The sequence below is a fragment of the Streptomyces sp. RK62 genome, assembly GCF_018070255.1.
In the GTDB taxonomy this organism is placed as follows: Bacteria; Actinomycetota; Actinomycetes; order Streptomycetales; family Streptomycetaceae; genus Streptomyces; species Streptomyces nigra.
Window position 1 is genome coordinate 1 of the sequence record NZ_JAGPYD010000023.1, and the last position, 90,706, is coordinate 90,706.

Consider the following 90,706-nt stretch of genomic DNA (forward strand, 5'->3'; position numbering starts at 1 on the left):
CGGACATGCAGAGCGTCCCGGTCCGGTTCCGCGTAGACGGCCACGCTGGCGATACCGGCATCCCGGCAGGCCCGGGCCACGCGGACAGCGATTTCGCCACGGTTGGCGATGAGCACCTTGCGCACGACGGCCCTCTCCTCGCTCGGCAGAATTCTGGGATGACCGAGCGCGCCCCGGGTATTTCGACTTCCTGGGCGGCGCCCGAATACCTGTCCATCGTCGGCGCGGGAGAGGGCGCTGTTCAACCGTCGCCCATTAAGCCTTCGGACCAGATCGACAGGCCCGCTACCGCTTTGTTGGCACAGGGCAAGGCGAATGTCAGAAAAGCGTCAGGCGGACCGTCGGGGCGTGGGGCGCGGCTTTCCGAATCCCCATCCGTACATACGGATTCACGGAGTCCGGAAAAGGCGTCCGGGCAGCGGAAAGGGCGGGCTCCGTCGTGCGGAGCCCGCCCTGTGTCCGGCCGGCGGGTGGCGTGTGTGTCGCCTCCCGCCGGATGTGCCGTCAGCCGCTGCCGAAGCGGAAACCGACCCCGCGCACGGTGACGATCCAGTCGCTGCCGCCCAACTTGCCGCGCAGGCTGCTGACATGGGTGTCGACGGTGCGCCGTGACCAGGAACCGCCCCAGACCTGCTGCATGATCCGCTTGCGCGAGATCACGGTCTCCGGGTGGGAGGCCAGCAGATGCAGCAGGTCGAACTCCTTGCGGGTCAGTTCGACGACCCGGCCGTGCAGGCTGACCTCGCGGGAGGCGGCGTCGATGCGTAACGGCCCGCGCAGCACGACCTGTTCGGCCTGGATCTGCGGTCGGGAGCGGCGCATGACCGCGTCCATCCGGGCCATCAGCTCCCGGAAGCCGTACGGCTTGACGAGGTAGTCGTCGGCGCCGGCCTGGAGGCCGAGGACGCGGTCCAGTTCCGTGCCCCACCCGGTCACGGCGATGAGCGGTACGTCGCTGAGCGCGCGGATGGAGCGGCACACCTCCAGGCCGTCCACGTCGGGCAGTTCCAGGTCGAGCAGGACGATGTCCGAGAGTTGGTACGACTGCAGGGCCGCGTTCCCCGTGGCGACCCCTTCGACATGGTGACCGTGCCGCCGGAGTCCGGCGGCCAGCGCCTCCCTGTCGCCGGTGTTGTTCTCGACGACCAGGACCCGCCAGTTGGTCGTGGACTTGCGGATCTGGGCCGGGACGGGCTGTCGGATCTCCAGAGTGCTGCTCGTGGCGCGTTGACTCACTGCTCTCCCCCTGAACACGTAGTTCCCGCTCGAGCACTTCGCTGGACGAGCCTAAAAACCTACCTCTCGGTTTGTCAAAAAAAGACTAGGTAAACTTACTATCAGTCACAACAACTGCGGCTTTCGCCGGAGTTGATGCAAAGTGAAGGATCAATTCCGCTGCACAGCGTCATCGCTCTCACGATCTCCACTTCGCCTCGCGAGTAATTTTCGACCGTGAACCAGATGCGAACAGCCACTGACGGCGAACGCGGTATGTTCTTGACCTCCCCCTGAAGAACCAAAGGTGCGCAGGTAGGGACCTGAAACGGTCGCGCCGGACGTGTTCCGCTCCCGGGAACGCGGTGGTATACCGTCCAGAACGTTCTCGGTCGGCTGATTCCCTGCTTCCACTTCACCCTCAGCCTGGTCCTGAGGTGGGAAAGTGTGATCTTCTGGGCAGTACTGACGGAGTGTCGATAACGTTGAGGGCCGCCGACCACACCGACGCTCCCCTCGGGTGGGCACTCGCGCCCGCTAAACAGACCTTCAAGTCCGTTTCGGGACGGGCGGGATGAGAGGATGCACGCAGGTGGGACTACAACAGGAGAGGGCGATCCGCACCCGGCGGCTGATGCTCAAGTCGGCGGCCGAGGTCTTCGACCGTGAGGACTACGCCTCGGCCAGACTCTCCGACATCAGCGCGCGGGCCAACATGAGCACCGGCGCGCTGCACTTCCACTTCGCGAACAAGGAGGAGCTGGCACAGGCCGTCGTGAGCGAGGCCCGCGGCACCCTCTGGCTCGCGGCCCGCAGCGCGTACGAGCGCACCCCTGAGCCGCTCCAGGCGCTCACCGACGTCTCCCACACCCTCAGCCAACTGCTGTGCTGGGACGTCGTGTCGCGGTCCGGGCTGCGGCTGGACAACGACCGGTCCCGGCGCGGGCGGGAGCGGTTCCTGCACGGCTGGCACGCGAGCGTGCGGCGGCTGCTGGAACGGGCGCGGCAGGAGGGCAGCCTGGCGAAGCAGGTCCACCTCCAGGCGGTGACCTGCGCGATCGTCGCCGCGACGACGGGGATAGGGGTGCTGATCAAGGGGGGTGAGGCGGAGCGGACACGGCTCGCCTTCACCGGGTTCTGGCAGGGCTTCCTGCCGGGGCTCGCCGTACCGGAGCTGCTCGGCCGGCTGAACCCCGGCGGGACCGACGAGGTGGTGGAGTACGCGGTGGCCGTCTCCCGCTACCTGCCCTTCGCCCCGGACGAGACCGTCGGCCCGGAACGGACGGCGTCCGGCGTGGGCTGAGCCCGGCCGGGCCCCCGCTCCGGGGCGGGCTCCGCGTTCCGGTACCGGTCCGCGTACCGGGCGAGGCCCTCGGCGAACTCCGGTCCGGGGGAACGGCCGAGGGCGTCCCAGACCGGCGTGCCGTCGAACCAGTGGTCCACGGCGAGCAGGTCGAGATGGTGCCGGGCCACCGGATGCCCGCGCAGCCGGGCGCGTGCCTCGTCGAGGGGCAGCGTGGGGAGGGCCCCCGGAATTAGACCGTACGTTTCGGCGACCGCGGCGATCAGCTCCTCGCCGCGTACCGGCCGGGGATGGGCCACGAACCGGACACCGCCCGCACGTTCCGACGGGGTGAGCGCGGCCGAAAGCAGTGCCCTCCCCAGGGCCGCGGCGTCGACCGCCGACTGCCGTCCGAGCGGTCCTTCGGGCAGGGCGCCGAGCGTCCGCAGCAGCGTCAGCACACCGGGCACCACCCAGCGGTCGCCCGCCCCGTACACGAGGTGGGGCCGCAGGACCGTGCCGCCGGCCGCGCGCACATGGGCCTCGGCCGCCGCCCGCGTCCGGCTGGTGTCCGACCCGGGCGCGACCGGGAGTCCGTCCGGCCGGGCCCGGCGGAACGGCCCTCGGCCGTGCACCGCCGCGGTGCTCAGATACACGAACCGCCCGACGCCGGCCCGCCGTGCCTCCTCGACCAGGGCCCGGGTGCCGAGGGCGTTGGTGCGCCGCAGCGCCTCGGGGTCGCCGCCGACGCGGGACGCGCAGTGCACCACGGCGTCGACGCCGTCGCAGACACCGGTGAGCGAGGCGGGTTCGGTGAGGTCGCCGCGTACATAGGTGACCGGGACGCCCGCCGCCGGGCCGGGACGGGGCGGTGGGACCGTGCGGACCAGCAGCCGCAGCCGTACGCCCCCCGCGGCGCCGGCCGCGGCGACCACATGGCCGCCGACGAACCCACCGGACCCGGTCACCAGGAGGTGCCGGGTCACCCGTCGTCCCGTACGGCGGCGGAGAGCGTCGCGGTGAACACGGGCTCCTCCCCCTGCAATCCCCGCACCCGCACCACCACGCCCAGCTCGGGGTCGGTCTCGTAGCCGGCCAGGATCCAGCAGGGGTCGGCCAGTTCGCAGTACTTGTGGAAGGCGACCCGCATCGAGGCCGGGTGGAAGTCGTGCCCGGGGGTGAGCGCGGCGGCCGCCTGCCGGCCCGCCTCCAGGAGCACCATGCCGGGGACGTGGTCGTTGGGGCGGGCGAAGAGCGTCGGGTGGGCGACGTTCACCCGCAGCCGCCAGCCGGGACGGTGCTTGGAACGGGCGAGGACGACGTCGGCGGGATCGGTGCGGCCGGTCTCGTGGGCGGGGACGGCGGGCAGCAGCGGCACCGAGCGGCCGGCGGCGCCCATGCTCGAGCCGCGCAGCCTGCGGTAGACGCGGGCGGAGGTGCAGTACAGGACGCCCATGCTGGTGGCGAGCACCCGGCCGAGCCGCTGGAAGCGCAGGTCGACCCGCATCCCGACGAGGCGCCCGGCGCGCAACTGGACGTCGGAGCACTCGACGACCACGTCGATCGGGCCGGAGGCGGCGAGCACGGTGAACTCGTCGGTCAGCAGGCGGTAGCCGAGCTCCTGCATCAGGAACTGGTCGCCGACGGGGACGCCGTACTCGGCGTGCGCCAGCATCATCGTGGCCTGCCGGGTGGTCTCGGCGACCAGCATCGGGTCCTGCCGTCCGCCGGGCAGCGGCGCGAAGAAGCGGTGCGCGGCGGGCCAGTCCACGCTGACGAGGTAGCGGTGTTCGGACAGCCGCAGCCAGTCGACCGGGAAGCGGTCGGCGGGGTCGGGGCGGTGGCAGAGCTCCCCGGTGGCCCGTCCATCGGGAATCAGAACCGGGGAGTCGGTCTGGTATGCGAGGCGAACGAGGGTCTGTTCGGGGCGGTTCGCCGGGGTGTGCTCGGCGTGCGGACGGCCCGGACGGGCCGTCGGGGCCACCGAGGCGGTGTCGGATCGTTCCTGCGCCGTGGTCAGATGCGGACGGGACCCTATGAACCTGTCGACTACGGATATAGCGGGATCAGCCATGGAGTGCCCCCTGAGTCGAGTGATGCGGGAATAGTTCCCCTCTCGACAAAAGACTGGCAGTCCGGTTCTCTTTGCGGGGGAACCTGACCAAGCTCTGACATAGAAACAGGCACGGGGGCATGGCACGTCAAGCGCGAGCGATCCAGACCCGCACGTCGATCCTGCTGGCGGCGGCGGAGGTGTTCGACGAGCGTGGCTACAGCACGGCCACCATCACGGAGATCATCGCGCGGGCCGGCGTGACGAAGGGGGCGCTGTACTTCCACTTCTCGTCCAAGGAGGATCTGGCCCTCGGGGTGATAGCGGCGCAGCTGGAGCTGGGGCCGCTGCCCGCGCAGCGCACGAAGCTGCAGGAACTCACCGACCAGGGGCTGCTGTTCGCCCATCAGCTGCAGCACGATCCGCTCACCCGGGCCAGTGTCGGGCTCGCCATGGACCAGTGGAGCGAGAGCGGGGAGAACGGGGAGGGCGGCAACCCGTTCCACGGCCGCCCGTTCCAGGAGTGGGCGGACCGGCTGACCGAGCTGCTCGACGAGGCGCGGAAGCGCGGGGAGCTGCTGCCGCACGTGGATCCGGCGGAGACGGCGGAGCTGCTGTCCGGGGCCTTCACCGGCATCCAGTGGACGTCGCAGGTGCTGTGCCAGCGCCGGGATCTGACGCGCCGGGTCATCGCGATGTTCCGGCATCTGCTGCCGAGCGTGGCGATGCCGCAGATCCTGCCGACGCTGGAGCTCACCCCGGAGCGGGCCGTCGCCCTCCTCGCCTCGCGCGACGCCGCGCTGGAGGCGGAGGAGGCCGAGGACGGCGAGGGCGACGCCGCCTAGGGGATGTCCGACAGGGCCTGGCGGCCGGTGCGGGCGGCGTCCTCCAGCCGGTAGCCGACGCCGCGCACCGTGGTGATCCAGCCCTCGCCGAGCTTGGCGCGCAACGCGCTGACATGGGTGTCCACGGTGCGGGTGGAGATGGCCCACTCGTCCGCCCAGACCCCCGCGATCAGATTCCGGCGGGAGATCACGGTCTCCGGCGCGGAGGCGAGCAGCAGCAGGATGTCGAACTCCTTGCGGGTCAGCTCCAGCGTCCGCTCCCCCAGCCAGGCCTCGCGGGTGCCGGGATCCAGCCGCAGCGCCCCGAAGGACACCCCGGCCGGTCCGCCGCCGGTGACGACGCGGCGGGTGACGGCGTCCATCCGGGCGGCCAGCTCCCGGAAGCCGTAGGGCTTGACGAGGCAGTCGTCGGCGCCGGAGCGCAGGCTGAGCACCCGGTCCAGCTCGGAGTCCCGGCCGGTGAAGGTGATCAGCGGTGTGCTGCCGCGCGCCCTGATCTCGGCGCACACCTGCAGACCGTCGAGGTCCGGCAGGTCGAGGTCGAGCAGGACGACCTCGGCCTGCTCCCACGCCCGCAGTCCCGCCCGGCCGGTGCGGGCCCGCCGGACCTGGTGCCCGTTGCGCACCAGGCGGCAGACCAGGGGTTCGGCGGACCCGTCGTCCGGGTCGATCACGAGTACGCGCATCTGGACTCCACCGGGGGTCCGTCACGCCCGGGCGGGTCGCCCCGCCCGGCCGGGACCCCCTGCCCTCACTCGCCGGCCGACCGGGTGTGCACCACGCGGTAGGTGTTGGAGTCGCGCCAGGTGGCCAGCGCGTCCACCGCGGCGTCGACCTTCTGCCGCTCCGCCGAGCGCTGTGCGGCCGGCTGCTCGCGGAAGGCGTCGTACGCCTCCTTGCTGTCCCACTGGGAGTAGACGACGACCCACTTGCCCTCGATGTTGCGGCCGCGCAGTCCGCGCAGCACGGTGTGGCTGCGGTACCCGGGGACCTTCTGCAGCCAGTCCTGGGACGCGCCGAGGGCCTCGACCAGGTCGTCCTGGTGCTTCTCGGTGACGCCGTACAGGTCGATGACCGTGTAGTCGTCGCGGTCCGGGGAGATCTCGGTCTCGCCGGCGCCGGGCTTCTGCTGCGTGAAGACCACCTCGTTCTGCAGCAGCCGGATGGCGGTGGTGATCTCGCCGAACAGCGGGAGCGTGCGGTGCTTGAACTCCTCGCCGGCGTACCGGGCCTCCAGGTCCTCGGTGGAGCGCCACTGGATGAAGTTGGCGGTGCCGAACTTGGTCTGGCCGCTGTGCACGGTGCTGGAGCGCCAGCCCTCGTAGGTGGCGGAGTCGACGATTTCCCGCATCGCGGCGAGCAGGCTGTCCTGCTTCTCCGCGGAGTCGGTGGAGAACAGGTTGAGGACGGTCAGGTTCTTACCATCGGCGGCGATCTTCGGCATTCTCTCTTCTCTTCCGGTCGGCAGTGGGTGAAAGGAAGCGGAACTCGAATGGTGATCGGTGCTTCCCGATCAGCATGACAAGGCGTCATCTCCCGGTGAAGGGCGTGCTGTTCAGGACTCCGCGCGGTTTGTCAGGTCTTTCCCAGCAGGGTCAGATCTTCTGCGGCTACGTCAGGTCTTCGACAAGTGCTTTGGGTGCCCGCCGGCCCTCGCGCGATGCTCGGGTGATGAATTCCGTCACTGCGAAAGCCGAAATCGGCGGGCTGCTCGACCGATATCTCCTAGGCCTCGACGACGAAAAGCTCGACGACGACTGGGCGCGCGCGCTGTTCACCGACGACGCCCGTGTGGAGTTCCCGATGGCCCGGCACGAGGGCGTCGGCGGACTGGCCGACTGGCACCGGCGGGCGCTGGACGCCTTCGCCCGCACCCAGCACCTCAACTCGCCGGCGGTCGTGGACCTCACCGGTGACGAGCGGGCGGTGCTGCGGGCCAACCTGGTCTCGACACACGTGCACCACCCGGACACCCCCGGCGATCCGCTGTTCGTCTCCGGCACGCTGGTGCGGGGCGCGGCCCGGCGCACCGGCGCGGGCTGGCGGCTGACGGAGCTGTCGTTCCAGCTGGTGTGGTCGACAGGCAGTCCGCCCCGTCCTGCGGGCGCCCGATGAGGGCCCTGGCGGCCGGTGTGCAGGAGGACCAGATCGCCGCGATGCTGCTGGGCATCGGGGTGATCCTGCTGGTCGGGGCCGGTCTGGGCGCGCTCGCCCGCAAGGTGGGCCAGCCGAAGGTGATCGGGGAGATCACGGCCGGCATCGTGCTCGGCCCGAGCCTGCTGGGCCTCTTCCCCGGCAACCTCACGGAGCGGCTTTTCCCGTCCGACGTACGGCCGTTGCTGTCGGCGGTGTCGCAGGTCGGCCTGGTGCTGTTCATGTTCGTGGTGGGCTGGGAGTTCGAACGGCGGCTGATCCGGCCGCACGCCCGGCTCGCGGCCGGCGTCTCGCTGTCGTCGATCGTGCTGGCCTTCGGGCTCGGTGTGGCCGCGGCCGTCGTGCTGTACCCGCACCACGACACGGTTGCCGGGAAGCACATCTCGTTCCTGGCGTTCGCCACCTTCATGGGCACCGCGATGTCCGTCACCGCGTTCCCCGTGCTGGCCCGGATCCTGGCCGAGAACAAGCTGATGGACACCCGGGTGGGCGCCCTGTCACTGGCGAGCGCCGCGATCGACGACGTCCTCGCCTGGTGTCTGCTGGCGTATGTCTCGGCGCTGGTCAGCTCGGACGGCGACTACGCGGACCTGGCCCGGATCGGCGCGCTGAGCGTGGTGTACGTCGCCGTGATGCTCGTCGTCGTACGGCCGCTGATCTCGCGGCTGGTGTGGCGGTGGGCGGCGATGGAGCGCTGGCCGGCGCTGCTCGCGGTGCTGTGCGCGGGCGTGTTCGCCTCGTCGTGGGTGACGTCGTGGATCGGCATCCACCAGATCTTCGGCGCGTTCCTGTTCGGCTTCGTGATGCCGCGCGAGCCCCGGCGGGTCCTCGCGGCGCATCTGCGCCGGCCGCTGGACGACGTCAGCGTGATCCTGCTGCCGGTCTTCTTCATCGTCACCGGACTCGGTGTCGACCTCGGCGCGCTGACGGCGGCCGACTGCCTGGCGCTTGCCCTGGTGGTCGCCGTGGCCTGCGCGGGAAAGCTGCTGGGCGCGATCGCCCCGGCCCGGCTGTCCGGGCTGTCCTGGCGCGAGGCGAAGGACCTGGGCGTGCTGATGAACACCCGGGGCCTGACCGAACTCATCATCCTCAACGCCGCCGTGAGCCTCGGTGTGCTCGACGGGCGGATGTTCACCATGCTGGTGATCATGGCCCTCGTGACGACGGCGATGGCGGCCCCGCTGCTGTCCCGGCGCGAGCACCTCACGGTCGGCGACCTCCCCACCACCCGCACACCCGTCGCGGACGCGACCGCGCCGCGCACCTGACGAGGGGGTTTCCCGTGATACCCGTCCAGTCGTTGTCCCCGCACGACCGGCAGCCGCGGCCACCGGTCGACGGCCGCGCGCTGCGCTCGGTGTGCGGCAGCTTCGCCACCGGCGTCACCGTGATCACCACCGGCGGACCGGAGGACGGCGCCGCGACCACGGTGAACTCGTTCACGTCCGTGTCGCTGGAGCCACCGCTGGTGCTGTTCTGCCTGCACCGGCAGTCCCGGCTGCGGCCGGTGCTCCAGCGCTCCCGGGGCTTCGTGGTCAACTTCCTGACCCGTAGTCAGGAAGGGCTCGCGTGGAAGTTCGCGGGCCGTGAGTCGGCGCGGCTGGCGGAGGTCCCGCACCACCGCTCGGCCGGCGGGCTGCCGGTCCTCACCGAGGCGCTGGCGTTCCTGGAGTGCCGTCTCGCCGAGGAGTACGACGGCGGCGACCACGCCATCCTGGTCGGCGAGGTCACCGCGCTCGGCACGTCCGAGGAGGAGGCCGATCCGCTGGTCTTCTACAAGGGCGCGATGCGCGTGCTCAGCACCACGGCCCAGGCGCGGGGTTGACCCGTCAGCGGGCCACCCCGGCCGGCAGGTCGGCCTCGTCGTACTCCCGCCTGGCCCGCTCGACCTTGCGCAGGTTCTCCGCGGACCAGTCGGCGAGGTGGGCGAAGATCGGCGCCAGGCTGCGGCCGAGCTCGCTGATCTCGTACTCGACCCGGGGCGGCACCTCCGGGTGGTACGTGCGCATCACCAGACCGTCGCGCTCCATCTGGCGCAGCCGCTGGGTGAGCACCTTCGGCGTGATGGTGCGGATGTTGCGCTGCAGCTCGACGAAGCGCTGCCGGCCGAACTCGTTCAGCGTCCACAGGATCGGTGTCGTCCAGCGGCTGAAGACGATGTCGACCACCGGGGAGACCGGGCACGCCAGCTCCGAGTCGACCCCTGCGCCGTGCTTCGCGGCGCCGCCCATGGTGCCCGTGCCGTCCATGCGGATCCTCCCAGGAAGCCACTTTCCTCTAGGTACCTACTTTACCCAGGATGCTAGCTTCCCGGAAGGCGGTGAGCGTTCCCGCTCCCGGCCCCGCGCCATGTCCTTGCCCTCCTTGTCCCGTCCCTACGGAACCCTTCCGTTCACCTCCCACTAGGAGCGACATGTCGACCCAAGAGTCGCTGCGCCTTCCCCACTCCACCGACGCGTCGGCCCCGCCGAAGCGCCCGGGCCTCATCCTGGCGTTCCTCTGCCTGGCCGGGTTCATGACCTTCCTCGACGTGTCGATCGTCAACGTGGCCCTGCCGACGATCGAGGACGAGCTGCACATCTCCCAGACGTCGTTGCAGTACATCGTCACCACCTACGGGATGCTGCTCGGCGGCTTCCTGCTGCTGACCGGCCGGCTCGCCGACGCCTTCGGCCGCCGCCGGATGCTCCAGACCGGCCTGCTCCTGTTCGCCGCGTCCTCGCTGCTCGCCGGGTTCGGCCAGAGCGCGGCCATGCTGATCGTGGCGCGCGGCGCCCAGGGCCTCGGCGCCGCGTTCATCGCGACCGCCGCGCTGTCCCTGCTCGCCAACAACTTCGAGGAGGGCGCGGAGCGCAACAAGGCGCTCGGCGCCTGGGGCGCGCTCAGCGGTATCGCCGCCGTCGCCGGTGTCACCCTCGGCGGTCTGCTGACGGACGGCCCGGGCTGGCGCTGGATCTTCTTCATCAACGTGCCGATCGGCCTCGTCCTCGCCCTGCTCGCCCCGCGGGTCGTCGCCGAGAGCCGGGCCGCCGAGCGCAGCAGTTCCTTCGACGTCGCCGGCGCCGTCACCCTGACCGCCGGTCTGGTGCTGCTCATCTTCAGCCTGGGCCAGACCGTCGACGACTCCGACGTCCCGATGGCCCGCGTCTACGGCGGCTTCGCCCTCTCCGCGGTCCTGCTCATCACGTTCCTGCTGATCGAGCGCCGCGCCCAGGCGCCGCTGATCCCGCTCGGCATCTTCAAGCGCAAGTCGCTGCGCGCCTCCAACGTCGTCGCGGTCCTGCTGCTCGGCACCTGCGTCACCCTGTTCTTCTTCGCCAGCCTGTTCATGCAGCAGGTCCTGAACTGGTCGGCGCTGAAGACCGGTCTGGCCTACGTCCCGCTCGCCGTGATCGTCGCGGTCGGCGCGGGCATCGCCTCCCAGCTGGTCACGAAGGTCGCCCCCAAGCCGGTGCTGATGGCCGGTCTGACGCTGACCAGCGTGGGCATGTTCCTGCTGTGGCGGGCCCCGTCCGACGCCTCCTACGTGGTCGACCTGCTGCCCGCCTTCCTGATCTCCGGCCTGGGTCTCGGCCTGTCGTTCGTGCCGGTGCAGGTGGCCGCGTTCACGGGCACCGAGGAGGACGAGTCCGGTCTGTCCGCCGGTCTCATCAACACCGCGCAGGAGGTCGGCGGCGCCCTCGGCCTCGCCGTGGCCGCCACCTACGCCTTCCGCCAGGTCGAGCAGCTGACCGAGTGGGCGGACGGGGTGCCCGAGCGGGTGATCCAGGCGCGCACCGAGGTCTTCCACGACGCGTTCCTCGCCGGTGCCTGCTTCGCCGCGGCCGGCCTGGTCCTCACGCTGCTCCTGCTGCCCTTCACCCGGGCCGCGGACCAGCCGGCCGCCGCCCCCCACGCCTGAGAACGGAAGCCCCGCCATGCCGACGTCACCGCGTCTGTCCTCCGCGGCCGAGGACTTCCTCGCCGAGAACCAGCTGTGCACCTTCACCACGCTCCGCCCCGACGGCTCGCCCCATGTGACGCCCGTGCGTTTCACCTGGGACGGTGAGGCGGGACTGGCCCGGGTGATGACCGCGGTGACCCGGCGCAAGGCCCGCAACGTGCTGGCCGCGCCCGGCGGCCGGGTCTCCCTGTGCCAGACGGCCGGGCCCCGCTGGATCACCCTGGAGGGCACGGCCACCGTGCACGACGACCCGGCCCGGGTCCAGGAGGGCGTCCGGCGGTACGCCAAGCGCTACTGGTCGTCGCCGCCGGAGCCGCCGGGCCTGGTCGTGATCGAGATCGACGTGGACCGGGTGCTGGGCCTGCTGTGAGCGGGCATCACACCAGCCGAGGGCGCCGGGCGCGAAACCGCCGGCGCCCTCGGTGTATTTCCACCGCCTGACCCTGCTGAGAATTCTCTGACGAAACTTGTCAGAGACCTGTACTTACGGCCGTTCAGCTTCCCCGGCTCCCCCGGAATACTGGTGAAAAATCCACTGGGAGAGGAAACATGAACCGTTTTCATGCCGACGTCATCGTCGCCGGGGCCGGCCCGTCCGGACTCATGCTCGCCGGTGAACTCCGCCTGGCCGGGCATGAGGTGCTGGTGCTCGACCGGCTGGCCGCGCCCATGCAGCAGTCCCGCGCCCTCGGATTTTCCGCACGCACCATCGAGGAGTTCGGGCAGCGCGGACTTCTCGAAGAATTCGGCGAACTCGAGACGATACCTTTCGGCCATTTCGGCGGACTGCCCATCGACTATCGCATCGTCGAGGGGGGCAATTTCGGCGTCCGGGGAGTTCCGCAGTCGAAGACCGAGGCGATCCTGCACACCTGGGCGACCGGCCTGGGCGCCGAGGTCCGCCGCGGGCACGAGGTCGTCGGCATGACGCAGGACGACGACGGCGTCACCGTCGAGGTCACGGGCCCCGACGGCACCGAGACGCTGCGCGCCGCCTATCTGGTCGGCTGTGACGGCGCCCGCTCCACCGTGCGGCGCCTGGCCGGCATCGACTTCCCCGGCACCAGCGCCACCATCGAGATGCTGATGGCCGACGTCGCCACCAACGAGCTGCGCATCCGCCCGACCGGCGAGGTCGGCGAGTCCGGCATGGTCGTGGTGCTGCCCCTCGGCCCGAAGGCCACCCGTGTGGTCGTCTTCGAGCGCGGCGCCGGGGTCCGCCCGACGACGGAACCGCCCACCTTCCCCGAGGTCGCCGCCGCCTTCCAGCGCGTCACCGGCGAGGACATCACCGGCCACCGGCCGCTGTGGACCAGCTACTTCACCGACGCAAGCCGGCAGGCCGCCGAGTACCGCGAGGGCCGGGTCTTCCTGGCCGGCGACGCCGCCCACATCCACCTCCCGATCGGCGCGCAGGGCATCAGCGCCGGCGTCGGCGACGTGGTGAACCTCGGCTGGAAGCTCGCCGCCGCGCTCAAGGGCCACGCCCCCGAGGGCCTGCTGGACACCTACCACTCCGAGCGCCACCCGGTCGGCGGCCGGATCGTCGCCAACACCCTGGTGCAGCGCTCCCTGTACCTCGGCGGCCCCGAGATGCAGCCGCTGCGCGAGCTGTTCGGCGAGCTGGTCGGCATCGAGGCGGTCCGCAGGCATCTGGTCGGCCTGGTCACCGGCCTGGACATCGCCTACGACATGGGCGAGGGCGGCCACCCGCTGCTCGGCCGCCGGCTGCCCGACCAGGACCTGCTGGTCGGCGACGAGAAGACCACCACGTACGCGCTGCTCACGCGTGGCCGCCCGCTGCTGCTGAACCTGCGCGGCGGCGAGGCCCTGACGAAGGCCGCCGCCGGCTGGGCCGACCGCGTGGACGTCGTCACCGCCTCCCGGCCCGACCCCAAGGCGCCCTCCGCCGACCTGCTGGTGCGCCCCGACGGCTACATCGCCTGGGTGGGGACGGACGGCACCGCCGACGGTCTGGCCACCGCCCTGCAGCGCTGGTTCGGCGCCCCCGCCGCCGGCTGAGCCCCCACCCGTCAGAAGAGGAGTCCCGAGTTGACCGGCAAGGCCGAGACGCAGAAGACGCCACCGCAGCCCGGCGAGTGGACCGAGTGCGACGTCATCATCCTGGGCGCCGGGATCGGCGGATCGATCACCGGCGCGATCCTGGCCCGGCAGGGCGCCGACGTGGTGCTCGTCGACGCCGGCCAGCACCCGCGGTTCGCCGTCGGCGAGTCGCAGAACCCGCAGCTCGTGGAGTGGCTGCACATCCTCGCCGTGCGCTACGACGTGCCCGAGCTCAAGCACCTGCTCGACATCAAGGCCGTCACCAAGCACATCGGCGCCCACCACGGCAGGAAGCAGAGCTTCGGTTTCGTGCGGCACGTCCCCAATCGGGAGCCGGACCCGGGCGAGGCGACGATGTTCGTCATCCCGAAGATGCTCACCGAGGCGTCGCACATGTTCCGCCAGGACACCGACACCTACTACTTCAACGTCGCCGCCAAGTACGGCTGCACCCTGCGCCAGAACTGGCGCGCCACCGACCTGGACTTCGACGACGAGGGCGTCACGGTCACCGGCCAGAACGGCGAGGTCTTCCGCGCGAAGTACCTCATCGACGCCAGCGGCTTCCGCTCCCCGCTCGCCCAGAAGTTCGACCTGCGCGACAAGCCGACACGGATCCGGCACCACGCCCGCTCCATGTTCACGCACTACGTCGGCATCAAGCCCTACGACGACGTGTGCGGCTACCCCGACGCGCTGCGCCCGCCCGCCGAGTCCCCCTTCCACGGCGGCACCCTGCACCATCTGATCGAGCGCGGCTGGTTCTGGATCATCCCGTTCGACAACTACAAGGACTCCCGCAACCCGGTGTGCAGCGTCGGGCTGACCTTCGACGAGCGGCTGTACCCGCAGCCCAAGGACAAGACGCCGGACGAGGAGTTCCAGCACTACCTCGACATGTACCCGGCGGTGAAGCGGCAGTTCGAGGGCGCGCGCCGGGTGCGCGAGTGGATCTCCACACCGGACCGCATCCAGTACTCCTCGAAGCAGACCGTGGGCGACCGCTGGTGCCTGATGTCGCACGCGGCCGGCTTCGTGGACCCGCTGTACTCGCGGGGCCTGTCCAACACCTTCGAAGTGGTGGACGCGCTGTGCTACCGCGTCCTGGACGCGCTGCGCGACGGCGACTTCTCCGCCGAGCGCTTCGCGTACGTGGAGCGCCTGGAGCAGGGGCTGCTGACGTACAACGACATGATCGTCGACAGCTCCTACATCGCCTTCTCCCACTTCCGGCTCTGGAACGCGGTCTTCCGGGTCTGGGCCTGCTTCACCACACCCGCCACCATGCGGCAGATCCAGGCCCGTCAGGAGTACGAACTCACCGGCGACGACCAGCACTTCCGGAACATGGAGAAGGCGCCCTACCCGGGCCTGTGGTGGCCGGACAGCCACGCCTTCAAGCACCTCCTGGACGTCACCCACGAGACCTGCATGAAGTACGAGGCCGGCGAGATCGACGGCGACAAGGCCGCCGACATCGTCTTCCAGGCCATCAACGACTGCGAGTCGGTCAACACGCCGTTCGGCTGGAAGGACGGCGAGGACCACCGCTTCTACCGGGCCACCACCCCCACGATGATCAAGTTCATGTGGTGGGCCAGCACCAACGGCCCCAAGGAGATGCGCGACCTGGGCCGCTCGATGCTCAAGGGCGTCGCGAAGTCCGCCGTGCGCGGCAAGAAGGTCTCCTGACCGCCGCCCCCCGATCCGGTCCGCACAGGGCGTGGCGTCACCCCCGAGCGCGAGGCCCTGTGCGGGCCGCTCCCCGACCGTCCGTCACCCGTATCGACTCTGGGACACCGTGTGATCAGTCGTAGAACCCTGCTCGGCGCCGGCTCGGCAGCCGCCGGTCTCGCTCTCGTACCCGCCGTTCCGGTGGCCGCCGAAGGCGGCGGTGTGCCGTACGCCCGGCTCGCGAGCCGCCTGTCGGGCCGGCTCGTGCTGCCCTCCGACCCCTACTACACCGTCGCCCGGCAGCTGGAGCTCGGGCAGTTCGACGCGGTGAACCCGCAGGCCGTCGCCTACTGCCGCAGCGCGGCGGACGTCTCGGTCTGTGTGCGCTTCGCCCAGGACCACGGCGTGCGCACGGCCGTCCGCAGCGGCGGTCACAACTACGGCGGCTGGTCCACGACACCGGGCCTGATCATCGACGTGTCGCAGCTGAACGCCGTGACGGTGAACAGCGCCTCGTCGGTGGACATCGGGCCGGGCGCGCAGAACGTCACCATCCTCAACGCGCTGGCCCCGCATCACCTGGTGGTCAGCGAGGGCGGCTGCCCGACCGTGTGCGCGGGCGGCTTCCTTCAGGGCGGCGGCTTCGGCTTCCTGACCCGGCCGACCGGCATGGCCTGCGACGCGGTGACAGCCGCGCAGGTGGTGCTGGCCGACGGGCGGGTGGTGACCACCTCGGCGAAGCAGAACCCGGACCTGTTCTGGGCGATCCGCGGGGGCGGCGGCGGCAACTTCGGTGTCGTCACCCGCTTCACGGTGACCCCGCACACCGGCGACCAGATGGCGATCAGCAACCTGATCTTCCCGTACGACCGGATGGCCGACGTCCTCGACGGGGTGGCCCGCTGGCTGGTGGACGCCCCGCACTCGATCGGCGGCGGCGCCTATGTGGTGCAGCCCGACGCGGCCCCGGGTTCGGTGCCGCAGGCCAACGTCTTCCTCGCCTCACGCGGCACCCCGGCCGAACTCACCGCCGAGACGGCCCGGTTGCTCGCGCTGACCGGTGCGCCGGTGCAGCGCCAGGACGGCGTGATGACGTACCAGCAGCTCATGATGATGATCTTCGGTTGCGCCACGCTCACCGAGGACCAGTGCCAGCGCTCCGAGAAGACGCCCTCCGGCACGCTGTCCCGGCCCGCCTACGGCCTGGAGCGCACGCGGCTGGGCAGCACGCCGTACGCGGCGAGCGGCTGGGCGGACGTGATGACGGCGTTCGACGCGGACCGCCGGGCCGGCCAGGCCCGCTACCTGGACTTCCACTTCTTCGGCGGCGCGGCCAACGAGCTGTCGCGCACGGCGACCGCGTATGTGCACCGCGACTCGCTCTTCTCGGTGAACTACCGGGTCCTGATCAACGATCCGGCCCAGGTGACCGACGAGGCGAAGGCGGTCGCGAACACCTGGGTGGACCGGGGGTTCGCCACGGTCGACCCGCTGTCCAACGGGGAGAGCTACCAGAACTGGATGGACCCGTCACTGACCGACTGGAGACAGTCGTACTACGCGGAGAACTACACGCGGCTGGCCCGGATCAAGAGCACGTACGACCCGCACCGGTTCTTCCGCTTCCCGCAGTCCATAGGCGCCTGAGCGCGCTATCGCCGTCCGCCCCGCGGGTGCCCTCCCCTCCGGGCACCCGCGGGGACCGGACGGGGTCAGGGCCGGCGGCCGTACCAGCCGACGAGGCGGTCGATGGCGGGGGCGTCCTCCGGGACGTCCACGACGGGCCCGAACGGCACCTGGCCGCCGCGCGGTTCACGGGGCACCGCCCGGTGCATCACGGCCAGCGGCGCGGCCAGGACGGCGTCGTCCCAGGCGGGCGTCTGGCCGGTCGCCTGGGCCAGGTCCCAGGTGTGCAGCACGAACTCATTGGTGTAGATGACCGCGGCGGCGGCGCCGGGGACGGGCCCCCAGGGCAGCCCGATCTCCCGGCCCAGGACCGCCGGATCCGACCAGACCGACCGCAGCTCCTTCGTCCCGGCGGCCCAGGCCTCGGCCCAGGCACCGTCGGCGACGTCCTCGGCGAAGTGCGGAACGGCGAAGAACTGACCACCGGCGCCGATCACGGCGACACGGCGGAGCACGGAGACGAGGTGAAGGGACAGTTGGCGCACCGAGTAGTCCGGACAGGGCGTGGTGCCGTCGTAGTCCTCGGGCCGCACGGACGCGAGCACGTCACCGGCCAGGTCGACGGCCTTGAACAGGCCGTCGCGGGGGTCGGCGAGCGGCGGGGTGGCGGAGGTGTTCGCGGGATTCGTCATGCCGTCGAGTCTTCCGGCGAAATGGGCCACCCTCCGGCCTCTTTTCCCGAAAGGGTGAGCGGCGATGCGCGCTGACCGGCTGGTGGCGGCCCTGCTGTTCCTCCAGGCGCGCGGCCTGGTCACGGCGGCGGAGCTCGCCGCCGAGCTGGAGGTGTCCGAGCGGACCGCGCGCCGCGACCTGGAGGCGCTGACCGCGTCCGGTGTCCCCGTGTACGCCCAGCGCGGCCGGGGCGGCGGCTGGCGGCTGGTCGGCGGGGCGCGCACGGACCTGACCGGGCTGACCTCGCCCGAGGTGCGGGCGCTGTTCCTGGCGGCCGGATCGTCGGGCGCCTCCCCGGAACTGCGGGCCGCGTTACGGAAGCTGCTGCGCGCGGTGCCGGAGCCGCTGCGGCCGGACGCGGAGGCGGCGTCCCGCGCGCGGATCGTCGACGAGCTGGACTGGTCGGGCACCGCCGTGACGGCGGCCGACCCGCATCTGGCGGAGCTGGAGCGGGCGGTGCTGGACGGCGTACGGGTCCGGCTCGGGTACGCCCGCCCCGGCGAGGAGCCGGCCGAACGGACCGTGGACCCGCTCGGCCTCGTCCACAAGGCGGGCCACTGGTATCTGGTGGCCGGCACCGGGGACGGCCTGCGCTCCTACCGGCTGGGCCGGATCGCCTCGGTGGAGCCGACCGGGGAGCCGGTGCGGCGGCCCGCCGGTTTCGATCTGGCGGCGGCCTGGCGCTCGCTGGCCGGGCGGCTGGAGGACCGGCTGCTCGCGGCGGCCGTGACGGCCCACGCCGACCCGGACGCCCTGCCCGTGCTGCAGCGGCTGTTCGGCGGGCGGCTGCGGATCGGGCGGCTGCTCGGCGACGGCCGCCGGGAGATCGAGGCGGCCGGCCCGTCCCTGGAGGTGCTCGCGGCACAGCTGGCGGGGCTCGCCGACCGGGTGGAGGTGGTGGGGCCGCCCGCGGCCCGCGCCCATCTGGCCCGGCTGGGGCGCGCCCTGCGGTCCCGCTACGAGGAACGGGAGGACGCGACGACTCCCTAGTCACTTTCCTCTAGGTACCTACTATACCGAGGATGCTACTGTCGAAGACATCGCACCACTTGGCACCAACTCACCCTTGTTCACCCGTATTTGGGAGTTCTCATGATCGTTGTCACCGGAGCCTCCGGGAACGTCGGCCGTCCGCTCGTCGAGGCGCTCGCCGCCGCGGGCGAGAAGGTCACGGCCGTCTCCCGCAATCCCCTCTCCCACGACCTGCCGGAGGGAGCGCGGCATGTCCGCGCCGACCTCGCCGATCCCTCGACGCTCGGCCCCGCCCTGGAGGGCGCCGAGGCGCTGTTCCTGCTGCTCGCCGGTGATCTGCTGGGCGGCGGCGCCCCCGCCGTCGAGGTGCTGGCCGCGGCCCGCGAGGCCGGGGTGCGGCGCGTCGTCCTGCTCTCCTCGCAGATCAACGCCACCCGCCCGGACGCCCTCTCGCACGGCCGGTTGCGCGAGTACGAGGAGGCCGTGCGCGGCTCGGGCCTGGACTGGACGATCCTGCGCCCGGGCGGCTTCGCCTCCAACGCCTACGCCTGGATCGAGAGCGTCCGCACCCAGCGCGCGGTGATCGCCCCGTTCGCCGACGTGGCCCTGCCCGTCGTGGACCCGGCGGACATCTCCGCGGTCGCGGCCGTGGTGCTGCGCGAGGACGGCCACGCCGGGCGGACGTACGAGCTGACCGGCCCGGCCGCCGTCACCCCCCGCGAGCAGGCCGCCGCGCTCGCCGAGGCCCTCGGCGAGGAGGTGGGCTTCGTGGAGCTGACCCGCGAGCAGGCCCGCGAGCACATGGCCCGGTTCATGCCGGAGCCGGTCATCGACGGCACCCTCGACATCCTCGGTGAGCCGGTGCCCGCCGAGCAGCGCGTCAGCCCTGACGTCGAGCGTCTCCTGGGCCGTCCCGCGGGCTCGTTCGCGGGCTGGGCGCGGCGCAACGCGCCCGCCTTCGCCTGACCTCTGTCCCCTGAGGGCCGCGCCGGCGTCCTCCCCCGGCGCCGGCGCCCCGATCAGCCGCGGCCCCACCCCCATGACGGCCGCGGCACCGGCACCGCCCCGGATCCGGAAATCCCCCGTACGGGTCCGGGGCGGGCCATCACCCGCTCAGCACAGGGCGGGCTTGCGCCACGCGCACTCGAGGCCGCCGCCGCTCCCGCCGCTTCTCAGCGCGGGAGCCGGCACCGCGGCCTCCTCCCGCGAACCGGCCAGGGTCACCACGATCGCGTCCTCCAGCGCCTTCACCGACGAGGCGAGGTAGTTGTTGAGGATCACGGCGAAGACCAGCTCCCGTCCCCCGGCGTCGGTGACATAACCCGACAGCGCCGACGCCCCCGTCAACGACCCGGTCTTGGCGCGGGCGTTGAGCGCGGCAGGCGTCCCGCACATCCGCGAGCGCAGCGTGCCGCCCGTGAACCGGTCGGGATGGCAGGCGACGGGCAACGAGCGGACCCAGTCGGCGTACCAGGGCTCGGCGCGCACGCCCCGCAGCAGCCGTACGAACTGGTCGGCCGGGAAGTTGTCCATCCGTGACAGCCCGGAGCCGTCGGCCTGCCGGAGCCGGCCGGTGTCGACGCCGGCCTTCCGCAGATAGCCGCCGATCGCCGCGAGCCCGGCGTCCCAGGTGCCCTTCTCCGACACCGCGTACCCCATGGCCTTGGTCAGGATCTCGGCGTGCATGTTGTTGGACAGCTTCATGAAGGGCACCAGCAGGTCCCTCAGCGGCATGGAGTCGTGCGCGGCCAGCCGCCGGGCGCCCTCCGGGGTCGGCCGGCCGAGCCGGGTGGGCCCGCCGACCGTGATCCCGTGGTCCGCCAGCGCCTCCCGGAAGACGGCGGCGGCATAGCCGGTGGGCTCCCAGACGCTGATCCACTCCTTGGCGCCGGAGCCCCCGACCGGGGTGGTGCCGGTGACCACGAGGGTGTTGGTGCCGTGCTCCCGCTCGACGGTCAGCGACTGCGCCCCGCCGGCGGCGACCGTCCGGGCCTCCACCTCGACGTCGACGTACCCGGTGTCCGGGGTGACGGTGACGACGGGCGCGTCGCCCGCCGCCGCCCCCGGCCGCACGGCGACGATCACCGTGCCCGTGTCGTAGTCGGTGTCCGGGGCCAGGCTCAGGGCGCTGATCTGCGCCGAGTAGTAGGCGGACTCGTCGTCGGCGGCCCAGGAGCGGCCGAGCCGCTGGTCGTCGAACCGGGTGTCGTCGGCGACGAGCCGTCCCTCGACGCGCCGCACCCCGGACGCGGCCAGCCGGGCGGCGAGGGCGTCGAGGTCCCCGGCGAGGAGGGTCGGGTCGCCGGTGCCCCGCAGATACAGATCCCCCTTGAGCACGGGACCATGGCGCCGCCCGGTGGCCAGCACCTCGGTGGTGAACCGGTGATCGGGGCTGAGGACGTCCATCGCGGCGGCCGACGTGGCGAGCTTGGTGTTGGAGGCGGGCATCAGACGGGACGACGGGAGGTGCTGGTACAGGAGTTCGCCGGTGGCCGCGTCCGCGACGACCACGCTCGCCGTCCCGCCCTCCATCCGCGGGTCCCCGAGCACGGCGTCGACGGCCTCGGGCAGACCGGAGCGGTCGGAGTCCGCGCCGGCCTGCGCCCCGGGCCCGAGGAAGGCGGCGACCAGGGCCAGCGCCACCGGCCATCGCCACCCGCGGGCACGGGAGGCACTGTCTGTCCCACGACGGTTCACGGGTCTGCTCATGCCTCAGCAGCATCCCGGACGACGGCCCCCGACGACAGACCGCCTCGCCCAGGTCGGACACGACTAGCCGAGTCCCCAGGCCCGCCCCATCCGGTGGGCGGCGCACAGGTTCACGTCGAGCAGATACGCCCCGGCGGTCCCGCACTGCTCGGCTCCGGTGCCGGGGTCGACGGGCTGCCCGTGACCCATCCCGGTGAGGCTGTACGTCTCCACGACCCCGCGCCCGGAGGAGTCCCGGTACACCTGGTGCGGGAACCCGGCGACCGTGTCGCTGACGTCGGCGGTCTGGTCGGTGCCGTGCGCGTCGGTCCACTGCCGCGTCAGATCGGTCATGTTGACCGGCTTCACCGTGTAGTCGGCCGTGCCCTGGAAGGCGACCAGCGTCGGCCACGGCCCGGTGTACCCGGGCCGCGCGGCCCGCACCCGGTCACCCCACTGCCGGGCGCTCTGGGTGGCGCCCACGTACATGCAGACGTACGGCGACCCGGCGGCCTGCGCGCACCCGTACGGCAGCCCGGCCACGATCCCGCCGGCCGCGAACTTCTCCGGGTAGGCCGCCATCATCACGGCCGTCATACCGCCCCCGGCTGACAGCCCGGTCACCTGGACCCGGGACGCGTCGCCGGAGGTGTCGGCGAGCTGGCGGTCCACCATCTGCGCGATCGAGGCGGCCTCGCCCTGGCCGCGCGCGATGTCCCCGGTCTGGAACCAGTTGAAGCAGGACGAGAGGTTGTTGGCGCTCTGCTGCTGCGGGAGCACGACGGAGAACTTCCAGCGGTCGGCGAGCTGGAGCCATCCGCTGCCGGTGCCGTAGCCGGCGGCGTTCTGGGTGCACCCGTGCAGCGCGACGACCACCGGCCGCCCGGCGGGCAGCCCGTCGGGGACGTACCGGAACATGCGCAGCGCACCGGGGTTGGACCCGAACCCGGTGACCTCCTGGAGCGAGGCGGCGGCGGCCCGGCCGGGTGTGAGGACGGCGGCGGTCAGGGCGACCAGCAGGGTCACCAGGACGGCGAGTCGAGGACGTGCGGCTCTGGTCGGTGTCATGCGGAGGGACCGTAGAAGCGCCGCCCGGACCCCGATATGGGGCCGGACACCACAACGGACGCTTCTGGCATGGGGGTTCAGCCGCGGCCGGCCCGGTGGAACCGGCGGACCACGGCTCGCGGATCCCGTACGGCCCACGCCAGCCCGAGCGCGAGCAGCACCACGCTGACGGTGAAGCAGACCCAGAACACGACCTGGGTGCCCGGCGCGAGGTCGAGGGTCCCGCCGTCCCCGAAGCGGCAGTACGCGCGCGGCGGGAAGACCTCGGAGACACCGGTGCCGCCGTGGTACATCGAACACGGGTCCTCGCCGGGGTCCTTGAGGGTGTCGTCCGCGGTGACGACCAGCAGCCAGGCCAGCGCGGCCCCCGGCACGGTCCCGAACACGACGGGCTTCGCCCACGGCGGCAGCCGGGGATGCGCCAGGAGCCCGTTCAGCGCGACCAGGACGACGAGGAACACCGCGCCCACGGCGACCGCGACGGCCCGCCGCCCGAACACCACGTCCAGCAGCCACATCACCGCCACCACCGGGGGCGCGGTCAGGACGGTCACCTTGATCCCGGGCGGCACCCGCGACAGGCCGAACAGGAACAGCGCGGCCGCCCCGGCGAGGACGACGAGAAAGAGGCTCACGGGCGGGCGCCGGCGCCCGGGTCCCGGTAGGCCTCGTCCCGCCGCCACGGCCCGACGCCGAGCCGGCCCGTCGTGCCGAGGTCGAGTTCGGGGACGACCGTCACCGGGCCGGCCCCGGGTTTCGCCCAGACGCGCGCGTACGGCGCGTTCACCGGGGTCCCGGCCTGGGTGGTGTTGCGCCAGGCCAGCGTGGTCGCCGCGGCCTCCCCCGGCTGCAAGGTCAGCGGCTGCGGGGCGTCCTGCCCACCGATCCCGCTGCCGATCCCCTGGGTCCCCCGCAGGATCTCGACACCGTCCACCCGGGCGTGCTCCTCGTCCTGGAGCTCCAGGCGCGGATAGCCGTCGAGCTCGTACGGCCGGGTCCCGCAGTTGACCAGGTGCAGGCCCACGACCCGCAGCCCCATGGCCGCGTCCCCCCGGTCGGCGTACACCCGCACCCCCGCCTTCGGGCACGGTCCCGACGCCGACGACGCCTCGGCGACGGGGACGCTGCGCACCTTGAGCACCTTCACGCCCGTCACCTCGGCATCGCCGAGCTGCGTCGTGTGCATGGCGGCGGCGCCCTTGCCGGTCCGGCCGGGCCCGACCGCCTCGACGACATGGTCCGCGGTGCCGGCCGCGCCCCCGGACGACGAGCTGAACGCGAGGGTCACCGTGTAGGTGGCGGCCGCGTCGGTCGTGTTGGCGACCTCGAACTCCGCGCTGTACTCGACGCCCGCGCATCCGCTCCCCGGACCCCAGGCGTACAGCTTCGTGATCCGCACGCCGTTCTCCTCCGGCGCGGGGGACGGCAGGGGCAGCGAGGTGGGGGTGCCGGAGGCGGTGGCCGTCGGCCTGCGCGGCGACGGTGTGGCTCCGTACTGCGTGTAGTCCGAGGGGCACAGCGCCTGGGCGCGGACCCGCCCGTCACCGCCGGCACCCGGTGGGCCGTCGTGCGAGCCGCACGCGGTCAGCAGCAGGAAACCGGCCAGGACAGGGGGTACCGCACGCGGGAATCTCGGCATCCGCCCACCCCACCAGGAACCGCTTTCTTGATCTGTGACGCACCCCACATCAGCCGTCACAGCAGTGTCACAAACGACGCGGGCCCCGCCGCTCGGAAGCGACGGGGCCTGTGCCGACATGGGCTGAGAGGGCCGGAGCCTTCTCGATCGTGGAGATGGCGGGAATCGAACCCGCGTCCAACGGTGCAAAAACAGGGCTTCTCCGTGTGCAGTTCGCTGCGATTTTCTCGGCCCCGGCGATCACGCGAACAAGTCGCCGACGGGCCCAGTCACTGTTTGATTTCCCTTTTCACCCCGTGACCGGGATCAAGGTTTAGTTCCCTAGCTGATGCCAGGATCCGGGTCGGGAACAGCCCCGGGCTGACACTTCGCAAGTCGCTACTTAGGCAGCGAGGGCGAAGGAATCGCGCTTGGTGTTGGCGATTATTTTTTGCGACATATGGTTTACGAGATCATTGCCGCTTCCTCGACACGCTTCCCCTGTCTCAACATCCGCTGTCGAAACCGATCATCCCCATGTGGTGTTTTCAAAAGCCGCACCCTCAGCGAGGTGCGATGCCATCGTACGTGACCAACGCCGGGCGATGCCAGTGCATTCCCGTCCGCCGGTGCCGTCCGTCAGTGGCCCCGCTGCCGGCGCTTGGCCGCCGCGATCGCCCGGTCCGACTCCCGCCGGTCCTGCTTCTCCCGCAGGGTCTGGCGCTTGTCGTACTCCTTCTTGCCGCGCGCGAGCGCGATCTCGGCCTTGGCCCGCCCGTCCTTGAAGTACAGGGCGAGGGGCACGATGGTGTGACCCGTCTCCTGGGCCTTCGCCTCCAGCTTGTCGATCTCCTCCCGGTGCAGCAGCAGCTTGCGCTTGCGGCGCGCGGAGTGGTTGGTCCAGCTGCCCTGGTGGTACTCCGGGATGTGGGCGTTGTGCAGCCACGCCTCGCCCCCGTCGATCTGGACGAAGCCGTCGGCCAGCGACGTCCGGCCTTCGCGCAGCGACTTGACCTCGGTGCCCATGAGCACCAGACCGGCCTCGTAGGTGTCGATGATCGCGTAGTCGTGCCGGGCCTTCTTGTTCTGGGCGACGATCTTCTTCCGGCCGCCCTTCTCGCCGTCCCTGGCCTTCGCGGCGGTCCCCCCGCCCTGCTTGGGCTGGGACTCCTTCGGTACGTACATTCCCTTGCTCATAGTGCCGTCCATTTTCGCACTACGGACGGGGTCCCCGGGAAGCCGTTTTACGAGTCGCCGAGGCCGCTGAGGACCGTCTCGGCCCGGCGCAGCACCTGCTGGTCCGCCTCCAGGTCGGGGGCGATGCCCCGCCCGTCGACGGTCCGCCCGGACGGGGTGCGGTAGTGGCCGACGGTCAGCTCGGCGACGGACCCGTCGGGCAGCCGGCTCGGCATCTGCACGGAGCCCTTGCCGAAGGTGCGGCTGCCCACGACGACGGCCCGGCCGCGGTCCTGGAGGGCGCCGGTGAGCAGCTCGGCGGCGCTCATCGTGCCGCCGTCGACCAGGGCGACGAGGGGCCGGTCGGTGTCGCCGCCCGGCTCGGCGTGCAGGGCGCGCTGGTCGCCGTCGACGTCGTAGGTGGCGACCAGCCCGCCGTCGAGGAAGGCGGAGGCGGCGGTGACGGCCTCGGTGACCAGACCGCCGGGGTTGCCGCGCAGGTCGAGGACGACCCCGGCGGCGGAGGCCCGGCGCAGGGCGGCGCGTACGGCCTTGCCGCTGCCCTTGGTGAAGGAGGCGATCCGGATGACGGTGACGCCGTCGCCGGCCTCCCGCACGGTGACCGGGTCGGTGGAGAGCCTGGCCCGGCGCAGGGTGAGCTCCCAGGTGTGCTCGCCGCGCTGCAGGCCGACCACGACGGAGGTGCCGGCGGCCGCCTCCTCGGCGTCGCCCCGCAGTGCCGCGACGACCTCGCTGACCGGGCGGTCGTCGGTGGTCTCGCCGTCGACGCTGCGCAGCCGGTCGCCGGCCCGGATGCCGGCCTCGGCGGCGGGCGAGCCCGGCCGTACCTTCGTCACCTCGACGCCGTCCCCCCGGCGCCCGGCCCACAGCCCGACGCCGGTGTAGCGGCCGTCGAGGGCCTCCTCGAACTCCTCGTACTCGCCCTCGGAGTAGATGGCGCCCCAGCGGTCCCCGCTGCGGCTGACCGCCCGTTCGGCGGCCTCCACGGGGGACGTGCCGGCGGCCATGGCGTCGGCGGCGGCCGCGGCGACGTCCTCGTGCCGGGGCCCGGGGGCCGCCGAACGGGCGGCGCCCGCCGGGGACTTCCGCTCGGGTCCGGGCAGGGAACCGGTCGCCGCACCGGCGACGAGCACGCTCGCGAACACCAATGTCAGGGCGGCCCCGCGGCCGAAGCGGCGGGGCTGACAGAACAGGTCACGGCCTGACATGCCGGTGAGTCTAGGACAACGCGAAGGGGCCGCACGGTCCGATCCCCGTACGGCCCCCTTGGCGTTGGTCACACCTTGAGGTACTTGCGCAACGCGAAGAACGCCGCCAGCGCCGGCATCAGCAGGCTCGTCGCGAGGATGAGCGGCAGCTTGGTCAACACCGCGTCCCAGCCGATGAAGTTGATGAGGTTCAGCTTCTCGGACAGGGCCAGGCCGTGGTCGATGATGAAGTACCGCGCGATCACCAGGAAGCCGCAGGCGACCGCGCCGCCGATGAGCCCGGCGACGGCGGCCTCCATGATGAACGGCGCCTGGATGTAGAAGCCGGAGGCGCCGACCAGGCGCATGATGCCGGTCTCGCGGCGCCGGCTGAACGCGGAGACCCGCACCGTGTTGACGATCAGCATGAGCGCGACGACGAGCATCAGCGCCATCACCGCCCGCGCGGCCCAGTTCATGCCGTTGAGGAGCCCGAAGAGGTTGTCCAGGATGCCCTTCTGGTCCTGCACGGACTGCACGCCGTCCCGCCCGTCGAAGGCGGTGGCGACGACCTCGTACTTCTCGGGGTCCTTCAGCTTGATCCGGTACGACTCCTGCATCTGGTCCGGCGTGAGCGAGGCGGCCAGCGGGGAGTCGCCGAACTGCTCCTTGTAGTGCTTGTACGCCTGGTCCTGGGACTCGTACGTCACCTTGTCGACGACCGTCATGTCGTTCAGATCGGTCTCGATCTGCTTCTTCTGGTCCTCGGTGACGGCGCCCTTGGCGCAGTTGGGGTCGGACTCCGCGTCGCTCTTGTTGCAGAGGAAGACGGAGACGTTGACCTTGTCGTACCAGTAGCCCTTCATCGTGTTGACCTGGTCGCTCATCAGGAGCGACCCGCCGAACAGGGCGAGGGACAGGGCGACGGAGACGATGACGGCGAAGGTCATCGTCAGGTTGCGGCGGAGACCGACACCGATCTCGGAGAGTACGAACTGGGCGCGCATGGCGTCTCTTTCAGGCCTTTCCGTGGACTGGTCCGGGTCAGTGCTGGTAGCCGTAGACGCCGCGTGCCTGGTCGCGGACGAGGCGGCCCTTCTCCAGCTCGATGACGCGCTTGCGCATCTGGTCCACGATGTTCTGATCGTGCGTGGCCATCACGACCGTCGTGCCGGTCCGGTTGATCCGGTCCAGCAGCTTCATGATGCCGACGGAGGTCTGCGGGTCGAGGTTGCCGGTGGGCTCGTCGCAGATGAGCAGCTTGGGGCGGTTCACGAAGGCGCGGGCGATGGCCACGCGCTGCTGCTCACCACCCGAGAGCTCGCCCGGCATCCGGTCCTCCTTGCCGCCGAGCCCGACGAGGTCGAGCACCTGCGGCACGGACTTGCGGATCTCGCCGCGGGACTTGCCGATGACCTCCTGCGCGAAGGCGACGTTCTCGCCGACGGTCTTGTTGGGCAGCAGGCGGAAGTCCTGGAACACGGTCCCCAGCTGGCGGCGGATCTGCGGCACCTTCCAGTTGGAGACGCGCGCGAGGTCCTTGCCCAGGACGTGCACCTGGCCGTGGCTGCACCGCTCCTCGCGGAGGATGAGCCGCAGGAAGGTGGACTTTCCGGAGCCGGAGGACCCCACGAGGAAGACGAACTCGCCCTTCTCCACTTCCAGGGACACATCCCTGAGTGCGGGGCGGGTCTGCTTGGGGTAGACCTTGGAGACATTGTCGAATCGGATCACGGATGCACCACGGGTCGCCGGGGGTAGGTGTGCGTGACCATACGCGAACCGGGCCGGGGAGCGCAGGCACCGTAGGGGTTGTGTAAAGGGTTGTGCGCATTTGTACCGGTGGCGACCAAGGACTGGACAGCCCTTACGCCCTGAGAGAGCGCCCGCGCCCTTTGCCGGGGAACCTGGCACAGTAGAGGAGAAGGGGAACGGATCCGGTGCCGGACCCGTTGAACCCTTCGAGGACAGCGCGAGGAGGGTGGCGCATGACGTACGACCGGTTGGTGTGCGCGAACTGCGCCGCACCCGTGAGCGAGGGCCGCTGCCCCGTCTGCCGGGCGAACCGCCAGCGGCTCCAGCAGGAGAACCCGTTCGCGGGCCTCAACCCGATGGCGCTGGCCGCCCTGCTCGTGGTGCTGATCGCGGCGGTGGCCCTGCTGGCCCACCAGACGGTGTGAGGCACCGCCTCTCCCACGAACCGACATGACGAGGGGCCCGGAGCGAATCGCTCCGGGCCCCTCGCCTTTGCCAGGCGTCGGTCACGCGCTGTGAGCGTGCCGGCTACCGTCAGGCAGCAGCGCCGCCGCGGCCGCCCGCGAGACGCGGAAGGACGCGGAAGCCGATGCCGCCGGCGATCATCGTGGCCGCGCCGACCAGCAGGAACGTGGTCTGCGCGGCACCCGTCTCGGCCAGCTCGGCGCCGCCGCCCTGGGCGGAGGTGCTGGTGCCGGTCGCGGACGAACCGGTGTCGGTCAGGGAGGAGGAGCCCTCCTCCTGGGTGGACGTGCCACCGTCGGGGTCGGCGTTGTTGCCGCCGCCGTTGCCGCCACCATTGCCGTTGCCGCCGCCGTTGCCGTTCCCGTTGCCCGGGTTGGACGGCTCGTCGGTGGGCTCGGCCGGGTCGGTCGGCTCCTGCGGCTCCGTCGGCTCCTCGGTGGGCTCCGTCGGGATCGTCGGCTCTTCGGTCGGCGGCTCCGTCGGGACTTCGGTCGGCGGGTCCGTCGGCTCCTCGGTGGGCGGGGTGGTCGGGTCCTCGTCACCGCACAGGATGCCGAGGAGGCAGTCCTCGGTCTCCGCGGCGGAGGCGGCGCCGGCTGCGGTCAGCGAGGCGCCGGCCGCGATCACGGCACCGGCGGCGAGGCGCGCGATACGGATCCGCGTCTTCTTGGTCATCTGGTTGCTACCCCCAGTAGCTGAATCGTCAGAGAGGCGGCGTTCAGGGGCCGGCCGTGATCGACGGAGGTAACGCAACTCGAGCCCCCCGGTTCACATGCGCCCCAGAAATACGCATGCCACGCTTCACCCTTCCCATTTTTCAAGAGCACGTCAAGGCCGTTGCGGGCGCGATGTCCAACTGTGAGGGCTTTGACGGGGGTTGGAAGCTGTGAGTGTGATGTAAAACCCAGACATGCAGGTACACAAAAGGCAACTGCCGCCGGGTGGGCGGCAGTTGCCTTGTCGACAAATGGTTTTCTCTTACTTCTCCTGCTGCTTGCGCCAGCGAATCCCGGCCTCCAGGAAGCCGTCGATCTCACCGTTGAACACGGCCTCGGGGTTGCCGACCTCGTACTCGGTCCGCAGGTCCTTGACCATCTGGTACGGGTGCAGCACGTACGACCGCATCTGGTTGCCCCAGGAGTTGCCGCCGTCGCCCTTGAGGGCGTCCATCCTGGCCTGCTCCTCCTGGCGGCGCCGCTCCAGCAGCTTGGCCTGGAGGACGTTCATCGCGGTGGCCTTGTTCTGGATCTGCGACCGCTCGTTCTGGCAGGAGACGACGATGCCCGTCGGGATGTGCGTCAGCCGCACGGCGGAGTCGGTGGTGTTGACGCCCTGTCCGCCGGGGCCCGAGGAGCGGTACACGTCGACGCGCAGCTCGGACTCGTCGATCTCGATGTGGTCGGTCTGCTCCACCACGGGCAGCACCTCGACACCGGCGAACGACGTCTGGCGACGGCCCTGGTTGTCGAACGGCGAGATGCGCACCAGGCGGTGCGTGCCCTGCTCGACCGAGAGGGTGCCGTACGCGTACGGCACCTGCACGGCGAAGGTGGTCGACTTGATGCCGGCCTCCTCCGCGTACGACGTCTCGTAGATCTCGGTCTTGTAGCCGCGCTGCTCGGCCCAGCGCAGGTACATCCGCTGCAGCCGCTCCGCGAAGTCGGCGGCGTCCACGCCCCCGGCCTCCGCGCGGATGTTGACGAGCGCCTCACGGGCGTCGTACTCACCGCTCAGGAGCGTGCGGACCTCCATCTCGTCCAGCGCCTTGCGGACGGCGGTGAGCTCGGACTCGGCCTCGGCACGGGTGTCCGGGTCGTCCTCCTCCTCGGCCATCTCGAACAGCACGGCGAGATCGTCGATCCGCCCGCGCAGGGCCTCGGCCTTCCGCACCTCCGCCTGGAGGTGGGAGAGCTTGCTGGTGATCTTCTGCGCTTCGTCCGGGTTGTCCCACAGGGACGGCGCGGCCGCCTGCTCCTCGAGCACGGCGATGTCTGCCCTCAGCTTGTCGAGGTCCAGAACGGCCTCGATCGACTCCATGGTCGAGGAGAGGGACTTGAGCTCTTCGGATACATCGACGACTGCCACGCCTCCAGCGTAACGGCTCCGCAGGGCGGCGAGCTCCGGGTGCCGCCCCTCCCGGGCGCCCCGCCCGCCCGGGGACGCGTCAGGGGGTCGCGGGGGCCGTCGTGCGGGTGTCGTTCGGGGTCGCCCCGGCGTCGTCGTCCGAGACCGCCAGCCAGGTGCCCACGCCGGCGGCCACCAGGACCACCGCGGCGCCGCCCAGCGCCAGCCGACGCCGCCGGGTCGCGGCGCGGTGCCGGGCCGAGCCGGGGCGCGGGGCGCCCGCCGCGCGCGGCACCCGGGCGGTGCCGCGGGCGCCGCCGGCCAGCTCGTCCGGGGCGGGGACCCGCATCGAGGTGTGGGTGTCCCGGTTGGAGTCGGTGGGCCGGGCGCCCGGCACCAGCGGCACCGCGCCGCGCCGCCGTACCCGCTCCCCCGCCGGGACGGCCGCCTCGGCGGCCGGGGCCTCGTCCTCCTCCGGCTCCCCGTCGGGCTCGTCCACGTCGAGCGGGGGCATCCCGGCGACCAGCGGCAGCAGCTCGCGCAGCCGCGCCGCGAGCTCCGAGGCGCGCAGCCGGGAGGCGGGGGCCTTGGCCAGGCACTGGACGATCAGCTGCCACAGCTCGTCGGGGATGCCGGGCAGCGGCGCCACCGTCTCGGTGACGTGCCGGCGCAGCACCGCGCCGGGGTGGCCGCCGCCGAACGGGGTGAAGCCGGCCAGCAGCTCGTAGAGGACGGTGGCGAGGGCGTAGATGTCCACCGCCGCGCGGGGCGGCAGGCCTTCGACGATCTCCGGCGCGAGGTAGTCCGGGGTGCCGATGATCTTCGTGGCGCGGGTGCGGCGCGGGGAGTCGATGAGCTTGGCCACACCGAAGTCGGTCAGCAGGGCCGGGTGGGCGCCGCCGGGGCCGAGCGGGCCCTGCATGTCCAGCAGGATGTTCTCCGGCTTCACGTCCCGGTGCACGACCCCGGCCGCGTGGGCCGCCGCGAGGCCGTCGGCGACGTCCGCGACGATCGCGACGGCCGCCTCGGGCGCCAGCCTGCGGTCCCGGTCGAGCCGGGTGCGCAGATCGGTGCCGCGGACCAGGTCCATGACGAGGGCGAGGTCGTTGCCGTCGACCACCAGGTCGCGGACGGAGACGACATGGGGGTGCTCCAGGCCCAGCAGGGCCGTGCGCTCCTGCACGAAGCGCCCGACGAGCTCCTGGTCGGAGGCGAGGTCCTCGCGCAGCAGCTTGACGGCGACGGGTCCCTCCGGCCCCTCGCCCAGCCACACCGTGCCGGCGCTGCCCCGCCCCAGGATCTGGTTGGCGGTGTACCGGCTGCCGATCTTCCGTGCCAAGACTGCTCCTACCGACGCGTTGTGCCGCCGCTGCGTCCTCCCGGGGACGACCCCCGGACCCCCAGCCGACAGACCTGGGAACCCCCGGTCGACAAAACTACGCGGTCATGCGCCCCGCCTTCACCGCGGAGGCGGAAATCACCCGCCGGGTGTCGACAAATCCCCAGACACAGCGCGCCGGACGCACCACGGCCGTACGGTCCCCGGTGGGGTCGTACGGCCGTGAGGGGCGCGGGGGCGGGGCGGGTCAGCCGGTGCCGGTGCCCGTGCCGGTGCCGCCGCCGGAGTCTCCGCCGAGGTCGCCGATCCAGCCGGTGACCGTGCCGAACCAGCTGCTGAGCTGCTCCCAGTAGCCCTTGCCCGTGCCGATCCACTCCTGCAGCGGGCTCAGCTCCCAGACCAGCCAGCCGGCGACGAAGAGGATGACGATCGAGAACAGGCACCCCTTCAGACAGCCGAGGCCCGGGATGCGCATCGGGTTGCCGCCACGGCGGCGGGGCTCCCTCGGCTCGCGCTGCGGACGCTGCGGCTCGGGCGCGTAGCGCTGCGGAGGCTGCTGCGCCTGGCGCGGCGGGGCGTAGGGCTGCGGCTGGTGCTGCTGCGGCTGGGCGTAGCCGCCCTGGCGGCCGCGCTGCGGCGGGCGCTGCTGCTGGGGCGCCGGGGGCTGCTGGGGCTGCTGCTGGGGACGGGCCACCTGGCGCTGCGGGCGCCGGCGCAGCGGGTCCTGGTTGGGGTCGAGGTACTGGACCTGCGTCTGTTCGTTGCGGTCCCGGGCGGCCCGCAGCTGGTTCTGCCAGGGGTGCGGGTCCTCGGGGCCGGGTCCGCCGGGCGGTCCCTGCGGCACCGGGGGCATCACGGCCGTCGGGTCGGCCGCGCCGCGCCCGCCCGAGTTCGGCAGGACGGCGGTGGGGTCGGCGGCGCCGGTGTGCGGCAGGACGCTGGTCGCGGCGTTCGGGTCGAAGGACCCCGCGCCGTGCGGGAGCACCTGGGTGGGGTCGGCCGAGCCCGGCACGGTGGCCGGGGCGGGGTCCGGGGCGAGGAGGGCGCCGACGCCCTCGGCGGCGGCGATCTGCGCGGAGTTCGCGTGCACACCGATGCCGGCGGCGACCACGCGCAGGCCACGGGCGAGGTTCTCGGCGCTGGGCCGGTCGTCGGGGTTCTTGCGCAGGCAGCGCTCGATGACGGTCCACAGCGGGTCGGGGACCGTGGAGGGGCGGCGCGGCTCGGCACTGAGGTGCTGGTGCAGGACCTCCAGGGCGGAGCCGCCGCCGAACGGCGGGCGTCCGGTGACCAGCTCGTACAGGAGGATGCCGGCGCCGTAGATGTCGACGGCGGAGGTCTGCGGGCGGCCCTCGGCGGACTCGGGCGCGACGTAGGCGGGCGTCCCGACGAACTCGTGGGTGCGGGTCAGGCCCGGGGAGTCGGCGAGGCGGGCGATGCCGAAGTCGGTGAGCAGCGGGTGCATCTCGCCGCCCTGCTGGCGCAGCAGCACGTTGGCGGGCTTGAGGTCGCGGTGGACGACACCGTCGGCGTGGCTGGCGGCGAGCGCGTCGGCGATCTGGGCGGTGAGCAGGGATGCCGCGACCGGGGTGAAGGGGCCGTTCTCGCGCAGGTAGCGGTGCAGGTCGGGACCTTCGACGAGGTCCATGACGAGGGCCAGCAGCTCGCCCTCGACGACCAGGTCGCGGACCCGGACGATATTGGGGTGGGTCAGGCGCAGCAGCACGGACCGTTCGCGCAGGAAGCGCATGACGATATCCGCGTCGCCGGCGAGCTCCTCCTTGAGGACCTTGATCGCGACCGTCTCGCCGGGCTGTCCCGGCACGGCCGCCTCGGCGCCCGCGGTCTCCCGCTGGCGGGCTCGCCAGACGGTCCCCGTGGCGCCGCGACCCAGCGGCTCCTCGAGGATGTACTTGCTGCCTACCGGCCGCACGTCGCGCTCCCTGCTGCTTGCCTACGTTCCGACCCACTGTAGTGCCGTGCCCCTCGGCACCGGCGGTCGTCATTCTGTGCGTCTTACGTACGGCCTCCCGTACATGTTCGAAGGAAAGACGCTCGGCTCAGTCCCGTGGTTGCCGTGAACGGACGTGAGCGATCTCAAGTGATCACCGCCTGGGCCGTTGTCCGGCACTTTTACGGGCAGAGCCGACCAATCAAGATCACTTGCCTTCGGGCGGGGGGCGGGTTGTCGGTGGCAGGTGCGAGGATGCGGGGAGTACTGGCCGATGTGCTCGTGTGGGGTGGGGTGGTTCCGTGCCCGCGCCCGCGCGCAGAAGGGACCGCTGACGCCGATGCAGATCCGGCTGACCGTCGTAGACCCGTCGGCCCCGCCCTCCGCGGCGCGCGGCGCCACCGCGAGCCGCGACGTGCTGGTCACGGCGCCCGCGGGCACGGCCCTGTCGGCGGTGGCGTCGGCCCTGGCCTCCACGGTGTCCGGGGAGGGCGGCTCCGCCCGCGGCGGCGAGGGCGAGCGCGGCGGCGGCCCGGTCGTGCTCTACGCCGGCACCGAGCGGCTGGACGACCGGCGCAGCACCCTCGGCGAGCCCCCGCTGACCGACGGCGCGGTGCTGTCCCTCGGCGCCCCGGCGGCCCCGGAGCCCCACCCCGAGCTGGACGAGGCCCCGACCCAGCTGCATGTCGTGGCGGGCCCGGACGCGGGCGGTGTCCATCTTCTGCACGGCGGCGAGATCCGCATCGGCCGCTCCGCCGACGCCGACGTCCCGCTCGACGACCCCGACGTCTCCCGGCTGCACTGCGCGGTCACGGTCGGCGCGGACGGCCGGGTCGCGGTCGCCGACCTCGGCTCGACGAACGGCACGACGCTCGACGGCACCCGGCTGACCACCCGCCCGGTGCGTTTCGTCCCCGGGGCCCTGCTGCGCCTCGGCGAGTCCACGCTGCGGCTGGCCCCGGCCGGCGGCCCGGGGGCGCGGGTCCCCACGGAGCCGGACGGCGAGGGGCATGTGCGCGTGTGCCCGCAGGGCGGCGAAGGCCCCGGCGTCACGCCACCGGCCCACGCGCGCGTGACGGACGGCAGCCCGGCCGCCCACGCCCCGGACCACCCCGAGCCGGCCTCGCCCGTCGTCCCCGCGCAGGGCGGGGCGCCCCGGTCCGAGCGCACCGGCCCGCACGGCGCCGTCCCGCACCCGCGCGACGGCGACACCCACGTCACCGGCTTCGAGGTCGGCCCGCTCGACGGACCCCGGCCCGTGGCGGGCGCCGACCGCGGCACCGACGCCCCTTCGGGGGCCCGCAGGCGCGGCGGTCTGTCGGCCTGGGCGCGGCGGCTGGCCGGCGGACGCGGCGAGCCCGACCCCGCCCCGGACGGGGCGTACGACGACGAGCCGGCCGAGCCGTCCGGCCCCACCTCGGCGGGGCGCGGCTCGATGCTGCCGGAGACCTGGCCGGACCCGGCGTCCCTGCTGCTGACGGCCCTCGGCCCGGGCCCCCGGCTCTGGGAGCGCGCCCCCGGCCATCCCGAGGCCCTCACCGTGCGGCTCGGCACCGCCGACCGCTCGGCGCCCGACGGCTCGGGGCTGCTGCCCGCCGTGCCGGTGACCGCCGATCTGCGCGAGGCCGGGGCGCTGGGGCTGGCCGGTCCGCGCGAGCGCCTCACCGGGCTGACCCGCGCGGTGCTCGCCCAGCTCGCCGCGCTGCACTCGCCGGACACCCTGGAGATCGTGCTCGTCAGCGCGGACCGGGCCCGCCCGGTGCCGGAGCGCACCGCCGAGTGGGCCTGGCTGGGCTGGCTGCCGCATGTCCGCCCCGGCCACGGCCAGGACTGCCGGCTGCTGCTCGCCTACGACCGTGAGCAGGCCGCCGCGCGCGTGGACGAGCTGCTGCGCCGCCTGGAGGACCTGACGGCGCGCGGCACCGACGGGACCGGGGACCACAAGCACTTCACCGGCCCGTACTCGGTGCTCGTCGTGGACGGCGACCCCGGCGGCGCGGATCTGCGCGAGGCGGTGGCCCGTCTCGCGCTGGAGGGGCCGCGGGCCGGCATCCATGTGGTGTGCCTCGCCGAGACGGCGGCGGCCTCGCCCGCCTCCCCGGTCACGGACACCTATGAGGCGGCCTGCGCGGTGACGCCGGCGTTCCGCGCGTGCGGCGCGGTCGCGCTGCTCAGCGGAGATGTGGCGACGGCCCTGCGGCTGATGCGGGTGGCGCCCGACGGAGGTGCGGCCGACGCGGGCCAGGAGAGCGCGGTGCGCGGTCCCGTCGGGCACGGCACGGTGGCCACCGTGGACGCCGTGTCCCCCGCCTGGGCGGAGCGTTTCGCGCGGGCGCTGGCTCCCCTGCGCACGGACCGGGCGTCCGGTGAGGCGCGGGTGCGGGTGTCCGTGCCGCTGCCCCAGGCGGCCCGGCTGCTGGACGAGTTGGGGCTGGCGCGGGCCACCCCGGCGTCCCTGATGGCGCGTTGGGCCGACGCGGCCGACGACACCCAGGCCCTGGGCGGCCGGGTGTGCGCGGTGCTCGGCGCCGGTCCGCACGGGCCGGTCGGCGTGGACCTGGGCGCGGAGGGGCCGCATCTGCTGGTGGAGGGGCCGCCCGCCGCCGGGCGGACCGAGCTGCTGCGGGCCGTCGTCGCGTCGCTCGCCGCCGCCGAGCGGCCGGACCGGCTGGGCATCGTGCTGATCGACGGCCGCGACACCACCGGCGCGGGCGGCGGCCACGGCGAGGGCCTCGGCGTGTGCACGGACGTCCCGCATGTCACCACCCATCTCACCGCCAACGACCCGGTCCGGATGCGGGAGTTCGCCCAGTCGCTGAGCGCCGAGCTGAAGCGGCGCGCCGAGCTGCTCGGGCGCTCCGACTTCACCGAGTGGCACACCGGGCGGGAGCTGTCGGGCCGGATGGTCGCGCAGCGCGCGGTCGTGGCCGGTGACGGCGATCTGGAGTCCCCGCCCAGCGCGACGATCCGGCTGCGGCCCGGCGCCGCCCGCCGGCAGGCGGACGCCGTGCCGCCGCTGCCCCGGCTCGTGGTGGTCGTGGACGATCTGGACGCCCTGCTTCTTCCCGCCCTGGGATCGCCGGGCCGGCCCGCCGCCGGGTCGGTGATAAGGGCGCTGGAGGCGGTCGCCCGGGACGGCGAGCGGCTCGGCGTGCATCTGGTCGCCGCGACCGGGCCCGGCGGCCGGGCGGCGGAGTCGGAGCCGGCCCGCCGGGCGACCCTGCGGGTGACCCTGGACGCCGTGACGACCGGTCCGGACGCCCCGGCGCCCGGCCGCGGCCGGCTGCTCAGGCCGGACGGACGGGCGGTGCCCTTCCAGGGCGGCCGCGTGACCGGCCGTATCCCCCGCACCGCGACCCTGCGGCCCACGGTCGTCCCCCTGGAGTGGCACCGCATGGGCGACCCCCCGGCCCGGCGCCCGGTCCGCGAGCTCGGCAACGGCCCGACCGACCTGGCCCTGCTGGCCAGCGCCCTGGAGCGGGCGGCCCGCGAGGTCTCGGCCACCGGGGTGCCCTCGCTGCTGTGACGCGGCTGATTCGTGCCGATGTCTGATCCCCGGTCACGAGCCGGTCACGATCCCCGAGTTGACAGAGGACGCGGTCTTGCCGACCCCTGGGGCAGGGCGTAGACCAGACCCACGGGACAGCGCTCGAACGTTCGACGAGGCACGAAGAACGGGGCAGTGATGCACAGCACGAGCAGCAAGAACCGGACACACAGGGCCGCCAGGGCCGCGGCGGCCGTCGTCGCCGGCGCCCTCGCCCTCTCCCTCACCGCCTGCGGCGGCGACGACAAGGACGGCGGCAAGGAGGACGGCGGATCCGGCAAGGAGTCCGCCTCCACCGTCACCCTGCCGAAGCTCGACGGCGAGACCCTGGAGGTCGCGGCCGTCTGGACGGGCACCGAGCAGGCCAACTTCAAGAAGGTCCTGGCGGAGTTCGAGAAGCGCACCGGCGCGACGGTGAAGTTCGTGCCCGCCCAGGACCCCATCATCAACTTCCTCGGTTCCAAGGTCGCGGGCGGCCAGCCGCCGGACATCGCGATGCTGCCCCAGCCCGGCGCCATCAAGCAGGCCGTGGACAAGAAGTGGGCGAAGCCGCTGGGCGCCGAGGCGCTCAAGGAGCTGCAGGAGAACTACTCGCAGGGCTGGCAGGACATCGGCAAGGTCGACGGCAAGCAGTACGGCGTCTACTACAAGGCCGCCAACAAGTCCCTGATCTGGTACAACGCGCAGGCGTTCGAGAACGCGGGGGCCGCCGAGCCCAAGACATGGGACGAGCTGCTGACGACCGCCCAGACGGTGTACGACTCCGGTGTCACCCCGTTCTCGGTCGGCGGCGCGGACGGCTGGACGCTCACGGACTGGTTCGAGAACATCTATCTCTCCCAGGCCGGTCCCGAGAAGTACGACCAGCTGGCGAAGCACGAGATCAAGTGGACGGACCCGTCCGTCAAGGACGCGCTGACCGCGCTGGCCCAGGTGTGGGGCAAGAAGGACTATGTGGCGGGCGGCGCCAAGGGCGCGCTGCAGACGGACTTCCCGACCTCGGTCACCCAGACCTTCACGGGCGGCGACCAGCCGAAGGCCGCCATGGTCTACGAGGGCGACTTCGCGCAGGTCAACATCACCCAGGCGAAGGCGGACGTCGGCACGGACGCCAAGGTGTTCCCGTTCCCGACGGTCGGTGACACCGCGCCGGTCGTCTCCGGCGGCGACGCGGCCGTCATCCTGGAGGACTCGAAGGCGGCGCAGGCGCTGGCCACCTTCCTCGCCTCCCCGGACGCGGCGACGATCCAGGCGAAGCTCGGCGGCTATCTGTCGCCGAACAAGAGCGTGGACAACGCGGCGTACCCCAACGAGGTGCAGCGCCGGATGGCGAAGGCGCTCATCGACGCCGGCGACGACTTCCGCTTCGACATGTCCGACCAGGCGCCCCAGGCGTTCGGCGGCACGCCCGGCAAGGGCGAGTGGAAGGCGCTGCAGGACTTCCTGAAGAACCCGTCGGACGTCGCGGGCACCCAGCAGAAGCTGGAGGCCGACGCGGCCGCGGCGTACGGAAACTGACGCGATGGCGTCGGCGCAGGCGGCGGGGGCCGGTCCGGCCCCCGCCGCGCCCAAGTCGCGCAGGAGCGTGACCGGTACGCGCAGAACCGTGGCGGTGCTGTTCCTGCTGCCCGCCCTGGTGCTGCTCGGCGCGCTCGTGGTCTACCCGATCGGGTACTCGGTCTTCCGCAGCTTCTACGACCAGTCCGGCGACTCCTTCGCCGGGTTCGACAACTACCAGGCGCTGTTCACGGACGACGGCATCCGCACCGCCCTGAAGAACAACGTCCTGTGGGTGGTGTTCGCCCCGACCGTGGCGACCGCGCTGGGCCTGATCTTCGCGGTGCTCACCGAACGGGTCAGCTGGGGCACGGCGTTCAAGCTGGTCGTCTTCATGCCGATGGCGATCTCCATGCTGGCGGCGGGCATCATCTTCCGGCTGGTGTACGACCAGGACCCGGACAAGGGCGTCGCGAACGCGGTGTGGGTGGGCGTCCACGACACGTTCGCGCAGTCCTCCGCGTTCCCCAAGGCCCACCCGGGCCGGGAGTCGCCGCTCCGGGCGGCGCCGGGCGGCGGCTATCTCACCAAGGACCCCGTCCGGGCCGGCACCCCGGTGTCCCTGCCGCTCGTCGGCGTGGCCCCGGACAAGATGCCGGACAGCGCCGCGAAGGCCGGGCAGGCGACGGCGGACCCGGACCAGGTCACCGGCACCACCTGGCAGGACTTCACCCGCGGCAAGGGCGTCGGCACCCTCGGCGGCATCGACCCGGCCGAACTCGGCTACGCCGGGATGAAGATCGAGGCGGTCAAGGGCGGCGAGGTCGTGGCGTCCACGACGGCCGCCGACGACGGCACGTTCAGCCTGCCGGCCGCGGCGGACGGGGCCCGGCTGCGGCTCCCGGCCGACAACTTCAAGGAGCCGTACAACGGCGTGGACTGGCTCGGCCCGTCCCTGGTCACCCCGGCCATCATCGGCTCGTACATCTGGATGTGGGCCGGTTTCGCGATGGTGCTGATCGCGGCGGGGCTCGCGGGCATCCCCCGTGACCTGCTGGAGGCGGCCCGCGTGGACGGCGCCAACGAGTGGCAGGTGTTCCGCCGGATCACGGTGCCGCTGCTGGCGCCCGTCCTCGCGGTCGTCACCGTCACCCTGATGATCAACGTGCTCAAGGTGTTCGACCTGGTCTTCATCATCGCGCCCGGCTCCTCGCAGGACGACGCGAACGTCCTCGCGCTGGAGCTGTACCGCAAAGGCTTCTCCGAGGACCAGCCCGGAGTCGCGAGCGCCATCTCGGTGTTCCTGCTGCTGCTGGTGATCCCGGTGATGTGGTTCAACGTCCGTCGGCTCAGGCGGGAGGTGCGGCGATGAGTGCGGACGCCGGCAGGCTGACCAAGGCGGCGCCCGAGCCGCTCACCGCCGTCGAGGGCGAGCGTTCCCTCGGCGCCCGGCTCGTCTCCTTCGTCAGCGGCGGGATGGTGCGGGTCTTCCTGATCCTCGTGGGCCTGTTCTGGCTGGTCCCGACGCTCGGGCTGCTGCTGTCGTCGCTGCGGCCGCCCGACGAGATGACGGCGAGCGGCTGGTGGGAGGTCTTCAGCAAGCCCTCCCAGCTGACCTTCGACAGCTACGACAAGCTCCTCGGCAACAGCGACATCACGGACTCGATCCTCAACACCGTGCTGATCACGGTCCCGGCGACGGTCCTGGTCGTCGTCATCGGCGCGCTCGCGGGCTACGCGTTCGCGTGGATGGAGTTCCCGGGCCGCGACTGGTGGTTCCTGGGCGTGGTCGGGCTGCTGGTGGTGCCCGTGCAGGTGGCGCTGATCCCGATCGCCGAACTCTTCGGCAACATCGGCATCTTCGGCTCGCTGATCGGCGTGATCCTCTTCCATGTCGGGTTCGGGCTGCCGTTCGCGGTGTTCCTGCTGCGGAACTTCTTCGCGGAGATCCCCCGGGAGCTGCTGGAGGCGGCCCGGCTGGACGGCGCGGGCGAACTGCGCCTGTTCTTCCGGGTCGTGATGCCGCTCGGCGGTCCGGCGATCGCCGCGCTCGGCATCTTCCAGTTCCTGTGGGTGTGGAACGACATGCTGGTCGCGCTGATCTTCACGGACGCCGACAGCCAGCCGATCACGGTCGCGCTGCAGACCCAGGTACGGCAGTTCGGCAGCAATGTCGACGTCCTGGCCCCCGGCGCGTTCATCTCCATGGTGATCCCGCTGGTCGTGTTCTTCGCGTTCCAGCGGCAGTTCGTGTCCGGTGTGATGGCGGGCGCCGTCAAGTAGGCGCCGCCAGACCGCGTTTCGGCGGGGGCGGGCCGGCACCGGCCCGCCCCCCGTCGTTCACGGGGCGGGTCCCTCGTATGCCTCGGATCGCGTAACCAAGTCACTCCATCGGCCGTTCCCCGGCACGGCGACAGCGCCCGTCGTCCCCGGCCGACCGAGTGGATGTGCCTTGCCCAGGTTCAGTGTCATCGTCCCCGTGTACAAGGTGCAGGCGTATCTGCACGAGTGCCTGGAATCGGTGCTCACCCAGTCGTACCCGGACCTCGAACTGATCGCGGTCGACGACTGCTCACCGGACGCGAGCGGCGAGATCATCGACGAGTTCGCGGCCCGCGACCCGCGGGTACGGGCGGTGCATCTGCCGCGCAACCGCGGTCTGGGTCCCGCGCGCAACGCCGGGATGGCCGAGGCCACCGGCGACTACCTGGTCTTTCTCGACAGCGACGACACCCTCACCCCGGACTCCCTGGAGGCCGTCGCCGCCCGGCTGAAGGAGACCGGCGACCCCGACGTGCTGGTCTACGACTACGCGCGCGCCTTCTGGACCGGTGAGACGGTACGCAACCAGGCCGCGGCCCACCTCCGCGAGGACGGCCCGGCGCCGTTCCGGCTGACGGACCGGCCCGGTCTGCTGCGGCTGCTGATGGTCGCCTGGAACAAGGCGTATCGCCGGGAGTTCGTCGAGGCCGAGGAGCTGGCGTTCCCCACCGGCTACTACGAGGACACGCCCTGGACGTACCCGGTCCTGATGCGGGCGGGGTCGATCGCGACGCTGGACCGGGTGTGCGTGCACTACCGGCAGCGCCGCCGCGGCGGCATCCTCGGCACGGTCAGCCCCCGGCACTTCGACGTCTTCGAGCAGTACGACCGGGTCTTCGCGTACGTCGACAAGCACCCCGAACTCGCCCGCTGGCGCCCACTGCTGTTCCGGCGGATGGTCGACCACCTGGTCGTGGTGTTCGCCCGCCGGGACCGTCTGCCGCGCCGCAGCCGCGCCGATTTCCTGCGCAAGGCCCGCGCCTACTACCGGCGTTACCACTGCCCCGTCGGCCCGCTGCCGCCGCGCGTCCGGCTGCACCACGCCCTGGTCCGGATGGGCCTGCACCGCACCTATCACGCCCTGCGGTGGACGGCGGCCGTGCTGCGCCGGACCGCGCGGACGGCCGTACGGCTGCGCCGGGCCCTGCGGGCGGGTGCTCTCCGCCTGCACTACCGCGTGCAGCGCTGTCTGCCGGTGCGCGCCGACCGGGCCGTGTTCGCCGCCGACGGCGTGCCCGGCCACGGCTGCCACCCCGGCGCCTTGGAGCGGGCGTTCCGCACCCACGCCCCGCAGGTGCGCACCGCCTGGGTCACCAGCGCCGGGGAGCGGGGCGCGCTGCCGTCCGGGGTGCGCCCGCTGCGCCCGGACACCGCGGCCTACTGGACGGCCCTGGCCCGTTCCCGGTACCTGGTGCACAACGCGGCCTTCGACCGGCGGCTGGTCAAGCGGCCCGGCCAGGTGCTGGTGCAGACCCGGCGCGGCACCCCGCTCAAGCGCACGGGTCTCGACCTGCGCGGGCGCCCGGGCGCGGACCCGGACGTCGACGCACTCCTGGCGGACGTCGACACGTGGGACTACCTGGTGTCCCCCAGCCGGCACGCGACCCTCACCTGGGAGCGGGCCTTCCCGGGCGCCTACACGGTCCTGGAGTACGGCAGCCCGCGCGCGGACGTGTTCCAGCGGGCCACCCCGGCGGACACCAGCCGGATCCGCCGGGAGCTCGGCGTCCCTGAGGACGCGGTCGTGATCCTCTACGCCCCGACCCGCCGCGCCTACCGCCGCACCCCCGTCGACCTGGAGCGCGTGGTGCGCCGCCTCGGCCCGCGCCACATCGTGCTGGCCCGCGCCCCGCACGGCCACGACGGCCCGCTCGCCAATGTGTCGGACCGGGTCCTCGACGTGAGCGGCCACCCGAGCGTCGAGGCGCTGTGCCTGGCCTCGGACGCGCTGGTCACCGACTACTCCTCGATCATGGTCGACTACGTCTGCCTGGACCGGCCGGTGGTGCTCCTCACCGACGACTGGGAGGCCCACGAGGCGGTCCGGGGCACCTATGTCGATCTGCGGGCCTTCCCGCCGGGCGCGGTGGCGCGCGGCGAGGACGACCTGATCGACATCTTCGTCTCCGGGCACTGGCGCGGCTCCCGCTCGGCGGAGCTGCGGACCGCTTTCCGCCGCCGCTTCTGTCCGCACGACGACGGCCGGGCCGCCGAGCGGGTCGTACGGCATGTGGTGCTGGGCGAGGCCGCCGCTCCGGCCGGGGCGCCGTTCGGCGGGCGCCGCCCGGTGCCGTCCCCGGCCGTGTCGCGTCCGCGCGCCCCGCTGGGGGTGGTGCCGCGTCCGGCCTCGCCCCGGGCCGTCACCGAGCGCCGCTGAACGGCGTTGTCCCGAGAGGAGTCCGTATGCCCTCCAGTCCGTCCCGGCCCACGCCGAGCCGGCCGCCGGCCTGGCGCCCCGCCGGGCGGCCCGGCCGGTGCCGGGCCCGCTGACCCGGTCCCGCCGCCGTCGGCGCGGCCGCCCCGCCCCTCGACAGAAAGAGCAGTATGCCCCGCTTCAGCGTGATCGTTCCGTCCCATGGTGTCGCGGGCCGGCTGTCCCGGGCGCTGGACTCGGTGCTGACCCAGTCCTTCGGCGACGTCGAGCTGATCCCGGTCTGTGACGCCCCCGACTGCCCGGCGGCGGACGTCGCCGGACGGTACGCGGGGCGGGACCGCCGGGTGGTGCCGGTGCACGCGCCCCCGACGGAGGGGGTGGCCGGGGCGCGGAACGCGGGGCTGCGTTCCGCGACCGGTGACTGGGTGCTGTTCCTGGACGGTGACGACGAGCTGGCGCCGGGCGCGCTGGCGGCCCTGGACACGCGGCTGCGGGAGACCGGTGAGCCGGACGTCCTGTACGCCGGGCACGAGCGGGTCCCCTGGTGGACGGGCGAGCCGACCACCCCGGCCGCGCCGCTGCTGGCCCGCGCCCCCGACAAAGCGTTCACGCCCGAGCGGGCCCCCTGGCTGACCGGGGTGGGACTGCCCGCGTGGAGCGCGGCCTACCGGCGGGATTTCCTGGTCGAGCACGAACTGGTCTTCCCGGCCGGCCACTTCACCGATGTCAGCTTCGGCGGGCTGGTGGCGCTCGCGGCCGTGCGGATGGCGGTGCTGCGCCGGGTCGTCGTACGGCATCGGGTGCGGCGGCAGGGCAGCAGGCTCAACCGGCCGGGCGCGCACCACACCGAGCTGCTGGACCAGGTGGAGCTGGTGCTGACACGGGCCGCCGAGCGGGGGTTGCCGGCCCGCCGGTACGGACCGCTGTTCGAGCAGCTGTTCGCCGCCGTACTGAAGACGGCCGCCCATCCGCGGCGGCTGCCGCACGGCCGGGCCGCGTTCTTCCGACGGGCCGGGGTGCTGTACCGGCGGCACCGCCCGGCCGGGTTCCGTCCGCCGGGCGGCAGTCCGGGCGTACAGCACCGGCTGCTGGCGAGCGGGGCGTACCCGGCGTTCCGTGCGCTGCGCGCGGCCAACCGGGCGCTGACCGGCGTACTCGCGCGGCTGCCCCGCCCCCGCGGGCTGCGCACCCGGCTGCGCTACAAGGTGGGACTGCGCCGCCCCCTGGACCCGAACCTGGCGGTGTACTGCGCGTACTGGGGCCGCGGCTACCTCTGCAATCCGGCCGCGATCCACGCCAAGGCCCGCGAACTGGCCCCGCATCTGCGCTCGGTGTTCCTGGTGGAGCCCGGCCAGGAGACGACCTTGCCCGAGGGCGTGGAGTACGCGGTCATCGGCAGCCGCCGCTCCTGGGACGTGCTGGCCCGCGCCAAGTACCTGATCAACAACGCCAACTTCGCGGACGCGGTCGTCAAACGCCCGGGCAGCGTGCACCTCTCCACCCAGCACGGCACGCCGCTGAAGAAGATGGGCGCCGACCAGGCGATGTACCCGGTGGTGGCCGCCGCGACCGGCAGCTTCGCCCGGCTGCTGGCCCGCGTGGACCGCTGGGACTACAACGTCACCTCCAACCGGCACTCCACGGAGATGTGGGAGAGCGCCTACCCCGCCGCCCACGAGACGCTGGAGTACGGCTATCCGCGCAACGACGCCTACTACACGGCGACCGCCGAGGACGTGGCGCGGATCCGGCGCGAACTCGGCGTCCCCGAGGGGAAGAAGGCCCTGCTGTACGCGCCGACGCACCGCGACCACGCGTCCGGCTTCGAGACGGGGCTCGACCTGGCGGCGCTGTGCGAGGAGATCGGCGACGAGTACGTGGTGCTGCTGCGCGCCCACTACTTCTACGACCGGGGGGACGCGCGGGGCTCCGGCCGGATCGTCGACGTCACCGGGCATCTGTCCTCGGAGGAGGTCTGCCTCGCCGCGGACGCGCTGATCACCGACTACTCGTCCATCATGTTCGACTACGCCAACCTGGACCGCCCGATCGTCGTGTACGCCGACGACTGGGACGTCTACCGGGAGGTCCGGGGCGTCTACTTCGACCTCATGCAGGGCCCGCCGGGCCGGGTGGCGCGCACCCCCGGCGAGCTGGCGGCGCTGCTGCGGGACGGCTCGTACGCGGACGCGGAGTCCGGGGCGCTGCGGGCCGCGTTCCGTGAGCGCTTCTGCCAGTTCGACGACGGGCGGGCCGCCGAGCGCGTGGTGCGCCGGGTGCTGCTGGGTGAGCCGCCCGAGGCGCTGCCCCCGGTGGTCCCGCTCGCCGAACGCGTCCCCGCCCCCGCGCCTGCCGCGACGACCCTCACAAGGAGCTGACGTGCCCCGCTTCAGCGTCATCGTGCCCGTCTTCAAGGTGCAGGGCTTCCTGCGGGAGTGCCTGGACTCGGTGCTCGGGCAGTCGTACACCGATCTGGAGGTCATCGCGGTCGACGACCGCTCCCCCGACGGCTGCCCCGCGATCCTGGACGGCTACGCCGAACGCGACGCCCGGGTGCGGGTGCTGCACCTGCCGGAGAACGTCGGGCTCGGCCGGGCCCGCAACGCCGGTCTGGCGGAGGCGAGCGGCGACTATGTGCTGTTCCTGGACAGCGACGACCGCTACACGCCCGGTCTGCTGGAGGCGGTCGACGCCCGGCTGACGGCGGGCGACGAGCCGGACATCCTGGTCTTCGACCATGTGCGCACCCACTGGTGGGGCCGCGGGGGCCGCAGCGAGGCGGCCGACCTGCTGGCGGCGGCCGGGACGGACGTCGTGAACGTCCGCGAGAGCCCGCAGTATCTGCGGCTGTTCCTGGTCGCCTGGAACAAGGCGTACCGCAGGGACTTCTTCCTGGAGCACGGGCTGCGGTACGCGCCGGGCCTGTACGAGGACGCGCCGGTCACCTACCGCTCGATGGTGCTGGCCGACCGGATCGTGTGCCTGGAGCGGATCGGCGTCGAGTACCGGCAGCGCCGGCAGGGCGCGATCACCCGGACGCCGGGGCGCCGGCACTTCGACATCTTCCCCCAGTACGACGGGCTGTTCGCCTTCCTTGAGGGGCGCCCGGAGCTGGCGTGGGCGCGGCCCCCGCTGTTCGAACGCGCGCTGGACCACATGCTGTTCGTGCTCGCCCGGGAGGACCGGGTGCGCCCGGCGGACCGTCCCGACTTCTACCGGGAGATCCGCGCCTTCCACGCCCGGCACCTTCCCGAGGGCTTCGTCCCGCCGGAGGGGTGGCGGGGCACGGAAATGCGGCTGCTGGCGGCGGCGCCCTACGCCTCGTACGCGGCGGCCCGTGGGCTGCGCGAGCTGCGCCGGGTGACCGGGGGCGGCGGCCGGAAGGTGACACGGGAGGTGTCACGACGGGCGCATCGCGCCTGGTACGCGGCCTGTTCCCGGCGTCCGCTGGACCCGGATCTCGCGGTGTACTCGGCGTTCTCCCACCAGGGAGTGCTCGGGGATCCGGCGGCGATCCACGCCAAGGCCCGCGAGCTCGCCCCGCGGCTGCGGGGTGTGTGGGTGGTCCGGGAGGACGCGGTGGCGGGGCTGCCGCCCGGCACGGACTTCGTGACGCCCGGTTCGCGGCGCTTCCACGAGGTCATGGCGCGGGCCACGTACTGGGTGAACAACGTCAACTGGCCGGGCACGCTCGCGAAACGGCCCGGCAGTGTGCACATCCAGACCCACCGGGGCACCCCGCTGAAGTACATGGGCGCCGATCTGCTGGCGAAGCCCGGTGCCCGGTACGGCGTCGACGTGCCGAAGATGCTGTGGCGGGCCGACCGCTGGGACTACAGCCTGGTGGCGAGCCGGCACGCGGAGCTCGCCTGGGAGCGGGCCTACCCGTGCCACTTCGCCTCGGTCAGGACGGGCAGCCCGCGCAACGACGTGCTGGTGACGGCGGGCCCGGAGACGGTCGCGGCGGCCCGGGCGCGGCTCGCGGTGCCGGCCGGGAACACCGTCGTGCTGTACGCGCCGACCCGCCGGGACTACCGCAAGGGCGGGCATGTCGACCGGATCGACCTGGCGCGGTTCGCCCGCGACCTCGGCGACGGGTGCACGCTCGTCGTCCGGCTGCACCCGTCGCTCGCGCAGGGCGTCGCGCGCGGCATGGGCCTGGCGGAGCTGCACCGCCGGGGCGTGCTGGTCGACGCGACGGACGTGCCGCGGGCCGAGGACGTGCTGCTCGCGGCGGACGCCCTGGTCACGGACTACTCGTCCCTGATGTTCGACTACGCCCTGCTGGACCGGCCGCTGGTCGTCCACGCGGACGACTGGGGGGCGTTCACGGCGAGCCGGGGCACCTACCTCGACCTGATGGCCGAGGCGCCGGGTCATGTGACGCGCTCCTACGGGGAGTTGGCGGAGCTGTTCGCGTCCGGGGCCTGGCGGGACGGGGAGTCGGCGCGGCTGCGGCGGCGTTTCCGGGAGCGGTTCTGCGAGTTCGACGACGGGCTGGCCGCCGAGCGGGTCGTACGGACGCTGATGCTGGGCGAGCCGATGCCGGGACGGGCGGCCGGGACGGGCCGGGTGCCGGCTCCGGCGGGTCCCCGGTCGCTGCCGGTCGCGCGCTGACCGGCATCGGCACCGGCACCGGCGTCCGCACCGGCATCCGCAGCAGGGGACTCACCCGAAGAGGTGACGAGCGTCAAAGCCGTTGATCCGGGCGGGGAGACTCGGCAGATGCCCCGAACCCCCACCCCCTCCCCGACCGGAGCCGCGGGCGCCCCCGCGGGCACCCTCGTCCGGAGGGCCGTGCGCGGCGCGAGCGCGCTGCGCGGCGGTCGCGGCCCTCGTCCGACGCCGTACCAGGCCGTCGGGTTCCTGTTCTGCCTGGTGATGCTGCTGGCGTACTGGGCGGTGCCGCTGTGCTGCGACGCGGGGCAGCACGCGGCGGTCGTCGAGCGGCTGCGGGCGGATCTGTTCCACCCCCGCCATCCGATGGCGGACCTGCCGGGCGCGGGCAGCCCGTACTACTCGCCGTACGCGGTCGCCGAGGCGGTGTTCGCGCGGCTGACCGGGCTGGGCGGCTGGGAGGTGGTGCGGCTGGCCGGGGTGCTGAACCTGCTGGTCCTGCTGACCGGCATCGGCCGGCTGACCCGGGTGCTGACACCGCGGCCGTGGGCGCCGGTGCTCGCGCTGGGCGCGATGACGCTGCTGTGGGGCACGGAGCGGGCCTGGTGGAGCGGCTATCTGAACCTGATGTCGATGACGGGGAACCTCGGGTACCCCTCGGCGTTCGCCATCGGGCTCACCTTCTGGGCCTGGGCGCTGACCGGGGCGCGCGCCCGCGGCGGGCGGGCGGTCCGGTACGTCGGCCCGAGCGGTCTGCCCGGATGGGCCGGGTACGCGGGGCTCGGCGCGCTGTACGGGCTGATCCTGCTGATCCATCCGATCACGGCGGTGGCCGCGGCCCTGGGGGCGGTGGCGTTCGTCGCCGGATGGCAGCGCCCGTGGCACGGGGCGGTCGTCGCGCGCTGGGCCGTGACGGCGGGCGTCGCGGTGCTCGTCGCCGGGTCCTGGCCGTACTACGACGTGTTCGCGCTGGCCGGGGACGGCAGCGTGGACGTCATCCACCGGCAGCTGTACGAGCATCTCTTCGGGCAGTTCTGGCTGGCGCTGCTGGGCCTGCCCGCGCTCTGGCTGCGCGGACGCCGTACGTCCTGGCGGGATCCGCTGGTGCTGCTGTTCGCCCTGGACTGCCTGCTCGTGGCGTACGGCTGGACGAGCGGGCGCTACACGTACGGCAGGATCCTCGGGCTCACCCTGGTGCCGCTGCAGTTCGCGCTGGCGGTGGAGCTGGCGGCACCCCGGCCGTGGGGCCGGGCGCGCCGGGCGCTGGGGCTGACCGCGGCGGCCGGTGCCTGCGCCGGATTCCTCACCGTGCAGGGCGGGGCGGTGCTGCCCACGGCCCTGGATCCGCTGGGCCTGGAGCAGCCGTCGCGCTGGCCGTCGTACGCCTGGGTGGCGCGGCATGTGGCGAAGGGCGAGGTGGTCATCTCCGACGGGCACTTCGCCCCGCGTTCCCTCCCGGGGTACGGGGCGAACCTCGCCGCACCGGTCTGGCCCGACCCCGCGCTGGACGAGCGGGAGCGGGAACGCCGGCTCGCCGATGTGCGCGCATACCTCTCCCCCGACTCGACCGGCGCCCTGCGCACGGCGATCGCCCGGCGGTACCACGCGCGCTGGCTGCTGCTGACGCGATGGAAGAAGGTGCCGGAGGAGGCGGTCGTCGTGGCCTGGAGCCGGGAGACGGGGGAGGTGCTGGCGCGGATCGGCGCCCGGGAGGGTGTTACTCGATGACGAGGTCGACGTCGATGTTGCCGCGGGTGGCGTTGGAGTAGGGGCAGACCTGGTGGGCCTGGTCGACCAGCTTGCGGCCGGTCGCCTCGTCGAGGGTGTCGGGCAGCTCGACGCGCAGGGTGACCTTGAGGCCGAAGCCCTCGCCCTGCTTGCCGATGCCGACCTCGGCGGTGACGGCGGCCTCCGAGACGTCGACCTTGGCCTGACGGCCGACGAGGCCGAGCGCGCTGCCGAAGCAGGCGGCGTACCCGGCGGCGAACAGCTGCTCCGGGTTGGTGCCCTCGCCGTTGCCGCCCAGCTCCACCGGCGGGGCCAGCTTGACGTCGATACGGCCGTCGTTGGAGACGGCACGACCGTCGCGGCCGTGGGTGGCGGTGGCGACTGCGGTGTAGAGCGCGTCCATGGAGAACCATCCCTCTCGTAGGTCGTGACGGACGCCGGGGCGCCCGTGACTGAGCGGTCCGCCCCGTTCCGTCCCGGGGCCGCCGCATGTCCATCAGTAGAGCACGCAATTGAATTGTGTGCAACTGAATGGCGTACAGGGGAGCTACCCTGGAGGCATGACGACCACGCCCACGGCCGACTGGCTCCGCCTCGACCAGCAGATCTGCTTCTCCCTGAACGCGGCCTCGCGCGCCTTCGGCGGCGTCTACCGCGTGGTGCTCAAGGATCTGGGCCTCACCTATCCGCAGTACCTGGTGATGCTGGTGCTGTGGGAGCAGGGCGAACTGCCCGTGAAGCGGCTCGGCGAGCATCTGCGCCTGGACTCCGGCACGCTGTCGCCGCTGCTCAAGCGGCTGGAGGCGGCCGGCCTCGTGCGCCGGGAGCGCAGCGCCCGCGACGAGCGCTCGGTGGAGGTGCGACTGACGGAGGAGGGCGAGGCCCTGCGCGAGCGGGCGCTCGAGGTGCCGCGCCGGATCGCCGCGGCCACCGGGTTCGACGTCGAGGAGATCCGCGATCTGCGGGAGCGCCTGGACCAGCTCACCACCGCGCTGGACACGGCGGCACGGGAGGCGTAACCCTCGCCCGCCCCCGGTGGGCCGTATTCGTACTATTAGCTGACATTCATCATTGGTATGCGGCGTATCTCCGTCGGCATTCCCTTTGTCCGTCCTACGATCCGCGGTGACGAGCAGTGAACCGGCCCGCGGTCGTCACCGTCTTCCGCCACGGGCCCGCACCTCCCGCCCCACGGGATCTGCCGACCATCCCTCCGACCCGGACCGTGGCCCCATGCACCCAGCGCCCCCGCCCACCGCGCCCGACCCGCAGGTCGCCGTGGTCGTCATCGGCTACGACGACGCCGCCCATGTGACGACCGCCGTCCGCTCGGCGCTGGCCCAGGGCCCCGTCGTGCGGGAGGTCGTCGCGGTCGACGACTGCTCGACCGACGACAGCCCGGCCCGGCTCGCCGCGCTCGCCGCGGCCGAGCCACGGCTGAAGGTGGTGCGGCGCCGGGTCAACAGCGGCGGCTGCGGCAGCCCGCGCAACACCGGCCTGGACCGGGTGACCGCGCCGTATGTGATGTTCCTGGACAGCGACGACGTGCTTCCGCCGGGTGCCGCCGACGCCCTGCTCGCGGCGGCCACCGGCGCCGATGCCCAGGTCGCGGGCGGCCTCTGCGTCCGGCGGGAGCTGCCCGAGGGGCGCGAGGTGCCCTGGGAGCCGTCGCTGTACGCCGCGCACGCCGTGTTCGAGCGCCCCGCGCAGCGCCCCCGTCTGGTCCACGACACCCTCTGCGTGAACAAGCTCTACCGGACCGACTTCCTGCGCGCCCACGGCATCCGCTTCCCCGAGGGCCGCTTCCCCTACGAGGACTTCGTCTTCACCGCGCGCGTCCTCGCCGCCCGCCCCCGCGTCGCCGTCGTCCCGGACCGGGTCTACGTCTGGCATGTGCGCCGGGCGGCGGGCCGGCTGTCGATCTCCCTGGACCGCGCGGACGTCGCCAACTGGCGGGCCCGCACCGAGGCGAGCCGGCTCGCCCACGAGATCCTGCTGGGCTCCGGGCAGAAGGAGCTGGCCCGGGCCGCCCGCGCCAAGTTCCTCGACCACGAACTGCGGATGTACGCCCGTGAACTGGTCCTGCGCGACGCCCGCTACCGGCGCGACTGGTGGGCGCACACGCGGGCGTACCTCGCCGAGTACGACGCCTCGGACTGGGCGCACAACCCGACCGCGCCCGGACGCCTCATCGGGCGGATCGTCCTGGCCTCCCCTGAGCCGCTCGACCTGCCCCGCCTGCGTGACCTCGCCTCCCGTCCCGCCCGGCTGCAGCCGCCGTACGCGCGGGCCGCCGACGGCACCCCCGTCTGGTCGGCCGGGCTCCCCCAGGTCACCCTGGAACCGCTGCTGACCCAGCCCGTCCACGTCCTCCCGCTCGCCGTGGACGCGGAGCTGCGCACCCACGCCCGCACCGCCGTCCTGCGGCTGCGTCTGCACGAGATGTACGGGCGGCTAGCGCGGGCCGGACCCGAGTCGCTGGAGGTGGAATGGCGGTGCCGGGAGACGGGGCGCACGGCGGGAGCACCCACGGCGGTACCGCCGGAGCCGGACGGGGAGTCCTGGCGGGCGGCGGTCCCGGTGCGCTGGGGCGCGTTCGGCGCCGGCACCTGGGACCTGCGGGTGCGCCTCCGCTTCCGGGAGGGCGCCGAGCGCGAGGTCACCGCGCACGCCGTCACCGGCACGGGAGCGCTGCGCCGCCGCGTGGTCCTCGGCGCCGGGCACGGCCTGGTCCTCGTCCAGCCCTACGCCACCCACTCCGGGGCGCTCGCCGTCCGCGTCGCCCCCGGTCTGCGCGGAGTCCTGAGCGTGGTACGCGGCAGGCTCCGGCGCCTGCTTCACTGACAGTGACACCGACCGAGCACGAGCACTGGCCACTGATGAGGGGACGGCCGTACATGACCTGGCTGATCACCGGCGGCGCCGGTTACATCGGAGCACACGTGGTTCGGGCGATGACCCGGGCGGGCGAGCGTGCCGTGGTGTACGACGACCTGTCCACCGGCATCGCCGACCGGGTGCCCGACGGCGTCCCGCTGGTCGTCGGCTCCACCCTGGACCGCGAGCGCGTCGCCCGCGCCCTCGCCGCCCACCGGATCACCGGCGTGGTCCATCTGGCGGCGAAGAAGCAGGTCGGCGAGTCGGTCGACCGGCCGCTGCTGTACTACCGGGAGAACGTCGAGGGCCTGCGCGTCCTCCTGGAGGCGGTCACGGCCACCTCCCATGTGCGCTCCTTCGTCCTCTCCTCCTCGGCGGCCGTCTACGGCATGCCGGACGTCGACCTGGTGACCGAGGAGACGCCGTGCGCCCCGATCTCGCCGTACGGCGAGACCAAGCTGGCGGGCGAGTGGCTGGTCCGGGCGACGGGCCGGGCCACGGGCCTGTCCACGGCGTCGCTGCGGTACTTCAACGTGGCGGGCGCGGCCGCGCCGGAACTCGCCGACACCGGCGTCTTCAACATCGTCCCGATGGTGTTCGAGAAGCTGACGCAGGGCGAGGCCCCGCGGATCTTCGGCGACGACTACCCGACCCCGGACGGCACCTGCGTCCGCGACTACATCCATGTGGTCGACCTCGCGGAGGCCCATGTCGCCGCCGCCCGCGCGCTGCAGTCCTCGCCCGGCCACTCCCTCACCCTCAACATCGGCCGGGGCGAGGGTGTGTCGGTGCGCGAGATGATCGACCTCATCAACGCCGTGACCGGCTACGACCGGCCTCCGACGGTCACCCCGCGCCGCCCCGGCGACCCGGCCCGCGTGGTCGCCTCCGCCGACCGCGTCGCCACCGAGCTGGGCTGGAAGGCGAAGTACGACGTCCGGGACATGGTCACGTCGGCCTGGGACGGCTGGGTGCGCACCCACCCCGGGGCAGCCCGCGACTGAGCGCGCGCGGTCGGACGGTCAGAGGGCCTTGAGGGCCGCCGCGGTCGCCCGTGACAGGGCGTCGAGGTGGCCCTTCGGCAGCTTCGGGCCGCGCACGACCACCGAGCGCCAGTACAGGGGCCCGGAGATCAGATCGAGGGCCAGCTCCTGGTCGAGGCCCGCCCGGACCTCCCCGCGCTGCTCGGCGGCGCGCACGATCGTGCTGGCGACGCTCGCCTGGCCGTCGCGCAGCGCCTTCTGCACGGCCTCGGCGATCTCCGGGCTGCGGGCCGCCTCCGCCTGCAGATCGGGAAGGATCTGCGAGGCCAGCGGATGCCGCAGCGCCCGCGCGGTCACCTCGTAGAGCAGCCGCAGATCGCCCTCCAGGGTCCCGGTGTCGGGGACCGGCAGACCCATCACCGCGACCGCCGACACCACGTCGAGCACCAGGTGCAGCTTGGAACGCCAGCGCCGGTAGACGGCCGTCTTGCCGACGCCGGCGCGGCGCGCGATGCCCTCGATCGACATACGGGCGTAGCCGACGGCCGCCAGCTCCTCGAAGACGGCCGCCCGGATCGCCTCGGTCACGTCCTCCCGGAGCACGGCCGCCCCGGCGGGGGTCCGGCGGCGCGGCGGCGTCGAGGACTGATCGGCGTCGGTGCTCATGCGGACCAGCATAGGGCGTCACGACGGGACGGTTGCGTTCCGACGTCGGATCGCCGTACGCTCCCGTTGCGACGATACGGTCCCGTCCCGACGTCTCGTTCCGACGTCTCGTCCCGACGCTGTCGTCCCGACGTGACTCTCATGCGATGCGCCCCAGGAACCCCAGTGAAAGCAGCGGATGTGACTCAAGCCCTGCACACACCGCCCCGGACGGCCGAGGCGCCGCCCGAGGCCGACCTCGCGGCCCTGGCCGCCCGGCACGGGCTGTCCGTGAGCGGCGCCCGCCCCTCGCTGTCCCAATACGTCCGCCAGTTGTGGGCGCGCCGGCACTTCATCGCGGCGTTCTCCACCGCCAAACTCACCGCCCAGTACAGCCAGGCGAAGCTGGGGCAGGTCTGGCAGGTGCTGACGCCGCTGCTGAACGCGGCGGTGTACTACCTCATCTTCGGCAAGCTGATGGGCACCAGCCGGGGCGTGCCGGACTTCGTGCCCTTCCTGGTCACGGGGGTGTTCGTGTGGACGTTCACCCAGAGCTCGATCATGGCGGGCACCCGCGCGATCTCCGGCAACCTCGGCCTCGTCCGCGCCCTGCACTTCCCCCGGGCCGCGCTGCCGATCTCGTTCTGCCTCCAGCAGCTGCAGCAGCTGCTGTTCTCGATGGCGGCGCTGGTCGTGATCCTGCTCTGCTTCGGCGTCCCGGTCGCCGCGTCCTGGCTGCTGGCCGTCCCGGCGCTGGTGCTGCAGTTCGCCTTCAACGCCGGCGTCTCGCTGATCGTCGCCCGGCTCGGCGCCAAGACCCCGGACCTGGCCCAGCTGATGCCGTTCGTGCTGCGGACGTGGATGTACGCGTCCGGCGTGATGTTCAGCATCAGCCACATCATGAGCAAGCACACGGACGCGCCCTCCTGGCTGACCGCCGTCCTGCAGGCCAACCCGGCCGCCGTCTACATCGACCTGATGCGCTTCGCCCTGATCGACAGCTTCCAGGGGAGCCAGCTCCCGCCGCACGTCTGGGCGATCGCGGCCGGCTGGGCCCTGCTCGCCGGCGTCGGCGGTTTCATCTACTTCTGGAAGGCCGAGGAGACGTACGGACGTGGCTGAGCACAGCGAGAAGATCCCCACCGTCGTCGCCGACGGCGTCGACATCGTCTACCGGGTCAACGGCACGGGCGCGGGCCGCGGTTCGGCCACCGCCGCGCTCAACCGCATCCTGCGCCGCGGCCGGGCCGAGAAGGCGGCGGGCGTGCGTACGGTGCACGCCGTGCGGAACGTGTCCTTCGCCGCGTACCGGGGCGAGGCCATCGGCCTCATCGGCACCAACGGCTCGGGCAAGTCCACCCTGCTCAAGGCCGTCGCCGGGCTGCTCCCGGTGGAGAACGGCCGTATCTACACCGACGGCCAGCCCTCCCTCCTGGGCGTCAACGCCGCCCTGATGAACGACCTGACCGGGGAGCGCAACGTCCACCTCGGCGGGCTCGCGATGGGCATGTCCCGTGAGCAGATCAAGGAGCGCTACCAGGAGATCGTCGACTTCTCCGGCATCAACGAGAAGGGCGACTTCATCACGCTGCCCATGCGCACCTACTCCTCGGGCATGGCGGCCCGGCTGCGGTTCTCCATCGCCGCCGCCAAGGACCACGACGTGCTGCTGATCGACGAGGCGCTGGCGACCGGCGACCGCTCCTTCCAGAAGCGCTCCGAGGCCCGTATCCGCGAGCTGCGCCGGCACGCCGGCACGGTGTTCCTGGTCAGCCACAACAACAAGTCGATCCGCGACACCTGCGAGCGTGTGCTGTGGCTGGAGCGGGGCGAGCTGCGCATGGACGGGCCGACCGGCGAGGTGCTCAAGGAGTACGAGGCGTTCACCGGCGACAAGAGCGACAAGGCGGCCAAGACGGCGAAGCCGAAGCCCCGGACGGCGGCCCCGGTTCCCTCGTGAGGCGCAGCATGGGCTCACCCTTTCGTCCTATAAGTGCCACTATGGCCGAGCAGGGTCCCCCACAGCGCTGACGAAGGTGAAGGAGTCGTCGCATGCCCGAGCTCAGCGTCGTCGTCCACGGGCCGAACACACAGGACCGGCTGACCGGGCTCCTCGACTCCCTCGCGGGCCACCCCCACGGCGACGTGGAGGTGGTCGTCGCCGCCGTCGGCCCCTGGGCGCAGGAGACGGCCGGGCGGCACGCCCCCGACCTGCTCGTGGTGCCGCTGCCGGAGGGCACCGGCGACGCGGCGGCCCGCGCGGCGGGGGCGGCCCGCGCCTCCGGCCGCTGGCTGCACTTCACGCACTCCGTGGACGGCCTGCCCGCGGGCGCCCCCCGCCTGGTCGCCGAACGCGTCGCGCAACTGCCGGACGAGGTGGACGTCCTCCTCCTCGACCACATCCGCTCCACATGGGAGACCACCGGACTGCCCTCCCCCGACGGGCGCCTGCTCGCCCGCACGGGCCGCTCCCCCCGCCTCCTGGACGACGTCGCCCGCAGCGCGCTGCGCGTCACCCCGCTGCTGGGCAACCGTGTCCTGCGCGCCTCCTTCTGGCGGGCCCACGAGCAGCGGCTCACCGCCTCCGACGAACCGTTCGCGGCCTGCGCCGCCCTGCTGCTCGCCGACCGGATCGCGGCCTGGGACCAGGTGGCGTACCGGCACCACGCACTGCGCCCCGAGAGCCTGCCCCCGGCCGCCCCCGAGGACCACTACGCCCTCGTCGACCGGTTCACGGCACTCCTGGACCTCGCGCGCGAGCGCGCCGCCACCCGGCCCGGAGCGGCGGCCCAGGTGCCGTACGCCGTGCTGTACGACGCCATGGTCCGCACCTGTCTGCGGACCTTCGCCCGCACCGCCCTGCCGGACCCCGTGGCCCGGGAGTTCTTCCGCCGCGCCGCCGACGCGACCGTGCGGTACCGGCCGCCCGAGTACCGCCGCCCCTCCGGCCCGGAGGGCATGCGCCGCACCCTGCTGGAGGAGAACGCGTACGGCAGGTACCGGGCCTTCCAGGCCGCGAACCGGGCCCGCCGCACCACCCGGGCGGCCGTCCGGACCACGCGGCGCCGGGTCGCGGACGCGCTCGGCGACCGGCACTACCGGGCGTCCCTGTCCCGGCCCGTCGACCCGGGTCTCGCAGTGTTCGCCGCGTACTGGTACCGGGGCGTGGCCTGCAACCCGGCGGCGATCGCGGCCAAGCTGACCGAACTCGCCCCGCAGATCCACCCGGTGTGGGTGGTCACCCCGGAGAACGCGGCGCTGCTGCCCCCGCACACCGACCACGTTCTCCCCGGCACTCCCCGCTACCGCGAGGTGCTGGCGACGGCCAAGTACCTGGTCAACAACGTCAACTTCCCGAACGCGATCGTGAAGCGCCCGGACGCCGTCCATCTGCAGACCCACCACGGCACCCCGCTCAAGCGCATGGGCGTCGACCAGATGGAGTTCCCGGCGGCGGCCAAGGGGCTCGACTTCCAGGCCCTGCTGTCCCGGATCGACAAGTGGGACTTCAGCGTCTCCGCGAACAGCCACTCCACCCGGATGTGGGAGCGCGCCTACCCGTCCCGGTTCGTCCCGCTCGACCACGGCTATCCGCGCAACGACGTCTACTACCGGGCCACCGCGGCCGACATCCGGGCGATCCGCGACCGTCTGGGCATCGCGCCGGAGCGCCGGGCGATCCTCTACGCCCCCACCCACCGCGACTACGAGGCCGGCTGGACCCCCCGCCTCGACCTCGCCACGCTCGCCGACCAACTGGGCGAGGACACGGTCCTGCTGGTGCGCGGCCACTACTTCTACGACGGCACGCCGTCCCCGCTGACCGCCCTGCGCCGCACCGGCCGGATCATCGACGTCTCCTCCTACGACCCGGTCGAGGATCTGGCGCTGGCCGCGGACGCGCTGGTCACGGACTACTCGTCGATCATGTTCGACTACGCCAACCTCGACCGCCCGATCGTCGTGTACGCCGACGACTGGGAGACGTACCGCTCCACCCGCGGCGTCTACTTCGACCTGATGGCCGAGCCCCCGGGCCAGGTGGCCCGCACCCAGCGGGAACTCACCGAGATCCTCACCACCGAGGCCTGGCAGGACGAAGGCGCCGCGAAGGCGCGGGCCGCGTTCCGCCGCCGCTTCTGCGAGTACGACGACGGGCACGCCGCCGAGCGGGTGGTGCGCCGGGTCTTCCTCGGCGAGAGCGAGGACGCCCTGCCGCCCGTGGTCCCGCTGGAGGACCGCACGCCGGCGCCGAGCCCCCGGGAGGCCGTATGACTCCGGACGTCACGGTGACGGTCATCGTCTACAACGACGCCGACCGTCTCCCCCGGGCCGTGGAGTCGGTGCGCCGGCAGACCCACGGCAATATCGAGATCATCATCAGCGACGACCACTCGACCGACGGGACACCGTTCGTCGCCCGGGAGTTCGCGGCCCGCGACCCCCGGGTCCGGCATCTGCGGCTGCCGGAGAACAGCGGCGGGTGCAGCGTCCCGCGCAACCGCGCCCTGGACATCGCGACCGCCCCGTACGTGATGTTCCTGGACAGCGACGACGAACTCACCGAGGACGCCGTGGAGCTGCTGCTCGCGGCCCACCGGGAACGGGAGATCGACTTCGCGATGGGCGCGGTCGTCCGGGTCCGCGAGGACAGCGGCCGCCGCACCCGGTGGATGCCCCACCTCGTCGCCGAGCGGCGCACGGTCCTCGGCATCGAGTCCGAACCCCGGCTGCTCTTCGAGCACCTGTCGACCAGCAAGATGTACGCACGCGCCTTCCTGGACCGGCACGACCTGCGGTTCCCGGAAGGCATCCACTACGAGGACCAGCTGTTCACCACCCAGGCGTACTGCCTGGCCAAGGAGTTCACGATCATCCCGGAGCCGGTGTACCGCTGGCACATCGCGCCCTTCGCGGCCGCCGACACCGCGTCCATCTCCAACCAGCGCGACCGGCTGGAGAACGTCCGCGACCGGGTCGCCGTCCAGCGGCTCATCGACAGCTTCCTCACCGAGAGCGGGCACGGCGGCCTGCGCGAGGACAAGGACTACAAGTTCCTCAAGCACGACTTCCGGATGTACGCGGGCGATCTGCCCTACCGCGACGACCCCTGGCTGACCTCGTTCGCCGACCTCGTGAACCCCTACCTCGACACCCTGTCCCCGGCGGCCTACGCCCGGCTGCCCCGGCCGGAACGCGTGGTGCTGCAACTGGTCCGCGAGCGCCGCTTCCCCGAGGCCCGGTTGGCGGCCCGCGGCCTGGGCCACGGGGTGGCGCCGCGCCAGGTCGTGCCGGACGCCGACGGGCGCACGTACTGGGGCGACACCGTCCCCACCGACGAGCGGGCCCGCCGCGAACTGGACGTCACCGACCTGGAACTGGACACCCGCCCTTTCCGCAGCGCCCTCTTCCGCCACGAGATCACCGAACTGATCCGCGGCCCCGGCGCCTCGATCGACCTGGCCGTCCGGACCTACGACCCCGGTCTGCGGCTGCCCGTGGGCCCACTGCGGGCCAGCCTGGTCGTCGCACCCGGCCGGCGCCGGCTGAAGGTGCCCTTCCGGCTCACCCCGGTGCGCCCCGGTGTCTTCGAGGGCCGCGTCCATCTGGACCTGACGGCGGCGCCGGTCCCCCGCCACGGCTTCGCGGGCGTACGGCACCCGCTGCTCCGTATCGAGCACCAGGGCCTCGCCCACTCCGCCGTCCTGCTGGCGCCCCTGTCCTTCCCCGTCCTCACGGCCCGGATCGCCCACCACTCGGGCACGGCCCCGCACCGGGTGACCGTCGAGCCGGAGAACCGCGGCCCGGGGCGGCTGCAGATCCGCTGGGAGCCGGTGGGCGTGACGGCCCGGCTGGTCCGCCCGGTGGTCCGGCGCCTCGACCGGCCCAGGGTCCGCCGGGCGGCCCGGCTCGTGCGGACCGTGCTGCGGTAGGTCAGCGGGCCGGGGGTGCCGTCACCTCGTACAGCACCTGCCCGTCCGGGCCGTCGGCCACCCTGCGCAGCCCCTCGGCGGCCGGCGTCCCCCGGTCCACGACCCACCGCACCCCGTACGCGCGCACGATCCCCTGCCGTACCTCCGGTGAAGTGCCCGGCGTGAAGTACGTCCGGACGGCCGCCGCCCGCCGGTCCTCGTCCGGCAGGAAGAAGTCGGGATAGCCGGGCGCCACCGTGTACGGGCCGTACGCCGGGATCTGCCGGGCGGGCAGGGTGCGGGCCATGACGACGTCCCCGTACCGCACCCACGGGGTCAGCCAGTGGTACCCGGTCCACGGCTCCCGGTACCGCTCGGCGACCGCGTCCGGCAGGGCGGTGCGGGGCACGACGTATCCGAGGGTGCCGGTCTGCGTCCACGCGCCGGTCAGCAGCGCCCCGGTCAGCAGGACCGCCCCGGCCGTACGCAGCCGGCCGGGCCGGGCACCGGCCACCGCGAGCGCGGCGGCGAGCTGCGCCGGGATCAGCGCGGCCGGGAGCGCGCGGCCCCAGGAGTAGTGCCCGCTCAGCCAGCCCGCCGCGACGACCAGCGTGCCCAGCGCGAAGAACAGCACCAGCGGATCGAGCCGGTCCCGCCGCCACCGCGGCACGAGCGCCGCGACCCCGAGCAGCACCAGCCAGTACCGCCCGAGCAGGTCCTCGTACAGGCCCCGGTGCACCGACTCCAGATCGGCGCCCGCCCCGAACAGCGCGAAGAAGTCGTAGTACGGCCAGGCCCACAGGACCACCACGCCGACGGCGAGCCCGCCCGCGAGCCGCGGCCACACGGCGCGCCCCGGCCGTCCGGCGGCCACCGTGGCGAGCGCGCCCAGCGAGGCGACCACCCCGGAGAACTGGTGGCAGAGCAGGATCACCGCCCACAGCACGCCGAGCGCCGGCCACACCCCCCAGCCGGCCCCGGCCCGCACGGCTCGCGCCAGCCACGCCCACAGATGGAAGGCCAGCCCCAGGGCGAACACGCTCGGGTACGACACCGTCAGCGCCAGCGAGTTCAGCCCCAGGAAGCCGCTCCACGCGAACAGGGACGTCCCCCACAGGAACACCAGGCACAGCAGGGCGAGCGCGGGGGCCGCCCGGTCGGCGCTCAGCGTGCGCACGTACCGCCAGACGCCGGTGACCAGCAGCGCCAGCCCCACCAGGGCGCCGATCCGCAGCACCACGAAGACCGAGAACCCGGTCAGCCTGGCCACACAGCCGAGGACCAGCATCCACGGCGAGTAGTAGGGGCTGGGCGTGTCCGCGTCGACCAGCGGATTGCCGGGGTCGGCCAGGCTGTGGCGCAGACGTTCGACGGTGGCCGCGTGCATGCCGAGGTCCCCGGCCCACGGCAGCCGGACGATGACCAGGAGCAGCAGGACGAGGACCAGCGCGCCGGCGGCCCCCACGACGACCGCCGCCCTCGGCGGCATGGCCCGGATCGTGCTCACATCGGCACTGTAATTCCCGTTTCGCCCGGTATGCCGGAGGCCGTATGCGGGAGCGCCCCGGACCGGTGGGGTCCGGGGCGCTCCGGTGTGCGTCCGCCTCAGGCGGTGGGGCGGGTCAGGTGTGCGACCGCAGCAGCGTGCGCATGGTGCGCATCGCGACCGAGAGGTTCGCCAGGTCGAAGGAGTCCGAGCCGCGGATCTCCTCCAGCGTGGTGCGCGCCCGGCTCAGGATCGCGGCGTTCTTGCGCTCCCAGGCCTCGAAGCGCTGCTCGGGCGTCGCGGTGCCGTCGCCGACGGCCAGGACGTCCGAGGTCAGCGCCGCGTGGGCGGCGTACAGGTCCTCGCGGATGGAGGCACGGGCCATGGACTGCCAGCGGTCGGACCGCGGCAGCTCGATGATCCGGTCCATCAGCTGGCTGATGTGCAGCCGGTCCCCGAGGTCGTAGTAGACCTCGGCGACGTCCATCGGGTCCTTGCCCATGCGGTCGGCCACCGAGACGATGTCGAGCGTCGGGAAGGCCGAGGAGAACCCGGCGACCCGCTGGGCCAGCTCGACGGGCACCCCGGCGTCGGTCAGCTCGTCGTGGATCTGCTGGTACCAGTCCAGGTCCGCGCCGCGCAGCAGCTTCGGCAGCTGCGACCACACCTGCTCCACCCGGTCGGCGAAGAAGTCGATGGTGTCGGCGAGCGCGAGCGGCTGCGGACGGTTGTTCAGCAGCCAGCGCGTGCCGCGCTCGACCAGACGCCGCGAGTGCAGCCGGATCCGGGTCTGGACGGCCGCCTCGACCTTGTTGTCGAGGGCCTCGACCGCGTCCCACACCTCCGCCTGGCGGAAGATCGCGCGGGCCACGGTCTGCGCCCGGACGATCTCCTCCAGCGAGGCGCCGGTCTCCTCCCGCAGCCGGTGCAGATACGTCGTACCGCCCGTGTTGACCGTGTCGTTGACCAGCACGGTCGTGGTGATCTCACGCCGCAGCGGGTGGCTGACCAGGTGCTCGGGGAACCGCTCGCGCAGCGCCGTCGGGAAGTAGGCGTGCAGCAGGGTGCTGAGGTACGGGTCGTCCGGCAGCGTGGTGTGCAGCAGCTCGTCGGCGACCGTGATCTTCGTGTACGCCATCAGCACGGCCGTCTCCGGGCCGGTCAGACCGTGGTCGGAGTTCAGGCGCTCACGGATCTGCCGGTCCGTGGGCAGGAACTCCAGCGCACGGTCCAGGTGGCCTTCCCTGACCAGGTGCTTCATGAAGCGCTGCTGGGCGTGGAGCATGGCGCTGGACTGGGCGAGGGCGTTGGCGATCGCCGTGTTCTGCGCGTAGTTGTTGCGCAGGACCAGCCGGCCGACCTCGTCGGTCATCTCGGCGAGCAGCTTGTTGCGCTGCTTGACCGTCATGTCGCCGTCCGCGACCAGGCCGTTCAGCAGGATCTTGATGTTCACCTCGTGGTCGGAGGTGTCCACGCCCGCGCTGTTGTCGATGGCGTCGGTGTTGATCCGGCCGCCCTGGCGCGCGAACTCGATCCGGCCGAGCTGGGTCAGGCCCAGGTTGCCGCCCTCGCCGACGACCTTGACGCGCAGATCGGCGCCGTCGACGCGGATGGGGTCGTTGGCCTTGTCGCCGACGTCGGCGTTCGACTCGGTGCTGGCCTTGACGTACGTGCCGATGCCGCCGTTCCACAGCAGGTCCACCGGGGCCTGCAGGATGGCCTTCATCAGCTCGGCCGGGGTCATCTTGGAGACCTTGCCCTCGATGCCCAGGGCCTCGCGGATGTGCGCGTTGACGCTGATGGCCTTGGCGCTGCGCGGGAAGACGCCGCCACCGGCCGACAGCAGCGAGGTGTCGTAGTCCTCCCAGCTGGAGCGCGGCAGCTCGAACAGGCGCCGGCGCTCGGCGTAGGAGGTCGCCGCGTCCGGGTTCGGGTCGATGAAGATGTGCCGGTGGTCGAAGGCGGCGACCAGCCGGATGTGCTCGCTGAGCAGCATGCCGTTGCCGAACACGTCACCGGACATGTCGCCGATGCCGACGACGGTGAAGTCCTCGCTCTGCGTGTCCACGCCCAGCTCGCGGAAGTGCCGCTTGACGGACTCCCAGGCGCCGCGGGCGGTGATGCCCATGCCCTTGTGGTCGTAGCCGGCCGAGCCGCCGGAGGCGAAGGCGTCCCCGAGCCAGAAGTTGTACGACTCGGCGACCTCGTTGGCGATGTCGGAGAACTTCGCGGTGCCCTTGTCGGCGGCGACGACGAGATAGGTGTCGTCCTCGTCGTGCCGGACGACGTCCGCCGGGGGCACGACCTCGCCCGCCACCATGTTGTCGGTGATGTCGAGCAGCGCCGAGATGAACGTCCGGTAGCTGGCGATGCCCTCCGCCATCCAGGCGTCCCGGTCCACGGCCGGGTCGGGCAGCTGCTTGGCGACGAAGCCGCCCTTGGCGCCGACCGGCACGATCACGGTGTTCTTGACCATCTGCGCCTTGACCAGGCCGAGGATCTCCGTACGGAAGTCCTCACGCCGGTCGGACCAGCGCAGACCGCCGCGCGCGACCTTGCCGAAGCGCAGGTGCACGCCCTCGACGCGCGGCGAGTACACCCAGATCTCGAACGCCGGGCGCGGCGCCGGGAGGTCCGGGATGGCCTGCGGGTCGAACTTCATCGAGACGTAGTCGTGCGGCTCGCCGTCGGCCGACCGCTGGAAGAAGTTGGTGCGCAGGGTCGCCTTGATGACGGTGAGGAAGGACCGCAGGATCCTGTCCTCGTCCAGGCTGGCCACCTGGTCCAGGGCCGCGTCCAGCTCCTCCAGCAGCGCGTCCACGATCTCGCGGCCCGCGCGCTGGCGGTCCGGCGACAGCCGTGCCTCGAACAGGGAGACGAGCAGGCGGGTGGTGTGGACGTTGTGCCGGAGGGTGTCCTCCATGTAGTCCTGCGAGAACGTCGACCCGGCCTGCCGCAGGTACTTGGCGTAGGCCCGCAGCACCATCGCCTGCCGCCAGGTCAGCCCGGCGCTCAGCACGAGGGCGTTGAAGCCGTCGTTCTCGGCCTTGCCGGTCCAGGTGGCGGCGAACGCCTCGGAGAACCGTTCGCGCGCGTCGTCGCCCGCGTAGTCGCCGGCGGCGGCCTGGCTCGGCATCCGCAGGCCGAAGTCGTAGATCCAGGCGACGCTGCGGTCGGAGCAGCGCAGCTCGTAGGGCCGCTCGTCGACGACCTCGACGCCGAGCCGGCTGAGCACCGGCAGGACGGCGGACAGCGAGACGGCGGAGCCCTTGCGGTAGATCTTGAAGCGGCGCTCGTCGGGGGCGGCGCCGACCGGCTCGTACAGGCTCAGCGAGAAGTCCTTCTCCTCGGTGAGCTGTTCGATGTGGACGAGGTCGGAGACCGCGGACCGCGGGGAGTGGTCGGCCTTGTAGCCCTCGGGGAAGGCGTTGCCGTAGCGGCGCAGCAGCTCGGCGGCGTGCTCCTCGCCGAGCTCGGCGTTGAGCGCGTCGGCGAAGCCGTCGGCCCAGGATCGCGCGGCCTCCACCAGCCGGGCCTCGATGCGCTCCCTGTCGGCCTCGGACAGCTGCGGCAGCTCGGTGCCCTGCGGGACGCGGACCACGAAGTGCAGCCGGGAAAGGATCGACTCGGTGTTCCAGGCGGTGAAGTCGACGCTGGTGCCGCCGAGCTCCTCCTTCAGGATGTCGATGATCCGCAGGCGCACACCGGTGGTGTAGCGGTCGCGGGGCAGGTAGACGAGGGCCGAGTAGTAGCGGCCGTACTCGTCCTGGCGCAGGTACAGCCGCAGCCGGCGGCGCTCCTGGAGGTAGAGGACCGAGGTGACGATGGTCCGCAGCTCGTCGACCGGGGTCTGGAACAGCTCGTCGCGCGGGTAGGTCTCCAGGATCTGGAGCAGGTCGCGCCCGTCGTGGCTGTGCGGGGAGAAGCCGGCGCCGCTGAGCACCTCGTCGACCTTGCGGCGGATGACGGGGACGCGGCGCACGGACTCGGTGTAGGCGGCCGAGGAGAACAGGCCGAGGAAGCGGCGCTCGCCGACGACCTCGCCGTTCTCGTCGAACTTCTTCACGCCGACGTAGTCCAGGTACGACGGCCGGTGGACGGTGGACCGGCTGTTCGCCTTGGTGAGGATCAGCAGCTTGTGCTCGCGCGCCTTGGCACGGGCGTCGGCGGGCAGCCGCTCGAAGGAGGGGCTGACGGGGTGGTCGTCGCTCTCGGAGTGGTGCGGGTCCGAGCGCAGTATGCCCAGCCCGGTGCCCGGCACGGCGGCCAGCGAGTCGTCCTCGCGCAGCTCGTACTCGCGGTAGCCGAGGAAGGTGAAGTGGTCGTCGGCCAGCCAGCGCAGCAGCTCGCGGGCTTCCTCGATCTCCTGCTCGCGCAGGTCGGAGTGGGGCTCGCCGGGCAGTTCGTCGGCCATCCGCAGGGCCGCGTCCCGCATCTTGCTCCAGTCCTCGACGGCCTCGCGGACGTCGGACAGGACGCGCAGCAGGTCGGCGGTGATCTGCTTGAGGTCGCCGCGGTCCGTCTCCCGGTCGATCTCGACGTGGATCCAGGACTCGATGTGGGTGTCGTGCGGCAGGTCTCCGGCGGGCGCCGAGGGCAGCACCTCGATGAGCTTGCCGGTCAGGTCGCGGCGGACGGTGACCTGGGGGTGGATGACCACATGGATCCCCCGCCCCTGCCGGGTGAGCTCGTTGGTCACGGAGTCCACGAGGAAGGGCATGTCGTCGGTGACGACCTCGACGACGGAGTGGCTGCAGGTCCAGCCGTTCTCCTCCACCGTCGGCGTGTGGACCCGGACGTTGGCCGTGCCCTGCGGGCGGTTCTCGGCCAGCCGGTAGTGCGAGAAAGCGGCTCCGAAGACGTCGACCGGGTCGCGGTCGAGCAGGTCCTCCGGGGCGGTGTGCAGGTAGTAGCGCTGGAGGAACGAGAGCACCGTGTCGTGGTCCGGGGTTCCGGAACCGCCCTCGCCCTTGGTCCCGGTCGGTAGGTGCCCCCCGACCGGGCTGTTCTCAGCTACCCGGGCGGCCCGTTCGAGCAGCTCGGCCTTGGCTTCGTCCAGCTTGGTCTGCATTGTCCTCTGGCTCCTGTCGCGCGCCGTTGCGTGACGTTGAAGGAAGTACGGTCTCTTCCCCTCCGGCACATCGCCGCGACGCGGGGTGTCCGGTCTGCTTCGACGCTATGCCGAGAGGTGAGATGAGCGGGGGTATATGAGCCATTCTTGAGCTGCCCAAGGGGTGTGACGCCGCTCTCTGCGGCACCCGGGCCCGGGGGACCGATCGCGTCCCGGGGGTCCGTACACCCCCCTCCCGCCCGCGAAGACCAGCGAGCGCCGCCCGGTCACGGATGTCCTCCGTGGTCGCCGGGCGCGGGGCAGGGGCTTCGTCGCCCCCGCGAGCTATCGCGCTGATCACGCCACCCAGGCTATCGCCCCGCACAGGGGGCCCGTCATGAGCCGTATGTGTACAAAACCGGGGGGTGAACTTTGACGTTCTGCACAGGGGCGAACGGGGCGGGCGGGGCGTAACTGGCGGGGCGGGACACCCGGGGGCAGCCTGGTGAGCAGAAGCGGCGGCACCGGAGCCGGGGATGGCACCGGAATCAGGCCGTCCGTACGCGCCCCGTGTCCGAAAACAGCGGTCGCCTCCTCGCCGCACGGTCTTGTCACGTCCGCCGCGCGGCGGCACGTTGCCCACAGACCGGCCGGACGCAGCCGCCGGCCCGGCAAGGAGAGGAGCCCCGAGATGACCACGAAGATCCTCATCGTCACCGGCGACGCCGCGGAGTCGCTGGAGGTCCTCTACCCCTACCAGCGCCTGCGCGAGGAGGGCTACGAGGTGCACATCGCGGCGCCCTCCCGCAAGAAGCTGCAATTCGTCGTGCACGACTTCGAACCGGGCTTCGACACGTACACCGAGAAACCCGGCTACACCTGGCCGGCCGACCTCGCGTTCTCCGAGGTCGACCCGGGCGCCTACGCGGCCATCGTGATCCCCGGCGGCCGGGCCCCCGAGTATCTGCGCAACGACCCGGAGCTGCGCAAGATCCTCAAGTCGTTCTTCGACTCCGACAAGCCGGTCGCGCAGATCTGCCACGGCCCGCTGCTCACGGCCGCGGTCGACAGCCTGAGCGGGCGCCGGGTCACGGCCTATCCGGCGCTGGAGCTGGACATGCAGGCGGCGGGCGCCACCTTCCAGGACACCGAGGCCGTCGTCGACGGCACTCTGGTCTCGTCCCGCGCCTGGCCGGACCACCCGGCCTGGATGCGCGAGTTCCTGACCGTGCTGCGGGCGAAGGCACCGGTGAGCTGAGGCGGGGTCACCGCTGCGGGGCGGGGCGAACACCAGGTGCGCCTCAGGCGGCCAGCCGCTCCGCCTCGGCGACGGCTTCCGCGAGCGTGTCCACGACCGGGACGCCGACCGTCTCCAGGCTCGCCCGGCTGTGCGAGCCGCCGGTGTAGAGCACGGCCCGTGCGCCCACGTGCAGGGCGGCCACCGCGTCGTCGGCGGCGTCCCCGATCACCACCGTGCGCGAGGGGTCCACGCCCGCCAGCGCCTCGACATGCCGCACCATGTGCTCGGCCTTGCTGCCGCCGGACGGCCCGACCCGGCCGTCGACCCGCAGGAAGTGCGCCTCGATCCCGAACCGCCGCACCAGCGGCACCAGCTCGTCGTGCACGTACATGCTGAGGATCGACTGGCTGCGCCCCGCCGACCGCCAGCCCGACAGCAGCTCCGCCACGCCCTCGGTGAGCCCGCAGGTCACCCGGTGCTCGGCGTAGTAGCGGTGGAAGGTCTCGTCCATGACCTCCCACTCGGCGTCCGTGGGCAGCCGGCCGAGCAGCCGCTCGTAGAACCTCGGCACCGGCACGCAGTACATGGCCCGGTACTGCTCCATCGTGATCGGGGCCAGCCCCAGCTCACCGAACGCCGCGTTCGTCGCCCCGATGATCGCGTCGTTGTCGTGGAACAGCGTCCCGTTCCAGTCCCAGACGATGTGCGCCCCTGCCTGCTTCCCCATGCCGAAAACCGTACCCGGCCCCACCGACAATCAGCAGAGGGCCAGGTCAGTCCGGCTGTCCGACCAGGTTCGGGATCTCCTGCGTGGCGTACCAGAGCAGCTCGTGGTCCTCCGCGCCGTCCACGACGAACTGGGCGTCGTCGTCCCCGCCGTCCGCCGCCTCCAGCGCCTCCGCGGCGGCCGTCACATCGGCCTCGGCGTCGTCGGCGTCCACGTGCACGGCGGCGGCCTTGGCCAGCCGGACGCTCCCGGTCACCCGCACCTCGCCGAGCGCCGAGGGGTCCAGGCCCCGGTCCGGGTCAGCGACGGCCGCCTTGTCGGGCACGTCGACGGCGACCACGACCCTGCGGGGGCGCGCACCGGGGTCGGCGGCGAGCAGCCGCAGCGAGGCCGCCGCGGCGCGGTTGAGCGCTGCGTACTCCAGCTCCTCGATGTCGTCGGAGAGATACCACTCGCGCAGCGCCGGGGTCACCGCGTAGGCGACGAGATCGGTCCCCAGATCACCCGTCTTGTACGCCTCGGCGAGGCCCGGGAGGGTCAGGGGGACGTAGACGCGCATGACTGACCGCTTTCTCGTACTCGCTCGTACACAGGGGCCCCGCGGGTCCCGGTCCAATCGTCCGGCGCCCGCCCGGGACGGCCTACAGGATACGTGCGGGCGTCCCCTTTCGAGTCCCCGTCACCCCCTCCGCCCGCGTCCACTCTCGTCCGGCGATTCACCCGGTGCCGCCCCGCAGGCGCGGGCCCGCGCACCCGCTGATCACCCTGATAGGTGAATCTCCGCCCCCCTCCGACCCGGCCTCCGGCTTCCTTGCGGCCGGTCCCCGCGACCCCGTACAAGATCAGCGAACGCGAAGTTACCGCCCGGTATACGCCGGGCCCGCCGAACGGGGACTCGATGAACAAGGTCATGACCAGGGCCCAGCACCGCGCCGGCGGCAGCCGCCCTCCGGCCCGCCGGGACACCCGCCGTCCGGCCGGCTCCCCGCCCCGCACACCGAGCGGCGGCACCTCCCGTACGACGTCCCCGGGCGGCCGTCCTCCGGGCTCCCCGGGCAGCACGTCCCGGCTCTCCCGCACCCGGCCCGCGGACACCCGCCCGGCGCCCTCAGCGGGCCCCTCCGCCGTCCCCGCGCGGGGTCCGCTCCCGCTCCCCCGTCCCACGGACGTCTTCGCCGACCGGCTGGTCCTGGTGCTGAGCGGCCAGCGCCCCGTGCACTCGATGCTCCGCCATGTCGCGGGCCGCGCCTACGACGACCTCGCCCGGCTCGCCGAACGCGGGCCCCTGCGCACCCGGGGCGCCCGCCCGGTCGTCCGGGACCTCGGCTGGTTCGAGCCCCGCCCGGGCGCCGTCGAGGTCTTCGCCCGCATCGGCGCCGGTGACCAGCTGCGCGCCATGGCGTTCCGCCTGGAACAGGGCACCGACCTGCGCTGGCGCTGCACGGCTGTGGAGCTGGGCGGGCAGCGGGGGACTCACGGGGCTCACGGGGAGGACAGCTGACGGGGTACGGCGAAGGGCCGGGCCCCCCGAAGGAAGCCCGGCCCTGTTCGACCCCTGTGGCCTGCGACGCGCTCGCGCGCGTCCCGGCTACTTCTTGCGCCGGCGTCCGCCGCGCGCCTGCTTGCGGCGCTCCGCGCGCGTGAGGCCGTCGGCCTCGGAGCGCACCGGCTCGTCGCCGTTGGCGAAGTCGCCCTCGACGATGTCGCCCTCACCGTCCACCTTGGGCGCGGTGAAGTGCAGCCGGTCCGGGCGGCGCGGCGCCTCCAGGCCCTTGGCGCGGATCTCCGGGCGGGCACCCGCCTGCGCGGGCACCGCGTCCTGCTTCTCCAGGTCGGCCACGGGCTTGGCGTCCTCGACCGGGACCTCCTCGACCTGCTGCTCGACCTGGACCTCCAGGTTGAACAGGTAGCCGACGGACTCCTCCTTGATGCCCTCCATCATGGCGGTGAACATGTCGAAGCCCTCGCGCTGGTACTCGACCAGCGGGTCCTTCTGGGCCATCGCGCGCAGGCCGATGCCCTCCTGGAGGTAGTCCATCTCGTAGAGGTGCTCGCGCCACTTGCGGTCCAGGACCGACAGCACGACGCGGCGCTCCAGCTCACGCATGATCTCGGAGCCGAGCTGGTCCTCACGGGCCTGGTACTGCTCGTGGATGTCGTCCTTGATGGACTCGGCGATGAAGTCCGCGGTGAGCCCGGCGCGGTCGCCCGCCGCCTCCTCCAGCTCCTCGACGGTGACCTTCACCGGGTAGAGCTGCTTGAAGGCGCCCCACAGCCGGTCGAGGTCCCACTCCTCGGCGAAGCCCTCGGCGGTCTCCGCGGCGACATAGGCGTCGATGGTGTCGTCCATGAAGTGGTGCACCTGCTCGTGCAGGTCCTCACCCTCCAGGACGCGGCGGCGCTCGCCGTAGATGACCTCACGCTGGCGGTTGAGGACCTCGTCGTACTTCAGGACGTTCTTACGCGTCTCGAAGTTCTGCGTCTCGACCTGCGACTGCGCGGAGGCGATCGCGCGCGTGACCATCTTGTTCTCGATCGGCACGTCGTCCGGGACGTTCGCCATGGACATCACGCGCTCGACCATCTGAGCCTTGAACAGGCGCATCAGGTCGTCGCCGAGCGAGAGGTAGAAGCGGGACTCGCCGGGGTCGCCCTGACGGCCGGAACGACCGCGCAGCTGGTTGTCGATCCGGCGCGACTCGTGCCGCTCGGTGCCGAGGACGTAGAGGCCGCCGAGCTTCTCGACCTCTTCCTTCTCGGCCTTGACCGCTTGCTCGGCCCGTTCCAGGGCGGCCGGCAGATAGTGGGCCCACTCCTCGATGTGCTCCTCGGGGTCGAGGCCGCGCTGGCGCAGCTCGGCCTCGGCGAGGTCCTCGGGGTTGCCGCCGAGCTTGATGTCGGTACCACGGCCGGCCATGTTGGTCGCCACGGTCACGGCGCCCTTGCGGCCGGCCTGGGCGACGATGATCGCCTCACGGTCGTGCTGCTTGGCGTTGAGCACCTCGTGCTGCACACCGCGCTTGCTGAGCTGCTGCGACAGGTACTCGGACTTCTCGACCGACGTCGTGCCGACGAGGATCGGCTGGCCCTTCTCGTGCTTCTCGACGATGTCGTCGACGACCGCCTCGAACTTGGCGACCTCGGTGCGGTAGATGAGGTCGGACTGGTCCTTGCGGACCATCGGCCGGTTGGTCGGGATCGGGACGACGCCGAGCTTGTAGATCTGGTGGAACTCGGCGGCCTCGGTCATGGCCGTACCGGTCATGCCGGACAGGCCCGGCATCTCCTTGCCGTTGTGGTCGTGCCGCTTGTACAGGCGGAAGAAGTTCTGGAGGGTGATCGTGGCGAGCGTCTGGTTCTCGTCCTTGATCGGCACGCCCTCCTTGGCCTCGATGGCCTGGTGCATGCCCTCGTTGTAACGGCGGCCCGCGAGGATACGTCCGGTGTGCTCGTCGACGATCATGACCTCGTCGTCGATGATGACGTAGTCCTTGTCCTTCTTGAAGAGCTCCTTCGCCTTGATGGCGTTGTTCAGGTAGCCCACCAGAGGGGTGTTGACCGACTCGTAGAGGTTGTCGATGCCCAGCCAGTCCTCGACCTTGGCGACACCGGACTCGTGGATGGCGACGGTGCGCTTCTTCTCGTCGACGTCGTAGTCGCCGGTCTCCTCGATGCCCTTGAGCGGCTGGCCGGCCTCGCCGCGCTTGAGGCGCGTGACCAGCTTGGCGAAGTCGCCGTACCACTTGGTGGCCTGGTCGGCCGGGCCGGAGATGATCAGCGGCGTACGGGCCTCGTCGATGAGGATCGAGTCGACCTCGTCCACGATGGCGAAGTTGTGGCCGCGCTGCACCAGCTCGTCCTTCGACCACGCCATGTTGTCGCGGAGGTAGTCGAAGCCGAATTCGTTGTTCGTGCCGTACGTGATGTCGCAGGCGTACTGCTCGCGGCGCTGGGCCGGCGTCATGTTGGCGAGGATGCAGCCGACGCTCAGGCCCAGGAACTTGTGGACGCGGCCCATCATCTCGGAGTCGCGCTCGGCCAGGTAGTCGTTGACCGTGATGAGGTGGACGCCCTTGCCGGACAGCGCGTTCAGATACGCGGGGAGCGTGCCGACGAGCGTCTTGCCCTCACCGGTCTTCATCTCGGCCACATAGCCGAGATGGAGCGCCGCGCCACCCATCATCTGCACGTCGTAGTGACGCTGGCCCAGGACGCGCTTGGCCGCCTCGCGCACGGTGGCGAAGGCCTCGGGCAGCAGGTCGTCCAGGGTCTCGCCGTCGGCGTAGCGCTGCTTGTACTCATCGGTGAGGGCCCGCAGCTCGGCGTCGGAGAGGTCGACGAAGTCCTCTTCGATGGAGTTGACCTGGTCCGCGATGCGGTGCAGCTTGCGCAGGATCTTGCCTTCGCCTGCACGCATGATCTTCGAGAGGACGGACACGGGGGTTGGTCTCCTTGCCGGTCGGGCCTGGGACGGTCGGTTTTCCTTCTGACGTGACTGAGCAACGGCCATCGTATGCGAGGACCCCGCCGCGCCGGGAGCCTGCCGCTGGCGCCGGGTCTCCGCCGCTTCGGATCGCCGTCAATGGGACAACGGCCGGGGGTGGCGGATGGTGCCGCGTTCCGCCCGTGAATTGTGCCGAACGCGGTCGTGCGCTCACTCCGCGCGGCGGGTTTCGCGCGCGTCCGCGGACACCGGATGGCGCGCGGCGGGCGCCGTTGAGGAGAATCGGCCGATGGAACCCGTCACGCTCACCACCGGCCGCCTCCTGCTGCGCACCGTCGGCCCGGGCGACACCGATGTCGTGTACGAGGCCGCCCAGGACCCCGACATCCAGCGCTGGACCACGATCCCCTCCCCCTATCTGCGCGAGCACGCCCACAGCTTCACCCACGAACTGGCACCGGACGGCTGGCGGAACGGCTCGATGTTCACCTGGGGTCTCTTCCTCCCCCGGGACGGCGACCTGGTGGGCATGATCGGCCTCACGATGCGTTCCATGAGCTCCGCCGAGATCGGCTACTGGGGCACCAAGGAGCACCGCGGCCACGGCTATGTCACCGAGGCGGTCCTCGCCGTGTCCCGCTGGGCCTTCGCCGATCTGCTGGTCGACCGCGTCGAGTGGCGCGCGGAGGCGGGCAACGGGCCCTCCCGCGCGGTGGCCGAGCGCGCCGGTTTCACCGTCGAGGGCACCCTGCGCTCCGCCCTGATCCACCAGGGCGTACGCCGCGACTGCTGGGTCGGCTCGCTGCTCCCCTCGGACCTGGGACTGCCGTCCACGGCCCCCTACCTGCCGGCGCGACGGCCGCCGTCGCCGTAGCCCGCCGGAGCCGCCCGGTTTCGTCCGGAGCGACGTCCCAGCTCAGGCCCAAGTGTCAGTGCCACGCCCTAAAGTGCGGACCATGACGACCCCGCGTCCCACCCTCCACCTCTCGGCCGACGAGGCCCGTCGTATCGTCCTCCGCGCGCAGGGCTTCCTCGGCGCCCCCGACCGCCGGGGCGGCGTCCGCGGCGTCCTGCGGCACCTGGGCGCGGTCCAGCTGGACACCATCTCCGTGCTGGCCCGCAGCCATGAGCTGGTCCCGTACGCCCGGCTGGGCGCGGTCGGCCGCAGGACGGTCGAGGCGGCCTACTGGACGGACACCCACGCCTTCGAGTACTGGTCGCACGCCGCGTGCATCCTGCCCGTGGAGGAGTGGCCGCACTTCGCGTTCCGCCGCCGCGCCTACCGCAGCCGCCCGCACTGGCATCACGACCTTCCCGAGGGCGCCTACGACCAAGTGATCAAGCAGCTCCGCGCGGAGGGCCCGCTGACCGCGACCGAGCTGGGCGGCGCCAAGCGGACCAGCGAGTGGTGGGACTGGTCGGGCGCGAAGGTCGCCGTCGAGCGCGCCCTGATGTACGGCGAGGTGGTCTGCGTCGAGCGCCGCGGCTGGAAGCGCCTGTACGACCTGGCCGAGCGCGCCATCCCCGCGTCCCTGCTGCACGACGAGCTGGACGACGCCGAGTGCCTGCGCCGCCTCGTCGGCCTGGCCGGTCAGGCGCTCGGGGTGGGCACGCGCGCGGACATCGCCGACTACCACCGCCTCAAGGGCGAGCAGGTCGACGCCGTGATCGCCGACTCGGGGCTGGTGCCGGTCACGGTGGAGGGCTGGGCCAAGCCGGCCTGGGCCGACCCCGAGGCGCTCGCCACACCGCCCCGCGGCCGCCACCGTACGACGCTGCTGTCGCCGTTCGACTCCCTGATCTGGGAGCGGGCGCGCACGGAGCGGATCTTCGGCTTCACGCACCGTCTGGAGGCGTACGTCCCCCGGCAGAAGCGGATCCACGGCTACTTCGCCATGCCGGTCCTGGCCGGCGGGCGACTGGTCGGCCGGGTCGATCCGGCCCGGGAGGGCCGCACGCTGGTGGCGAAGCAGGTGTCGCTGGCCGGTCCGAAGGCGGTACCGGCGGTGGCGCAGGCGCTGGCCGAGGCGGCGAGCTGGGTCGACTGCACGGACGCGCGGGTGGAGCTCGTGGACGCCCCGGAGCTGCGCGAGCCGCTCGCCGCGGAGCTCGCGCGTCTGATGGCCTGAGAGCGGGGTCGTCCCCGGGCGGTCGGGGACAGCGGCGGTGCGGGCTCAGCGGATCTCGAGGATCTTCTCCCGCATCGCGTACACCACGGCCTCCATCCGGGAGTGCAGCTGCAGCTTCTCCAGGATGTTGCGCACGTGGTTCTTCACGGTGTTCTCCGAGATGAACAACTCCTTGGCGATGTCCCGGTTGTTCATCCCGGTGGCGACGAGCTTGAGGACCTCCAGCTCCCGGTCCGTCAGCCGCGGCGCGGGCACGAGCCGGCGCTCGTCCGTCCGCTGGATCATCGACTTGAACTCGGTGAGCAACTTCGACGCCATGGACGGGCTGATCTGCGACTGCCCGTCGGCCACGGCGCGGATGGCGGTGGCGACCTCGTCCGTGGAGATCTCCTTGAGAAGGTAGCCGGTCGCGCCCGCCTTGATGGCGTCGTAGAGGTCGGCCTCCTCGTCGCTGATCGTCAGCATGATGATCTTCGCGCTGGGGGCCACCTCCTTGATGGAGGTGCAGGCCTCGATGCCGCCCCGCCGGGGCATCCGGACGTCCATCAGCACGATGTCGGGCAGCAGGTCGGCGGCCTTGTCGACGGCCTCGGCGCCGTCCCCCGCCTCCCCGACCACCTGGATGTCCTCCTCGGCGGCGAGCACGATCTCCAGCCCACGGCGGAACAGGGCGTGGTCGTCCACGACGAGGACTCTGATCGGCTCCTTGCGCGGAGAGCCCGCGTCCGGGCCCACGCCGACGACAGCACCGTCGGCATCCTCGTCCCGCATCGGTCCGAAGCTGTCCGTCATGGTTCCTCCCCCTGAGGCTGTGGCTGGTCGCATGCCATCGCCAACCCAAGGCAGTGGCCCATCGGTTGGGCCGTCCGGTCATGATTCCATGCCTGGCCGACAGTGCGGTGACGCGCGGGGCGCGAAGTGGTCGCACACCGGTGCCCCTGGGGGCGCACACGCGCTCCAGGGGCACCGCTCAGCCGTCGGCCGGGTGGGTCAGCCGCCCAGCGTGCCACCGGCCGCTGGTGCTTGCGCCTCGGTGACCATCGGATCCGTGCTCAGATGGATGACGCCGTAGTCGTAGGCGTGACGTCGGTAGACGACGCTCGGCTCCTTCGTCTCGGAGTCGACGAACAGGTAGAAGTCGTGCCCGACCAGTTCCATCTCGTAGAGGGCCTGGTCGAGGGTCATCGGGGAGGCGACATGGGTCTTCTCGCGCACGACGAGGGGGCCTTCGCCCTTCACCTCGAGCGAGCCGATCTTCTTGGTGGGAATCGCGTCCGGCTCTTCGTTCTCGAAGGTCTGCCCGTTGCCGTTCAGCGTCGCGGCACCGGGGACGTGGTCCGGGACCTCGGCCGCCGTGAGGCGGCGTGCGCCCCGACGCGAGAACCGCTTGTCGTGCTGCTTGCGCAGCCGTGCGTCCAGCTTCTCCGCCGCGAGGTCGAGCGCCGCGTACGGGTCGCTGGCCGCGGCTTCCGCCCGGATCACCGGTCCGCGGGAACGCAGGGTGATCTCCACCCGGTCGCAGCGGTCGGCCTGTCGCGGGTTGGGCTCCTTGGACACCTCGACGTCGAGGCTGATCACCTTGGCATCGAGCCTCTGGATCTTCTCCAGCTTCAGCTTCTCGGCCACGTGCTTGCGGAACCGCTCGGGCACCTCGGTCTTGCGGCCCTTGACGACGATGTCCACGCAGAACTCCGTTCCCGGATCGCCCCGCTCCAGCGGCGGAGCATCTCCCTTTTGCACCAGGCTCCGGTGGGCCCCGGAACCTCGGACTCGGCGACTTCCACCTCCTCCTCCCCCATGGGCAAGATCTCCACCCCATGGCCGAGGGTGATGCTTGAAAACCCACGGCACGGCATTCGGGTACTGCGGGGATGGCCTGCGCCTTTCCCTCACAACCGAACATATCTCGCCCGGAGGGATGTCGTCACCCTCTACTGCGGTGTACCTCCGTTCAGGTGAATTGATCCTCTCGCCACCTGCAACGATGCAACTTCCCAGTCAGTTCCGGTTTATTTCGAAAGAATCGGGGGCGGCGGCGACCACGGCCGCGCGGATCGTGGAACCGGCCTGTCCGCGGCCGTCGATTCCCGGTGTGCCTCGTGTTCGCCGCACCGCGTCCTCCGTCGATCCAGCACTCTCTTCCCCTCTGCCTTCCCGACTTCCCACGCGATACACGGCCGTTGTCGTGTCACCGAACTCCCCGTTCCCCTCGTTCGTCCCTCCATACGCGCGCGAGCCCTCCCGCGTTCGGCCGAACCGTCCGCCGGCCCGGTGCCGTCCGAGGCCGTCGCCCCGCCGGCCCGGCGCCGACGCCTCATGCGCCGACGCCTCACGCCCCGACGCCTCACGCACCGCACGGGCCGCCTCCGCCAGGGACGCCCCGGTCGTCATCAGGTCGTCCACCAGCACCACGGCCCCGCCCTCGGCGAGCAGCCGCCCACCACCGGGGACGACCGCCAGGGCGCCCGCGATATTGACCAGCCGCTGCCGGGGCCCGAGCCCCGACTGGTCGGCCACCCAGCGCGTCTGCCGCAGCACGGCGGCCACCCGCGCCGGTGTCCCGGACCGCCGCAGCGCACCCGCCGCAGCGAGCGCGATGCGCCGGGCGGGATCGTGCCCCCGCGCCCGCACCGCCGCCCGCGCCGACGGAACGGGCACGAGCACCACGGAGCCGTCCCCGCATGCCGTACCGTCGTCCGCCCACGGCTCGCCAGCCGTACCGCCCTCGCGGAGCCCCTCCCGCACCGCCTCCGCCAGGGCCTCCCCCAGCGGTGCCGCCAAAGCCAGCGCTCCGCGCTCCTTGTGGGCCAGCAGCACGGCCCGCACCTCGTCCGTGTACCGGGCCGCCGCGTGCACCACCGGCAACCCGGGCGGCTCCGGCACCGGTCGCACCCGGCTCGGCGCGGTCCCGGTCAGGACGGCACGGCACTCCGGGCAGAGCACCGTACGAGGCGTCCCACAGCCTCCGCACTCGGCCGGCAGCACCAGATCGGTGAGGTCCTGCCACCACCCCCGCATGGCCTCCACTCTGCCGAAAGCGGCACGCCCCGGCCACCCCTGTGGACAACCGCCTGTGGATAAGTCGGAGGGCACCGCCACGCGCGCGCGAAACCCAGTTCCCGACCGGTCCAATCCTGAATTCCGTTCAGTTCGCACCGGAATCCAAAAGGGCCCGGCGGCCGCGAACAGGCCAGCCGGCCGGTAAACGGACGCCACCCTCCCGAATGCCTCGAGAGAAACGCTCGAAGGCTCACCCGCGAAAACCAGCCGAACCCACGAGGCCGTACGGAAGCCCCAAGGAAGCCGTACGGAAACCGTTCGGGGCGCGAAAGCGCTCACCCCGAACGGCGAACGCCGAACGGCGAAAACACACCGCAAACGAGCGGACGCGAACGCCTCAGCCCGGATAGACCGGCGCCGTCCCGTCCGTGACCACCTTCTGCCACTGTTCTCCAGCCGGCAGGCGGACGATCCCGTCCTCGGAGTACCCCACCAGCGGCAGCCGCGCGTCCTCGGACGCGGTGATCTCCTTGACGCCGCTGAGGGACGCCGGCGCCGGCACCTCCGGAGTGGAGCCGTCCACCTGCACGTAGCGCATGGTCTGCACGCCGTCCTTCTCGCGCCCGACCACGACGAGCCGGCTGTCCCCGGCCCACGACATGGCCGTGACCTCCTCCAACTCGGGAGTGGCGGAGCGCAGTTCGTGCACCGAGACACTCGAGCCGTCGCCGGTCCCGCCGTCCTCGCCGCGCTCGATACGGCCGATGAGCAACGAGGACTTCTCGCCGGACTTCACGACGAGCGCGATGCGCACCCCGTCGGCGGCCACGCGTACCGACTCGATCCGGCCCTCGAGGCCCGGCGGGGTCTTCACCTCCACCGGGTCGTCCACGCCCTTCTTCAGCAGGAGCAGCCGCGGCTTGCCGGGATCGCGGTCGGCCACCCACAGGTCGCCCTGCGCGTCCCAGCTGGGCGCGGACAGCCGCTTCCCGGCGGACGGACCGGAGCTGGTCAGCTCGGGGTCGCCGAGCGGGCCGTCCGACACGAGCGCCCCGACGTACAGGTTCTTGCCGTCGAGTCCGATCCCGGCGGCCATGTCCTCGTCGCGCGAGACGGCCGCCGACCCCAGCTGCATGTCCTCCCCGAGGGCCCCCGGCACCGGGGCGGGCACGGTCTCGTCGGTCGCCGCCGCCAGCCGCACCAGGTGGTGCTTCTCGTCGAGGAAGTACAGATAGTCGGCGCGCTTCGCCGATCCCCGCACCGCGACGTCCTCGGCGTCCTCCGCGGTGAGGTGGCACAGTTGCCTGCCGCCCGCGCGCAGTTCGACCTCGTCCATGGTGGGGGTGAGGTTCTGGAGGGTGAACAGCAGCTGGGCCGCCATCTCCTGGCACTTGTTGTCGCCGACCCGCGCCGCCTTGCCGTTCAGCGGGACCGTCAGCTTGTTCTGGTCGTCCGGGGTCAGCGACACCGGGCCCTCCGGCAGTGCCGTACCGGTGGGGAAGCTCGAGCGGACCACCGGGTCGAGCCAGCGCGTGGGCCCCCGCAGCAGGGAGCGCACCGCCTCGGTCACCGGGTCGACGTTCCTGCGCACATAGACGGGGTCGGCGACGGCCGCCGTGTGCGGGGTGGTCCCGGGGCCGGTACCCGTGGCGAAGTAGTACCGGTCGACGGACTGGTAGTTGCGCTGGAAGTCCGAGCGGCCCATGACGACGCCGCGCGGCGGTACGTCGATGCGCCACTGGCGGGTCTTCTTGTCCCGGACGAGGTGCATGGTCTCGCGGTAGTCGCCGTCGGCGGGCGCGTACGACTGCTCCGCGTCGACCGTGGCGACCCGGGTGCCGGTCAGCGTGTACGACAGGCTGTCCCGCTCCTCGCGGCTCACCCGGTCGGGCTGGGCGCCCGGTCCGTCGGCGAGGACGGTCGTGGAGCGCAGCGGATGCCACTTCTCCGACGCCTGCGGGGTGAGGTACTTGCGGGCTATCTCGTAGTCCGGGTCGTCGCTGGTCAGCGCCTCGAGGAAGCCCGTGACGATCTCGGAGTACGACGCGTCCTCGTGCGGCGGCACCGCGAAGACCCGTACCTGCGCGTTCTGCCGCGGTGTGGACTCCACCCCGCGCAGATCGCCGCTGTCGGGCATCGAGGCACACCCGGCCAGCAGTACGGCGCCGCAGGCCGCGTAGGCCGCCGCGCGCCCCGGTCCGCGCCGCCGGGTCCCCCGCTTGCGGTCAGCGCCCACGAGATGTCTCCCCCTGCCTGCTCGACTCCTCGGTCTGCCCGGCCCCCTCGCCCGGCACGTCCTTCTCGCCGGACTGCTCGACGACGGTGTCCTCCAGCCGCCGTCCGCCCGACGCGGGCCGGGGCACCACCCGGGCGCCGTTGCCGGGCAACGCCGTCGGGTCGGCCTTCGGCGCCGCACTCGACCGCGGTGCGATCGGGTCGCGCACGGGCCGCATCCCCTGCTCGCCCTGCGTCTGCGCGGGTACGGTCGCGGACTTTCCGCCGGAGGGCAGTCCGGCGTCGTCGAGGCCGCGGTTGCGCCGCGAGTCCTTCGGTTCCAGCGGTATCGGCGAGCCCCGCAGCGGCTCGTCGGCCGTGCGCGGCAGCGTCAGCCGGAACTGCGAACCGCCGCCCGGCTCGCCCCACGCCTGGAGCCAGCCGCCGTGCAGCCGCGCGTCCTCCAGCGCGATGGACAGGCCGAGACCCGTACCGCCGGTGGTCCGCGCGCGGGCCGGGTCGGCCCGCCAGAAACGGCTGAACACGCGGGTCGCCTCGCCGGGCTTGAGCCCGACTCCGTAGTCGCGCACCGCCACCGCGACCGCTCCGCCGGCCGAGGCCAGCTTGACCACGACGTCCTGGCCCTCGCCGTGCTCGACGGCGTTGACCACGAGGTTGCGCAGCACGCGCTCGACCCGGCGGGCGTCCGCCTCGGCGACGACGGGCTGCTGGTCGCCGAGGACCCGTATATGGGTGCCCTTGCGCTCGGCGAGCGGCTCGGCGCCGCTGACGACGCGCCGCACGACCTCGCGCAGGTCGATCGGCTCGGCCTCCAGCGCGGCGGCCCCGGCGTCGAACCGGCTGATCTCCAGCAGGTCGGCGAGCAGCGACTCGAACCGGTCCAGCTGGTCCGCCAGCAGCTCCGCCGACCGCGCGGTCACCGGATCGAAGTCCTCACGCGCCTCGTGGATGACGTCGGCGGCCATCCGGACGGTCGTCAGCGGCGTCCGCAGCTCGTGGGACACGTCGGACACGAACCGCCGCTGCATCCGCGACAGGTCCTCCAGCTGCTGGATCTTCACCTGGAGGTTCTGCGCCATCTTGTTGAAGGCCTCGCCCAGACGGGCGATGTCGTCCTCGCCGGTGACCTTCATCCGTTCCTGGAGCCGCCCGGCCGACAGCCGTTCGGCGATCCCCGCCGCCATACGCACGGGGGTGACGACCTGGCGCACCACGAGCCACGCGATCGCGCCCAGGAGGACGACGACGAACAGCCCGGCGGTCGCGAGGGTCGTCTTGACCAGGCTCAGCGACTTCTCCTCCTGCGTGAGCGGGAAGAGGTAGTAGAGCTGGTAGAAGTCGCCGTTGGGGTCGGTGACCTGCTTGCCGATCACCAGGCCCGGCTGGGACTCCTTGTGGGCGCTGGGCTGGTAGACGATCCGCGTGTAGCTCTGGAACACACCGGTGGCGCCGTCGATCCGCTCCCGCAGCCCCTCGGGGACGCTCGCGGTCGGGTCGACCCCACCGGACGCACGCCGTCCGCGCCCGCCGGTCTCACTGCCGGACGACGCGGGGAGCGTCACGACCTCGAAGGCGCCCTGACCACCGCTGGACAGCGACGAGACGGTGTCGCTCATCCACTGGATGACGTTCTGCCGGGACCGGTCGTCCGCCGCGGCCGCGTCGTCGGCGGGGCCGGCCGCGGACTCGTCCGCCCGCTGCTTGGCCGCCGCGAACCCGCCGGTCGCCTGGCTCTGCGAGGCCTTCACCTTCGCGTCGAGCAGGCCGTTGCGGACCTGCCCGATGACGACGAAGCCCAGCAGCAGGACCACGCCCAGCGACATCACCAGGGTCGAGACGACGACCCTGAGCTGGATGTTGCGCCGCCACAGCCGCATGACCGGCAGCAACGGCCGGCGCACCCAGCGCAGCAGCAGACGGAGGACCGGGCTTCCCTGGACCCCTCCTTGCAGCAGCCCGCCTTCCAGAAACCGCCCCCAGCGGGAACCCGCCGTCTTCCGGCCGACAGGCCGCTCCCGACGGGTCCCGGTCCGACCGGGGGCCGTAGCGGCACTGTCCTGGGACATGTCAGCTCGGCCCTGCCTTGTATCCGACGCCGCGGACGGTCACCACGATCTCGGGGCGCTCGGGGTCCTTCTCGACCTTGGAGCGCAGTCGCTGGACATGGACGTTGACCAGCCGGGTGTCGGCCGCGTGCCGGTAGCCCCAGACCTGCTCGAGCAGCACCTCGCGCGTGAACACCTGCCACGGCTTACGGGCCAGCGCCACCAGCAGGTCGAACTCCAGCGGCGTCAGCGCGATGGACTGCCCGTCCCGCTTCACGGAGTGCCCCGCCACGTCGATGACCAGGTCGCCGATGGCAAGTTGCTCCGGCGCCGGCTCCTCCGACCTCCGCAGCCGCGCCCGGATACGGGCGACGAGCTCCTTCGGCTTGAACGGCTTCACGATGTAGTCGTCGGCGCCGGACTCCAGTCCGACGACGACGTCGACGGTGTCGCTCTTCGCCGTCAGCATCACGATCGGCACGCCCGACTCGGCGCGGATCAGACGGCACACCTCGATGCCGTCCCTACCGGGCAGCATCAGATCGAGCAGCACCAGATCCGGCTTGGTCTCGCGAAAAGCGGCCAGCGCCTTGTCGCCGTCGGCTACGAAAGACGGCTCAAAACCTTCACCACGCAGCACAATGCCGAGCATCTCGGCCAGTGCGGTGTCGTCGTCGACGACAAGGACTCGTCCCTTCATAAACGACATCATCCCATTCTCATAACGGTGGCGAAGGCAGTGGTGAGATAGGTCACCGACCAGCGACCTTAGTCGTAGGTCATCCGCACTGTCTGCCCTCGGTAACCACACAGCGCGTGACCTTTCTGGGGGTTCGACCCCTTTGCTCACCCTGTCGAGGTGACCGGATCACGCCGTCCGAGCAGAAGATCCCGCCTTCGCGCACAGGGCGGCGAGCGCCTCAGCCGTCACAGGCGACACGACACCCTCCTCCGTCACGATCGCCGTGACCAGCTCGGGTGGCGTGACGTCGAACGCCGGGTTGTACGCCTGCGTCCCCAGCGGCGCGACGGGGATCCCGCTGCCCGCTCCCCCTCCGACCGCCGACGCCTGGGGCACGGCGAACTCCGTCACCTCGGACCCCGCACGCTGCTCCACCTCGATGGACGCCCCGTCCGGCGTCGCCGGGTCCACCGTCGTCAGCGGCGCGACCACGATGAACGGCACATGGTGGTAGCGCGCCAGCACCGCGAGCGGATAGCTCCCGACCTTGTTCGCCACCGAACCGTCGGCCGCGATCCGGTCCGCCCCGATCAGCACCGCGTCCACCTCACCGGCCGCGAACAGCGAACCCGCCGCGTTGTCCGTGAGCAGCGTGTACGCCATCCCGGTCCGCGCCGCCTCGTACGCCGTCAGCCGGGCCCCCTGCAGCAGCGGACGCGTCTCGTCCACCCACAGGCGCCGCAGCCGCCCCGCCCGGTGCGCGGCGAGCGCCACCGCGAACGCCGTGCCCTCACCGCCGGAGACCAGCGCCCCCGTGTTGCAGTGCGTGAGGATGCGGTGGCCGCCGCCGGGCAGCAGCTCGTCCAGCAGGGCCAGTCCCCGCTCGGCCATCCTGCCGCTCGCCTCGGCGTCCTCCGCGTGCAGCGCCCGCGCCGCCCCGAGCGCCGCCGACGCGGCCCGCCCGACGTCGCCGCTCCCGGCCAGCTCGGCCAGGTAGGCGTCCCGCGCCCTGCGCACCCCCAGCGCCAGGTTCACCGCCGTCGGGCGGGCGCCCGCCAGCTCGTCGGCCGCGGCGTCCACGTCGAAGCCCCGCGCGGCGGCGAGCGCGACCCCGTACGCCCCGGCGATCCCGAGCAGCGGCGCCCCGCGCACGGCCAGCGAACGGATCGCCTCGACCAGCGCGGAGGCGTCCGTGCACACCAGCTCGACCTCCTCCGCGGGCAGTTTCGTCTGGTCCAGAAGGACCAGGACCGGGCCCTCCGGTGGCTCGTCCCACCGGATCGCCGGTATCTCGGTGGGCTTGCCGTCCTTGCCGGAATGCGCGTACTGATCAGCCATGCCGTCAGTCTGCCCCGTGTCCGTCGGACAATTGAAGGGAAGCCGGCCATACCTCGGCGGGTACCTCCGCGGTGCCCCCATGGCACGATGGCTGCCGAACTGCCGCCGCGACCGCGGACGGGCACCGTGAAGGAGCGACGATGAAAGACACTCCGGGCTGGGCCTCGCCCGGATCCGCCCCGTCCGACGGGCAGGAGCCCGGTGCGTCCGGTCCTGCCGAGCCCGCAGACAGCCCCGAATCCGCGCAGCAGCCACCGGCGGACCAGCCGGCCCCCGGCCCGAACTGGTCCAAGGAGCAGCCGCCGGCCGGCCAGTGGTCCGCCCCCACGGGCACCCAGACCCCCGGCCAGGCCCCGCCACCACCGCCCGGCCCGGGCTGGGGCACCCCGCCCCCGGCCGGCCCCGGCGCGCCCGGCGGCTGGGGCGGCGCCCCCCAGGGCTACGGACCCCCCGGCGGCTACGGCGGCTGGGGCGGTGGCTGGGGAGGACCCCCGCCGGCCGCCAAGCCCGGCGTGATCCCGCTGCGCCCCCTGGGCGTCGGCGAGATCCTCGACGGCGCCGTCTCCACCATGCGCACCCACTGGCGCACGGTCCTCGGCATCTCCCTCACCGTCGCCGTCGTCACGGAGATCCTCGTCATCCTCGTCCAGGGCTTCCTCCTGGACGACCGCGTCGACACCGACGCCCTCAACGACCCCAGCGCCACCCTCGACGAGATCACCCGCGCCATGGGCGACTCGCTGCTCAACTCCGGCGTCATCCTCCTGATCTCGGCGATCGGCACGGTCATCGCCACCGCCCTGCTCACGACCGTCACCAGCCGCGCGGTGCTCGGCAAGCCGGTCAGCACCGGCGAGGCGTGGCGCGACGCCCGCCCGCAGGTGCCGCGCCTCTTCGGCCTGCTGTTCCTGCTGCTCCTCATCACCATGGGCGTGGCCGTCGCGGGCGCCGTCCCGGGCATCGTCCTGGCCGCCTCGGGAGCCGGTGACGGAGGCGTGGCCCTCGCCGTCCTCGGCGCGCTCGCCTCCACCGTCGTCGCGGTGTGGCTGTGGTTCCGCTTCTCCCTCGCCTCCCCCGCGCTGATGCTGGAGAAGCAGGGCATCCGGAAGGCGCTGAGCCGCTCCGCGAAGCTGGTCAAGGGCTCCTGGTGGCGGGTGTTCGGCATCCAGCTGCTGGCCATGATCATCGCGAACGTCGTCGCGGCGATCGTCATCATCCCCTTCACGTTCCTGGCCGGCGCGGTCAGCGGCGAGGGCGCCTCCAACATCCTCAACGGCACCACCGAGTTCGGCTGGACGTTCCTCATCGTCAGCGGTGTGGGCTCGGTGATCGGCTCCATGATCACGCTCCCGATCACTGCGGGCGTGACCGTGCTGCTCTACATCGACCAGCGCATCCGCCGCGAGGCCCTCGACCTCGAACTGGCCCGCGCGGCCGGCGTCCAGGGCTCCGGCACCGGCACTCCGGGGAGCTGAATACGTGAGCTTGCCGGGGGGAGTTCTTTCAGCGGTACCGGGGCTGCCGCACACGGCTGCCCGCGCGCTCCTGGGCGCCGGTGACACCGCCGTACGGGCGTCGGTGGCGGCCTCGGACGACGCGCCGCCGCTGACGATCCCGCGCGATCCCGCGCGGGAGGCGGCCAGGCGCGAGCTGTCCAAGAGCCGGTACCACGAGGACGACCCCGGCTGGTTCCAGCGCGCGCTGGACGCCTTCTGGGACTGGGTCGAGGACCTGTTCGACAGCGCCTCGACCGCCACGCCCGGCGGCACACTCGGCCTGGTCGTCGTCATCCTGGTCGTCCTCGCCGTGATCGGCGTCCTGTGGTGGCGCCTGGGCACCCCGCGCCGCGAACCCACCTCGTCCGCCGCCCTGTTCGACGACCGCCCCCGCAGCGCCGCCGAGCACCGCTCCGCCGCCGAGGCCCACGCCGCCCAGGGCCACTGGAACCGAGCCGTCCAGGAACGCATGCGCGCCATCGTCCGCGCCCTGGAGGAACGCGCGCTCCTCGACGTACGCCCCGGCCGCACCGCGGACGAGGCCGCCGCGGACGCCGGCCGCTCCCTGCCCGCCCACACCGACCGGCTCCGGGCCGCCGCCCACGCCTTCGACGACGTGACATACGGCGGGCGGACCGCCTCCCAGCAGACGTACCAGCACCTCGCGGCCCTGGACCGCGACCTGGAGAACACCAAGCCGCAGCTCGCCGCCCACGCCCCCCAGGACCGGGGAGCCGCCGGATGACGACCGAGGCCACGCCCCCGTCCACCGCGGCCTCGCCCAGCGCCCGCCAGGTGTGGACCCGCACGCGAGGCATCGCCCTCGCCCTCGTCGTCCTGCTCGCGGCGGCCGTCGCGATCGCCACGATCCGCTCCGACGCCCGGCACGGCACCCTCGACCCCCGCTCCGCCGACCGCCAGGGCAGCAGAGCCGTCGCCGAACTCCTCGCCGACCGCGGAGTGGACACGACCGTCGTCACCACCCTCGACGACGCACGCGCCGCGGCCGACGCCGACACCACCCTCCTGGTCGCCGCCCCCGACCTGCTCACCCCCGGACAACAGCGGGCCCTGCGCGCCGCGACCACCGGCGCCGCTGGCCGCACGGTCCTCGTCGCCCCCGGCAGCCCGTCCGTCGAACGTCTCGCCCCCGGCGTCACCGCCGACCCCGCCAACAGCCTCGACTCGACGCTCTCCCCCGACTGCGCCCTGCCCGCCGCCCGCCGCGCCGGCACCGCCGAGACGGGCGGCATGCGCTACACGACCACCCACCTCGACGCCGACGAGTGCTACCCCAGCGACCGCCTCGCCACCCTCCTGCGCATCCCGGAGACCGGCGGCGACGGCACCGGCGACACCGTCGTCATCGGCGCGCCCGACATCCTCTTCAACGACCGCCTCGACGAGCAGGGCAACGCCTCGCTCGCCCTCCAGCTCCTCGGCTCCCGCCCCCATCTGGTCTGGTACCTCCCCACGCTCTCCGACACCGCGGCCGCCGACGAGCACGACCAGCGCGGCTTCTTCGATCTGCTCCCCTCGGGCTGGCTCTGGGGCACGCTGCAGCTCTTCATCGCCGCAGCCGTCGCCGCCCTGTGGCGGGCACGCCGGCTCGGCCCCCTGGTGCCCGAAAATCTCCCCGTGGCGATCCGCGCCTCCGAGACCGTCGAAGGCCGCGCCCGCCTCTACCGCAAGGCCAACGCCCGCGACCGCGCGGCCACCGCTCTTCGCTCCACCACACGCATCCGCCTCGCCCCCCTCGTAGGTGTCCCCCTCACCCAGGCGCACACGCCCGAGGCCCTGCTCCCCGCCCTCTCCGCCCACCTCCACCGGCACGGAGACGGACAGACCCTGCACACTCTCCTCTTCGGCCCGCCGCCCGGCGACGACGCGGCACTCGTCTCCCTCGCCGACCAACTCGACGCCCTCGAAAGAGAGGTACGCCGTCCATGATGGACCCGACCACTGACAACGCCGGGAACACCGGGGACCAGGGCGCCGCCCGCGCCTCCCTGGAGGCCCTGCGCGCCGAGATCGCCAAAGCCGTGGTCGGCCAGGACCCCGCAGTCACCGGCCTCGTCGTCGCCCTCCTGTGCCGCGGACACGTCCTCCTCGAAGGCGTCCCCGGCGTCGCCAAGACACTGCTCGTCCGCGCCCTCGCCTCCGCCCTCGAACTCGACACCAAGCGCGTCCAGTTCACCCCCGACCTCATGCCGAGCGACGTCACCGGCTCCCTCGTCTACGACACCCGCACCGCCGAGTTCTCCTTCCAGCCCGGCCCGGTCTTCACCAACCTCCTCCTCGCCGACGAGATCAACCGGACCCCGCCGAAGACCCAGTCCTCCCTCCTGGAGGCCATGGAGGAACGCCAGGTCACCGTCGACGGCACCCCCCGCCCCCTCCCGGAGCCCTTCCTCGTCGCCGCGACGCAGAACCCGGTCGAGTACGAGGGCACCTACCCCCTCCCCGAAGCGCAGCTGGACCGTTTCCTCCTCAAGCTGACGATCCCGCTGCCCTCCCGCCAGGACGAGATCGACGTCCTCACCCGCCACGCCGAGGGCTTCAACCCGCGCGACCTGCGCGCCGCCGGCGTACGCCCCGTGGCGGGCCCCGCCGACCTCGAAGCCGCACGCGCCGCCGTCGCCAAGACCGCGATCTCCCCCGAGATCACGGCCTACGTCGTCGACATCTGCCGCGCCACCCGCGAATCGCCCTCCCTGTCCCTCGGCGTCTCCCCGCGCGGCGCCACGGCCCTGCTGGCCACCGCCCGCGCCTGGGCCTGGCTCACCGGCCGCGACTACGTCATCCCCGACGACGTCAAAGCCCTCGCCCTGCCGACGCTGCGCCACCGCGTCCAGCTCCGCCCCGAGGCCGAGATGGAGGGCGTCACCGCCGACTCCGTCATCAACGCGATCCTCGCCCACGTCCCCGTCCCGCGCTGATGGCCTTCACCGGACGCGCCGCACTCCTCGCGGCCCTGGGCTCCCTCCCCGTCGGCATCTGGGACCCCAGCTGGACGGGCATCCTCGCCGTCAACGCCCCCCTGGCCGCCGCCTGCGCCTGCGACTTCGCCCTCGCCGCCCCCGTACGACGCCTGCGCCTCACCCGCTCGGGCGACACCTCGGTACGCCTCGGCGACACGGCCGACGTCACCCTGACGGTCACCAACCCGTCGGGCCGCCCCCTCCGCGCCCACCTGCGTGACGCCTGGCCGCCGAGCAGCTGGCAACCCGGCACCGAGGTCGAGGCCTCCCGCCACCGCGTGCAGATCCCCGCAGGCGAACGCCGGCGCCTCACCACCCGCCTCCGCCCCACCCGCCGAGGCGACCGACAGGCCGACCGCGTGACGATCCGCTCCTACGGCCCCCTCGGCCTCTCCGCCCGCCAGGCCACCCACAAGGTCCCCTGGACCGTACGGGTCCTCCCACCGTTCACGAGCCGCAAACACCTGCCGTCCAAGCTGGCCCGCCTGCGCGAACTCGACGGCCGCACCAGCCTGATCACCCGCGGCGAAGGCACCGAGTTCGACAGCCTGCGCGAATACGTCCCCGGCGACGACACCCGCTCCATCGACTGGCGCGCCACCGCCCGGCACTCCACGGTCGCCGTCCGCACCTGGCGCCCCGAACGCGACCGCCACATCCTGCTCGTCCTGGACACCGGCCGCACCTCAGCCGGCCGCGTCGGCGACGCCCCGCGCCTCGACGCCTCCATGGACGCGGCACTCCTCCTGGCCGCCCTGGCCTCCCGCGCCGGCGACCGCGTCGACCTCCTCGCCTACGACCGCCGGGTCCGCGCCCTCGTCCAGGGCCGCACAGCCAGAGACGTCCTCCCCTCCCTGGTCGACGCGATGGCCACGCTGGAACCCGAGCTCCTCGAGACCGACGCCCGAGGCCTCACCTCCACAGCCCTGCGTACGGCCCCCCGCCACTCCTTGATCGTCCTGCTCACAGCACTCGACGCGGCCCCGATCGAGGAGGGCCTGCTCCCGGTCCTGCCTCAACTCACCCGGCGCCACACGGTCCTTCTGGCCTCCGTGGCCGACCCGCACATCGCGAGCATGGCCCAGGCCCGCGGCCATACGGACGCGGTCTACGAGGCCGCGTCGGCGGCCCAGGCCCAGGCCGATCGCCACCGTACGGCGGAACAACTGCGCCGCCACGGCGTCACGGTCGTGGACGCCGCCCCTGACGACCTCGCCCCCGCCCTGGCCGACGCCTACCTGGCCCTCAAAACAGCCGGCCGCCTCTGACGAAGGAAACAAAAAAGGCCCCTTCTGTCACCAGAAAGGGCCTACCAAGAAAAGCTCCAGGAACGCAGAAAGGGCCCACACCGTAAGGTGTGAGCCCTTTCCCAAAAATTGTTCGGCGGTGTCCTACTCTCCCACAGGGTCCCCCCTGCAGTACCATCGGCGCTGTAAGGCTTAGCTTCCGGGTTCGGAAT

At 72.5% G+C, this 90,706-nt stretch carries 71 protein-coding genes, 1 rRNA gene and 1 other RNA gene; 37 read left to right on the top strand and 36 right to left on the bottom strand.

Translation table 11 applies throughout. The annotated features are described in order from the left end of the window. Positions 1-125: biotin carboxylase N-terminal domain-containing protein (locus tag KBY32_RS35755; RefSeq protein WP_210982650.1), on the bottom strand; the 125-nt coding region annotated here is incomplete at its 3' end. A gap of 379 nt (positions 126-504) precedes the next feature. Further along, complete coding sequence (locus KBY32_RS32535) at positions 505-1,209, bottom strand: response regulator transcription factor (RefSeq protein WP_234350937.1); 705 nt, start codon at positions 1,207-1,209, stop codon at positions 505-507. Between the two features lie 598 nt (positions 1,210-1,807). Here KBY32_RS32535 and KBY32_RS32540 point away from each other — a divergent pair. Further along, positions 1,808-2,518 (top strand): ScbR family autoregulator-binding transcription factor, encoded by a 711-nt coding sequence (locus tag KBY32_RS32540; protein ID WP_159039114.1) that lies wholly within the window; start codon positions 1,808-1,810, stop codon positions 2,516-2,518. On the opposite strand, the gene KBY32_RS32545 is transcribed toward KBY32_RS32540, so the two are convergent. Next, on the bottom strand, positions 2,455-3,483 hold the full coding sequence (locus KBY32_RS32545) for an NAD-dependent epimerase/dehydratase family protein (RefSeq protein ID WP_210982606.1): 1,029 nt from the start codon (positions 3,481-3,483) through the stop codon (positions 2,455-2,457). The genes KBY32_RS32540 and KBY32_RS32545 overlap by 64 nt on opposite strands. After that, the gene (locus KBY32_RS32550) at positions 3,480-4,571 is read right to left on the bottom strand and encodes a ScbA/BarX family gamma-butyrolactone biosynthesis protein (RefSeq protein ID WP_210982607.1); all 1,092 of its coding nucleotides are present in this window, start codon (positions 4,569-4,571) and stop codon (positions 3,480-3,482) included. Before KBY32_RS32550 ends, KBY32_RS32545 begins: the two co-directional genes overlap by 4 nt. A 119-nt stretch (positions 4,572-4,690) precedes the next feature. On the opposite strand from KBY32_RS32550, the gene KBY32_RS32555 reads away from it, so the two are divergent. Further along, the gene (locus KBY32_RS32555; protein ID WP_210982608.1) at positions 4,691-5,395 is read left to right on the top strand and encodes a ScbR family autoregulator-binding transcription factor; all 705 of its coding nucleotides are present in this window, start codon (positions 4,691-4,693) and stop codon (positions 5,393-5,395) included. Here the strand turns inward: KBY32_RS32555 and KBY32_RS32560 are convergent. After that, positions 5,392-6,081, bottom strand: a complete 690-nt coding sequence (locus KBY32_RS32560; protein WP_210982609.1) for a response regulator transcription factor — start codon at positions 6,079-6,081, stop codon at positions 5,392-5,394. The genes KBY32_RS32555 and KBY32_RS32560 overlap by 4 nt on opposite strands. 65 nt (positions 6,082-6,146) lie before the next feature. Continuing rightward, positions 6,147-6,839 (bottom strand): antibiotic biosynthesis monooxygenase, encoded by a 693-nt coding sequence (locus tag KBY32_RS32565; protein WP_055624630.1) that lies wholly within the window; start codon positions 6,837-6,839, stop codon positions 6,147-6,149. 227 nt (positions 6,840-7,066) lie between these two features. Between KBY32_RS32565 and KBY32_RS32570 the strand changes: the two genes are divergently transcribed. The 3 genes from KBY32_RS32570 to KBY32_RS32580 are packed head-to-tail and all read left to right on the top strand — an operon-like array spanning position 7,067 to position 9,374. Then, complete coding sequence (locus KBY32_RS32570; RefSeq protein WP_210982610.1) at positions 7,067-7,510, top strand: nuclear transport factor 2 family protein; 444 nt, start codon at positions 7,067-7,069, stop codon at positions 7,508-7,510. Then, entirely contained in the window at positions 7,507-8,817 is a 1,311-nt protein-coding gene (locus tag KBY32_RS32575) for a cation:proton antiporter (protein WP_210982611.1), read from the top strand. Before KBY32_RS32570 ends, KBY32_RS32575 begins: the two co-directional genes overlap by 4 nt. 14 nt (positions 8,818-8,831) lie before the next feature. Further along, a complete protein-coding gene (locus KBY32_RS32580; RefSeq protein WP_210982612.1) occupies positions 8,832-9,374 on the top strand; it encodes a flavin reductase family protein in 543 nt (180 codons plus the stop codon). A 4-nt stretch (positions 9,375-9,378) separates the two neighbouring features. Here KBY32_RS32580 and KBY32_RS32585 read toward each other — a convergent pair whose 3' ends face one another. Then, a complete protein-coding gene (locus tag KBY32_RS32585) occupies positions 9,379-9,798 on the bottom strand; it encodes a helix-turn-helix domain-containing protein (protein ID WP_210982613.1) in 420 nt (139 codons plus the stop codon). A gap of 164 nt (positions 9,799-9,962) precedes the next feature. Here KBY32_RS32585 and KBY32_RS32590 point away from each other — a divergent pair, with 164 nt between their 5' ends. From KBY32_RS32590 to KBY32_RS32610, 5 genes are all read left to right on the top strand, one after another. After that, positions 9,963-11,450, top strand: coding sequence for an MFS transporter (locus KBY32_RS32590; RefSeq protein WP_055624632.1), 1,488 nt, complete (start codon positions 9,963-9,965; stop codon positions 11,448-11,450). 16 nt (positions 11,451-11,466) lie between these two features. Next, a complete protein-coding gene (locus tag KBY32_RS32595; protein ID WP_108707155.1) occupies positions 11,467-11,862 on the top strand; it encodes a pyridoxamine 5'-phosphate oxidase family protein in 396 nt (131 codons plus the stop codon). A gap of 179 nt (positions 11,863-12,041) precedes the next feature. Next, entirely contained in the window at positions 12,042-13,514 is a 1,473-nt protein-coding gene (locus KBY32_RS32600) for an FAD-dependent monooxygenase (protein WP_210982614.1), read from the top strand. A gap of 30 nt (positions 13,515-13,544) precedes the next feature. Continuing rightward, positions 13,545-15,248, top strand: a complete 1,704-nt coding sequence (locus tag KBY32_RS32605) for an NAD(P)/FAD-dependent oxidoreductase (protein ID WP_055624635.1) — start codon at positions 13,545-13,547, stop codon at positions 15,246-15,248. A gap of 111 nt (positions 15,249-15,359) precedes the next feature. Beyond that, the gene (locus KBY32_RS32610) at positions 15,360-16,877 is read left to right on the top strand and encodes an FAD-binding oxidoreductase (RefSeq protein ID WP_210982615.1); all 1,518 of its coding nucleotides are present in this window, start codon (positions 15,360-15,362) and stop codon (positions 16,875-16,877) included. A 65-nt stretch (positions 16,878-16,942) separates the two neighbouring features. On the opposite strand, the gene KBY32_RS32615 is transcribed toward KBY32_RS32610, so the two are convergent. Continuing rightward, complete coding sequence (locus KBY32_RS32615) at positions 16,943-17,548, bottom strand: TIGR03086 family metal-binding protein (protein ID WP_210982616.1); 606 nt, start codon at positions 17,546-17,548, stop codon at positions 16,943-16,945. Between the two features lie 64 nt (positions 17,549-17,612). Here KBY32_RS32615 and KBY32_RS32620 point away from each other — a divergent pair, with 64 nt between their 5' ends. Both KBY32_RS32620 and KBY32_RS32625 read left to right on the top strand, forming a co-directional pair. Beyond that, positions 17,613-18,578, top strand: coding sequence for a YafY family protein (locus KBY32_RS32620; protein ID WP_055624638.1), 966 nt, complete (start codon positions 17,613-17,615; stop codon positions 18,576-18,578). 102 nt (positions 18,579-18,680) lie between these two features. Then, on the top strand, positions 18,681-19,526 hold the full coding sequence (locus KBY32_RS32625; RefSeq protein WP_210982617.1) for an SDR family oxidoreductase: 846 nt from the start codon (positions 18,681-18,683) through the stop codon (positions 19,524-19,526). A gap of 147 nt (positions 19,527-19,673) precedes the next feature. Here the strand turns inward: KBY32_RS32625 and dacB are convergent, their stop codons facing one another. From dacB to ftsE, 9 genes are all read right to left on the bottom strand, one after another. Then, a complete protein-coding gene (dacB, locus tag KBY32_RS32630; RefSeq protein ID WP_210982618.1) occupies positions 19,674-21,269 on the bottom strand; it encodes a D-alanyl-D-alanine carboxypeptidase/D-alanyl-D-alanine-endopeptidase in 1,596 nt (531 codons plus the stop codon). A gap of 63 nt (positions 21,270-21,332) precedes the next feature. Further along, positions 21,333-22,316, bottom strand: coding sequence for a PHB depolymerase family esterase (locus KBY32_RS32635; RefSeq protein WP_210982619.1), 984 nt, complete (start codon positions 22,314-22,316; stop codon positions 21,333-21,335). Between the two features lie 77 nt (positions 22,317-22,393). Further along, positions 22,394-22,951: a hypothetical protein gene (locus tag KBY32_RS32640; protein ID WP_210982620.1), complete on the bottom strand. Its 558-nt coding sequence runs from the start codon at positions 22,949-22,951 to the stop codon at positions 22,394-22,396. After that, a complete protein-coding gene (locus tag KBY32_RS32645; RefSeq protein ID WP_210982621.1) occupies positions 22,948-23,955 on the bottom strand; it encodes a DUF4232 domain-containing protein in 1,008 nt (335 codons plus the stop codon). The genes KBY32_RS32640 and KBY32_RS32645 overlap by 4 nt, the downstream gene beginning before the upstream one ends. 147 nt (positions 23,956-24,102) lie before the next feature. Beyond that, positions 24,103-24,471, bottom strand: a transfer-messenger RNA (tmRNA) gene (gene ssrA, locus KBY32_RS32650). 102 nt (positions 24,472-24,573) lie between these two features. Then, entirely contained in the window at positions 24,574-25,119 is a 546-nt protein-coding gene (smpB, locus tag KBY32_RS32655; protein ID WP_055624642.1) for an SsrA-binding protein SmpB, read from the bottom strand. 59 nt (positions 25,120-25,178) lie between these two features. After that, positions 25,179-26,339, bottom strand: coding sequence for a S41 family peptidase (locus KBY32_RS32660; protein ID WP_210982622.1), 1,161 nt, complete (start codon positions 26,337-26,339; stop codon positions 25,179-25,181). 68 nt (positions 26,340-26,407) lie between these two features. Then, positions 26,408-27,325, bottom strand: a complete 918-nt coding sequence (ftsX, locus tag KBY32_RS32665; protein ID WP_210982623.1) for a permease-like cell division protein FtsX — start codon at positions 27,323-27,325, stop codon at positions 26,408-26,410. A gap of 37 nt (positions 27,326-27,362) precedes the next feature. Further along, positions 27,363-28,052 (bottom strand): cell division ATP-binding protein FtsE, encoded by a 690-nt coding sequence (gene ftsE / locus KBY32_RS32670; RefSeq protein ID WP_055624645.1) that lies wholly within the window; start codon positions 28,050-28,052, stop codon positions 27,363-27,365. A 254-nt stretch (positions 28,053-28,306) separates the two neighbouring features. On the opposite strand from ftsE, the gene KBY32_RS32675 reads away from it, so the two are divergent. Then, positions 28,307-28,498 carry a hypothetical protein gene (locus KBY32_RS32675; protein WP_055624646.1) on the top strand — a complete coding sequence of 64 codons (192 nt, stop codon included), beginning with the start codon at positions 28,307-28,309 and terminating at the stop codon, positions 28,496-28,498. A gap of 109 nt (positions 28,499-28,607) precedes the next feature. Here the strand turns inward: KBY32_RS32675 and KBY32_RS32680 are convergent, their stop codons facing one another. The 4 genes from KBY32_RS32680 to KBY32_RS32695 form a co-directional block, all read right to left on the bottom strand. Then, entirely contained in the window at positions 28,608-29,213 is a 606-nt protein-coding gene (locus KBY32_RS32680) for a hypothetical protein (RefSeq protein ID WP_055624647.1), read from the bottom strand. A gap of 303 nt (positions 29,214-29,516) precedes the next feature. Continuing rightward, positions 29,517-30,623, bottom strand: coding sequence for a peptide chain release factor 2 (prfB, locus tag KBY32_RS32685; protein ID WP_210982624.1), 1,107 nt, complete (start codon positions 30,621-30,623; stop codon positions 29,517-29,519). A 79-nt stretch (positions 30,624-30,702) separates the two neighbouring features. Further along, the gene (locus tag KBY32_RS32690) at positions 30,703-31,941 is read right to left on the bottom strand and encodes a serine/threonine-protein kinase (RefSeq protein WP_115508434.1); all 1,239 of its coding nucleotides are present in this window, start codon (positions 31,939-31,941) and stop codon (positions 30,703-30,705) included. 247 nt (positions 31,942-32,188) lie between these two features. After that, complete coding sequence (locus tag KBY32_RS32695) at positions 32,189-33,874, bottom strand: serine/threonine-protein kinase (protein WP_210982625.1); 1,686 nt, start codon at positions 33,872-33,874, stop codon at positions 32,189-32,191. Between the two features lie 358 nt (positions 33,875-34,232). Between KBY32_RS32695 and KBY32_RS32700 the strand changes: the two genes are divergently transcribed. The 8 genes from KBY32_RS32700 (at position 34,233) to KBY32_RS32735 (ending at position 49,977) form a co-directional block, all read left to right on the top strand. Further along, positions 34,233-37,418 (top strand): FHA domain-containing protein, encoded by a 3,186-nt coding sequence (locus KBY32_RS32700; RefSeq protein ID WP_210982651.1) that lies wholly within the window; start codon positions 34,233-34,235, stop codon positions 37,416-37,418. 159 nt (positions 37,419-37,577) lie between these two features. Continuing rightward, positions 37,578-38,957, top strand: a complete 1,380-nt coding sequence (locus KBY32_RS32705; RefSeq protein ID WP_210982626.1) for an ABC transporter substrate-binding protein — start codon at positions 37,578-37,580, stop codon at positions 38,955-38,957. Between the two features lie 4 nt (positions 38,958-38,961). Continuing rightward, on the top strand, positions 38,962-40,308 hold the full coding sequence (locus KBY32_RS32710; protein WP_181890465.1) for a carbohydrate ABC transporter permease: 1,347 nt from the start codon (positions 38,962-38,964) through the stop codon (positions 40,306-40,308). Beyond that, complete coding sequence (locus tag KBY32_RS32715; protein WP_055625021.1) at positions 40,305-41,219, top strand: carbohydrate ABC transporter permease; 915 nt, start codon at positions 40,305-40,307, stop codon at positions 41,217-41,219. Before KBY32_RS32710 ends, KBY32_RS32715 begins: the two co-directional genes overlap by 4 nt. Before the next feature lie 169 nt (positions 41,220-41,388). Then, positions 41,389-43,635 carry a bifunctional glycosyltransferase family 2 protein/CDP-glycerol:glycerophosphate glycerophosphotransferase gene (locus KBY32_RS32720; protein WP_210982627.1) on the top strand — a complete coding sequence of 749 codons (2,247 nt, stop codon included), beginning with the start codon at positions 41,389-41,391 and terminating at the stop codon, positions 43,633-43,635. 167 nt (positions 43,636-43,802) lie between these two features. Further along, entirely contained in the window at positions 43,803-46,010 is a 2,208-nt protein-coding gene (locus tag KBY32_RS32725; protein WP_210982628.1) for a bifunctional glycosyltransferase family 2 protein/CDP-glycerol:glycerophosphate glycerophosphotransferase, read from the top strand. A gap of 1 nt (position 46,011) precedes the next feature. Beyond that, the gene (locus tag KBY32_RS32730) at positions 46,012-48,249 is read left to right on the top strand and encodes a bifunctional glycosyltransferase family 2 protein/CDP-glycerol:glycerophosphate glycerophosphotransferase (protein ID WP_210982629.1); all 2,238 of its coding nucleotides are present in this window, start codon (positions 46,012-46,014) and stop codon (positions 48,247-48,249) included. Positions 48,250-48,357: 108 nt separating this feature from the next. After that, positions 48,358-49,977, top strand: a complete 1,620-nt coding sequence (locus KBY32_RS32735) for a hypothetical protein (RefSeq protein WP_210982630.1) — start codon at positions 48,358-48,360, stop codon at positions 49,975-49,977. Here the strand turns inward: KBY32_RS32735 and KBY32_RS32740 are convergent. Then, positions 49,967-50,380, bottom strand: coding sequence for an organic hydroperoxide resistance protein (locus tag KBY32_RS32740; RefSeq protein ID WP_055625026.1), 414 nt, complete (start codon positions 50,378-50,380; stop codon positions 49,967-49,969). The genes KBY32_RS32735 and KBY32_RS32740 overlap by 11 nt on opposite strands. A gap of 157 nt (positions 50,381-50,537) precedes the next feature. Between KBY32_RS32740 and KBY32_RS32745 the strand changes: the two genes are divergently transcribed. The 3 genes from KBY32_RS32745 (at position 50,538) to galE (ending at position 53,858) form a co-directional block, all read left to right on the top strand. Next, the gene (locus tag KBY32_RS32745) at positions 50,538-50,996 is read left to right on the top strand and encodes a MarR family winged helix-turn-helix transcriptional regulator (RefSeq protein ID WP_210982631.1); all 459 of its coding nucleotides are present in this window, start codon (positions 50,538-50,540) and stop codon (positions 50,994-50,996) included. Positions 50,997-51,210: 214 nt separating this feature from the next. After that, a complete protein-coding gene (locus KBY32_RS32750) occupies positions 51,211-52,821 on the top strand; it encodes a glycosyltransferase (RefSeq protein WP_210982632.1) in 1,611 nt (536 codons plus the stop codon). A 53-nt stretch (positions 52,822-52,874) separates the two neighbouring features. Further along, entirely contained in the window at positions 52,875-53,858 is a 984-nt protein-coding gene (gene galE / locus KBY32_RS32755) for a UDP-glucose 4-epimerase GalE (protein ID WP_210982633.1), read from the top strand. Positions 53,859-53,876: 18 nt separating this feature from the next. Here the strand turns inward: galE and KBY32_RS32760 are convergent, their stop codons facing one another. Continuing rightward, complete coding sequence (locus KBY32_RS32760; RefSeq protein WP_210982634.1) at positions 53,877-54,515, bottom strand: TetR/AcrR family transcriptional regulator; 639 nt, start codon at positions 54,513-54,515, stop codon at positions 53,877-53,879. A 168-nt stretch (positions 54,516-54,683) separates the two neighbouring features. On the opposite strand from KBY32_RS32760, the gene KBY32_RS32765 reads away from it, so the two are divergent. From KBY32_RS32765 to KBY32_RS32780, 4 genes are all read left to right on the top strand, one after another. After that, a complete protein-coding gene (locus KBY32_RS32765; RefSeq protein WP_210982635.1) occupies positions 54,684-55,604 on the top strand; it encodes an ABC transporter permease in 921 nt (306 codons plus the stop codon). Further along, positions 55,597-56,442, top strand: coding sequence for an ABC transporter ATP-binding protein (locus KBY32_RS32770; RefSeq protein WP_210982636.1), 846 nt, complete (start codon positions 55,597-55,599; stop codon positions 56,440-56,442). Before KBY32_RS32765 ends, KBY32_RS32770 begins: the two co-directional genes overlap by 8 nt. A 92-nt stretch (positions 56,443-56,534) precedes the next feature. Beyond that, positions 56,535-58,757, top strand: a complete 2,223-nt coding sequence (locus tag KBY32_RS32775) for a CDP-glycerol glycerophosphotransferase family protein (RefSeq protein ID WP_210982637.1) — start codon at positions 56,535-56,537, stop codon at positions 58,755-58,757. Then, complete coding sequence (locus KBY32_RS32780) at positions 58,754-60,415, top strand: glycosyltransferase family 2 protein (protein ID WP_210982638.1); 1,662 nt, start codon at positions 58,754-58,756, stop codon at positions 60,413-60,415. Before KBY32_RS32775 ends, KBY32_RS32780 begins: the two co-directional genes overlap by 4 nt. 1 nt (position 60,416) lies before the next feature. On the opposite strand, the gene KBY32_RS32785 is transcribed toward KBY32_RS32780, so the two are convergent. After that, entirely contained in the window at positions 60,417-61,883 is a 1,467-nt protein-coding gene (locus tag KBY32_RS32785; RefSeq protein WP_210982652.1) for a hypothetical protein, read from the bottom strand. A 133-nt stretch (positions 61,884-62,016) separates the two neighbouring features. Beyond that, complete coding sequence (locus KBY32_RS32790) at positions 62,017-66,951, bottom strand: NAD-glutamate dehydrogenase (RefSeq protein ID WP_055625035.1); 4,935 nt, start codon at positions 66,949-66,951, stop codon at positions 62,017-62,019. 670 nt (positions 66,952-67,621) lie between these two features. Between KBY32_RS32790 and KBY32_RS32795 the strand changes: the two genes are divergently transcribed. Continuing rightward, entirely contained in the window at positions 67,622-68,188 is a 567-nt protein-coding gene (locus KBY32_RS32795) for a DJ-1/PfpI family protein (protein ID WP_115508423.1), read from the top strand. A gap of 43 nt (positions 68,189-68,231) precedes the next feature. Here the strand turns inward: KBY32_RS32795 and KBY32_RS32800 are convergent, their stop codons facing one another. Together KBY32_RS32800 and KBY32_RS32805 are read right to left on the bottom strand one after the other, a co-directional pair. After that, a complete protein-coding gene (locus KBY32_RS32800; protein ID WP_055625037.1) occupies positions 68,232-68,897 on the bottom strand; it encodes an HAD family hydrolase in 666 nt (221 codons plus the stop codon). Positions 68,898-68,943: 46 nt separating this feature from the next. Continuing rightward, positions 68,944-69,456 (bottom strand): hypothetical protein, encoded by a 513-nt coding sequence (locus KBY32_RS32805; RefSeq protein ID WP_210982639.1) that lies wholly within the window; start codon positions 69,454-69,456, stop codon positions 68,944-68,946. 339 nt (positions 69,457-69,795) lie between these two features. Between KBY32_RS32805 and KBY32_RS32810 the strand changes: the two genes are divergently transcribed. Beyond that, complete coding sequence (locus tag KBY32_RS32810) at positions 69,796-70,398, top strand: Rv3235 family protein (RefSeq protein ID WP_210982640.1); 603 nt, start codon at positions 69,796-69,798, stop codon at positions 70,396-70,398. A gap of 87 nt (positions 70,399-70,485) precedes the next feature. On the opposite strand, the gene secA is transcribed toward KBY32_RS32810, so the two are convergent. Next, positions 70,486-73,335 (bottom strand): preprotein translocase subunit SecA, encoded by a 2,850-nt coding sequence (gene secA, locus KBY32_RS32815; RefSeq protein WP_115508420.1) that lies wholly within the window; start codon positions 73,333-73,335, stop codon positions 70,486-70,488. Between the two features lie 295 nt (positions 73,336-73,630). On the opposite strand from secA, the gene KBY32_RS32820 reads away from it, so the two are divergent. Both KBY32_RS32820 and KBY32_RS32825 read left to right on the top strand, forming a co-directional pair. After that, positions 73,631-74,215, top strand: coding sequence for a GNAT family N-acetyltransferase (locus tag KBY32_RS32820; RefSeq protein ID WP_055625041.1), 585 nt, complete (start codon positions 73,631-73,633; stop codon positions 74,213-74,215). An 82-nt stretch (positions 74,216-74,297) separates the two neighbouring features. Then, the gene (locus KBY32_RS32825) at positions 74,298-75,470 is read left to right on the top strand and encodes a winged helix-turn-helix domain-containing protein (RefSeq protein ID WP_210982641.1); all 1,173 of its coding nucleotides are present in this window, start codon (positions 74,298-74,300) and stop codon (positions 75,468-75,470) included. Positions 75,471-75,515: 45 nt separating this feature from the next. Here the strand turns inward: KBY32_RS32825 and KBY32_RS32830 are convergent, their stop codons facing one another. The 7 genes from KBY32_RS32830 to mtnA all read right to left on the bottom strand — a co-directional run bounded on the left by KBY32_RS32830 (position 75,516) and on the right by mtnA (position 84,770). Then, the gene (locus KBY32_RS32830) at positions 75,516-76,262 is read right to left on the bottom strand and encodes a response regulator transcription factor (RefSeq protein WP_055625043.1); all 747 of its coding nucleotides are present in this window, start codon (positions 76,260-76,262) and stop codon (positions 75,516-75,518) included. 198 nt (positions 76,263-76,460) lie between these two features. Continuing rightward, positions 76,461-77,153 carry a ribosome hibernation-promoting factor, HPF/YfiA family gene (gene hpf / locus KBY32_RS32835; protein ID WP_055625044.1) on the bottom strand — a complete coding sequence of 231 codons (693 nt, stop codon included), beginning with the start codon at positions 77,151-77,153 and terminating at the stop codon, positions 76,461-76,463. A 315-nt stretch (positions 77,154-77,468) separates the two neighbouring features. Further along, positions 77,469-78,488, bottom strand: a complete 1,020-nt coding sequence (locus tag KBY32_RS32840; protein WP_210982642.1) for a ComF family protein — start codon at positions 78,486-78,488, stop codon at positions 77,469-77,471. 379 nt (positions 78,489-78,867) lie between these two features. Further along, entirely contained in the window at positions 78,868-80,706 is a 1,839-nt protein-coding gene (locus KBY32_RS32845; RefSeq protein WP_210982643.1) for an LpqB family beta-propeller domain-containing protein, read from the bottom strand. Then, a complete protein-coding gene (mtrB, locus tag KBY32_RS32850; protein ID WP_210982644.1) occupies positions 80,696-82,771 on the bottom strand; it encodes an MtrAB system histidine kinase MtrB in 2,076 nt (691 codons plus the stop codon). The genes KBY32_RS32845 and mtrB overlap by 11 nt, the downstream gene beginning before the upstream one ends. Before the next feature lies 1 nt (position 82,772). Next, positions 82,773-83,462, bottom strand: a complete 690-nt coding sequence (gene mtrA / locus KBY32_RS32855; RefSeq protein WP_015659998.1) for a two-component system response regulator MtrA — start codon at positions 83,460-83,462, stop codon at positions 82,773-82,775. A gap of 156 nt (positions 83,463-83,618) precedes the next feature. Beyond that, entirely contained in the window at positions 83,619-84,770 is a 1,152-nt protein-coding gene (gene mtnA / locus KBY32_RS32860; RefSeq protein ID WP_210982645.1) for an S-methyl-5-thioribose-1-phosphate isomerase, read from the bottom strand. Positions 84,771-84,910: 140 nt separating this feature from the next. Between mtnA and KBY32_RS32865 the strand changes: the two genes are divergently transcribed. Genes KBY32_RS32865 through KBY32_RS32885 form a run of 5 tightly spaced genes read left to right on the top strand, consistent with a single transcriptional unit; the run spans position 84,911 to position 90,515 of the window. Further along, positions 84,911-86,245 carry a glycerophosphoryl diester phosphodiesterase membrane domain-containing protein gene (locus tag KBY32_RS32865; protein ID WP_210982646.1) on the top strand — a complete coding sequence of 445 codons (1,335 nt, stop codon included), beginning with the start codon at positions 84,911-84,913 and terminating at the stop codon, positions 86,243-86,245. 4 nt (positions 86,246-86,249) lie between these two features. Beyond that, positions 86,250-87,011, top strand: a complete 762-nt coding sequence (locus tag KBY32_RS32870; RefSeq protein WP_210982647.1) for a DUF4129 domain-containing protein — start codon at positions 86,250-86,252, stop codon at positions 87,009-87,011. Then, entirely contained in the window at positions 87,008-88,216 is a 1,209-nt protein-coding gene (locus KBY32_RS32875) for a DUF4350 domain-containing protein (RefSeq protein ID WP_210982648.1), read from the top strand. The genes KBY32_RS32870 and KBY32_RS32875 overlap by 4 nt, the downstream gene beginning before the upstream one ends. After that, on the top strand, positions 88,216-89,205 hold the full coding sequence (locus KBY32_RS32880) for a MoxR family ATPase (RefSeq protein ID WP_107096884.1): 990 nt from the start codon (positions 88,216-88,218) through the stop codon (positions 89,203-89,205). Before KBY32_RS32875 ends, KBY32_RS32880 begins: the two co-directional genes overlap by 1 nt. Continuing rightward, complete coding sequence (locus KBY32_RS32885; RefSeq protein WP_210982649.1) at positions 89,205-90,515, top strand: DUF58 domain-containing protein; 1,311 nt, start codon at positions 89,205-89,207, stop codon at positions 90,513-90,515. The genes KBY32_RS32880 and KBY32_RS32885 overlap by 1 nt, the downstream gene beginning before the upstream one ends. 110 nt (positions 90,516-90,625) lie before the next feature. On the opposite strand, the gene rrf is transcribed toward KBY32_RS32885, so the two are convergent. Further along, positions 90,626-90,706 (bottom strand): 5S ribosomal RNA (gene rrf / locus KBY32_RS32890); the annotation flags it as partial.

What these genes read in the sequence shown, in the direction of transcription:
- dacB (WP_210982618.1), bottom strand. Translation starts at nt 21,269, where the DNA reads ATGAGCAGACCCGTGAACCGTCGTGGGACAGACAGTGCCTCCCGTGCC.
- KBY32_RS32800 (WP_055625037.1), bottom strand. Translation starts at nt 68,897, where the DNA reads ATGGGGAAGCAGGCAGGGGCGCACATCGTCTGGGACTGGAACGGGACG.
- KBY32_RS32805 (WP_210982639.1), bottom strand. Translation starts at nt 69,456, where the DNA reads ATGCGCGTCTACGTCCCCCTGACCCTCCCGGGCCTCGCCGAGGCGTAC.
- KBY32_RS32705 (WP_210982626.1), top strand. Translation starts at nt 37,578, where the DNA reads ATGCACAGCACGAGCAGCAAGAACCGGACACACAGGGCCGCCAGGGCC.
- KBY32_RS32570 (WP_210982610.1), top strand. Translation starts at nt 7,067, where the DNA reads ATGAATTCCGTCACTGCGAAAGCCGAAATCGGCGGGCTGCTCGACCGA.
- KBY32_RS32780 (WP_210982638.1), top strand. Translation starts at nt 58,754, where the DNA reads ATGACTCCGGACGTCACGGTGACGGTCATCGTCTACAACGACGCCGAC.
- KBY32_RS32795 (WP_115508423.1), top strand. Translation starts at nt 67,622, where the DNA reads ATGACCACGAAGATCCTCATCGTCACCGGCGACGCCGCGGAGTCGCTG.
- KBY32_RS32740 (WP_055625026.1), bottom strand. Translation starts at nt 50,380, where the DNA reads ATGGACGCGCTCTACACCGCAGTCGCCACCGCCACCCACGGCCGCGAC.
- KBY32_RS32575 (WP_210982611.1), top strand. Translation starts at nt 7,507, where the DNA reads ATGAGGGCCCTGGCGGCCGGTGTGCAGGAGGACCAGATCGCCGCGATG.
- KBY32_RS32565 (WP_055624630.1), bottom strand. Translation starts at nt 6,839, where the DNA reads ATGCCGAAGATCGCCGCCGATGGTAAGAACCTGACCGTCCTCAACCTG.
- KBY32_RS32660 (WP_210982622.1), bottom strand. Translation starts at nt 26,339, where the DNA reads ATGTCAGGCCGTGACCTGTTCTGTCAGCCCCGCCGCTTCGGCCGCGGG.
- galE (WP_210982633.1), top strand. Translation starts at nt 52,875, where the DNA reads ATGACCTGGCTGATCACCGGCGGCGCCGGTTACATCGGAGCACACGTG.
- KBY32_RS32880 (WP_107096884.1), top strand. Translation starts at nt 88,216, where the DNA reads ATGGACCCGACCACTGACAACGCCGGGAACACCGGGGACCAGGGCGCC.
- KBY32_RS32875 (WP_210982648.1), top strand. Translation starts at nt 87,008, where the DNA reads ATGACGACCGAGGCCACGCCCCCGTCCACCGCGGCCTCGCCCAGCGCC.
- mtrB (WP_210982644.1), bottom strand. Translation starts at nt 82,771, where the DNA reads ATGTCCCAGGACAGTGCCGCTACGGCCCCCGGTCGGACCGGGACCCGT.
- ftsX (WP_210982623.1), bottom strand. Translation starts at nt 27,325, where the DNA reads ATGCGCGCCCAGTTCGTACTCTCCGAGATCGGTGTCGGTCTCCGCCGC.
- KBY32_RS32560 (WP_210982609.1), bottom strand. Translation starts at nt 6,081, where the DNA reads ATGCGCGTACTCGTGATCGACCCGGACGACGGGTCCGCCGAACCCCTG.
- mtnA (WP_210982645.1), bottom strand. Translation starts at nt 84,770, where the DNA reads ATGGCTGATCAGTACGCGCATTCCGGCAAGGACGGCAAGCCCACCGAG.
- KBY32_RS32760 (WP_210982634.1), bottom strand. Translation starts at nt 54,515, where the DNA reads ATGCTGGTCCGCATGAGCACCGACGCCGATCAGTCCTCGACGCCGCCG.
- smpB (WP_055624642.1), bottom strand. Translation starts at nt 25,119, where the DNA reads ATGTACGTACCGAAGGAGTCCCAGCCCAAGCAGGGCGGGGGGACCGCC.
- KBY32_RS32645 (WP_210982621.1), bottom strand. Translation starts at nt 23,955, where the DNA reads ATGCCGAGATTCCCGCGTGCGGTACCCCCTGTCCTGGCCGGTTTCCTG.
- KBY32_RS32775 (WP_210982637.1), top strand. Translation starts at nt 56,535, where the DNA reads ATGCCCGAGCTCAGCGTCGTCGTCCACGGGCCGAACACACAGGACCGG.
- KBY32_RS32555 (WP_210982608.1), top strand. Translation starts at nt 4,691, where the DNA reads ATGGCACGTCAAGCGCGAGCGATCCAGACCCGCACGTCGATCCTGCTG.
- KBY32_RS32615 (WP_210982616.1), bottom strand. Translation starts at nt 17,548, where the DNA reads ATGACGAATCCCGCGAACACCTCCGCCACCCCGCCGCTCGCCGACCCC.
- mtrA (WP_015659998.1), bottom strand. Translation starts at nt 83,462, where the DNA reads ATGATGTCGTTTATGAAGGGACGAGTCCTTGTCGTCGACGACGACACC.
- KBY32_RS32735 (WP_210982630.1), top strand. Translation starts at nt 48,358, where the DNA reads ATGCCCCGAACCCCCACCCCCTCCCCGACCGGAGCCGCGGGCGCCCCC.
- KBY32_RS32675 (WP_055624646.1), top strand. Translation starts at nt 28,307, where the DNA reads ATGACGTACGACCGGTTGGTGTGCGCGAACTGCGCCGCACCCGTGAGC.
- KBY32_RS32600 (WP_210982614.1), top strand. Translation starts at nt 12,042, where the DNA reads ATGAACCGTTTTCATGCCGACGTCATCGTCGCCGGGGCCGGCCCGTCC.
- KBY32_RS32790 (WP_055625035.1), bottom strand. Translation starts at nt 66,951, where the DNA reads ATGCAGACCAAGCTGGACGAAGCCAAGGCCGAGCTGCTCGAACGGGCC.
- KBY32_RS32595 (WP_108707155.1), top strand. Translation starts at nt 11,467, where the DNA reads ATGCCGACGTCACCGCGTCTGTCCTCCGCGGCCGAGGACTTCCTCGCC.
- KBY32_RS32865 (WP_210982646.1), top strand. Translation starts at nt 84,911, where the DNA reads ATGAAAGACACTCCGGGCTGGGCCTCGCCCGGATCCGCCCCGTCCGAC.
- KBY32_RS32840 (WP_210982642.1), bottom strand. Translation starts at nt 78,488, where the DNA reads ATGCGGGGGTGGTGGCAGGACCTCACCGATCTGGTGCTGCCGGCCGAG.
- KBY32_RS32830 (WP_055625043.1), bottom strand. Translation starts at nt 76,262, where the DNA reads ATGACGGACAGCTTCGGACCGATGCGGGACGAGGATGCCGACGGTGCT.
- KBY32_RS32700 (WP_210982651.1), top strand. Translation starts at nt 34,233, where the DNA reads ATGCAGATCCGGCTGACCGTCGTAGACCCGTCGGCCCCGCCCTCCGCG.
- KBY32_RS32725 (WP_210982628.1), top strand. Translation starts at nt 43,803, where the DNA reads ATGCCCCGCTTCAGCGTGATCGTTCCGTCCCATGGTGTCGCGGGCCGG.
- KBY32_RS32885 (WP_210982649.1), top strand. Translation starts at nt 89,205, where the DNA reads ATGGCCTTCACCGGACGCGCCGCACTCCTCGCGGCCCTGGGCTCCCTC.
- KBY32_RS32785 (WP_210982652.1), bottom strand. Translation starts at nt 61,883, where the DNA reads ATGCCGCCGAGGGCGGCGGTCGTCGTGGGGGCCGCCGGCGCGCTGGTC.
- KBY32_RS32820 (WP_055625041.1), top strand. Translation starts at nt 73,631, where the DNA reads ATGGAACCCGTCACGCTCACCACCGGCCGCCTCCTGCTGCGCACCGTC.
- KBY32_RS32715 (WP_055625021.1), top strand. Translation starts at nt 40,305, where the DNA reads ATGAGTGCGGACGCCGGCAGGCTGACCAAGGCGGCGCCCGAGCCGCTC.
- KBY32_RS32590 (WP_055624632.1), top strand. Translation starts at nt 9,963, where the DNA reads ATGTCGACCCAAGAGTCGCTGCGCCTTCCCCACTCCACCGACGCGTCG.
- KBY32_RS32635 (WP_210982619.1), bottom strand. Translation starts at nt 22,316, where the DNA reads ATGACACCGACCAGAGCCGCACGTCCTCGACTCGCCGTCCTGGTGACC.
- KBY32_RS32550 (WP_210982607.1), bottom strand. Translation starts at nt 4,571, where the DNA reads ATGGCTGATCCCGCTATATCCGTAGTCGACAGGTTCATAGGGTCCCGT.
- KBY32_RS32710 (WP_181890465.1), top strand. Translation starts at nt 38,962, where the DNA reads ATGGCGTCGGCGCAGGCGGCGGGGGCCGGTCCGGCCCCCGCCGCGCCC.
- KBY32_RS32810 (WP_210982640.1), top strand. Translation starts at nt 69,796, where the DNA reads ATGAACAAGGTCATGACCAGGGCCCAGCACCGCGCCGGCGGCAGCCGC.
- KBY32_RS32745 (WP_210982631.1), top strand. Translation starts at nt 50,538, where the DNA reads ATGACGACCACGCCCACGGCCGACTGGCTCCGCCTCGACCAGCAGATC.
- KBY32_RS32620 (WP_055624638.1), top strand. Translation starts at nt 17,613, where the DNA reads ATGCGCGCTGACCGGCTGGTGGCGGCCCTGCTGTTCCTCCAGGCGCGC.
- KBY32_RS32625 (WP_210982617.1), top strand. Translation starts at nt 18,681, where the DNA reads ATGATCGTTGTCACCGGAGCCTCCGGGAACGTCGGCCGTCCGCTCGTC.
- KBY32_RS32680 (WP_055624647.1), bottom strand. Translation starts at nt 29,213, where the DNA reads ATGACCAAGAAGACGCGGATCCGTATCGCGCGCCTCGCCGCCGGTGCC.
- KBY32_RS32585 (WP_210982613.1), bottom strand. Translation starts at nt 9,798, where the DNA reads ATGGACGGCACGGGCACCATGGGCGGCGCCGCGAAGCACGGCGCAGGG.
- KBY32_RS32825 (WP_210982641.1), top strand. Translation starts at nt 74,298, where the DNA reads ATGACGACCCCGCGTCCCACCCTCCACCTCTCGGCCGACGAGGCCCGT.
- KBY32_RS32750 (WP_210982632.1), top strand. Translation starts at nt 51,211, where the DNA reads ATGCACCCAGCGCCCCCGCCCACCGCGCCCGACCCGCAGGTCGCCGTG.